At 58.9% G+C, this 114,086-nt stretch carries 101 protein-coding genes, 2 tRNA genes, 2 other RNA genes and 1 pseudogene (2 of these 106 only partly in view); 62 read left to right on the top strand and 44 right to left on the bottom strand.

What is annotated here, in order from left to right; translation table 11 throughout:
- Together ACQUTP_RS04725 and ldcA are read right to left on the bottom strand one after the other, a co-directional pair.
- Window positions 1–1,072 carry the 5' portion of a potassium/proton antiporter gene (locus ACQUTP_RS04725; protein ID WP_004203303.1) on the bottom strand. 662 nt of this gene lie to the left of the window's left edge, so only the first 1,072 of its 1,734 coding nucleotides appear in the window; it begins with the start codon at window positions 1,070–1,072; its stop codon lies beyond the left edge, outside the window.
- A gap of 92 nt (window positions 1,073–1,164) precedes the next feature.
- Window positions 1,165–2,079, bottom strand: coding sequence for a muramoyltetrapeptide carboxypeptidase (gene ldcA, locus ACQUTP_RS04720; RefSeq protein ID WP_017900195.1), 915 nt, complete (start codon window positions 2,077–2,079; stop codon window positions 1,165–1,167).
- A gap of 175 nt (window positions 2,080–2,254) precedes the next feature.
- On the opposite strand from ldcA, the gene emtA reads away from it, so the two are divergent.
- A complete protein-coding gene (gene emtA, locus ACQUTP_RS04715) occupies window positions 2,255–2,866 on the top strand; it encodes a membrane-bound lytic murein transglycosylase EmtA (RefSeq protein WP_004203299.1) in 612 nt (203 codons plus the stop codon).
- A 32-nt stretch (window positions 2,867–2,898) separates the two neighbouring features.
- On the opposite strand, the gene ACQUTP_RS04710 is transcribed toward emtA, so the two are convergent.
- From ACQUTP_RS04710 to ACQUTP_RS04695, 4 genes are all read right to left on the bottom strand, one after another.
- A complete protein-coding gene (locus ACQUTP_RS04710; RefSeq protein ID WP_004203298.1) occupies window positions 2,899–3,708 on the bottom strand; it encodes a hypothetical protein in 810 nt (269 codons plus the stop codon).
- 27 nt (window positions 3,709–3,735) lie between these two features.
- Window positions 3,736–4,278 (bottom strand): hypothetical protein, encoded by a 543-nt coding sequence (locus tag ACQUTP_RS04705; RefSeq protein WP_256574544.1) that lies wholly within the window; start codon window positions 4,276–4,278, stop codon window positions 3,736–3,738.
- 489 nt (window positions 4,279–4,767) lie between these two features.
- Complete coding sequence (locus ACQUTP_RS04700; RefSeq protein ID WP_080846928.1) at window positions 4,768–6,888, bottom strand: TonB-dependent siderophore receptor; 2,121 nt, start codon at window positions 6,886–6,888, stop codon at window positions 4,768–4,770.
- 251 nt (window positions 6,889–7,139) lie between these two features.
- The gene (locus ACQUTP_RS04695) at window positions 7,140–8,882 is read right to left on the bottom strand and encodes an alpha,alpha-trehalase (RefSeq protein WP_080846926.1); all 1,743 of its coding nucleotides are present in this window, start codon (window positions 8,880–8,882) and stop codon (window positions 7,140–7,142) included.
- A gap of 512 nt (window positions 8,883–9,394) precedes the next feature.
- Here ACQUTP_RS04695 and ACQUTP_RS04690 point away from each other — a divergent pair.
- From ACQUTP_RS04690 to ACQUTP_RS04665, 6 genes are all read left to right on the top strand, one after another.
- Complete coding sequence (locus tag ACQUTP_RS04690; protein WP_048295079.1) at window positions 9,395–10,753, top strand: glycoside-pentoside-hexuronide (GPH):cation symporter; 1,359 nt, start codon at window positions 9,395–9,397, stop codon at window positions 10,751–10,753.
- 100 nt (window positions 10,754–10,853) lie between these two features.
- Window positions 10,854–12,245 (top strand): carbohydrate porin, encoded by a 1,392-nt coding sequence (locus ACQUTP_RS04685; RefSeq protein ID WP_004203292.1) that lies wholly within the window; start codon window positions 10,854–10,856, stop codon window positions 12,243–12,245.
- Between the two features lie 286 nt (window positions 12,246–12,531).
- A complete protein-coding gene (locus tag ACQUTP_RS04680) occupies window positions 12,532–13,971 on the top strand; it encodes a circularly permuted type 2 ATP-grasp protein (protein ID WP_004180417.1) in 1,440 nt (479 codons plus the stop codon).
- Window positions 13,965–14,894 (top strand): alpha-E domain-containing protein, encoded by a 930-nt coding sequence (locus ACQUTP_RS04675; protein ID WP_002910835.1) that lies wholly within the window; start codon window positions 13,965–13,967, stop codon window positions 14,892–14,894. The genes ACQUTP_RS04680 and ACQUTP_RS04675 overlap by 7 nt, the downstream gene beginning before the upstream one ends.
- Complete coding sequence (locus ACQUTP_RS04670) at window positions 14,891–15,706, top strand: transglutaminase family protein (RefSeq protein ID WP_017900188.1); 816 nt, start codon at window positions 14,891–14,893, stop codon at window positions 15,704–15,706. Before ACQUTP_RS04675 ends, ACQUTP_RS04670 begins: the two co-directional genes overlap by 4 nt.
- Window positions 15,707–15,722: 16 nt before the next feature.
- Window positions 15,723–16,469 carry a proteasome-type protease gene (locus ACQUTP_RS04665; protein WP_080846925.1) on the top strand — a complete coding sequence of 249 codons (747 nt, stop codon included), beginning with the start codon at window positions 15,723–15,725 and terminating at the stop codon, window positions 16,467–16,469.
- A 61-nt stretch (window positions 16,470–16,530) separates the two neighbouring features.
- Here the strand turns inward: ACQUTP_RS04665 and ACQUTP_RS04660 are convergent, their stop codons facing one another.
- Genes ACQUTP_RS04660 through ACQUTP_RS04640 form a run of 5 tightly spaced genes read right to left on the bottom strand, consistent with a single transcriptional unit; the run spans window position 16,531 to window position 21,559 of the window.
- The gene (locus ACQUTP_RS04660) at window positions 16,531–17,616 is read right to left on the bottom strand and encodes an ABC transporter ATP-binding protein (RefSeq protein ID WP_017900187.1); all 1,086 of its coding nucleotides are present in this window, start codon (window positions 17,614–17,616) and stop codon (window positions 16,531–16,533) included.
- Window positions 17,603–18,565, bottom strand: coding sequence for a carbohydrate kinase family protein (locus tag ACQUTP_RS04655; RefSeq protein ID WP_004203288.1), 963 nt, complete (start codon window positions 18,563–18,565; stop codon window positions 17,603–17,605). The genes ACQUTP_RS04660 and ACQUTP_RS04655 overlap by 14 nt, the downstream gene beginning before the upstream one ends.
- Before the next feature lie 2 nt (window positions 18,566–18,567).
- Window positions 18,568–19,407: a carbohydrate ABC transporter permease gene (locus ACQUTP_RS04650; protein WP_285755185.1), complete on the bottom strand. Its 840-nt coding sequence runs from the start codon at window positions 19,405–19,407 to the stop codon at window positions 18,568–18,570.
- Entirely contained in the window at window positions 19,397–20,305 is a 909-nt protein-coding gene (locus ACQUTP_RS04645) for a carbohydrate ABC transporter permease (protein WP_004203285.1), read from the bottom strand. The genes ACQUTP_RS04650 and ACQUTP_RS04645 overlap by 11 nt, the downstream gene beginning before the upstream one ends.
- Before the next feature lie 9 nt (window positions 20,306–20,314).
- Complete coding sequence (locus ACQUTP_RS04640) at window positions 20,315–21,559, bottom strand: extracellular solute-binding protein (RefSeq protein ID WP_017899870.1); 1,245 nt, start codon at window positions 21,557–21,559, stop codon at window positions 20,315–20,317.
- Window positions 21,560–21,773: 214 nt separating this feature from the next.
- Between ACQUTP_RS04640 and ACQUTP_RS04635 the strand changes: the two genes are divergently transcribed.
- The 3 genes from ACQUTP_RS04635 to ACQUTP_RS04625 all read left to right on the top strand — a co-directional run bounded on the left by ACQUTP_RS04635 (window position 21,774) and on the right by ACQUTP_RS04625 (window position 24,836).
- On the top strand, window positions 21,774–22,982 hold the full coding sequence (locus ACQUTP_RS04635; RefSeq protein WP_032456290.1) for an ROK family transcriptional regulator: 1,209 nt from the start codon (window positions 21,774–21,776) through the stop codon (window positions 22,980–22,982).
- 74 nt (window positions 22,983–23,056) lie between these two features.
- Window positions 23,057–24,043 carry a fatty acid desaturase gene (locus tag ACQUTP_RS04630; protein WP_074384497.1) on the top strand — a complete coding sequence of 329 codons (987 nt, stop codon included), beginning with the start codon at window positions 23,057–23,059 and terminating at the stop codon, window positions 24,041–24,043.
- Window positions 24,036–24,836 (top strand): phosphate/phosphite/phosphonate ABC transporter substrate-binding protein, encoded by an 801-nt coding sequence (locus tag ACQUTP_RS04625; protein ID WP_080846922.1) that lies wholly within the window; start codon window positions 24,036–24,038, stop codon window positions 24,834–24,836. The genes ACQUTP_RS04630 and ACQUTP_RS04625 overlap by 8 nt, the downstream gene beginning before the upstream one ends.
- 47 nt (window positions 24,837–24,883) lie before the next feature.
- Here the strand turns inward: ACQUTP_RS04625 and ACQUTP_RS04620 are convergent, their stop codons facing one another.
- The 6 genes from ACQUTP_RS04620 to ACQUTP_RS04595 form a co-directional block, all read right to left on the bottom strand.
- Complete coding sequence (locus ACQUTP_RS04620) at window positions 24,884–26,227, bottom strand: LLM class flavin-dependent oxidoreductase (protein WP_223171748.1); 1,344 nt, start codon at window positions 26,225–26,227, stop codon at window positions 24,884–24,886.
- A gap of 58 nt (window positions 26,228–26,285) precedes the next feature.
- Window positions 26,286–27,185, bottom strand: a complete 900-nt coding sequence (locus tag ACQUTP_RS04615; protein ID WP_032456285.1) for an ABC transporter substrate-binding protein — start codon at window positions 27,183–27,185, stop codon at window positions 26,286–26,288.
- Between the two features lie 60 nt (window positions 27,186–27,245).
- Entirely contained in the window at window positions 27,246–27,914 is a 669-nt protein-coding gene (locus ACQUTP_RS04610) for an ABC transporter permease (protein ID WP_004203269.1), read from the bottom strand.
- The gene (locus ACQUTP_RS04605) at window positions 27,914–28,543 is read right to left on the bottom strand and encodes an ABC transporter permease (RefSeq protein WP_004203268.1); all 630 of its coding nucleotides are present in this window, start codon (window positions 28,541–28,543) and stop codon (window positions 27,914–27,916) included. Before ACQUTP_RS04605 ends, ACQUTP_RS04610 begins: the two co-directional genes overlap by 1 nt.
- Window positions 28,536–29,624 carry an ABC transporter ATP-binding protein gene (locus ACQUTP_RS04600; RefSeq protein ID WP_017899866.1) on the bottom strand — a complete coding sequence of 363 codons (1,089 nt, stop codon included), beginning with the start codon at window positions 29,622–29,624 and terminating at the stop codon, window positions 28,536–28,538. Before ACQUTP_RS04600 ends, ACQUTP_RS04605 begins: the two co-directional genes overlap by 8 nt.
- A gap of 437 nt (window positions 29,625–30,061) precedes the next feature.
- Window positions 30,062–30,184: a hypothetical protein gene (locus tag ACQUTP_RS04595; protein WP_032447029.1), complete on the bottom strand. Its 123-nt coding sequence runs from the start codon at window positions 30,182–30,184 to the stop codon at window positions 30,062–30,064.
- Window positions 30,185–30,381: 197 nt separating this feature from the next.
- Between ACQUTP_RS04595 and tdcA the strand changes: the two genes are divergently transcribed.
- From tdcA to pflB, 5 genes are all read left to right on the top strand, one after another.
- Window positions 30,382–31,320, top strand: coding sequence for a transcriptional regulator TdcA (gene tdcA, locus ACQUTP_RS04590; RefSeq protein ID WP_004203266.1), 939 nt, complete (start codon window positions 30,382–30,384; stop codon window positions 31,318–31,320).
- Window positions 31,321–31,413: 93 nt separating this feature from the next.
- Entirely contained in the window at window positions 31,414–32,403 is a 990-nt protein-coding gene (tdcB, locus tag ACQUTP_RS04585) for a bifunctional threonine ammonia-lyase/L-serine ammonia-lyase TdcB (protein WP_004203265.1), read from the top strand.
- A gap of 25 nt (window positions 32,404–32,428) precedes the next feature.
- A complete protein-coding gene (gene tdcC / locus ACQUTP_RS04580) occupies window positions 32,429–33,760 on the top strand; it encodes a threonine/serine transporter TdcC (protein WP_004203264.1) in 1,332 nt (443 codons plus the stop codon).
- A gap of 27 nt (window positions 33,761–33,787) precedes the next feature.
- Window positions 33,788–34,996 (top strand): propionate kinase, encoded by a 1,209-nt coding sequence (gene tdcD / locus ACQUTP_RS04575; protein WP_285754980.1) that lies wholly within the window; start codon window positions 33,788–33,790, stop codon window positions 34,994–34,996.
- A gap of 29 nt (window positions 34,997–35,025) precedes the next feature.
- Entirely contained in the window at window positions 35,026–37,320 is a 2,295-nt protein-coding gene (pflB, locus tag ACQUTP_RS04570) for a formate C-acetyltransferase (RefSeq protein WP_285755183.1), read from the top strand.
- Window positions 37,321–37,371: 51 nt separating this feature from the next.
- On the opposite strand, the gene ACQUTP_RS04565 is transcribed toward pflB, so the two are convergent.
- The gene (locus tag ACQUTP_RS04565) at window positions 37,372–37,518 is read right to left on the bottom strand and encodes a hypothetical protein (protein WP_032425919.1); all 147 of its coding nucleotides are present in this window, start codon (window positions 37,516–37,518) and stop codon (window positions 37,372–37,374) included.
- Window positions 37,519–37,807: 289 nt separating this feature from the next.
- Between ACQUTP_RS04565 and ACQUTP_RS04560 the strand changes: the two genes are divergently transcribed.
- The 5 genes from ACQUTP_RS04560 to ACQUTP_RS04540 all read left to right on the top strand — a co-directional run bounded on the left by ACQUTP_RS04560 (window position 37,808) and on the right by ACQUTP_RS04540 (window position 42,774).
- A complete protein-coding gene (locus tag ACQUTP_RS04560; RefSeq protein WP_025999207.1) occupies window positions 37,808–38,866 on the top strand; it encodes a branched-chain amino acid ABC transporter substrate-binding protein in 1,059 nt (352 codons plus the stop codon).
- Window positions 38,867–38,975: 109 nt separating this feature from the next.
- Complete coding sequence (locus ACQUTP_RS04555) at window positions 38,976–39,890, top strand: ABC transporter permease subunit (protein ID WP_428902349.1); 915 nt, start codon at window positions 38,976–38,978, stop codon at window positions 39,888–39,890.
- A gap of 9 nt (window positions 39,891–39,899) precedes the next feature.
- Window positions 39,900–41,186: a high-affinity branched-chain amino acid ABC transporter permease LivM gene (livM, locus tag ACQUTP_RS04550; RefSeq protein ID WP_004203256.1), complete on the top strand. Its 1,287-nt coding sequence runs from the start codon at window positions 39,900–39,902 to the stop codon at window positions 41,184–41,186.
- Entirely contained in the window at window positions 41,183–42,058 is an 876-nt protein-coding gene (locus ACQUTP_RS04545) for an ABC transporter ATP-binding protein (protein ID WP_285754979.1), read from the top strand. Before livM ends, ACQUTP_RS04545 begins: the two co-directional genes overlap by 4 nt.
- A complete protein-coding gene (locus tag ACQUTP_RS04540; RefSeq protein ID WP_032456283.1) occupies window positions 42,055–42,774 on the top strand; it encodes an ABC transporter ATP-binding protein in 720 nt (239 codons plus the stop codon). The genes ACQUTP_RS04545 and ACQUTP_RS04540 overlap by 4 nt, the downstream gene beginning before the upstream one ends.
- A 5-nt stretch (window positions 42,775–42,779) precedes the next feature.
- Here ACQUTP_RS04540 and ACQUTP_RS04535 read toward each other — a convergent pair whose 3' ends face one another.
- On the bottom strand, window positions 42,780–43,673 hold the full coding sequence (locus ACQUTP_RS04535; protein WP_004203253.1) for a LysR substrate-binding domain-containing protein: 894 nt from the start codon (window positions 43,671–43,673) through the stop codon (window positions 42,780–42,782).
- Window positions 43,674–43,956: 283 nt separating this feature from the next.
- On the opposite strand from ACQUTP_RS04535, the gene pckA reads away from it, so the two are divergent.
- Entirely contained in the window at window positions 43,957–45,600 is a 1,644-nt protein-coding gene (gene pckA / locus ACQUTP_RS04530) for a phosphoenolpyruvate carboxykinase (ATP) (protein ID WP_004203251.1), read from the top strand.
- A 49-nt stretch (window positions 45,601–45,649) separates the two neighbouring features.
- On the opposite strand, the gene ACQUTP_RS04525 is transcribed toward pckA, so the two are convergent.
- The gene (locus ACQUTP_RS04525) at window positions 45,650–46,126 is read right to left on the bottom strand and encodes a GNAT family N-acetyltransferase (protein ID WP_004203250.1); all 477 of its coding nucleotides are present in this window, start codon (window positions 46,124–46,126) and stop codon (window positions 45,650–45,652) included.
- Between the two features lie 99 nt (window positions 46,127–46,225).
- Here ACQUTP_RS04525 and ACQUTP_RS04520 point away from each other — a divergent pair, with 99 nt between their 5' ends.
- The 3 genes from ACQUTP_RS04520 to ACQUTP_RS04510 all read left to right on the top strand — a co-directional run bounded on the left by ACQUTP_RS04520 (window position 46,226) and on the right by ACQUTP_RS04510 (window position 49,601).
- A complete protein-coding gene (locus ACQUTP_RS04520; RefSeq protein WP_025999206.1) occupies window positions 46,226–47,158 on the top strand; it encodes a LysR family transcriptional regulator in 933 nt (310 codons plus the stop codon).
- Between the two features lie 326 nt (window positions 47,159–47,484).
- On the top strand, window positions 47,485–48,780 hold the full coding sequence (locus ACQUTP_RS04515) for an MFS transporter (protein ID WP_004203248.1): 1,296 nt from the start codon (window positions 47,485–47,487) through the stop codon (window positions 48,778–48,780).
- Between the two features lie 11 nt (window positions 48,781–48,791).
- On the top strand, window positions 48,792–49,601 hold the full coding sequence (locus ACQUTP_RS04510; RefSeq protein WP_162490399.1) for a substrate-binding domain-containing protein: 810 nt from the start codon (window positions 48,792–48,794) through the stop codon (window positions 49,599–49,601).
- On the opposite strand, the gene ACQUTP_RS04505 is transcribed toward ACQUTP_RS04510, so the two are convergent.
- A complete protein-coding gene (locus tag ACQUTP_RS04505) occupies window positions 49,576–50,475 on the bottom strand; it encodes a LysR family transcriptional regulator (RefSeq protein ID WP_017899856.1) in 900 nt (299 codons plus the stop codon). The two genes, ACQUTP_RS04510 and ACQUTP_RS04505, sit on opposite strands and share 26 nt — an antisense overlap.
- A gap of 114 nt (window positions 50,476–50,589) precedes the next feature.
- The gene (locus tag ACQUTP_RS04500) at window positions 50,590–51,072 is read right to left on the bottom strand and encodes a cold-shock protein (RefSeq protein ID WP_004203243.1); all 483 of its coding nucleotides are present in this window, start codon (window positions 51,070–51,072) and stop codon (window positions 50,590–50,592) included.
- 191 nt (window positions 51,073–51,263) lie between these two features.
- Between ACQUTP_RS04500 and ACQUTP_RS04495 the strand changes: the two genes are divergently transcribed.
- Window positions 51,264–51,962, top strand: a complete 699-nt coding sequence (locus tag ACQUTP_RS04495; protein WP_004203233.1) for an RluA family pseudouridine synthase — start codon at window positions 51,264–51,266, stop codon at window positions 51,960–51,962.
- A 24-nt stretch (window positions 51,963–51,986) separates the two neighbouring features.
- Here the strand turns inward: ACQUTP_RS04495 and ACQUTP_RS04490 are convergent, their stop codons facing one another.
- A complete protein-coding gene (locus ACQUTP_RS04490; protein WP_017899854.1) occupies window positions 51,987–52,526 on the bottom strand; it encodes a DUF2058 domain-containing protein in 540 nt (179 codons plus the stop codon).
- 115 nt (window positions 52,527–52,641) lie between these two features.
- Window positions 52,642–52,971 carry a gamma-glutamylcyclotransferase family protein gene (locus ACQUTP_RS04485; protein WP_004203231.1) on the bottom strand — a complete coding sequence of 110 codons (330 nt, stop codon included), beginning with the start codon at window positions 52,969–52,971 and terminating at the stop codon, window positions 52,642–52,644.
- Window positions 52,972–53,268: 297 nt separating this feature from the next.
- Between ACQUTP_RS04485 and ACQUTP_RS04480 the strand changes: the two are divergent.
- The 3 genes and pseudogenes from ACQUTP_RS04480 to ACQUTP_RS04470 form a co-directional block, all read left to right on the top strand.
- Window positions 53,269–53,631, top strand: a pseudogene (locus tag ACQUTP_RS04480) (VasL domain-containing protein); the annotation flags it as partial.
- Window positions 53,632–53,762: 131 nt separating this feature from the next.
- Entirely contained in the window at window positions 53,763–54,677 is a 915-nt protein-coding gene (locus tag ACQUTP_RS04475; RefSeq protein WP_023318572.1) for a sugar ABC transporter substrate-binding protein, read from the top strand.
- A gap of 83 nt (window positions 54,678–54,760) precedes the next feature.
- The gene (locus ACQUTP_RS04470) at window positions 54,761–55,090 is read left to right on the top strand and encodes a DUF1869 domain-containing protein (RefSeq protein WP_004203225.1); all 330 of its coding nucleotides are present in this window, start codon (window positions 54,761–54,763) and stop codon (window positions 55,088–55,090) included.
- A gap of 86 nt (window positions 55,091–55,176) precedes the next feature.
- Here the strand turns inward: ACQUTP_RS04470 and ychF are convergent, their stop codons facing one another.
- The gene (ychF, locus tag ACQUTP_RS04465) at window positions 55,177–56,268 is read right to left on the bottom strand and encodes a redox-regulated ATPase YchF (RefSeq protein ID WP_004203224.1); all 1,092 of its coding nucleotides are present in this window, start codon (window positions 56,266–56,268) and stop codon (window positions 55,177–55,179) included.
- Between the two features lie 117 nt (window positions 56,269–56,385).
- A complete protein-coding gene (pth, locus tag ACQUTP_RS04460; RefSeq protein WP_004180389.1) occupies window positions 56,386–56,970 on the bottom strand; it encodes an aminoacyl-tRNA hydrolase in 585 nt (194 codons plus the stop codon).
- 272 nt (window positions 56,971–57,242) lie between these two features.
- Here pth and ychH point away from each other — a divergent pair, with 272 nt between their 5' ends.
- Window positions 57,243–57,518 (top strand): stress-induced protein YchH, encoded by a 276-nt coding sequence (gene ychH / locus ACQUTP_RS04455; protein ID WP_002910437.1) that lies wholly within the window; start codon window positions 57,243–57,245, stop codon window positions 57,516–57,518.
- Between the two features lie 222 nt (window positions 57,519–57,740).
- Complete coding sequence (locus ACQUTP_RS04450) at window positions 57,741–58,787, top strand: MerR family transcriptional regulator (protein WP_285754977.1); 1,047 nt, start codon at window positions 57,741–57,743, stop codon at window positions 58,785–58,787.
- Here ACQUTP_RS04450 and dauA read toward each other — a convergent pair whose 3' ends face one another.
- From dauA to lolB, 4 genes are all read right to left on the bottom strand, one after another.
- On the bottom strand, window positions 58,788–60,467 hold the full coding sequence (gene dauA / locus ACQUTP_RS04445) for a C4-dicarboxylic acid transporter DauA (RefSeq protein ID WP_004203219.1): 1,680 nt from the start codon (window positions 60,465–60,467) through the stop codon (window positions 58,788–58,790). It lies immediately after the preceding gene.
- A gap of 250 nt (window positions 60,468–60,717) precedes the next feature.
- Window positions 60,718–61,665 (bottom strand): ribose-phosphate diphosphokinase, encoded by a 948-nt coding sequence (prs, locus tag ACQUTP_RS04440; protein WP_002910407.1) that lies wholly within the window; start codon window positions 61,663–61,665, stop codon window positions 60,718–60,720.
- Window positions 61,666–61,848: 183 nt separating this feature from the next.
- Window positions 61,849–62,697 (bottom strand): 4-(cytidine 5'-diphospho)-2-C-methyl-D-erythritol kinase, encoded by an 849-nt coding sequence (gene ispE / locus ACQUTP_RS04435; protein WP_072140567.1) that lies wholly within the window; start codon window positions 62,695–62,697, stop codon window positions 61,849–61,851.
- Window positions 62,697–63,308: a lipoprotein insertase outer membrane protein LolB gene (gene lolB / locus ACQUTP_RS04430; RefSeq protein WP_004203216.1), complete on the bottom strand. Its 612-nt coding sequence runs from the start codon at window positions 63,306–63,308 to the stop codon at window positions 62,697–62,699. The genes ispE and lolB overlap by 1 nt, the downstream gene beginning before the upstream one ends.
- A 271-nt stretch (window positions 63,309–63,579) precedes the next feature.
- Between lolB and hemA the strand changes: the two genes are divergently transcribed.
- From hemA to kdsA, 6 genes are read left to right on the top strand one after another with little or no spacing between them, the layout of a single operon-like run.
- Complete coding sequence (hemA, locus tag ACQUTP_RS04425; protein WP_002910404.1) at window positions 63,580–64,836, top strand: glutamyl-tRNA reductase; 1,257 nt, start codon at window positions 63,580–63,582, stop codon at window positions 64,834–64,836.
- 42 nt (window positions 64,837–64,878) lie between these two features.
- Window positions 64,879–65,961, top strand: coding sequence for a peptide chain release factor 1 (gene prfA / locus ACQUTP_RS04420; RefSeq protein WP_004203214.1), 1,083 nt, complete (start codon window positions 64,879–64,881; stop codon window positions 65,959–65,961).
- A complete protein-coding gene (prmC, locus tag ACQUTP_RS04415; RefSeq protein ID WP_017899848.1) occupies window positions 65,961–66,809 on the top strand; it encodes a peptide chain release factor N(5)-glutamine methyltransferase in 849 nt (282 codons plus the stop codon). Before prfA ends, prmC begins: the two co-directional genes overlap by 1 nt.
- On the top strand, window positions 66,809–67,201 hold the full coding sequence (gene sirB2 / locus ACQUTP_RS04410) for an invasion regulator SirB2 (RefSeq protein ID WP_008804389.1): 393 nt from the start codon (window positions 66,809–66,811) through the stop codon (window positions 67,199–67,201). The genes prmC and sirB2 overlap by 1 nt, the downstream gene beginning before the upstream one ends.
- Before the next feature lie 3 nt (window positions 67,202–67,204).
- Window positions 67,205–68,017 (top strand): invasion regulator SirB1, encoded by an 813-nt coding sequence (sirB1, locus tag ACQUTP_RS04405; protein ID WP_017899847.1) that lies wholly within the window; start codon window positions 67,205–67,207, stop codon window positions 68,015–68,017.
- A gap of 39 nt (window positions 68,018–68,056) precedes the next feature.
- On the top strand, window positions 68,057–68,911 hold the full coding sequence (kdsA, locus tag ACQUTP_RS04400; RefSeq protein ID WP_002910393.1) for a 3-deoxy-8-phosphooctulonate synthase: 855 nt from the start codon (window positions 68,057–68,059) through the stop codon (window positions 68,909–68,911).
- Between the two features lie 86 nt (window positions 68,912–68,997).
- On the opposite strand, the gene chaA is transcribed toward kdsA, so the two are convergent.
- A complete protein-coding gene (gene chaA, locus ACQUTP_RS04395) occupies window positions 68,998–70,098 on the bottom strand; it encodes a sodium-potassium/proton antiporter ChaA (RefSeq protein WP_004203207.1) in 1,101 nt (366 codons plus the stop codon).
- 263 nt (window positions 70,099–70,361) lie between these two features.
- Here chaA and chaB point away from each other — a divergent pair, with 263 nt between their 5' ends.
- Together chaB and ACQUTP_RS04385 are read left to right on the top strand one after the other, a co-directional pair.
- On the top strand, window positions 70,362–70,592 hold the full coding sequence (gene chaB / locus ACQUTP_RS04390) for a putative cation transport regulator ChaB (protein ID WP_057215933.1): 231 nt from the start codon (window positions 70,362–70,364) through the stop codon (window positions 70,590–70,592).
- A gap of 136 nt (window positions 70,593–70,728) precedes the next feature.
- Window positions 70,729–71,409 carry a gamma-glutamylcyclotransferase gene (locus ACQUTP_RS04385; RefSeq protein WP_004203203.1) on the top strand — a complete coding sequence of 227 codons (681 nt, stop codon included), beginning with the start codon at window positions 70,729–70,731 and terminating at the stop codon, window positions 71,407–71,409.
- 56 nt (window positions 71,410–71,465) lie between these two features.
- On the opposite strand, the gene ACQUTP_RS04380 is transcribed toward ACQUTP_RS04385, so the two are convergent.
- Both ACQUTP_RS04380 and ACQUTP_RS04375 read right to left on the bottom strand, forming a co-directional pair.
- A complete protein-coding gene (locus ACQUTP_RS04380) occupies window positions 71,466–71,708 on the bottom strand; it encodes a DUF1883 domain-containing protein (RefSeq protein WP_002910387.1) in 243 nt (80 codons plus the stop codon).
- A gap of 238 nt (window positions 71,709–71,946) precedes the next feature.
- Entirely contained in the window at window positions 71,947–72,300 is a 354-nt protein-coding gene (locus ACQUTP_RS04375) for a DsrE/DsrF/TusD sulfur relay family protein (protein ID WP_012541343.1), read from the bottom strand.
- 68 nt (window positions 72,301–72,368) lie between these two features.
- Between ACQUTP_RS04375 and nasR the strand changes: the two genes are divergently transcribed.
- From nasR to ACQUTP_RS04340, 7 genes are all read left to right on the top strand, one after another.
- Window positions 72,369–73,550 carry a nitrate regulatory protein NasR gene (nasR, locus tag ACQUTP_RS04370; RefSeq protein ID WP_032456276.1) on the top strand — a complete coding sequence of 394 codons (1,182 nt, stop codon included), beginning with the start codon at window positions 72,369–72,371 and terminating at the stop codon, window positions 73,548–73,550.
- A 244-nt stretch (window positions 73,551–73,794) separates the two neighbouring features.
- The gene (locus tag ACQUTP_RS04365) at window positions 73,795–75,051 is read left to right on the top strand and encodes a CmpA/NrtA family ABC transporter substrate-binding protein (protein ID WP_205608484.1); all 1,257 of its coding nucleotides are present in this window, start codon (window positions 73,795–73,797) and stop codon (window positions 75,049–75,051) included.
- Window position 75,052: 1 nt separating this feature from the next.
- Window positions 75,053–75,937: a nitrate ABC transporter permease gene (gene ntrB, locus ACQUTP_RS04360; RefSeq protein WP_004203197.1), complete on the top strand. Its 885-nt coding sequence runs from the start codon at window positions 75,053–75,055 to the stop codon at window positions 75,935–75,937.
- Between the two features lie 9 nt (window positions 75,938–75,946).
- Window positions 75,947–76,735 (top strand): ABC transporter ATP-binding protein, encoded by a 789-nt coding sequence (locus tag ACQUTP_RS04355; RefSeq protein ID WP_080846902.1) that lies wholly within the window; start codon window positions 75,947–75,949, stop codon window positions 76,733–76,735.
- A gap of 10 nt (window positions 76,736–76,745) precedes the next feature.
- Window positions 76,746–80,813, top strand: coding sequence for a nitrite reductase large subunit NirB (gene nirB / locus ACQUTP_RS04350; protein ID WP_285754972.1), 4,068 nt, complete (start codon window positions 76,746–76,748; stop codon window positions 80,811–80,813).
- On the top strand, window positions 80,813–83,419 hold the full coding sequence (locus tag ACQUTP_RS04345; protein ID WP_211773942.1) for a nitrate reductase: 2,607 nt from the start codon (window positions 80,813–80,815) through the stop codon (window positions 83,417–83,419). The genes nirB and ACQUTP_RS04345 overlap by 1 nt, the downstream gene beginning before the upstream one ends.
- 153 nt (window positions 83,420–83,572) lie before the next feature.
- Window positions 83,573–84,955: a YchO/YchP family invasin gene (locus tag ACQUTP_RS04340; RefSeq protein WP_057215924.1), complete on the top strand. Its 1,383-nt coding sequence runs from the start codon at window positions 83,573–83,575 to the stop codon at window positions 84,953–84,955.
- On the opposite strand, the gene narL is transcribed toward ACQUTP_RS04340, so the two are convergent.
- Window positions 84,952–85,602 (bottom strand): two-component system response regulator NarL, encoded by a 651-nt coding sequence (narL, locus tag ACQUTP_RS04335; protein ID WP_002910198.1) that lies wholly within the window; start codon window positions 85,600–85,602, stop codon window positions 84,952–84,954. The genes ACQUTP_RS04340 and narL overlap by 4 nt on opposite strands.
- Window positions 85,603–85,612: 10 nt before the next feature.
- On the bottom strand, window positions 85,613–87,391 hold the full coding sequence (gene narX, locus ACQUTP_RS04330; protein WP_285754970.1) for a nitrate/nitrite two-component system sensor histidine kinase NarX: 1,779 nt from the start codon (window positions 87,389–87,391) through the stop codon (window positions 85,613–85,615).
- Between the two features lie 311 nt (window positions 87,392–87,702).
- On the opposite strand from narX, the gene ACQUTP_RS04325 reads away from it, so the two are divergent.
- The 5 genes from ACQUTP_RS04325 to narI all read left to right on the top strand — a co-directional run bounded on the left by ACQUTP_RS04325 (window position 87,703) and on the right by narI (window position 96,155).
- Window positions 87,703–89,091 carry a NarK family nitrate/nitrite MFS transporter gene (locus ACQUTP_RS04325; RefSeq protein WP_004203185.1) on the top strand — a complete coding sequence of 463 codons (1,389 nt, stop codon included), beginning with the start codon at window positions 87,703–87,705 and terminating at the stop codon, window positions 89,089–89,091.
- 404 nt (window positions 89,092–89,495) lie between these two features.
- The gene (locus ACQUTP_RS04320; protein WP_023318562.1) at window positions 89,496–93,239 is read left to right on the top strand and encodes a nitrate reductase subunit alpha; all 3,744 of its coding nucleotides are present in this window, start codon (window positions 89,496–89,498) and stop codon (window positions 93,237–93,239) included.
- A complete protein-coding gene (narH, locus tag ACQUTP_RS04315; RefSeq protein ID WP_004203183.1) occupies window positions 93,236–94,771 on the top strand; it encodes a nitrate reductase subunit beta in 1,536 nt (511 codons plus the stop codon). Before ACQUTP_RS04320 ends, narH begins: the two co-directional genes overlap by 4 nt.
- Entirely contained in the window at window positions 94,768–95,478 is a 711-nt protein-coding gene (narJ, locus tag ACQUTP_RS04310) for a nitrate reductase molybdenum cofactor assembly chaperone (RefSeq protein ID WP_049003801.1), read from the top strand. The genes narH and narJ overlap by 4 nt, the downstream gene beginning before the upstream one ends.
- Window positions 95,478–96,155: a respiratory nitrate reductase subunit gamma gene (gene narI, locus ACQUTP_RS04305; protein WP_002910189.1), complete on the top strand. Its 678-nt coding sequence runs from the start codon at window positions 95,478–95,480 to the stop codon at window positions 96,153–96,155. Before narJ ends, narI begins: the two co-directional genes overlap by 1 nt.
- Here the strand turns inward: narI and ACQUTP_RS04300 are convergent.
- Window positions 96,152–97,048, bottom strand: a complete 897-nt coding sequence (locus ACQUTP_RS04300; RefSeq protein ID WP_135711939.1) for a DMT family transporter — start codon at window positions 97,046–97,048, stop codon at window positions 96,152–96,154. The genes narI and ACQUTP_RS04300 overlap by 4 nt on opposite strands.
- A gap of 107 nt (window positions 97,049–97,155) precedes the next feature.
- Here ACQUTP_RS04300 and ACQUTP_RS04295 point away from each other — a divergent pair, with 107 nt between their 5' ends.
- Window positions 97,156–97,599: an Lrp/AsnC family transcriptional regulator gene (locus tag ACQUTP_RS04295; RefSeq protein WP_023318559.1), complete on the top strand. Its 444-nt coding sequence runs from the start codon at window positions 97,156–97,158 to the stop codon at window positions 97,597–97,599.
- Between the two features lie 116 nt (window positions 97,600–97,715).
- On the opposite strand, the gene ACQUTP_RS04290 is transcribed toward ACQUTP_RS04295, so the two are convergent.
- The 6 genes from ACQUTP_RS04290 to ACQUTP_RS04265 all read right to left on the bottom strand — a co-directional run bounded on the left by ACQUTP_RS04290 (window position 97,716) and on the right by ACQUTP_RS04265 (window position 99,765).
- Window positions 97,716–97,836, bottom strand: a non-coding RNA gene (locus tag ACQUTP_RS04290) — RtT sRNA.
- A gap of 43 nt (window positions 97,837–97,879) precedes the next feature.
- Window positions 97,880–98,011, bottom strand: a non-coding RNA gene (locus ACQUTP_RS04285) — RtT sRNA.
- A gap of 43 nt (window positions 98,012–98,054) precedes the next feature.
- Window positions 98,055–98,139 (bottom strand) — tRNA-Tyr (locus ACQUTP_RS04280).
- Between the two features lie 38 nt (window positions 98,140–98,177).
- Window positions 98,178–98,262: transfer RNA gene (locus ACQUTP_RS04275), tRNA-Tyr, on the bottom strand.
- Window positions 98,263–98,421: 159 nt separating this feature from the next.
- On the bottom strand, window positions 98,422–99,264 hold the full coding sequence (gene purU, locus ACQUTP_RS04270) for a formyltetrahydrofolate deformylase (RefSeq protein ID WP_004203178.1): 843 nt from the start codon (window positions 99,262–99,264) through the stop codon (window positions 98,422–98,424).
- A 42-nt stretch (window positions 99,265–99,306) separates the two neighbouring features.
- Window positions 99,307–99,765, bottom strand: a complete 459-nt coding sequence (locus ACQUTP_RS04265) for a YchJ family protein (protein ID WP_017900770.1) — start codon at window positions 99,763–99,765, stop codon at window positions 99,307–99,309.
- A 112-nt stretch (window positions 99,766–99,877) separates the two neighbouring features.
- On the opposite strand from ACQUTP_RS04265, the gene rssA reads away from it, so the two are divergent.
- From rssA to galU, 3 genes are all read left to right on the top strand, one after another.
- Window positions 99,878–100,780, top strand: a complete 903-nt coding sequence (rssA, locus tag ACQUTP_RS04260) for a patatin-like phospholipase RssA (protein WP_004203175.1) — start codon at window positions 99,878–99,880, stop codon at window positions 100,778–100,780.
- A gap of 89 nt (window positions 100,781–100,869) precedes the next feature.
- Window positions 100,870–101,883 (top strand): two-component system response regulator RssB, encoded by a 1,014-nt coding sequence (gene rssB / locus ACQUTP_RS04255; protein ID WP_017900771.1) that lies wholly within the window; start codon window positions 100,870–100,872, stop codon window positions 101,881–101,883.
- Window positions 101,884–102,080: 197 nt separating this feature from the next.
- Window positions 102,081–102,983: a UTP--glucose-1-phosphate uridylyltransferase GalU gene (galU, locus tag ACQUTP_RS04250; RefSeq protein ID WP_004203168.1), complete on the top strand. Its 903-nt coding sequence runs from the start codon at window positions 102,081–102,083 to the stop codon at window positions 102,981–102,983.
- A gap of 122 nt (window positions 102,984–103,105) precedes the next feature.
- On the opposite strand, the gene hns is transcribed toward galU, so the two are convergent.
- A complete protein-coding gene (gene hns / locus ACQUTP_RS04245) occupies window positions 103,106–103,513 on the bottom strand; it encodes a histone-like nucleoid-structuring protein H-NS (RefSeq protein WP_002910103.1) in 408 nt (135 codons plus the stop codon).
- A 561-nt stretch (window positions 103,514–104,074) separates the two neighbouring features.
- On the opposite strand from hns, the gene tdk reads away from it, so the two are divergent.
- The gene (gene tdk, locus ACQUTP_RS04240) at window positions 104,075–104,692 is read left to right on the top strand and encodes a thymidine kinase (RefSeq protein WP_025999297.1); all 618 of its coding nucleotides are present in this window, start codon (window positions 104,075–104,077) and stop codon (window positions 104,690–104,692) included.
- 146 nt (window positions 104,693–104,838) lie between these two features.
- Here the strand turns inward: tdk and adhE are convergent, their stop codons facing one another.
- On the bottom strand, window positions 104,839–107,514 hold the full coding sequence (gene adhE / locus ACQUTP_RS04235; protein WP_004203165.1) for a bifunctional acetaldehyde-CoA/alcohol dehydrogenase: 2,676 nt from the start codon (window positions 107,512–107,514) through the stop codon (window positions 104,839–104,841).
- Between the two features lie 77 nt (window positions 107,515–107,591).
- Between adhE and ACQUTP_RS04230 the strand changes: the two genes are divergently transcribed.
- The 7 genes from ACQUTP_RS04230 to oppF form a co-directional block, all read left to right on the top strand.
- Entirely contained in the window at window positions 107,592–107,807 is a 216-nt protein-coding gene (locus ACQUTP_RS04230; RefSeq protein WP_032456270.1) for a hypothetical protein, read from the top strand.
- A gap of 183 nt (window positions 107,808–107,990) precedes the next feature.
- Window positions 107,991–108,638, top strand: coding sequence for a YchE family NAAT transporter (locus tag ACQUTP_RS04225; RefSeq protein WP_002910095.1), 648 nt, complete (start codon window positions 107,991–107,993; stop codon window positions 108,636–108,638).
- A 743-nt stretch (window positions 108,639–109,381) separates the two neighbouring features.
- A complete protein-coding gene (oppA, locus tag ACQUTP_RS04220) occupies window positions 109,382–111,016 on the top strand; it encodes an oligopeptide ABC transporter substrate-binding protein OppA (RefSeq protein WP_004203164.1) in 1,635 nt (544 codons plus the stop codon).
- A gap of 85 nt (window positions 111,017–111,101) precedes the next feature.
- Window positions 111,102–112,022 (top strand): oligopeptide ABC transporter permease OppB, encoded by a 921-nt coding sequence (gene oppB, locus ACQUTP_RS04215; protein ID WP_002910089.1) that lies wholly within the window; start codon window positions 111,102–111,104, stop codon window positions 112,020–112,022.
- A gap of 14 nt (window positions 112,023–112,036) precedes the next feature.
- Window positions 112,037–112,945 (top strand): oligopeptide ABC transporter permease OppC, encoded by a 909-nt coding sequence (oppC, locus tag ACQUTP_RS04210; RefSeq protein ID WP_004145396.1) that lies wholly within the window; start codon window positions 112,037–112,039, stop codon window positions 112,943–112,945.
- Between the two features lie 11 nt (window positions 112,946–112,956).
- Window positions 112,957–113,970, top strand: a complete 1,014-nt coding sequence (locus ACQUTP_RS04205; protein ID WP_004151853.1) for an ABC transporter ATP-binding protein — start codon at window positions 112,957–112,959, stop codon at window positions 113,968–113,970.
- A protein-coding gene (gene oppF / locus ACQUTP_RS04200; protein ID WP_002910083.1) for a murein tripeptide/oligopeptide ABC transporter ATP-binding protein OppF crosses the window boundary here: on the top strand, window positions 113,967–114,086 show its beginning. Its footprint extends 885 nt past the window's final position; the window shows 120 of its 1,005 coding nt (coding positions 1–120); the start codon lies at window positions 113,967–113,969; its stop codon lies off the right edge, out of view. The genes ACQUTP_RS04205 and oppF overlap by 4 nt, the downstream gene beginning before the upstream one ends.

Raw genomic sequence — 114,086 nt, 5'->3', positions numbered from 1 at the left:
GGCCGGCCATCATCGGGAACACCGCGAGAATAATCGGCACCGCGCCGCGCAGGCCGACCCAGCTGATAAATACCCGTTCGCGGAGGTTGAACCCGCGGAACGGCAGCAGACCGGCAAATACCGACAGCGGACGGGCAATGAAAATCATCCACATCGACAGCAACAGCGCCGGGATAGCGATCGGCAGCAGGTCGGAGGGCGTCACCAGCAGGCCCAGCACCAGGAACATGGCGATTTGCGCCAGCCACGCCAGACCGTCGAAGTTCTGCAGGATACCGTGCCGGTTGCGGATAGGCCGGTTGCCCAGCAGAAAGCCGCAGAGATAGACGGCGAGGATACCGCTGCCGTCGAGGGTAGTGGTGACGGCGAAAATCATGATCCCGCCGCTCAGCGCCAGCAGCGGATAGAGCCCGGCGGGCAGCACGATGCGGTTGATCATCTGCAGCAGCAGGTAGCCGCCGCCGAGGCCGATGGCGATCCCGAGACCGAACTGTTGAATGATATGCACGGCGAACATCCAGCTGAGGCCGGTCTGGTGCTGCTGGATCATTTCGATCAGGGTGATGGTCAGGAAGACCGCCATCGGGTCGTTACTGCCTGACTCAATCTCCAGCGTCGAGCCGACGCGCTCGTTGAGCCCCTTGCCGCCGAGCAGCGAGAAGACCGCCGCGGCGTCGGTGGAGCCGACAATGGCGCCGATCAGCAGGCCTTCGATCATATCCAGTTTGAACAGCCAGGCCGCCATCATCCCGGTCAGCGCCGAGGTGATCAGCACCCCGACCGTCGCCAGCGACAGTGCTGGCCACAGCGCGACGCGAAAGGAGCTGGCCTGGGTGCGCATCCCGCCGTCCAGCAGGATCACCGCCAGCGCCAGGTTACTCACCATGTAGGCGAAGGGGTAGTTGTCGAAGGGGATGCCGCCGATGCCGTCAATGCCTGCCAGCATCCCGATGGCCAGAAAGATGACCAGAATCGGGATGCCAAGGCGCGAAGAAAAGGAGCTCAATAAGATACTGCAGGTTACTAAAACAGAACCCAGAATAAACAGACTAATGACCGCAGCGGCGTCCAATGTTCACGTACTCCCTGACTGGCGTGAAAAAATGGCTAAAAGTGACACTATTTTAACAATTCGCAGGGAATCCGCCTATGCGTCTGGGAAATTTATTCTGCCAGCACCGGGTGGCCGCTGATTGTCAGGGTGGTGGCTGATGGCTGGTTGACCAGCCGCGCGCGCGCGCCCAGCGGCAGGGTCACCGTGCGCTGCTCGTGGCCAAACTCCAGTCCGCTTATCAGCGGTACAGAGAGCTGCTGGCGCAGATAATCAAACACCTGCGGCAGGTCATATCCCACGTCATAGTCGTTCGGCGCGCCGCCGGTGAAGCTGCCGAAGATCACCGCCTTCTGCGCCGCCAGTACGCCGCTGTGCAACAGCTGAAGCAGCATGCGTTCGACGCGGAACGGGTGCTCATTGATATCCTCCACCACCAGGATGCCGTCGCGGATCGCCGGCAGCCACGGGGTACCGATAAGCGAAGTCAGCATCGCCAGATTCCCGCCCCACAGGGTGCCTTCCACCCGGCAGTTCGGCCCTTCGCCCGGCCATTCGAGGGTGAATTCAGGCTGGCGCAGCGCCTGCCAGAAATGCTGTTCGGTAAACGGATCGAGGGTCTCCGCGCCGAAGTTCCCTGCGAGCATCGGCCCGCTGAAGGTGACGACGTTGCCCATGGCCAGCAGGCCCGACTGGATGACGGTGAAATCGCTGTGGCCGCAAATCAGCAACGGGTCACGCTGCTGGCGGGCAATCAGCCCCTGCCAGTCGATATGCGGCAGCAGGCGGCTGGCGCCGTAGCCGCCGCGCACCGCGAGAACGATCCGGTTGCGGCCCGGCAACTGGGCAAGCTGGTTAATATCGGCCAGCCGTTCATGTTCAGTTCCGGCGAAACGCTGCTGCCGACGGGGAATGACCTGCTGGTGGGCCACCTCGTGCCCGGCCTGCTGCAGACGCTCGACGCCGCGGGCCGCCGCCTGCTGGTTGATGCAATAACCGGATGGCGCGACCAGATAAAACTGAGACATGATAATTCCTTGCTATGAATGAAAGGGTTATGATGCCGCCTGGAATGGCGATTGTCATCTCCAGGTGGCTAACTTCAATCCGCACCCGTCATCCATCAGGCTGTCGGCGGGCGGGGGACGTACCGCTGCCGTCGTTCTGCAGCATGATGGCGTTTGGGTAGATAAGGATAGATGTGTGAAATTGAGATGGTTGCTTATTTTAGTCGTTTTTCTGGCCGGTTGTAGTTCGAAACATGATTACACCAATCCACCGTGGAACCCCGAGGTCCCGGTGAAGCGGGCGATGCAGTGGATGCCGATCAGTGAAAAAGCCGGCGCCGCCTGGGGCGTGGATCCGCAGCTGATCACGGCGATCATTGCCATCGAGTCGGGCGGTAACCCTGCGGTAGTGAGTAAATCCGGCGCCGTCGGGCTGATGCAGCTTAAGCCGTCGACCTCCGGACGCGATGTTTACCGGCGGATGGGCTGGCGCGGCGAGCCGTCGGTCAGTGAGCTGAAAAACCCGGAACGGAATATCTCGATGGGGGCCGCCTATCTGAGCATTCTGGAGAATGGTCCGCTGGCGGGGATCAAAGACCCGCAGGTGATGCGCTATGCGGTGGTGGTCTCCTATGCCAACGGCGCTGGCGCGCTGCTGCGCACCTTCTCGTCAAACCGGCAGGACGCCATCGAGGAGATTAACGACCTCGACGCCGATGAGTTCTTCGAGCATGTGGCGAAAAAACACCCGGCTCCGCAGGCGCCGCGCTATATCTGGAAGCTGCAGAAAGCGCTGGACGCCATGTAACCTTACCTTCGCCCCGCCGGCCTGGCGGGGTCCTAATCCTCTGTGCGCAGCGACGTGATAACGCTAATCGGCGCTATTAACGCTTTATATTCCCGGTAGCGCTCGGGAAGCGATTCCACGCCGTTTACCGCCACGCAGAGCATGGCCGTCGCGTCATCCTCCTGCGCGCCTTTATACGCTAACGTTTCTCGTAACGCATTGATGCAGGCATGGGCGTCATGATGCGAAATGCCGTTGATATCGAGACGAATGGTTTTGCTAATGGCCTCTATCCATAATCCGCCCCACAGAACGCACCCCGAGGGCATGAGCAGGCAACTGAAGATGCTGTAAGCGGTGAGGTCGAGCCAGATAAAGGTCTTACTGGCAACGATAACGCCGAGGGCGACCGAAGGGATGCTGATGGCCAGCATATTCCATCCGCGGCGCAGCGGACTTAAGGCTAAACCCGCGCTTGCTATCTGTTCCTGCCAGAGGTTACGTCCGGCGATACTCAGGCTGCAGGGCAGATCTTCATGACACGGCTTTCGCACCGCAAAATGGTCAAATAGTATGCTTTCAATGACGTTCATTTCGTGGTTTGCATAGCGTCCGTTAGCCAAAACCTGCCCGGGCTCCGGGATCCACAGATGCTTATTACTGAGTAAGCTGAACATTGCCAGTTGAATCACCCGGGTCCCTTCTCCGGTCAGCCACGCCAGCAGCCAGGGGCTAACCTCTATCGCGTGCGGCTGGGGCTGAGCCGCTGGCCGCGACAGGATAATCATTATACCAATAGCAATATAGATACCCGGGACGATAAGTATAAAACCGCCAAGAAACAGCAGTGGATGCAGATGCATTATAAAATTCCACATACCATCCCCTCGTTAATCCAGCCTCTGCAGACAAAAGGGATACTTAATAAGGTTGATGATTTTTACATATTCACCATATCTTTCGGGAAGCAGGGTGGTTTTACCGATCGCCACGCAATAATCGGCGTTTTCATCGGTCAGGGTATCTGAGTCAGCAATAAGCGTCTCCTTCAGGGTATCAATATAGTGATGAAAGATATTAACGGCGATCCCTTCCCGGTCCAGCCGGGTGGCATTTAAGGTGATGCATAACAGCCACAGCCACCACAGGCCGGAAACCATCCCCATTGTCAGCCAGCTGAACACGCTGGAGTGAATTATCGCCTGATTATCAAAAAGCGTTTTCCAGGCGAGCGCGGCGATCAATAGCAGGGAGGGCGCGGCAATCAATATCATATTCCACGTTTGGTGCGTCGGGCTGAGCCGCAGCCCTTGGCAGTGAGGATCGGTGGCCCAGTGGTTCTTTTCGGCGACGTGCAGAGAAAGCGGCAGATCCTGGTCACTGGATTTTGGCGTAGCGAAATGGTCAAACAGTATTTTTTCCACACAGGTCATTTTGCATTCTGCGTACTGCTGATTGGCGCAGAGTTGAATATTGTCCGCAGAATGGATGAGAGTGACATAGTTTTTTCTTAACAGCCTGAACATGGCCAGCTGAATGACGCTGGTGGCGCTATTACGTAGCCAGGCTAAAAAAGAGGGTGAGATAGAATAGGGCGCCGGAACGGCTGTGGTATTTTCAGTAGGGCGGGTCTTCGCAATAATTATATTTACCAGAATATATATCACTGTGGTGGATAATATATGGTAACCCATAAATGATAACGGATGTAAATTGGTGAGATAGCTAATGACAGGGTTCACTTTTATTCCTTGTGAGCGTCCTAACCTGTTTTCGCCAGCATATTAAGTCCTCTCATCACAGGGGGGCAAGTGAAATAATGGCCTGGCATCTTTAAGTTAATATTAGCCATCAAAGCGTGACGTCACCTGTTAACGAAAGCCTCCGCCGTCACGGGCGGAGGCTTATCTTTACGCTGTCAGTTAAAAGTCGTAGCCCACGGTGGCCATGACGCTGCGCTCTGCTCCCCAGTAGCAGTTGCCGGTGCCGTAGCAGCCGGAAACGTATTCACGATTGCCGATATTGTTGGCGTTGACCTGCACATAAGCGCCTTTCAGCCCCGGCGACCAGACGCCGAGGTCAGCCCGCATCATGGCGTCCATCAGCGTGACCGACGGCAGCCGCGCGGTGTTGGCATCATCCGCCCACTGTTTACCAATGTAGCGGACGCCGGCGCCCAGCGAGATCCCCGCCGGAAACTGATAGCGCGCCCAGAAGGAGGCCATCTGATCCGGGGTCAGCTGCGGCGTGTTGTTGTCGGTACCGTCCTTAGTGTCCTGGAAGCGCAGACGATTCCAGGTATACGAGGCGAGGGTGCTCAGCCGCGGGGTGATCTGGTGGTGCGCTTCCAGCTCAACCCCCTGGGAATGGACCTTACCCGCCGGAATATAGGTGGCGGTGGCGATGTTGGGGTCGCGGGTGGCGACATCCTTTTGCATCAGATCGTAAATCGCGATGCTATAGAGGTCGCTGCTGCCCGGCGGCTGGAACTTCAGGCCGGCTTCGACCTGTTCGGCGGTGGTCGGTTTCAACGGTTTGCCGTCAGCGCCGGGCAGCATCGCCGGGGTAATCGCCTGGCTGTAGCTCAGGTAGGGCGAAAGACCGTTGTCCAGGGCGTACAACAGCGAGGCGCGGCCGCTGATATGGTCGTCTGAACGGCGGTTTGAGGTGCCCAGAGTATCGCTGACCTGCTGGGAAACGATGCGGTCATAGCGGGCGGAAACATCCACATGCCAGCGGTCCCAGACCATCTCATCCTGCAGATACAGCCCGGTCTGGTAATAACGGCGATTATTATCATCGCTGTAGGTCACGGTATGCCCGGTCTGGGCGGTATAGCCGGTAAACGGGTTAAGGGGCGCCGCGCCGCCGGCGCCGGTCCACAGATCGTTGCGAAAGCGATGGTATTCAGCGCCGAGGATCAGGGTATGCGCCAGATCGCCAGTATTGAAATCGGCGCGCAGGCGGTTATCGGTTGACCAGCCGTCCAGCGAACCGCGCGAGCCGCTGTAGCCGCGAGCCAGCATGTCGCTGTCATCTATCCAGCCGACCTGGTAGACCTGATCGAGGGAGACGTTGGTGTGGGTGTAGCTTCCCGCGGAATAGACCGACCAGACATCGGTGAACTGGTGGTCAAACTCATAGCTGTAGATCTGCTGGCGGCGCTGATAGCCATCTCCCGGATCGCCCTCGTTGGTGCTGGTGGAGAGCTTACGGCCATTGTGCGCGTAGCGGGTGCCGTCCAGCGGCAAAGAGCCATGATAGCCACCGGAAGGATCTTTTTGCAGATAGGCGCGTAGCAGCAGCGAGGTATCGCTGTCCGGCTGCCACAGCAGGGAAGGTGAAATGGCGTAGCGCTCTTCGCGGGTATGGTCATACTGCGTGTCGCTGCTGCGGGTCATACCGATCAGCCGCCATGCCCACTGCTCATTGATGGCGTCGGTGTAATCGAAGGCCGCGCCTTTGGTATTTTGCGTCCCGCCAGTCAGGCGGACGTGGCCCTGCTGACTGAACTGCGGGCGCTTGGAGGTCAGGTTGACCACGCCGCCCGGCACGCTCTGCCCGTAGAGCGCGGAGGAGGGGCCGCGGATCACATCGACGCGTTCGATAAACCACGGGTCGATCTGCACCACGTTATGGCTGCCGCCGTCGCTCATCAGACGCATGCCGTCGAGGAACAGGTTATCGACGTCGCCGCCGTGGTAGCCGCGCAGGGAGATAGCGTCAAACCGGGTGGCGCCACCGCCGAAGCTGGAGTAGACCCCCGGGGTATATTCCAGCGCCTGGCTGATGGTATTCGCCCCCTGATCCGCCATCTGCTGGCGGGTGACAACCGACACCGACTGGGCGGTGGTGATTAACGGCTGGTCGGTTTTCGTCGCCCCGAGCGAGGTGCTGGCGCTATAGCCCTCAGTCGGCGCGCTGGCGGATGCCGGCGGGCTGGCCGTTACCACCACCGTCTCTTCGGCCTGCGCGGTGAAGGGAAGTGCGATCGCGAGGGCGCACAGCAGCCCCGGGCGTTTGCGAGAAATAGCCACGTTCATAAGATCATCCTGAACCTGCGCGGTTTGGTACTCCTGTACGCCGCCGCGGGAAAAACGAATCTGTCATCATTCGTTAAAAAGTAATGCGAATTATTATTGTTTGTATTTATGCGATCAAGCGAAAAGGTGATCTGTTCAGCGCGAGGGGATGGAGAAGGGTTTCCCGCGAGCCGCAGAATGGGCCTGCGCGGGACGGTAGTGACCAGGGAGACCGCTTCTCCCTACCGATTTTGGTAGGGGGCGGCAAAGTGTCAGGAGCCGGTCTTTTGCGGTTCCGCAGGGGCGGGGTCGTTAGCCGCGGGCGCCGCAACAGGTTTGTCCTGCGGTGAAGGCGTTGTCGCCGGACGGGTAGCAGGCAGCGCATCGCAGGGTTTCTCCTGCGGGCAGATCAGATCCAGCATCTTAAGGGTGACGCCGTTGGTCCAGCCAAAGCCGTCCTGCAATGGATATTCCCCACCGCCGCCCCCGGTGCCGGTCGAACTCACATCATACTTCTCCACCAGCTTTTGCTTGCTGTCATAGGTATGCTGCACGTTGGTCAGGAAGCGCCAGGTGACCTCCATGGCGATCTTCTGCTGACCATAGTTTTGCAGCCCCTCGACGGCCACCCACTGCAGCGGCGCCCAGCCGTTGGGGGCGTCCCACTGCTGGCCGCTGTTGACGGTGGTGGTGGTCAGCCCGCCGGGTTTGAGCAGCCGCGACTCGGCGGCGGCCGCCACTTTCGTCGCTCGCTCGCGCGACGCGGCATTGACGTACAGCGGGAACAGCGCCGCGGCGGTCAGCTGATTGCGCACCTTGTGGGTTTTCAGATCGTAATCGGCGTACCAACCCTCTTTTTCATTCCACAGGTATTTCTCGATAGCCTGCTGGCGGGCGTTGGCCAGCGCGTCGTACCGGGTAGCGCCGGCGCTGTCCCCCGCTGCTTTACTGGCGCGGGCGAGGGTTTTCTCCAGATGGAACATCAGGGCATTGAGATCGACCGGGATAATCGAGGTGGTGCGAATGGTGGCGAGCTGCTGCGGATTGTCCATCCAGCGGGAGCTGAAATCCCAGCCGGAAGCGGCGGCGGAGCGCAGGTCGCGATAGATCTCGGTGGCCGGACGATTCGGGTTGCTTTTGGCGGTTTTGACGTCGTCAAGCCAGGACTCGGGGCGTGGGGTGTCGTTATCGTCCCAGTAGCGGTTGAGCAGCGCGCCATCCGCCATCCGCACCGCCCGTTTGTCGGCGCTGCCGGGTGCCAGCGCGTCCGCCCCGGCCATCCAGTAGCGATACTCTTTCTCCAGCTGCGGCTGGTAGGTTTTCAGCACCTGGTCGCCATCGTGCGTCGCCAGCAGGCTTACCATAAAGGAGAAGAAGGGGGGCTGCGAACGGCTGAGGTAATAGGTGCGGTTACCGTTGGGGATATGGCCCCAGGTGTCAATTTCCGCAGCGAAGTTGGCGACCATATCTTCGACTTTATCCCAGTGACCGCTTTCGGCAAGACCCAGCATGGTGAAATAGCTGTCCCAGTAATAGACTTCGCGAAAGCGTCCTCCGGGGACCACGTAGGGCTTAGGCAGCGGCAGCAGCGAGTCCCACTTTTCCACCTCGACGGTGCTGCGGGTCAGGACCGGCCACAGGCCGTCGATATGCTGACGCAGGGTTTGCCCTTTGGGCGGCACATAGGCGTCGTTCTCTTTCGGCAGCGTGAAGTTCAGCTCAACGAAGTGACGCAGGTCGAAGCTGGCCTGGTTTTTTTGCATCCGGTAATCGGCAAGGATCATCAGCGGATCGCTGTTCGGAATGGCGTCAGCGAACGTTTTCTGATCAGAAAACAGTTTCGCGCTTTGCACATCATTAAACAGCGGACCGAGCAGGATATCGGGTGATTGCGGGATTTGACGGGTTTCTTCAGCCTCTGCGGTCAGCGTCGCCAGGGCGATAAACGCACCCCCTAGCGCCAGACGAAGAGCATAAGGCAGGGTAGCGGGGCGACGGGAAAAGGGACTCGTCATGGATTGTTCTCCTTATCATTGCAGACTCATGTGCCACTGCATTTGGCCATCAGAAAACCATAGACGAATATCCGCCGCTGTGCGTGTCGAAGCTAACATTTTGCGCTAAAACAGAGAATTTACCGCTCACCGGTCGCTATCCAGGCGGCACAATTCTGCTCATCCCAATATTATATCCTTAATTATATAAATGCTGGCTGGTGTTATTTTTGTTGTGAATGTTTCTGGGTAAATAATAAGCGCTATTCGATAGCGGCATCCGAAAAAAGAACGGATGTTTATCTGTAACAATAAGGTTCGTATTTATCGCATTTTAAAAATTGCGCAACGGATGAAGGCTGTGATCTGTCAGGCAAAAATACCGGGATTAATATGACTGAAGGCTGGCAGGATCACATAAATTAAAAAACATAAATAATTAATAAAAAAACATAATGGCGCCGCGCATAGCGGATAAGTAAAAAATGCAGACACTACAGAAACCGGTTTCATTTTGCATAAAGGAGTGGTGTATGTCTGCTGGCGACAAAATTTCTGTCAGAGAGAAAATAGGTTATAGCCTGGGGGACGCAGCCAGTCACATCGTATTTGACTCGTCTGTGGCTATTCTGGCTTATTTTTATACCGATATTTATGGCCTGCCGCCCGCCGTAATGGGGACGATGTTTTTGCTGGTGCGTCTGCTGGATGCGATTACCGATCCGATTATGGGCGCGATTGCTGACGCCACCTCAACCCGCTGGGGCCGCTTTCGCCCCTGGCTGTTGGCGATCTGCGTGCCTTTTGCGGTGAGCTGCGTGCTGGTGTATTCCATTCCCTCCTTTTCCGACTCCGGAAAAATCGCCTACGCTGTGGCGGCTTATATATTTATGACACTGATGTATACGGCGATTAATATTCCATACTGCTCGCTGGGCGCGGCGCTGACCTCCGATCCGCGCGAAAGCCTCTCGCTGCAGTCCTGGCGTTTTGCTATCACTCCAATCGGCGGCGCGCTCGGTACTGCCTTTATTTTACCGCTGGCTGATTTTCTCTATCCCGGCGATCGCGCGACCGGTATTCAGGTCTCGATGGCCCTGTTTGGCGTTATCGGCTGCCTGATGTTTATCACCTGTTTCGCCACGACTAAAGAACGCGTGCAGCCGATTAAAGAACAGAACCTGAACATCGCGCGGGACGTGAAAATACTATTTCGTAACGATCAGTGGCGTATTCTTTCCGTTTACAATTTTATGATGCTGGTCGCCGTGGTAATTCGCGGTGGCGCCGTCGTCTATTATGTTAACAGCGTCCTGCATAAAGGCGCCGACGTGATTACCATATTCATGCTCGGCGGTATGTTTGCCTCCATGCTGGGTTCGGTGCTGGCCAAGCCCTTCGGGACGCGCTTTTGTAAGGTCCGATTCTCTTTCTGGATTAATCTTCTCACCGCCGCGCTGGGCGTGGTCTGCTTTATCGTCCCGGTACAATATTGGATTGCGGTGCTCGGCGTGCATATTCTGATTTCTATCATTCAGGGCGGCAACGGCGCGTTACAGTGGTCGATGATTACCGACGTGAATAACTATGGCGAATGGAAAACCCAGCGGCGTATTACCGGTATGAATGTCGCAGCAAATATCTTTGTCATCAAGCTGGGCGTCGCCGTCGGCGGGGCCATCCTCGGCTGGATATTGGCCTATTTCCATTACGCCGCTAACACCACGGTGCAGTCGGCTTCAGCGGTGCAGGGCGTGGTGCTGTTGTTTACTCTGGTCCCTTCCGTGTTTTATGTGCTTACCGCCGTCTCGATTAAATTCTACGGCTTAACGGAAAACAGAATGAACGGCATCGTTGATGATTTAAAACACGGCACTTTCGCCGAATCCTGAATATCCCACGCTGTATTAAGAGGGCTATGCAGGTAATTCCCTGGATAGCCCGGCTATACCCTGGATGAAACATATAACAATGTAATTAGGGATGTTAATAATGAAAGTAAACTATATGGCTCTGATTATGAGTGGCCTGTTCTCCTCTGGCCTTTGGGCCGCGGCGAATAATCACCCGACGGATATTGAAAAACGTTTAGCGCAGCTGGAACAGCGCGTAATAAATGCTGAGCAACGAGCGGCCGATGCGGAAGCGAAAATCCAGACCTTAACCCGACAGCAGAGCGTGGTGGCGAAAAGCACGCCAACTGTCAAAGTGGAGTCCGCCGAGCCCGTCGCACCGGGCGCGGAGCCGACAACACTAACGCTGTCCGGCTATGGGGATATCAAATTTTATGGTGATGTCGAATTTAACATGGATGGCGCCAGCAGCAGCGGGAGCCTGACTTCGGTAAAAACCACGGCAAATAAAGACTGGGCGCCGGGCAATAATGAACGCTGGGATATTAATGGCCGCCTGCTGTTAGGTTTTGACGGCATGCGCAAAATGGATAATGGCCGTTTTGCCGGTTTTTCCGTCCAGCCGCTGGCCGACCTGAACGGCAAAATGAATCTTGATGATGCGGTATTCTTTTTTGGCCAGGAGAACGACTGGAAGGTGAAGGTTGGTCGTTTCGAAGCCTACGATATGTTCCCGTTGAATCAGGATACGTTCGTGGAATACTCCGGGAACACCGCCAACGATCTGTACAGTGATGGCTACGGCTATATTTACATGATGAAGGAAGGGCGCGGTCGGAGCAACAGCGGCGGCAACTTCCTGATGAGCAAAACCCTTGATAACTGGTATTTCGAACTGAATACCCTGCTGGAGAACGGCAGCACGCTATTCCAGGACCAGCAGTATCATGGCACCGCACTGGAAAATGAGAAAAATGTGGCCTATTTGCGCCCGGTTATCGCGTGGAACAGCGGGCGCTTCTCCACTGCCATCGCCATGGAAAGCAACGTGGTAAATAACGCCTATGGCTATCACGATGCGAAAGGACGCTGGGTCGACCAGTCCAGCCGTACCGGCTATGGCTATACGATGACGTGGAATGGGCAAAAAACCGATCCGCAGGACGGCGTGGTGACCAACCTTAACGTCGCTTATATGGATGCCGAAGATGAGACTGACTTTACCGCGGGCGTTAACTCCCTGTGGCACGGTTTTGAGCTGGGCTACATTTACGCGCATAACAAAATCGACAGCTTTAACACCGCTGATTTTATCGCTAACTGCGACGATAATTGCTGGATCGCCGATCCGGGCAACTATGATATCCACACAATCCATGCGTCGTACCTGTTTCCGAACGTAATGAATATGAAGAACTTCAACATCTATCTTGGGGCCTACGCATCATGGATTGAATCCAACCCAAACAACGGCGACGGCCAGGAAGACTCCCGCTATGGCGGCCGGCTGCGCTTCAAGTATTTCTTCTGAGCAACACAGAGCCTGCACAGCGCAGGCTCTGTGCTATTCAGCCGCCTGTCGCTACGCGGCGTGGCTCGCGAAGCCTCAGCGTCCCGTGAATCCACTTGCCCCAAACTGGTGCGTTTAACGCTAACAACCGCCCACAAATAAGCAAAGTGTCTGGTTGTTTTTTAATCAATTCAGGGCTATGGCCTCACAGCGTAACGCTGCGCCGACGCGCTGTGTGACCTGGCATAATTAATGCTTATCTCTTATCGGGATTACCACAAAGTGAGTACAACCGGAGGAGACGGCCATGATAAAAATAACGCTTCCTGACGGGCATTATTATGACGAGATGCTGACCGCCCAGGGTGAGCAGCGGCCGCACTATAATGCCTGGTGGCAATGGTTTCGCAACACCGATCAATTCTCTATCCGGCAGAAAAAAGCGCAAGCGGAACTGCTTTTTCACCGTATCGGCATCACCTTTAACGTGTACGGCGAGGATGAGGGAACCGAGCGGCTGATCCCGTTTGATAGCGTGCCGCGGATCATACCCGCCGGGGAGTGGCAGCGCATTGACCGCGGCATTCGCCAGCGGGTGAAAGCGCTGAACGCTTTCCTCTATGACATCTATCATGAACAGAATATCCTGCGCGCGGGGCTGATACCGGCCGAGCAGGTGCTGGCCAACGAGCAGTATCAACCGTGCATGCAGGGCATCAACCTGCCAAACAACACCTATGCCCATATCACCGGCGTCGATATGGTGCGCAATAACGACGGTCAGTACTACGTGCTGGAGGATAATCTGCGCACGCCGTCCGGCGTCTCCTACATGCTCGAAAACCGTAAGATGATGATGCGCCTCTATCCGGAGATGTTCGAGCAGCATCACATTGCGCCGGTGGAGCGCTACCCGAGCTACCTCCTGCAGACCCTGCGCGAAAGTTCGCTGGTGGATGATCCCTGCGTCGTGGTGATGACCCCGGGTCGCTTCAACAGCGCCTACTTCGAGCACAGCTTCCTGGCGCAGCAGATGGGGGTCGAGCTGGTGGAAAGCGCCGATCTGTTTATTAAAAACGGCGCGGTGTATATGCGCACCACCGAGGGGCCGCGGCGGGTGGATGTGATTTATCGCCGCATCGACGACGCCTGGCTCGACCCGCTGGCCTTCCGCGCCGATTCGATGCTCGGCGTCCCGGGGCTACTGTCCGTCTATCGCGCCGGCGGCGTAGTGCTGGCCAACGCCATCGGCACCGGGGTGGCTGACGACAAATCGATCTATCCGTACGTCCCGGAGATGATCCGCTTTTACCTCGGCGAACAGCCGATCCTCAGCAATATCCCCACCTGGCAGTGTCGGAAAGCGGAGGACCTGCGCTACGTGCTGAGCAATCTGGAGCTGATGGTGGTCAAGGAGGTCCATGGCGCCGGGGGCTACGGCATGTTGGTCGGCCCGCGTTCCACCAAAGAGGAGCGGGAGGCCTTCCGCCAGCGCCTGCTTGCCAATCCGGCCAACTATATCGCCCAGGACACCCTTGCGCTGTCGACCTGCCCAACCTTCGTTGATGAAGGGCTGTCGCCACGGCATATCGATTTACGCCCCTATGTGCTTTCCGGACAGGAGATGCGCCTGGTGCCCGGCGGCCTGACCCGCGTGGCGCTGACCGAAGGGTCGCTGGTGGTCAACTCGTCGCAGGGCGGCGGAACCAAGGATACCTGGGTGATGGAGGATGACGCATCATGCTAAGTCGTACGGCGAGTGAACTGTTCTGGATGGCCCGCTACCTTGAGCGGGCGGAGAGCTACGCCCGGGTGCTGGACGTGACCTGGAAATTATCAATGATCCCCCGCCACAGCCAGCAGTCGCGGGATCTGGCGCTACCGCTGAATTTGTCAATGACCCACGAGCTGTTTCAGGCGCGCCATGCCCGCTTTACCATGAGCAATCTACTCAACTTTTTTGCCCTCGATGGCAACAACCCCTGCAGTATTTACAGCTGCGTGGAGATGGCGTGGAACAACGCGCACGCGGTGCGCGGCAGTCTGTCGGCCGAAGTGTGGGAGAGCATCAATGCCACCCGCATCGAACTGCGGACCCTCCGCCAGCAGGGGCTGGGCGAACTGGGGAGCGACGGCTTTTTCGAGTGGGTGAAAGAGCGGGTGCATCTGTTTCGCGGAGCGGTGATAGGCACGCTGCTGCGCAACGACGCCCTGAGTTTTATCGGTATCGGCACGCTGATCGAGCGCGCGTTCGCCACCACCCAGCTGCTGCTGATTAAGGATCAACAGCTGACCAACGATCCGGACCCGGTGCGCGAATACTACCGGCTGGATACCCTGCTCAATGCGGTCAGCGCCCGCGAAGCTTACAACAGCCTCTACCGCCAGCCGGTCAGTCGCGAAACGGTGATGGAGCTGCTGATCCTGCGTAACGATATTCCACGTTCGCTGCGCGCCAGCATTGCCGACCTGGTGGGCGAACTGGAGAAGATCGCCAACGATCGCTCTTATCAGCCGCTGCGCCTCGCCCATCAGCTCAACGTTGACCTGCGCTTCAGCACCCGTGACGACCTGGCGCAGGCGGACCTGCAGACCACGCTTAACGGACTGCTGGCGAGAATTAACGCCCTGTCCGACAGCATCAGACAAACCTATCTGGAGGCCTTATGAAACTGGTCATCGATCATCTCACCCGCTATGGCTACGATGAAGAAGTGAAGTTTTCCACCCAGTATCTGCGCCTGACCCCGCGCAGCACCGGACGGCAGACGATCACCGCCTGGACGCTGACCCTGCCGGACGGCGCGGCGGTGACCACTACCGACGGCTGGGGTAATGTGCTGCATGTGCTGACGCTGGATAACCCGCATAAAGAGATCACCATCCGCGCCAGCGGGATTGTCGATATCGCCGACGAGGGGGAAGAGACGTGTGATGAAGAGGCCGAGCTGCTGTCGCCGCTGGTTTTTCTGCGCAGTACGCCGCTGACCCGCGCCGATACGGCGATCCGTGAGTTCGCCCAGCGCCTCTATCGTCCCGATGCGGCGGAAGAGAGTTTGAATCAACTGATGGCGGATCTGCTGTTAAGAATGCCATACTCCCCCGGCGCGACCCAGGTCCAGGACTCCGCTGCCGACGCCTTCGCCCGGGCGAAGGGCGTGTGCCAGGATCATACCCATGTTTTTCTCGCCTGCTGCCGGGCGCTGGAGATCCCGGCGCGCTACGTCAGCGGCTATGTCTACAGCGATAACGCCCAGCATGTCGCGATGCATGCCTGGGCGGAAGTGTGGCTCGACGGCCGTTGGCTGTCGTTTGATATCACCAATAATACCCGTCGCCTGAATCAGCATCTGCGGCTGGCGACTGGGCTGGATTATCTCGACGCCTGCCCGGTACGGGGCACCCGGCTGGGCGGCGGCGGGGAGATTATGTTAACCAACGCTGAAGTGCGCGAACACAGCCAGCAGGCGCAGCAGCAATAATACGGGAATAACCGCAATGACCTACTGTGTGGCCATGTGCCTGGCGGATGGACTGGTGTTTGCTTCCGACTCCCGCACCAACGCGGGCGTCGACCATATTGCCACTTTTAAAAAGCTGCACGTTTTCCATCAGGAAGGGGAACGGGTGCTGGTGCTGCAATCCGCCGGCAACCTGGCCACCACCCAGAGCGTGATAAGCCTGCTCAGCGCGCGGATCCGTACCCAGCAGGAGCCGAACCTGATGCAGGTGACTTCCCTCTACGACGCCGCCATGCTGATCGGTAAAACGCTGCTGGAGGTGATCCAGCGCGACAGCAGCAACCAGCAAAACTGCAGTAATACTAACTTCAACTGCAACCTGTTGCTTGGCGGCCAGATCGCCGGCGAAACCCATCGTCTGTTCCATATTTATCCGGAGGGCAACTTTATTGAAGCCACCCGCGACACGCCTTATTTCCAGATTGGCGAAAGCAAGTACGGCAAGCCGATCATCGATCGGGTGCTGACCATCGATACGCCGCTGGAGCAGGCGATGTGCTGCGCCTTGATCTCCATTGACTCGACGCTGCGCAGTAATCTGTCCGTTGGCCTGCCGCTGGATACGCTGCTCTACCGCAGCGGCAGCCTGAGCAGCGCCGGGCAGCATCGCATCACCGACAGCGATCCCTACTTCAACCGCATCCGCAAGGCGTGGTCCGGGGGGCTGTTGCACACCTTCCAGACTCTGCCGGCCTGGACGCCAGCAGAGCGGGAAGGGGAGTAGCCCTGGAATACGACCTCGCCCGGAGCCCGGCCACACGGATGATGACCGGCTCCCTTCGCCCTTAACGCGTCTCCGCCAGCCGCTCGCCGCTGGCGGCATCAAACAGATGCAGGCTCTCGCAGCGGAGAGTCAGCCCCAGCGTCTGCTGCGCCGCGACCGCCACCCTGCCGGCAACCTGCACATGCACCGGAAAACCCTGCCAGTCGAGATGAAGCAGGGTGGACTCCCCCGTCACCTCCATAATGTTTACCGTTGCCAGCGCGCCATGCGCATCCGGCAGAATATCCTGCGGGCGCAGGCCGACAATCAACGGGGCATCGCCCTGGTTCGCCACCGCCTGATGCCAGCGTTCGGCCAGCGGAAACCACAGCGCGCCGCAGGCGACGCCGGGCTGGCCATTGCGCACGTCTCGCTGACCGGGCAGGAGGTTCATCGGCGGGGAGCCGATAAAGCGGGCGACGAAGGTGTTGCATGGCTGGTCGTAAATGGCCAGCGGCGCCCCCTGCTGGACGATCTGCCCGTCGCGCATCACCACAATCTGATCGGCCAGAGTCATTGCCTCCACCTGATCATGGGTGACATAGATCATGGTGGTATTGATGCGCTGGTGCAGGGATTTGATCTCCGCGCGTAGCTCCATCCGCAGCTGAGCGTCAAGGTTCGACAGCGGCTCATCGAACAGGAAAACCTGCGGGTTCCTGACCATTGCCCGGCCCATCGCCACCCGCTGGCGCTGGCCGCCGGAGAGCGCACGCGGATAGCGAGCCAGCAGTTTATCAATCCCCAGCAGGCTGGCGACCTGCTGCACTTTGCTTTTCTGTAACTGCTTATCCACCTTTTTCACCTGCATATGAAAGGCGAGATTTTCCGCCACCGTCAGGTGGGGGTAAAGCGCATAGCTCTGAAAGACCATCGCCACATCGCGGTCGGCGGGATCCAGATCGTTGACCGGCCGCTGGTTCATCAGAATGGTGCCGCCGGAAAGCGTTTCGAGACCGGCCAGCAGGCGCAGCAGGGTCGACTTGCCACAGCCGGAAGGGCCCACCAGCACGGTAAAGCTGCCGTCGGGGATGGTGAGGTCCAGCGGCTGGAGCACCGTCTGTTTCCCGTATCGCTTGGCGACATCGATCAGTTCAACACTGGCCATCGGTGGCCTCCTCAAGGTGATGTTGCAGGGTATGCCAGTCGGGATAGCGGCGCGGGGAGGTGCCGATCGCCTGCGCGGCGACGGTATTTCCCCAGCGCAGCGCTTCTGGCACCGGTTTACCGCTTAGCAGCGCGGCAAGAAAGCCCGCGTTAAAGCTGTCGCCAGCGCCGATGGTATCGATGACGGTGACGGGCCGGGTTGGCGCATGGTGATGGCTGTCGGTCGTCCAGCAGTCCGCGCCGTCAGCGCCGCGCTTCACCACGCACCCGCCGCTGCCGCTGAGCCGTGCCGCAAGGGCTGCGGCGGCTTCGGCGAGGGTCGGGCGGGCGGCCAGCTGCTGGGTTTCAACGTCGTTGAGCAACAGCCAGTCGCAGTCGCCCAGCCAGCGGTCGACCTCATGACGCAGCGGGTCGCTCCAGCCCTGGGGCGGCCAGCCGGTATCGACGGCAAGGGTAAACCCGCGCTGGCGGAGCGTGGCGAGCAGCTGCGGATAGTCGGACAGCAGCCTGGTACAGAGAAAGGTGCCGCAGAGCAACACGATATCGCCCTCGCCAGCGGCGGCAGGCAACTGGTCCAGCACATCCCCGGCGGTCAGGCGGGTAATGTGTCCGTGGTTGCTGAGGAACGAGCGCTCTTTGTTGGGATGGGTGACCGCCACCGTCAGCGAGGTTTCACAGGGATACTGCGGCCAGCGCGCGCTATCGCCGGGAAACTGTGCCGCCAGCCACGGGGTAAACGCGTCGTCGCCCTGACAGCCGACCGCGCAGTGCGGCAGCTGCATGGCGGCGGCGGCCAGCGCGCAGTTGCCAGCAGAGCCGCCGGGCCGCAGAGCGCTGTGCTCGAGCATCATCTCAGTTCCCTGCGCGGGCCAGTGGGGCAGGGTTCCCATCACTAAATCAATATTGTAATTGCCCACGATATAGAGCACAGGTGTCCTGGTGTTATCCATAGTTATCCTTTACTTCCCCCGTTGGTGAGGCCACTGACCAGCGATTTTTGCAACCAGATTGCAATCAGCAGCGGAGGGACTGAGGCGAGTATGCCTACCGCCGCCACCAGTCCGTCATCGGTGGCGCGGCCGGCGGTGAAGCCGGCGATGGTCACCGGCAGCGTTTGGGCGGCGAGGTTGCTGGTAAACAGTAGCGCATAGAAAAACTCATCCCACGCCAGCAGCCAACCGAACAGCGCGGCGGCGCCAAGCATCGGTTTCGCCAGCGGCAGGGTGATGCGCAGCAAGACTTGCCAGATGCGCAGACCGTCAAGCCGTGCCGCCTGTTCGATATCCTGCGGTAGGGTATCGAACTGGTTTTTTACCATCCACGTCAGAAACGGCACGATCAGCGAGCAATAGACCAGCACCAGTCCGCTTCGGGTGTTGAGCAGGCCAAAGTGTTCGAGAATGAAATAGAGCGGCAGCACAAAGGCTACGGGCGGCACCATATAGATGCCGAGGCCGGCGTACAGCCAGCCGTCGCGGCCGGGGTAGCGAGAAAAGCTGAAGGCGGCGGGGATCGCCAGCAACAACGAGACCAGCGTCGCGCCAGCGGCCACCAGCACGCTGTTGCCCAGCGCGGGGAGAAACAGCGCCCCGGGTTCGCCAGGGGCCAGCGACAGCATATGGCCATAGCGGCTAAAGTCCCACTGCCGCGGGATCCACGCCAGCGGGACGCGGGTGAGGTCCGCGGTGGTGCTGACGCTCATCAAAAATAGCCACAGCATCGGGGCGAGGATCGAGACCGCCACCGCCAGCGCCGCCATGTAACGCAGCACGATGTACCCTTTACGCTTCATCATCAATACTCCGGCGCCGCTGACGCAGCAGCAAAAACAGATACAGGGCGATCAGTACGGCGCACATCAGGCTCATCAGCATGGCGTAGGCCGCGCCGCTGCCGGCGCGCAGATAGCTGAATGACTCCTGATAGACAAAAAAGCTCAGCGTTTTGGTACTGTCCAGCGGGCCGCCGCGGGTCATAACATAGATAATGTCGAACACTTTGAAGGCATCAATGGTGCGTAGCACCAGCGCGACGCCAAGGGAGCCCACAATGGCCGGAAAGGTAATGGCGCGAAAGCGCCGCCAGGCGGAGGCGCCGTCGAGCCGCGCCGCCTCGTACAGATCGTCGGGGACGGACTGCAGCGCGGCCAGCACCAGCAGAGTGACCAGCGGGTAGTTTTTCCAGATATCCGCCAGCATCACCGCGTGCAGCGCAGAATCCGGCGAGCCCAGCCAACTGCGATAGCTGTCAATCAGCCCCAGCTGGCTGAGCAGGGCGTTAACGCTGCCGTAGTCGGGATTAAAGTTAAGCCGCCACATCATGGCGTTGACGATCGTCGGCAACGCCCACGGCAGGATCACCAGCACCCGCAGGACATTACGCCCGACAAAACGCTGATTCAACAACAGCGCCACCAGTACGCCGATCGCCCCCTCAATCGCCACCGAGACCACGGTGAAATAGAGCGTTCGCGCGAAGGCGGCGCGAAAGTCCGGGTCGGTCAGGGCATAAAGATAATTATCCAGCCAGACGTAGTGGGTCGCCTCGCCGCTTCCCGCCAGCGCAGTATCAGTGAAACTCAGCCACAGGGTGCGCGCCAGCGGCCACGCAGTGAGGATAAACATCGCGATAAGCATGGGCGCTAACAGCACCCATGCCTGACGATGCTCGCGTCGTTGCAGACTCAGCATCACGCCTCCTTAACGCAGACGGGCCGCGCTGGTGTCGACCGCCTTGAGGGCGACGTCGGGCGTGGCTTTACCCTGCAGTACCGATTGAAGCTGCTGTTGCAGGGTGTTTGACAGGCGCGAGTAATCTGCCGTTTCGGGGCGAGAGAGCATCACGTTCAACGACTTGTCGGCGGCGGCGATCAGGCTCTCCTGGCCTTTGGCAACGGCAGGATCCTGGTACGAGGCTTTCCATACCGGCAGGCTCAGTTTGGCATACTTGTCCTGTACCGGCTGGGAGGTGAGGTAGTGAATATACTGCCAGGCCTCTTCCGAATGCTGACTGGCTTTGGCGATGCCCAGCCCCATTGAACCGTTGACAGCGCCGGGTTTATCCGGGGTATCGCCTGGGGCGGGGACAATGCCAACATCACCTGCGACTTTACTCTGTTTCGGATCGTTGGCCATGTTGTACATATAGGTCCAGTTGAGCGCAAAGGCGGCGTCGCCATTGGAGAAAGCCTTACGCACATCCTCCTCAAGGTATTCACGTGATGCCGGGTTGCTCAGCCCCTGATCGAGCGAGGTTTTCATCAGCGTGACCGCTTTCAGCGAGGCGGGCGTCGAAAAATCGAGCTTGCCGTTCTGGTAGAAGCTCCCGCCGAAGCCGGAGACGAGGGTGGTGTAATCACAGACCAGCGCTTCCGCTTGCGACCAGCTCCACACCAGCGGATATTTAACGATCCCTTTGTCCTTAAGCACTTTAGCGTCGTCCATCACCTGCTGCCAGCTGACTGGCGGCGTTTTGATCCCTGCTTTGTCCAGCATGGCTTTGTTGTAGTACAGATATTTGGTGTCGAGGATCCACGGCATGCCGAGGGTTTTGCCTTGATACACCACGGTATTCATCGCCCCGGGGAAAATCTTCTCACGCTCGTCTGGGGCAATTCGTGAAGAGACATCCTGCAGCAGATCGAAGCGGCTAAACTCCGCCGGCCAGATCGCGTCGAACAGCACCACGTCGTAGCCGTTACCCCCCGCGCCGCGGGCGGCGACGATCTTGTCGTGCAGCGCTTCGTAGGGAACGAATTCGAGGTTGACCTTCACATCAGGATGTTGCTTTTCGAAATCGCTGGTCATCGCGCGAATGTCGTTTTCGCTATAGGCCGCCTGGGTCATAAACAGGGCATTAATCTGGGTCGCTGCGCTGACGCTCCCACTGATAACGAGCATCGCCAGCAGACAGGCGTTGACCCGTAGTGCGCTGTGGTATTTCATCTTTGCTCTCCGCTGTGCTGTACTGAAAGGGGTTATGATTTATTAAATCAATTTGATTGATTTAATCAGGGCGACACTATCGGCAACATCTCCCGAGTGGCCCTGGGACTAAGCGTAGCAAAGGGTATGCCATCGCGAAGGCTCGCCTGCGCGGGTCGTTGTCAGATCTGTGATGCCGGCTAAAATTTCACCAGTCCAGCCTGGAAGGGAAACGATGAAAACATCAGGTACAAACCTTGAACATGCCCGGGTGCATAACCGCCGGGTGATCATTGAGGCGGTGCGTTTACATGGCGAGCTGACCCGCGCCGAGCTGGCGCGGCTGACCGCGCTGACCCCGCAGACCGTGTCGAATATTGTGGCGGAGCTGGAGCAGATGGATATCCTGACCAGCCACCAACCGCGGCGCGCCAGCGGCCGGGGACAGCCAGCGGTGCCGGTGAGCCTCAATCCCGCCAGCGCCTGGTCGATTGGCATCCATCTTGATCATCAGACGCTGATTGTGGTGCTGGTGGATCTGACTGGCGAGGTCCATTTTCGCCGACTCATTCTGGTGCAAAAGCCCCAGCCTGGTGCGACCTTTGCCCGCCTCGCTGAGGTGCTGGATGAGATCCGTGCGCTGCCGGCGCTGGACTGGTCGCGGGTGCTGGGGATGGGGGTTGTGATGCCGGGGCCCTTTGGCGTGGAAGGGATTTCGTCGACGGGACCCACGACGCTTAACGGCTGGGAAGGGGTCGACGTGGCGGCGGAGCTCGGGCGACTGAGCGGCCTGCCGGTGACCCTCGAAAACGACGCCACGGTGGCCGCCATTGGCGAACGCTTTCACGGCGTGGCGCGGCAGCTCAACTCCTTTGTCTATCTCTACATAGGCACCGGTCTGGGCGCCGGAATTTTTACCGATGGTCATGTGTATACCGGCCATGCTCATAACGCCGGCGAGGTCGGGCATATTGTGGTCGCGCCGAATGGTCGCCCTTGCTATTGCGGGAATGAGGGATGTCTTGAGCGCTATGTTTCCCTGCAGGCGGCCTATGAGTTTTGCGGACTCGATCCCTATCGCGCCCTGCCGGAGGATCTGCTGTCGGTGGACGCTGCGCTTTTCGACCAGTGGATCACGAGCATCCTGGCGCCGTTGCGTCAGGCGATCAATTTGCTGGAGTGCGTCTTCGATGCCGAGACGGTAGTGGTGGGCGGCATGATGCCCGCCCCGCTGCTGGAGAGAGTGCTGGCGCGTCTGCCGCCGCTGTATCAGTCCGTCCGCGGGCGTTACCTGCCGGCCCAGCGTGTCAAAATGGGGATGACCGGCACCGATACCGCCGCGCTGGGCGCCGCTGCGCTGCCGATCTTTGACGAATTTAATCCGCAGTTTCAGGTGTTGATGAAAGCGGTAAATACAAACGCGCTTTTTGGCAAAGCTAAGTAAATTAAATACTTTGTTATTTAACGTGTTATCTCACATCTTCGGAGGGAATGAGGCAACACGGCAAGGTATCGGAAGTGACGGAAAAGAAGACGGCTGTCTATGTGGATGACCAACAGCGCATCCTGATCCGCCAGCTGGCGCGCAGCTGGCTGTGGCGCAGCGAGCTGCCGACCTGGCTGCTGTTGGTGACGGTTTACGGCGGCTGGTTTGCCTGCGTGGCGGGCTGGCGGACGCTGGGCCTGTTTCCGGCCACGCTGCTGCTGATCTGGTTTACCGCCTGGTATATGTCCTTACAGCATGAGCTGATCCATGGGCATCCCACCCGGCTGGCATGGTTTAACCAGCTGCTGGGGACGCTGCCGCTGGCGGTCTGGTATCCCTATGGCGTCTATCGCGACAGCCATCTGGCGCACCATCGCAACCATCTGCTGACGCACCCCGAGGATGATCCCGAATCGTACTACGTGACCGCGGAAAGCTGGCAGCGTTTCTCAGCCTGGCAGCGCCGCCTTATCCACCTGCGCAATACCTTCTGGGGGCGTCTGCTGCTGGCGCCGCTGATGGATATCGTTCACACCCTGCGCAGCGCGCTGCGGGCTTTCCGCGAGGGCGACCACCGCGCCATCGCCATGTGGAGCCTGCATCTGTTGCTGCTGACGGGCCTGCTGGCCTGGATGGCGGCGCAGGGTTTATCCCCGCTGTGGTTTGTGCTGGCGGTGAGCTACCCGGCGCTGGCCCTGACCAAAGTGCGCTCTTTTCTCGAACACCGGGCCGCGGATGACCCGCTGGCCCGCTCGGTGATCAACGAGGCCGGGCTCCCCTGGCGAGTGCTGTTCCTCAATCTCAACTACCATGCGGTGCATCATGACCTGCCAGGGGTTCCCTGGTACGCTTTACGTCAGCTGTATCTGCATCGCCAGACGGCCTATCTGCAGCGTAATCAGGGGTTCCTGGTGCGTGGGTACGGTGAGTGGCGACGCCATTTTAGCCGCCGGGCGGTGGCGGTGAACGCCCATCCGGGCTTTGGCGAGCAGGCGCAGGCGGGAGGAGAACATGGCTGAACGCATGACCTTTCCGATGTATGCCATCCACCGTCAACAGACCCAGGCTCTGTGGCAGGCGGTACAGTCGCTGCTGGCCGAACGCGGCGTGATGGTGGCGGGGGACCCGCCGGCGGATGACCCCGAGGATCTGCTGGCCCACTGGCGTCAGCCGAGGCTGTTGCTGAGTCAGACCTGTGGCTATCCGCTGGTGACCCAGCTGCCGGAGGTGCAGACGGTGGGCTGCTTCCACTACGCCGCGCCCGGTTGCGAAGGGCGCCGCTACCGCAGCCTGCTGGTGGTCCGCGAAGCGGATAGTCACCGGATGCTGGCGGACTTTTTTGGCCGCCGGGCCGTGTGCAATGCCGAGCACTCGCAGTCCGGCTACAACGTGCTGCGCAAAATGGTCGCGCCGCTCTCGCGGGAGGGGCGATTTTTTTCGGCTGTGGTGTTTAGCGGCAGCCATCGGCAATCGCTGCGCGAGCTGCAGCAGGAAAACGCCGATATCGCCGCCATCGACTGTGTGACCTACGCTCTGCTGCAGCGACATCAGCCGCAGGCCCTGGCAGGACTGGTGGCGATCGGCTGGAGCCCGGACGCGCCAGGGCTGCCGCTGATCACTGCCGGCGCCACCCCGGCGGCGACGCTGAACAGCCTGCGCGAAGCGCTCCAGCAGTTAGTGAGCGATGCGCGCTATCGTTCCCTGTGCGACGCCTTGCTGATCTGCGGCTATAGCGATATGTCGCGGGAGGCCTATGCTCCGCTGCTGGCGTGGCGGGATGAGGCCGCGGCGCAGGGAGTCAGCCAGCTATAGGTAAAATGCCCCGGCCAGCGATCTGCGCCGGGGCGGGTCATGGCAGACTACGGCGTCGGCGGTAACGCGGGGCGGGAAGGGGCGGTGAAGCGGTTTGCCACCGCCGGCAGACCGAGCTTTTCACGCAGGGTGCCGGGCGGATAGCGGTCACGCATGACGCCGTTACGCTGCAGAAGCGGCACCACCTGGTCAACAAAGCGGTCAAAGTCTCCCGGCAGCAGCGGGAACATCAGGTTGAACCCATCGGCGGCGCCCGCCTGCCAGGTCTCCGTTAAGGTGGCGGCAATCTCCTCGGCGCTGCCCAGCAGCAGCCAGCTATCAGAACTCTGTAATAACAACTTCCCCAACTCCAGCAGAGTGAGCCGCGGATCGTACTGGCGGATAAGCTTCAGCGCGGTACGGATGCCGTCAAAGCTCTCTTCATCAGGGAGCGGCGGCAGGGGCTGGTCCCTCGGCAGGGCGCTGAGATCCATTCGAAGATAAGAGGAGAGCAGATCGATAGCCATCTGGTCGCTCATCAGCTGTTCGTTAAGCTGCTGGCGGGCCGCCTTCTCCTCGTCGGAGTTCACCACCACCGGCAGGACCCCGGCGATGATTTTGAAATGGGCCGGATCGCGCCCGTGCTGGCGCAGCCGTTGATTCATCTCTTCGCGATAGGCCAGCCCCTCGGCGATCGAGTGAATAAACACGAAGTGCATATCGGACCAGGCGGCGGCCAGCGCTTTCCCTGCTTCCGAAGAGCCGGCCTGCACCAGCAGTGGATGGCCCTGCGGCGGGCGAGGGACGTTGAGCGGGCCGCGCACGCGAAAGTACTCGCCCTGATACTCGAGATGATGCACCTTATCGGCATCGGCAAATAATCCGCGCGCTTTATCGAAGATCGCCGCGCCATCTTCCCAGGAATCCCACAGGCGAGTGACCACGTCGATGAATTCATTGGCCCGCTGGTAGCGCGTGCCGTGGCGGGGAAGCTGCTCCAGACCGAAGTTTGCTGCTTCTTCTTCCAGCCACGACGTGACCACATTCCAGCTTGCCCGGCCATTGCTGAGCAAATCCAGCGAGGCAAAGTAGCGAGCCAGGTTATAGGGTTCGTTATAGGAGGTGGACGCGGTGGCCATCAGGCCGATATGCTCCGTCACCGCGGCGAGGGCGGAGAGCAGCGTCAGGGGTTCAAGCCGGGCGTTGGCGTAGTGGGTCAGGCCGCTGGGCACCGTATCCCACACCGCGATATGGTCGGCGACAAAGATAGCGTCGAGGGTCGCCGCTTCGGCCTTGCGCGCCAGACTGGCGTAATAGTTGAGGGTAAATATGTCCGCTTCAGGCGCGTCAGGGTGACGCCAGGAGAAACGGTAATCCCCCTGTGGGTTATAAAAGAACAGGTTCAGGATCATGTGTCGGGTAGACATAGCGTGGACTCGCGGCTGAACGCCATCCGTGGCGGAGTGAAGGTCAGTGTTGGGATAGGTTGGCATTAACCCACTGGTCGGCGACGGCCGCTGGATCTTTATGCTGAAGATCTACCTGCTGGTTGAGGGCAATCAGCGTGGCATTGTCCAGTTTGCCGGAGACCTCATTGAGCACGGCGCCGATCTCCGGCGTCAGACTGGCTTTGCGCACCAGTGGCACCACGTTCTGACTCGGTTGCTCATGTTTATCATCTTCCAGAACCACCCATTTCTCCTTCGCCAGATTGCCCTGGGTGGAGACGACCGTCGCGACATCGATTTTGCCCGAATTGAGCGCCAGCCGGGTCAGCGGCCCGCCCATGTCCAGCGATTTCACCGCTTTGAACTCAAGACCATAGACGCGTTTCAGCCCCGGCAGGCCCAGGGCGCGTACCGCCAGCTCCGGCGGTCCGCCGATCACCAGCTGCGGGGCGACGGGCTTCAGGTCGGAGAGGGTGCGCAGATGGTATTTCTCCGCGGTCTCGGCACGTACCGCCCAGGCGGTGATCGAGGTGGCCGGGGCCGGGTTCAACAGAGTGAAATCGGCAGGCAGGACCTGAGCCAACTCAGCGCTGACGTCCTGCTGGCTGGTGGCCTCGGTTTTGCCGTTATAGAAATTGAGCAGGGCGCCAAGATATTCCGGAACGATATCGATCTCACCGCTCTGCAGCGCCGGAATAATAATTTCCCGGTTGCCGAGGTTGAGACGGGTGTTGGCCTCGATATGATTTTTCTTTAGCGCGCTGGCGTAGATGTTGGCGAGAATGGAACTTTCGGTAAAGTTGGCCCCGCCCACCGTGACGCTGGCGGCATAGGTGTAAACGCTCAGGCTGAACAGCCCGGCGGCCAGCAACGAGAGACGAAATCGACGGGCGGTGACGGCCTTGCCAAATAATTGCTTCATAATACCTCTTTTATTTTCAGGTTAATCAGCGCCAGGCGCTGGGGTCATGTCAGTGTCACGCTAATAAGGCGCGGCAATACGGCGATGAACCAGGCGGCCGGCGCAGCGGGCGAAAAGCAGTTCGCCGCCTATCGCCAGCAGGGAAACCACCAGCGAGCCGCCGATCACCTGCGGGATATCCCGTTGCCCGAGTCCGTCGATCAGAAATCGTCCCAACCCGCCCAGACCGGCATAGGCTGCGACCACCGCCGTGGCGATAAGCTGAACCAGCGCGGTGCGCACTCCGGCGAGGATCAGCGGCGCCGCCAGCGGGATCCGCACCTGCCACAGGCTTTGCCAGGGGGTCATGCCCAGCGCGATGGCCGCATCGCACAGCGGGCGGTCGGCGTGATAAATCCCCACCCAGGTGTTAGTGAGAATCGGCGGAATAGAAAGCGCGATAAGCGCCGCCAGCACCGGGATATCGTTAAAGCCAAAAACGATGATGCATAATAAAATCAGCCCTAACGAAGGGATGGCGCGGCCAAGATTAAACAGGTTGATCACCACGAAGGCGCCTTTGCGCCAGTAGCCCAGGGCGATACCAAGCGGCAGGGCAATGGCGCAGGCCACGGCCATGCTGACCAGCACGTAATAAAGGTGTTGGCCCAGGCGCAGCAGGATGCCCTCGTCGCCCAGCCAGTGCTCCGGCTGGGTCAACCAGTGAAAGGTGGCGAGAAGCAGTGTCATCATTTCGTCCACGGCGTTAGCCAGTCGCCGAGACGGGCGATCAGCCCGTCAAAGACCAGCGACAGCAGCAGGCTCAGGACCAGGCTTACGATAATCGGCGTCAGAAAGTCCTGATTAAAACCCGCCAGCAGCAGCTGTCCCAGCCCGCCCTGGCCGATCAGCGCGGTGACGGTGACCAGGCCGACCAGCGTTACCGAGGCAATGCGCAGCCCGGCAAACAAGGAGGGCAGCAGCAGCCACAGCTCGATATCGAAGAAGCGGAATCCCCGGGTGTAGCCGAGCGCCCGCGCCGACTCCAGCGCCGCCTGTGGCAGCTTTTCTATGCCGGCCAGCATGTTGCGCAACAGGATCAGCAACGAGTACAGCGTCAGGCCAATCAGCGAGGTAGTCAGCGACAGCCCGGTAAACGGCAGCAATAAAATAAATAGCGCCAGCGAGGGAATGGTAAACAGCACGCCGCAAAGGGTGATGAGCGGCTGCGCCGTCGCGGGCCAGCGCAGGGTAATGGCTAACAGGCCGCCGGTGAGCAGGGAGCCGAAAAGTAGCGCCAGCAGGACCATCCGCGCATGCTGCCAGAGGAGATCGCCGATCATCGCGCGGTTATCGATAACCCAGCCCCAGTCAATCATGAGGTCTCACTCCCACCGCGCCGTCGAGCACTTGCTGCAGCAGGGCGTGAGACACCGCCCCCTGGTATTGTCCTTCGCCATCCACATGCACCAGCACGCCGGTCGCCACGTCGAGCAGCGCGCTATAGGCAAAACGCAGGCTGTGGCTGCTGGCGAGCGGGCGCTCCACCGGCAGGGTGAGACCTCGCAGCGGATCAAACCAGTGCAGCGGGCGTCGCTGGCGGTCAAGCACCAGGCGCAGCGGGCTGGCCAGCGGTGGATGGGCGCTGGCGATCGGCGTTAGCGCTTCGTCGAGCAGGGGGACATCGTGACGCGGCAGCTGGCCGACCTGTATCATGCCCAGCCGCTTCAGATTGGGTTCCGGACCAATAAAGCGGCGCACGAACTCGCTTGCCGGGTGGGCCAGAATACGGTCGGGGGTATCAAACTGCGCCAGCACGCCGCCTTCCTGGAAAATGGCGATTTTATCGCCGAGACGGATCGCTTCATTGATGTCGTGGGTCACCAGTACAATGGTTTTCTGCAGCCGCTGCTGCAACAGCAACAGCTCGTCCTGGAGGCGTTCACGGACCACCGGGTCGATGGCGGCGAAGGGCTCATCCATCAGTAAAATCGGCGGATCGGCGGCGATGGCGCGGGCGATGGCTACGCGTCCCTGCTGGCCGCCGGAGAGCTGATGCGGATAGCGGTGCAGCAGATGGCTGTCGAGCGACATCAGCGCCACCAGTTCGTCAATGCGCGCGCGGATCCGCGCTTTGCTCCAGCCCGCCAGCCGCGGTACGGTGGCGATATTTTGCGCCACGGTACGATGGGGAAAGAGCGCGGCGCTTTGCATCACGAAGCCGATCTGGCGGCGGACCTGGATAATATCAGCGTCAGCGAGGCGGACGCCCTGAATATAGACGTCGCCGCTGTCGGGAATATCCAGCTGGTTAATCATGCGCAGGATAGTCGTTTTTCCGCAGCCGCTCGGGCCGACGAAGGTGCAGAATTCGCCATGATCAATATCCAGACTGAGGTTGCGAATGGCCGGCTGGGCGCTGCCTGGGTAGGTTTTGCAAAGATGCGTTAATTTAATCATGGTGGAATTCAACACTCTGAATAATAAAGTCCTGACCCGGATAAAGTAGCGCCGGGATCCTGGCTCAAACTACAGAGCGCCTGCGGGGAGGGCAAATACGTTATTTGCATTTGCATAGTGAAAAGCTGGTTAATCAGTTGCGGTGGAAGAAAAGCCGGAAGGTTGTTTTATGGATTTGTGATCGGCAACACAAATGACTCTCAAGCGGCCACCGTAAAAAATAAATTACCAGGGTTGATTTTAATCAAAGTATGACCGCCTGCGATAGGGCGGAAAAAGCCGTACCGTCCGCCGCACAAGAAAAACTAAATTGTGAATATAATGTTTCTTTGATGTAAATAGTGCCTGTGCCCTTTTCCCGCCCGCCGCAGATAAAATGTGATGCCAAACCGACTTGTCGTTAAATAAGGGCGTTGATTACGTCTGCTTTTTATTCTTTACAGCATTAATTTAATTTTCGGCTCTCTTCTCACCCTGACAGCGTTGGTTAAATAGCGTGCAAAAGGCGTATTTTTTATCGCCATTCTGCCGTCGATGTTATTGCCATCAATTATTTTTATCCCCGCATTCGGTCACGACAAAAGGCGTGCAAATAGCGTTCATGATGCTTTTAATGTATTGATTTTAATTTATTTATTCTGACTTGTGACTCTTGCTCATCCGCCGCGGCGGAGCCTTTGTGAGAGCTCTCACATAACCCGGTGATCGCGATTTGTTACACTTTCCGCCGTCAACAAAGGAATGAAAGCGAGACGTGATGAATACTTTTTCTCTGCCTAAAACTCAGCATCTGGTGGTTTTCCAGGAAGTGATCCGCAGCGGGTCAATCGGGGCTGGAGCAAAAGCGTTAGGACTCACTCAGCCGGCGGTCAGTAAAATCATTGGCGACATGGAAAGCTATTTTGGCAGCGAGTTAATCGTTCGGCGAAATACCGGCGTCTCGCTCACCGAGGCCGGGCAGGTATTTCTTAACTGGTCAGAGACAATCACCCGTGAAATGAAAAATATGGTCAATGAAATGAATGCCCTGACCAACAGCACGGTAGTGGATGTCTCCTTTGGTTTCCCCTCGCTGGTGGGGTTTACCTTTATGTCGGAGATGGTGCATCAGTTCAAAATGACCTTCCCCAAGGCGCGGGTCTCAATGTATGAGGCGCAGCTCTCCGCCTTTTTGCCGGCAATCCGCGACGGCCGCCTCGACTTCGCCATCGGGACGCTGAGCGATGAGATGAAGCTGCAGGACCTGCACGTCGAGCCGCTGTTTGAGTCTGAGTTTGTGTTGGTGGCGAACCGGGCGCGGATCGGCAACGGCACCGTCCGCCTGGCCTCGCTCCAGCACGAGCAGTGGGTGCTGCCGGAGACCAATATGGGTTACTACAGCGAACTGCTGACCACCCTGCAGCGCAGCGGCATCCGCCGCGAAAATATCGTCAATACCGATTCGGTGGTGACGATCTATAACCTGGTGCTCAATGCCGATTTTCTGACGGTCATTCCCTGCGACATGACCACGCCGTTCGGCTCGAGCCAGTTTGTCACCATCCCCATTAAAGAGGCCTTGCCGGTGGCGCGCTATGCGGCGGTGTGGTCGAAAAATTACCGGCTGAAAACCGCGGCGGCGTCGCTGGTGGAGATGGCGAAACAGTATTCATCGGGGCAGGGCAACCGCCACTGGCAGCCAATAGAAATTGCCTGACTGATAGTTATTAAATAACCCAACACCCATCCTCGCTGTTATCAGCAGGATGACGCCCGGTTATTGACTTTATCTTAAGAAACAGAGGCCATCATGCATATTACCTACGATCTTCCGGTATCGATTAACGATATTCTCGAAGCGAAACAACGCCTGGCAGGAAAGATATATAAAACGGGTATGCCGCGCTCGAATTATTTTAGCGAACGCTGCAAGGGGGAAATATTTCTTAAATTCGAAAATATGCAGCGCACGGGCTCATTTAAAATTCGCGGCGCCTTTAATAAGCTCAGCGGGTTAACCGCGGCGGAAAAACGCAAAGGGGTGGTGGCCTGCTCAGCGGGCAACCACGCCCAGGGCGTCTCGCTCTCCTGCGCCATGCTCGGCATTGACGGGAAAGTGGTGATGCCGAAAGGGGCGCCGAAATCGAAAGTCGCCGCCACCTGCGATTATTCGGCGGAGGTGGTGCTGCATGGCGATAATTTTAACGATACCCTCGCCAAAGCCAGCGATATTGTTGAACTTGAAGGCCGTATTTTTATTCCCCCCTATGACGACCCGCAGGTTATTGCCGGGCAGGGCACCATCGGTCTCGAAATATTAGAAGATCTGTATGACGTGGATAATGTCATCGTGCCGATTGGCGGCGGTGGCTTAATTGCCGGCATCGCGATTGCGATTAAATCCATTAACCCGACGATCCGTATTATCGGCGTGCAGTCGGAGAATGTTCACGGTATGGCCGCCTCCTGGTACGCCGGAGAGATCACCAGCCATCGCCACGCCGGCACTTTAGCCGATGGCTGCGATGTCGCCCGCCCGGGGAAACTGACCTATGAAATCGCCCGCCAGCTGGTGGATGACATCGTCCTCGTCAGTGAGGACGACATTCGCCAGAGCATGGTCGCCTTAATTCAGCGCAATAAAGTGATCACCGAAGGGGCCGGGGCCTTGGCCTGCGCCGCGTTATTAAGCGGCAAATTAGACAGCTATATCCAGAACCGCAAAACGGTCAGCCTGATTTCCGGCGGCAATATCGATCTCTCGCGGGTCTCGCAAATTACGGGTTTTGTTGACGCTTAATTCAATACAGAAGTGAGGACAGGATATGAGTACGACTGAGAGCATTGCATCCAGCCAGACAAGCCTTTCGTCCTGGCGTAAATCTGACACCACCTGGACCCTGGGCCTGTTTGGCACCGCTATCGGCGCCGGGGTACTGTTTTTCCCCATCCGCGCCGGCTTCGGCGGGCTGATCCCGATCCTGGTGATGCTGGTGCTGGCCTATCCCATTGCCTTCTATTGCCATCGGGCGCTGGCGCGGCTGTGCCTGTCGGGGGCTAACCCCTCCGGCAATATCACCGAAACGGTGGAAGAGCATTTTGGCAAAACCGGCGGGGTGGTGATCACCTTTCTGTACTTCTTCGCCATCTGCCCGCTGCTGTGGATTTATGGCGTCACGATCACCAATACCTTCATGACCTTCTGGGAGAACCAGCTACAGATGCCGGCCCTCAACCGCGGGGTGGTGGCGCTGCTCCTGCTGCTGCTGATGGCGTTTGTCATCTGGTTTGGTAAAGACCTGATGGTCAAGGTGATGAGCTATCTGGTGTGGCCGTTTATCGCCAGCCTGGTGGTGATCTCCCTGTCTCTGATCCCTTACTGGAATAGCGCGGTGATTGACCAGGTGAACCTCAGCGATATCGCCTTAACCGGTCATGACGGCATTCTGGTGACAGTATGGCTGGGCATCTCCATTATGGTGTTCTCCTTCAACTTCTCGCCGATCGTCTCCTCGTTTGTGGTCTCCAAACGCGAAGAGTATGAAGCGCAGTTTGGCCGGGAGTACACCGAACAAAAATGTTCGCAGATTATCTCCCGGGCCAGCATGCTGATGGTGGCGGTGGTGATGTTCTTCGCCTTCAGCTGCCTGTTTACCCTCTCGCCGCAGAACATGGCGGACGCCAAGGCGCAGAATATCCCGGTGCTCTCCTATCTGGCGAATCACTTTGCCTCGATGTCGGGCACTAAATCCACCTTTGCCACCCTGCTGGAATATGGCGCGTCGATTATCGCCCTGGTGGCCATCTTCAAATCGTTCTTCGGCCACTATCTCGGCACCCTCGAGGGGCTGAACGGGCTGATCCTGCGCTTCGGCTATAAAGGGGATAAAACCCGCGTCTCCAGCGGCAAGCTCAATACCCTGAGCATGGTGTTCATCATGGGCTCGACCTGGGTGGTGGCGTATGCCAACCCCAATATCCTCGACCTGATTGAGGCCATGGGCGCGCCGATTATCGCCTCGCTGCTGTGTCTGCTGCCGATGTACGCCATTCGTAAAGCGCCTTCGCTGGCCAAATACCGTGGCCGTCTCGACAACCTCTTTGTGACCGCTATTGGTCTGCTGACCATCCTCAACATCGTTTACAAACTGTTCTAATCCGGCTCAGGCCACGCGGAGTACAACATGACTGAATTTCCGGTAGTTCTGGTGATCAACTGCGGCTCGTCGTCGATCAAATTTTCCGTGCTGGACGCCGCCAGCTGCGACTGCCTGCTCAACGGCGTGGCCGAGGGCATCAACGCAGACCAGGCGTCTCTCTCGCTTAACGGCGGCAAACCGGTGGCGCTGGCGCCGCGCGGCTACGAAGGCGCCCTCCAGGCGATTGCCGGGGCATTAGCCCAACGCGACCTCATCGGCAGCGTGGCCCTGATTGGCCACCGCGTCGCCCACGGCGGCGACATCTTCACCGAGTCGGTCATTATCAGCGAGGAGGTTATCGACAATATTCGCCAGGTGTCCTCCCTGGCCCCCCTGCATAACTACGCCAGCCTCAGCGGCATCGCCTCGGCGCAGCGGCTGTTCCCGGAGGTGATGCAGGTGGCGGTCTTTGATACCAGCTTCCACCAGACCCTGGCCCCGGAAGCTTTTCTCTATGGTCTGCCGTGGGAGTATTACCAGAATCTCGGGGTGCGCCGCTATGGCTTCCACGGCACCTCGCACCGCTATGTCTCCCGGCGCGCCCTGGCGCTGCTCGGGTTGCCGGAGCAGGAGAGCGGTCTGGTGATCGCCCACCTGGGCAATGGCGCCTCGGTCTGCGCGGTGCGCAACGGCCGCAGCGTGGACACCTCGATGGGGATGACGCCGCTGGAGGGGCTGATGATGGGCACCCGCAGCGGCGATGTCGACTTCGGCGCCATGGCGTGGATTGCCGCGGAAACCCGGCAGACCCTCAGTGACCTGGAGCGGGTGGCCAACACCGCCTCCGGCCTGCTGGGGATCTCCGGCCTTTCCTCCGACCTGCGGGTGCTGGAGCAGGCCTGGCATGAGGGCCATGCCCGCGCCCGCCTGGCGATCAAAACCTTCGTCCATCGCATCGCCCGCCATATCGCCGGCCACGCCGCCGCGCTGCAGCGTCTCGACGGCATTATTTTTACCGGCGGGATTGGCGAAAACTCGGTGCTGATCCGCCGGCTGGTAAGCGAGCGGCTGGCGGTCTTTGGCCTTGAGATGGACGCCGCCCGCAACCAGCAGCCCAATTCGGACGGCGAGCGTCTGATCTCCGCCGACGGCAGCCGGGTGCGCTGTGCGGTTATCCCCACCAATGAAGAGCGCATGATTGCCCTCGATGCGATCCGCTTAGGCCGGATCCACACCGCGGCGGCGCTGGCCTGATTTTTTTATTCTGTAGAGAGACGATGTTCATGAAAGTAGATATCGAAACCCACGACGCACAATACGCCGACGCCTGGCAGGGCTTTCGCGGTACGGCGTGGCAAACGCAGATTAACGTTCGCGACTTTATTCAGCATAACTACACCCCTTACGAGGGCGATGAGTCTTTCCTCGCCGACGCGACGCCGGCCACCACCGCCCTCTGGGAGCAGGTGATGGCCGGGATCCGCGTCGAGAACGCCACCCATGCGCCGGTGGATTTCGACACCAATGTCGCTACCTCCATCACCGCCCACGCGGCGGGCTATATCAACCAGCCGCTGGAAAAGATCGTCGGCCTGCAAACGGACCAGCCGCTGAAGCGCGCTCTGCATCCCTTTGGCGGCATCAATATGATCAAAAGCGCCTTCGAGGCCTATGGTCGCGAAATGGATCCTGACTTTGAGTATCAGTTTACGGCGCTGCGCAAGACCCACAATCAGGGCGTTTTTGACGTCTATTCCCCGGATATGCTGCGCTGCCGTAAATCCGGGGTGCTGACCGGGCTGCCGGACGGCTACGGTCGCGGACGGATCATCGGCGATTACCGCCGCGTGGCGCTGTACGGCATTCGCTTTCTGGTCCGCGAACGTGAGCTGCAGTTTGCCGACCTGCAGCCGGCCCTTGAACGCGGCGAGGCGCTGGAGGCCACCCTGCGCCTGCGCGAAGAGCTGGCCGAACAGCGGCGCGCGCTGCAGCAGATGCAGGAGATGGCGTCCCGCTACGGCTGCGATATTTCCCACCCGGCGCGCACTGCCCGTGAGGCGGTACAGTGGCTCTACTTCGCCTACCTGGCGGCAGTGAAGTCGCAGAACGGCGGCGCCATGTCGCTGGGGCGCACGGCCACCTTCCTCGACATCTATATTGAACGCGATCTGCGCGCCGGCTTACTGAATGAGGAGCAGGCCCAGGAGCTGATTGACCACTTCATCATGAAGATCCGCATGGTGCGTTTCCTGCGCACCCCGGAATTTGATTCGCTGTTCTCCGGGGATCCCATCTGGGCGACGGAAGTGCTGGGCGGCATGGGGCTGGATGGTCGCACCCTGGTCAGCAAAACCACCTTCCGCTATCTGCATACCCTGCACACCATGGGCCCGGCGCCGGAGCCCAACCTGACCGTGCTCTGGTCGCAGGCGCTGCCGGTGGCGTTTAAAAAATACGCCGCCCGGGTCTCTATCGCCACCTCGTCGCTACAGTATGAGAACGACGATCTGATGCGCAGCGATTTCCACAGCGACGACTACGCCATCGCCTGCTGCGTCAGCCCGATGGTCATCGGCAAGCAGATGCAGTTCTTCGGCGCCCGCGCCAATTTGGCCAAAACGTTGCTCTACGCAATTAACGGCGGGATGGATGAGAAACTGAAGATCCAGGTGGGGCCGAAAACCGCGCCGCTGCGCGATGAGGTGCTGGACTACGACACCGTGATGGCCAGCCTCGACCACTTTATGGACTGGCTGGCGGTGCAGTACATCAGCGCGCTGAACATCATCCACTGCATGCATGATAAATACAGCTACGAGGCGGCGCTGATGGCCCTCCACGACCGCGACGTTTACCGCACGATGGCCTGTGGCATCGCCGGCCTGTCGGTGGCGGCGGATTCGCTGTCGGCAATAAAGTACGCCCGGGTGAAGCCGGTACGCGACCATCACGGGCTGGCGGTGGACTTTGTCATTGAGGGGGATTATCCGCAGTATGGCAACAACGACGATCGCGTCGATGCCATCGCCTGCGACCTGGTGGAGCGCTTTATGCGCAAAATTCAGGCGCTGCCCACCTGGCGCCAGGCGGTGCCGACCCAGTCGATCCTGACCATCACCTCCAACGTGGTGTACGGGCAGAAAACCGGCAACACGCCGGACGGACGTCGGGCGGGGACGCCGTTCGCCCCGGGTGCCAATCCGATGCATGGCCGCGATCGCAAAGGGGCGGTGGCGTCGCTGACCTCGGTGGCGAAACTGCCGTTTACCTACGCCAAAGATGGCATCTCGTACACCTTCTCCATCGTGCCGGCGGCCCTCGGCAAAGCGCCGTCGGCGCAGGAAAACAACCTGGTGGGGCTGCTGGACGGCTACTTCCATCACGAGGAGACGGTGGAGGGGGGACAGCATCTCAACGTCAATGTGCTGAACCGGGAAAAGCTGCTCGATGCGATAGAACATCCGGAGCAGTATCCGAATCTGACGATTAGGGTCTCTGGCTATGCGGTCCGCTTTAACGCGCTGACCCGCGAGCAGCAGCAGGATGTGATCTCCCGAACGTTCACCAGCCAACTCTGAGCGGCCGCCGGGCCACAGGGGAGCCCTTAACGGGCTCTCCTGTTATCATCTTCACATTACCGCAACAAAATAATCACCACTGTTGATCATATTCGCATTTTTGCACCACGCTGGCGCGCAGCGAGCGCTAACTGCATCTATGTTTAGCTCACGGGCCGGTACGGATACCGCGTTGTCCGGCTCGCCACGTGATGGCAACCGATCTCCTGACCTGAAAGGGAATGCGCCCTTGCCGGATGCGGCACGGGTTGCCGTCGCGTGCGCACCGATCGGGGCGTCCGCTCTCCGGCGCGCCCTCTCTACCTGGCGGGATTTTTGCTTCTTCCACCCTGGCCGTCCTGGCGCTGCGCCTGCGTCGGCACCACACGGTAAGTGATATTTTCTGCGTCATTCCATGACGCCAGGCTCTAAATCGCTGAGGAATATCCGAATGTCTTTGAAACTGAAAACAATGACGCTTCATGTTGTGATAGCAGGTTGTATGAGCATGGCCTTTTACGCCCAGGCTGACGTGAAGATCGGCGTCGCCGGGCCCTTCACCGGCCCCAACGCTACCTACGGCGCCCAGTACTGGAAAGGGGCCTCGCAGGCGGTGGCTGATATCAATGCCGCCGGCGGCATCAAAGGCGAAAAAATTGTGCTGGTGCAGGGGGATGACGCGTGCGAACCGAAACAGGCGGTAGCGGTGGCTAACCGGCTGGTGGACGAAGCGAAAGTCTCCGCCGTGGTGGGGCACTTTTGCTCTTCCTCAACGATGCCAGCCTCCGAGGTGTATGACGAAGCCGGGATTCTGACCATTACCCCCGGCTCCACCAACCCACAGATCACCGAGCGCGGCATGAAGGATCTCTTCCGCATGTGTGGTCGCGACGATCAGCAGGGGGCGATTGCCGCCAACTATATGCTGGACGTGCTGAAGGCGAAGAAAATTGCCGTCATCCATGATAAAGACACCTATGGCCAGGGGCTGGCCGATGCCACCCGCGCAGCGCTTGCGAAGCGGGGCACCAAAGAAGTGTTGTACGAAGGCCTCTCCCGCGGTGAAAAAGACTTTAACGCCCTGGTGACCAAGATCGGCGCCCTCAAGCCGGACGTGGTCTACTTTGGCGGCTGCCACCCTGAGGCCGGCCCGCTGGTGCGCCAGATGCGCGAGCAGGGAGTGCAGGCTAAATTCTTCTCCGGCGACTGTATCGTCACCGAGGAGCTGGTGACGGCCGCCGGCGGGCCGCAGTTCACCAACGGCGTGCTGATGACCTTTGGTCAGGACCCGCGCACCCTCCCGGAAGGCAAAGCGGTGATCGAGAAGTTCCGCGCCAGCGGCTTTGAGCCAGAAGGCTATACCCTCTACGCCTACGCCTCCATTCAGGCTATTGCCGCGGCCTGGAACGCCGTCGGCACCGATAACGCCAAAGCCAGCGACTGGCTGAAGAACCACGACGTCGAGACGGTGATGGGCAAGAAAGCCTGGGATGGCAAAGGCGACCTCAAGGTGTCCGACTACGTGGTCTATCAGTGGGATGACAAGGGCAAATATCACCAGCTCTGATCGGCCACGACCTGAGGACGTTCTGTCCTTTTGACTTGCGAATCGTCACATGACGGCGGTCGACCGGGTACCCATCCCGGCGGCCGTCGGCCTGGCGGCTGGAGGGGCTATGACGGCGTTTTTTCTACAACAACTGATCAATGGGTTGACGCTGGGGGCGCTGTACGGCTTAATCGCCATCGGCTACACCATGGTGTATGGGATCATCGGCATGATCAACTTCGCCCACGGCGAGGTGTATATGGTCTCCGCCTACCTGTGCGCCATCGGACTGGCGCTGCTCTCTTTCTTCGGGATCCACTCCTTTCCGCTGCTGATTTTCGCCACCCTGGTGTTCACCATCGTGGTCACCGGCGTGTACGGCTGGGCGATCGAGCGCATCGCCTACCGGCCGCTGCGCAACTCGACGCGCCTGGCGCCGCTGATCTCGGCTATCGGGATGTCGCTGATCCTGCAGAACTATGTCCAGCTGAGCCAGGGGCCGAACCAGCAGGGGATCCCGACGCTGCTCAGCGGCGCGCTGCGCATGACGTTGGGCGATGGGGTGGTGCAGATTACCTGGACCAAGGTGTTTATTCTCGTCGCGGCGCTGGCGGGGATGCTGATCCTGACCTGGATTATTCAGTACACCCGGCTGGGGCGCATCTGCCGTGCCACCCAGCAGGACCGGCGCATGGCGGCGATCCTTGGCATCAATACCGACCGGGTGATCTCCCTGGTGTTTGTCATCGGCGCGGCGATGGCCGGCCTGGCCGGGGTGCTGGTGACCATGAACTACGGCACCTTCGACTTCTACATCGGATTTATTATCGGCATCAAAGCCTTCACCGCCGCGGTGTTGGGCGGGATTGGCTCGCTGCCGGGCGCGATGCTGGGTGGTCTGCTGCTTGGGGTGGCCGAAGCCCAGTTCGCCGGAATGGTGAATTCAGATTACAAAGACGTTTTTTCCTTTGCGCTGCTGGTGGCGATCCTGATTTTTCGCCCGCAGGGGCTGCTGGGTCGTCCGCTGGTGGCCAAGGTCTGAGGGGGCTCTATGGGTGAACTGACGCGCCAGCCTGCGCGGGAAATCAAAAGCGCGCTGATCGACAGCGTGCTGGCCGGTCTTTGCGCATTAATTGTCTTTGGCCCGATCGTCGGCGTGGTGCTCAAAGGGTATGGCTTTACCCTCGCGCCCGCGCGGGTGGCGATCCTGGTGGCGGTGGTGATGGCCGGCAGGCTGGCGCTCAGCCTGCTGCTGCAGAGCCACAGGGGAAAAGCCTTTATTGCCCGCTTTGAGGGGGCGGATGACGGGGTGTACGTCCGGCCGCCGGGCTACCGCTCGCGGCTGCGCTGGATAATGCCGATGCTGGTGGGCCTGGCCATTGTCTTTCCGTTTCTCGCCACAAAATATCTGCTGACCGTGGCCATCCTTGGGCTGATCTACGTTCTGCTTGGCCTGGGGTTAAATATTGTGGTGGGCCTTGCGGGGCTGCTCGATCTGGGCTATGTGGCGTTTTACGCCATCGGCGCCTACGGCCTGGCGCTGGGCTACCAGTACCTCGGGCTCGGCTTCTGGGCGATGCTGCCGCTGGGGGCGGTGATGGCGGCCCTCGCCGGGGCATTGCTCGGCTTTCCGGTGTTGCGCATGCATGGCGACTACCTGGCTATCGTCACCCTCGGCTTTGGCGAAATTATCCGCCTGGTGCTCAACAACTGGGTGAGCTTTACCGGCGGCCCTAACGGCGTACCGGTGCCGTCCCCTACGCTGTTTGGCCTCGAATTTACCCGCCGGGCTAAGGATGGCGGCATCCCCGTCCATGAGTTCTTCCACGTCAGTTACAACCCCAACCTGAAATTCATCTTTCTCTACGCCGTGCTGTGCCTGGTGGTGATGCTGGTGCTGCTGGTGAAGCATCGCCTGACGCGGATGCCCATCGGCCGCGCCTGGGAGGCGCTGCGCGAGGATGAGATCGCCTGTCGGGCGATGGGGCTCAACCACGTGCTGGTCAAGCTCTCGGCGTTTATGCTCGGCGCGTCGACCGCCGGCATCGCCGGGGTGTTCTTCGCCAGCTATCAGGGATTTGTTAACCCGACGTCGTTCACCTTTTTTGAGTCGGCGCTGATCCTGGCGATTGTGGTGCTGGGAGGAATGGGCTCCACCCTGGGGGTGGTGCTGGCGGCGTTTGTCCTGACGGTCACCCCGGAGCTGCTGCGCGGGTTTGACGAATATCGCGTGCTGCTGTTTGGCGTACTGATGGTGATGATGATGATCTGGCGGCCGCGCGGCCTGGTGCGCACCAGCCGCAGCGGGGTAGCGTGGCGAAAAGGAGTCGCGCCATGACCGACAGCATCTTACGCGTTGAGCATCTGATGATGCATTTCGGCGGCATCAAAGCGCTGAATGACGTCAATCTGGAGGTGGAGCGGGGGTCGATCACCGCCCTGATCGGCCCCAACGGCGCGGGCAAAACCACGGTATTTAACTGCCTGACCGGCTTTTACCGGGCGACGGGGGGGAGCATCGTACTGCGGGCGCGGGAAAAGGTCACCGATGTCATTCAGGTGCTGGGGCAAAAGCTTCACCCGGACGATTTTCTCCACCCGGCGCAGCTGGGGCGGCGGATCTATTACAAGATGTTCGGCGGCACCCATCTGGTGAACCGCGCCGGCCTGGCGCGTACCTTCCAGAATATTCGCCTGTTCCGCGAGATGTCGGTGATTGAGAACCTGCTGGTGGCCCAGCATACCCAGGTTAACCGCCATCTGCTGGCCGGGATCCTCAATACTCGCGGCTATCGGCAGGCGGAGAGTCAGGCGCTGGATCGCGCTTTTTACTGGCTGGAGGTGGTGGATATGGTGGACTGTGCCAACCGTCTGGCGGGAACGCTTTCCTACGGACAGCAGCGGCGGCTGGAGATCGCCCGCGCCATGTGCACCCGCCCGGAGATGATCTGTCTGGATGAGCCGGCGGCCGGACTCAACCCGGTGGAAACCCAGGCGCTGAGCCGGATTATCCGCTTTCTGCGTCAGCAGCACGGCATCACGGTGCTATTGATCGAACATGATATGGGGATGGTGATGGAGATTTCGGATCATATCATCGTGCTCGACCACGGGGACGTCATCGCCCGCGGCGCGCCGCAGGCGATCCAGGCCAACGCCAGCGTGATTGCCGCCTATCTTGGCGCTGAGGAAGAGGAGTCCCGCCGATGAGCCAGCCACTGCTTGCCTTTGATGAGGTGGATGTCTTCTACGGGCCGATCCACGCCCTGAAGCAGGTCTCCCTCACCGTCAACGAGGGGGAGACGGTGGCGCTGATTGGCGCCAACGGCGCCGGTAAATCAACGCTGCTGATGTCGGTCTTCGGCCAGCCGCGCATTGCCGGCGGGGAGATTTTCTATCGCGGGGAGGCGATCAGCCGGAAATCGACCCACTTTATCGCCAGCAACGGCATCGCCCAGGCTCCGGAAGGGCGGCGCATTTTTCCCGATATGACCGTCGAGGAGAATCTGCTGATGGGGACCATTGCCATCGGCAACCGCTATCAGGCCGAGGACAAGGCCCGGATGTACCAGCTGTTCCCCCGGCTGGAAGAGCGGCGGGGACAGCGGGCGATGACCCTCTCCGGCGGCGAGCAGCAGATGCTGGCCATCGCCAGGGCGCTGATGAGCCGGCCGCGCCTGCTGCTGCTGGATGAGCCGAGCCTGGGGCTGGCGCCGCTGGTGGTGAAGCAGATATTTCAGATCCTGCGCGAGCTGACGGCCCAGGGAATGACGCTGTTTCTGGTGGAGCAGAACGCCCGCCATGCCCTCAACCTGTCGGACCGCGCCTATGTGATGGTGAACGGTCAAATCCGCCTGAGCGGTAGCGGCCAGGCGCTGCTCAACGACCCGGAGGTGCGTAAGGCGTATCTGGGGATCAGCGGCTGAGAGAGTTAATCCTGCGCTTCGTTACGGGTTTTAATGTGCTGCCAGAAACGTTCGGCGGCCTGGTTAAGCCGCGAGCCGGAGCGGTAGAGCCAGGCGCCGATCGGCAGCGACAGGCTCTCATCGAGGATCGTCAGACGGCCTTCGTCCAGCTCGCGCTGAATAGAGTACTGCGGCAGCCAGCCCACGCCGTCGCCATTGAGGATCATGCGCTTGAGCAGCTCGCTCATGGAAGAGACAAAGGTGAGGGAGAAGGTGATCTCCGGCGTGCGGTCGATGACCTGGTTCACCTGGCGCCCCATATAGCTGTCGTTGGCGTATTTCATCAGCGGCAGCACGCCGCGATGTAAATGAAACAGCGGCCGGCCATGTTCGTCGCAGGGGGAGACCAGGTGCAGGTAGGAATCAAAAATTTTATGATTAATAAACGGATAGTTCATTAATTCTTCATTATAGAAGGAGAGGATAAAATCGCTTTTACCCTCTTTCAGGTTAAATACGGCGTCGTTGACGTTAATCGATTCAACATGAAAAGTCTTATTTTTACGGTCGGTGTAACCGGCGATAATTTCCGGCAGCAATAACACCGACAGCGAAGGCGCGGCGTCGATTCTTATTTTTTGCGTGGTGTTATTTAAGCCTTTAATTCGGCTGATCTGAAAATCCATATCGTCGAGCATATTTCGCGCATAGCCGACAAAAATCTTCCCGCGATTGGTCAACTGCAGGGGGTTGGCGCTGCGATCGAAGATGCTGAATCCGAGGGAAGCCTCGAGCGACTGGATGCGTCGGCTGAACGAGGACTGGGAGATATTGCGGGCTTTGGCCGCCAGGGTAAAGCTGCGTGACTCCTCGAGAGCAATCACATCATACAGCCATTTAACTTCCAGATTTGCCAACACCGATCCAGTCCTCAAAAACGCAATAAAGGCTATGCAATTTTAGCATAGCGCATAGAAACTATGCAATTAACATAATTATCGACAGGTGTTAACATTTTTTGGAAAGTTGAGATTTATGAATGCGTATCGGCGACCCTACATGAGCACGATATGAAATCGCGACTCACGGTTATTTATTGCTTTATTTCATTGCCCCGGAATTATCTTATTCAATAGCGGGCGACGAAGACGAAAGCAATGAATAACCCAGGCCTCTTACCTTAAATAGTTTGTCAGGAGTTCCATGTCACAACAAATTGAATCAGTAAAAATGGCTCTGCAGGAGCTGGGGATTAATGCAAGCGGCGAATTGTTTTACAACCCTGATTACGATTTGCTTATTGCACATGAAACCTCCCCTGAGCTGACCGGCGCGGCCCGCGGCGTGATGACCGACTCTGGCGCTGTGGCAGTGGATACCGGTATCTTCACCGGCCGCTCGCCGCGCGATAAATATATCGTCAGAGACGAGCAGACGCGCGACACCGTATGGTGGGCTGACTCCGGCCTTGGCCGCAATGACAATAAGCCGTTATCGCCAGACGTGTGGCGCAGCCTGAAAAGCCTGGTCGCAGGCCAGCTGAGCGGCAAAAAACTGTACATCATCGATGCCTGGTGCGGCGCCAGCCCGGACACCCGCCTTGGCGTACGCTTCGTCACCGAGGTGGCATGGCAGGCCCACTTTGTCAAAAACATGTTTATCGTGCCGAGCGCCGACGAGCTGGCCAGCTTTACCCCGGACTTCGTGGTGCTCAACGGCGCCGGCTGCACCAATGCCAACTGGCAGGCGCAGGGCATGAACTCCGAGAACTTCGTCGCCTTTAACCTGAGCGAGCGTATTCAGCTCATCGGCGGCACCTGGTACGGCGGCGAAATGAAAAAAGGGCTGTTCTCGGTCATGAACTACCTGCTGCCGCAGAAAGGCATCGCGTCGATGCACTGCTCGGCCAACCGTGGCGAAGCAGGGGACGTCGCGCTGTTCTTCGGCCTCTCCGGTACCGGCAAAACCACGCTGTCCACCGATCCGCATCGTCAGCTGATTGGCGATGATGAGCACGGCTGGGACGATGACGGGGTGTTTAACTTCGAAGGCGGCTGCTACGCCAAGACCATCAATCTCGACCCGCAGGCGGAGCCGGAGATTTATGGCGCCATCCGCCGCAATGCGCTGCTGGAAAACGTGGTGGTGCGCGCCGACGGCAGCGTGGATTATGCCGACGGCAGCAAAACCGAGAATACCCGCGTCTCCTATCCGCTGTCGCATATCGACAATATCGTCAAGCCGGTGTCCCGCGCAGGCCATCCGTCGAAGGTCATTTTCCTTGCCGCTGACGCGTTTGGCGTCCTGCCGCCGGTCTCCCGTCTGACCACCGAGCAGATGCAGTACCATTTCCTGTCGGGCTTCACCTCGAAGCTGGCGGGCACCGAGCGCGGCATTACCCAGCCGACGCCGACCTTCTCCGCCTGCTACGGCGCGGCGTTCCTGCTGCTTCACCCGACCCAGTACGCCAGCGTACTGGCGGCGAAGATGGCGGAATCCGGTGCGGAAGCCTGGCTGGTCAACACCGGCTGGAACGGCGAGGGCAAACGCCTGTCGCTGCGCGATACCCGCAGCATCATCAGCGCGATCCTCAACGGCACCACCGGCCCGCTGCGCGATGAGGCGATCCCGGTGTTCAATCTTGCGATCCCGCAGAGCATTCCGGGAGTCGACAGCGCGGTGCTGGATCCGCGTAATGGCTGGAGCTCAGCGGATAAGTGGCAGGAGAAGGCGGAGAGTCTGGCTCAGCTGTTTATGGATAACTTTAAGCAGTACAGCGATACCGAAGCGGGCGCGCGTCTGGCGCTGGCCGGTCCGCAGCTGCAGAATAGCGCGGTCGAAGCCTGATCCGCGGCCAGCAGGTCGACGCCTGGCGCCGACCTGCTGGCGAGCCGCTTTACTCCGCAAAGGCCCGCAGCGCATCGCCTGTGAGGCGATAACGCACCCACTCATCCTGCGGCTGCGCGCCAATGCTCAGATAGAAATCAATCGCCGGCTGGTTCCAGTCGAGCACGCTCCACTCCAGACGCCCGCACTGACGCTGTACAGCATATTGCGCGATGGTTTTCAGCAGCGCTTTCCCGGCGCCGATCCCGCGATAGTCGGGGGTCACGTACAGATCTTCCATATAGATGCCATTGCGGCCAAGCCAGGTGGAGTAGCTGGTGAAGAACACGGCGTAGCCCACCGCTTTGCCCGCCACTTCGCAGATCAGCGCCTCAGTTTTGCTGCTGCTGGCAAACAGCGTCTCTCTGATCTCCTCTGCCGTCGTCACCACCTCTTCGGGGGCTTTCTCGTAGACCGCGAGTTCATAAATCATGTCGTAAATGGCGGTGGCGTCGTCCGGGGTGGCCTGGCGGATCGTGATGCTCATGGGTCGTCCTGTCTGAATGGTATCAAGGAAAGCAACATTGCTGACCCAGAGCATAAGCGGTATTGTGAAAAGAATTAAGTGCAATGAAATCAGCAAATGATGAATATTATGCATCCAGTCCTGCGCCGGATTGACCTCAACCTGCTGCCGGTGTTTGACGCGGTCTATCGCTCCCGCTCGGTGCGCCTGGCAGCGGAAGAGCTGGCGATGAGCACCTCGGCGCTGAGCCATGCGCTCTCCCGGCTGCGCAGCGCCCTCAACGACCCGCTGTTCTATCGCGAAGGCCACCGGATGTGTCCCAGCGTCTATGCCAGCCAGCTGGCGCCCTCTATCGCTTCGGCGCTGAAATTTCTCAATCAGGAGCTGACGCCGCCGGCGGCGTTTGTGCCGAGCGCCAGCACCGACTGCATGCAGATTGCGATCACCGATTTCACCGCATTCTGCGTCTTTCCGACGCTGATGCACCGCCTGCAGCGGGAGGCGCCCGGGCTGCGGTTTGAGCTTCGTTATCTGCCCCATAGCCCGGCGCTGACCGAGCTGCTGGCGGGCGAGGTCGACCTGGCTCTCGGGTTCAACACCCCTGACGAGCCAGCCCATCCCGATCTTGAGGAGATCAACTGGCTGCGGGACGAATATGTGGTCATCAGTCAGGCTGACCGCACGGCGCTGACCCTGGACGCCTATCTTGCGGCCCGTCATCTGGTGGTAACCCCGTGGAATGAGCGGCAGGGGGTGCTGGACTGCGAGCTGGAGCGGCAGGGCTATTCGCGGCAGGTGGCGGTGAAAACGCCCTCGATGCTGAGCGCCCCCTTTATTATTGAGCAGAGCGATCTGCTGATGGCGCTGCCCCGGCGGGCGGCGGAGACGATGGCCCGCGCCGCCCGGCTGACCATTTTCCCGCTGCCGTTTCCGGTTCCCCCGTTTGACGTCAAGATTTACGCCCATAAACGCAGTGGGAAACGCGAGGCCACCCGCTGGCTGATCTCCCTGTTGCAGACGCTGGGGAACGTCGCCGCGGCGCCGGCGCCCTGAGGCCACATCCAGGTTATTAACCTGTCGCCGCTGCGCATCGCGTTAACCGTCCCGGACCGGGCATGTCTTATACCGTCGGGGGCGCAACCGCGTACCCTGGCCTCGGTCACAAAACGGAAAACTCACATTTTCATCTCCACCACCGATGCTGAGGGTACAGAAAGTGTTAAATGATTGTATATAAAAGTAATGTTAATTAGCTAAATGTTATTTATGCGTAAATTGCATCAATGGATGCGTTTATTACGCTTATTTCATACCGGGTTCTGTTTCAGTCTTCAGCAACAGGCGCGCGACAACGCGTGGATAACAAACTGGAGACCTGCATGCATTCGACAACCTCACTGATGAGTACCCGTGATCGGCTCGGCGCCATTCTGCGCGTCACGTCCGGTAACTTTCTCGAACAGTTCGACTTTTTCCTGTTCGGGTTTTATGCCACCTACATCGCACATACCTTTTTTCCGGCCAGCAGTGAATTCGCCTCGCTGATGATGACCTTTGCGGTCTTTGGCGCCGGCTTTCTGATGCGGCCCATCGGCGCCATCGTGCTTGGCGCCTATATCGACAAGGTAGGGCGGCGCAAAGGGCTGATTGTGACCCTGACGATCATGGCCACCGGCACCTTCCTGATCGTGCTGATCCCCTCTTACCAGACCATTGGCCTGTGGGCGCCGTTGTTGGTGCTGATCGGCCGTCTGCTGCAGGGCTTCTCCGCCGGCGCTGAACTGGGCGGGGTATCCGTCTATCTGGCCGAGATCGCCACCCCGGGCCGCAAAGGGTTTTACACCAGCTGGCAGTCGGGCAGCCAGCAGGTCGCCATCATGGTGGCGGCCGCGATGGGCTTTGCCCTCAACGCCGTACTGGAGCAGAGCGCCATCAGCGACTGGGGATGGCGTATTCCGTTCCTTTTTGGCTGCCTGATCGTGCCGTTCATTTTTGTGCTGCGCCGTAAGCTGGAGGAGACCCAGGAGTTTACTGCCCGCCGCCATCACCTGGCGATGCGCCAGGTGTTCGCCACCCTGCTGGCGAACTGGCAGGTGGTCATCGCGGGGATGATGATGGTGGCGATGACCACCACCGCGTTCTACCTGATCACCGTCTATGCGCCGACCTTTGGCAAAAAAGTGCTGATGCTCAGCGCCTCTGACAGCCTGCTGGTCACGCTGCTGGTGGCGATTTCCAACTTCTTCTGGCTGCCGGTGGGCGGGGCGCTGTCCGACCGCTTTGGCCGCCGGCCGGTGCTGATTGCCATGACGCTGCTGGCGCTGGCTACTGCCTGGCCTGCGCTGACCATGCTGGCGAACGCGCCGAGCTTTTTGATGATGCTGAGCGTGCTGCTGTGGCTGTCGTTTATCTACGGCATGTACAACGGGGCGATGATCCCGGCGCTGACCGAAATTATGCCCGCCGAAGTGCGCGTGGCAGGCTTCTCGCTGGCCTATAGCCTGGCGACCGCGGTGTTTGGCGGTTTCACGCCGGTGATCTCCACGGCGCTGATCGAATATACCGGTGATAAAGCCTCCCCTGGCTACTGGATGAGCTTTGCCGCCGTCTGCGGTCTGCTGGCCACCTGCTACCTCTATCGCCGCAGCGCCGTCGCGCTGCAGACGGCACGTTAATCAGGGAGAGGATGATGCGTAAAACGACAGGAACTCTGCTGGCCACGCTGCTGCTGGCCGCCACCGGCGGCAGCGCGCTGTCCGCTGAGGTCACCGTGATGATCTCCGGCGGCTTCAAAGCGGCGCTGGAAAAGCTGGCCCCGGCGTGGGAAAAACAAACTGGCAACCATCTCGAGGTGATCCCCGGCCCGTCAATGGGGAAAACGCCGCAGGCGATCCCTAACCGCCTGGCGCGGGGCGAACACGCGGACGTGGTGATTATGGTCGGCGACGCGCTGACCAACCTCGAGAAAGCGGGCCGAACGCAGCCGGATTCCCGCCGGGAGCTGGCCGACTCGCCCATCGGCGTGGTGGTGAAAGCGGGAGCGCCGCTGCCGGCCATCCGCAGCGCAGACCAGCTGCGGGCGGCGCTGCTGGCTGCCCCGTCGGTCGCGTACTCCGACAGCGCCAGCGGACGCTATGTCAGCTCGACGCTGTTCCACCGCCTGGGCATTGATGAGGCGATGCAGAGCAAAGCGCAGATGGTGGAGCGTATTCCGGTGGCCTCGGAAGTGGCGAAGGGACGTTATGCGATCGGTTTTCAGCAGGTGAGCGAACTGCTGCCGGTGCCCGGCGTAACCTTCGTCGGCGAACTGCCGGATAACCTGCAGTACATCACCCGCTTTGCCGGGGCGGTGACCGTCAGCGCCGACCACCCGCAGGAAGGAAAGGCGCTGCTGACCTATCTGGCCTCACCGGCGGCGCAGGAGACCATCCACGCCACCGGTATGCGAAGCGTGGCCGCCGCTGCGCCGGTCAGCCAGAAGGATACTGTTCAATAATCAGCTTCTCCAGCTCTGCCGCTACGTAGGACTGAATACGGCCGCTGAGGCGGATCAGGCCTACCGTGCGGGTGACCACCGGATCAGTGAGCGGCACGGCGCGGAGAACGGAATGCTCCCCAGCGGGCATTGACATCGCGGGTACGGCGGCAATGCCGATGCCCGCTTCCACCATCCCCAGCATCGTGGTGACGTGGCGGGTTTCGCAAATGCTTGGCCGCGCCGGCGTCAGATGCGCCAGCTCCCGGTCGAGCAGCGTCCGGTTGCCGGAGACCCGATCGAGGCCAATATAATCCTGTTCAAAATATGCCTGCCAGCTGAGGTGCGTCCTGCCTGCCAGCGGATGGTCATGCCGACAGGCGGCGACATAGCGGTCGTCGGCCAGCGGGGTGAATTCGATGCTGGCCGGCAGGTTTTTGGCAAAGCAGAGCCCAAAGTCAGCCTGTCCGCTGCTGACCGCCTCGATCACATTCCCGACGCTGCTGTCAATCAGCCGGATACGCACCTGGGGATAACGCGCCTGAAAGCTGCGGATGATGTCCGGCATAAAGTAGTAGGCGGCAGAGGGTACCGTCGCCACCGTCACCAGCCCGGTGCGCGCCTTGCTGACCTGGCTGATATCCGCCAGCACCGTCTCGACGTGGGCCAGCAGCTGCTCTGAACGTTCGGCAAAATTCTGTCCATACAGCGTAAGGGTCACGCGGCGGGTGGTGCGCTCGAACAGCCGGTTGCCCAAGGCGGTCTCCAGCTTTTCGATGCGCCGGCTGAGGGCCGACTGCGACAGGCAAATGGATTCTGCGGCCAGCCGAAAGCTGCCATACTCCATCAGGGCGCGAAAGGCATAGAGATCGTTGAAGTCAAAATTTACGGGCATGGCGGCGGCATCCTTATCGGCTGTCTGACGCCTCGCCCCGTCCGGTGAGGGGCGATGGCGACGAAAATCGGCTCGGCAGGTGACTGGGCGCGCGGCTGACCGCACGCCGGGTCGTCAAACCTTGAGCAGTTTTACCGTGGCATCGATATCGATTTCGTCTTCCGAGAAGATCAGGGTTGTCCCCTGAAAGGTGGTGATCGCCAGCTTTTTCACCGAGCGCATCTCTCCCGGCTGCACCGTGGATTTTGGCCGGATGCTGTTCATCAGCAGCCCGACCGACAGCACCGCGTTTTCTTTATCCACGCGGGTCTCGACCGGCTCTTCTTCCCGGTAAACCACATAGGACTTGATGGAGGTCAGCTTCAGCCGCTCGCCGGCGATATAGATATATTTGCTCTCCGGAATGACCTTGACCGCGTAGGCCGACAGCCCTTTATTGTTGGTGGTTGGTTCGAAAGTCACCGCCGCGTCTTTCTTGATGAGATCGGGATTGGCGACCTTAATCACATGAAAATACCGGTTTTCGCCGTTTTCATCTTTGATAAATCCAAAACCTTTATCTTTAAACCACGTTGTGATTGTTCCGTTCATCGCCATTACCGTTCTTACTCGTTGGTTAACTCAAATTTTGCAGCGCGCAGTGTAAAGCACATTGCCTGCGCAGACCATGCCTTTACGATAAGTGTGGGTGATAAATGACACCGCCGCGAGGGCGGATCGTGCGCCAGCGTCGTACCGGCGGACAAAATGGGGTACTATCGCCGGCCACTCCTTCTTCGGGCCGCCTGATGTCCACCATTATCGATACCTTTGTCGCGCCGCCGTGCCGCGACCAGATCACCCTCTTGTATCAGGATGAACACCTGCTGCTGATCAATAAACCGGCCGGGCTGCTGAGCCTGTCAGGCAAAGATCCGCGCAACCTCGACTCTGTCCATCATCGACTGGTCCAGCGCTTTCCGGGCTGTACCCTGGTACACCGCCTTGACTTCGGCACTTCCGGTCTGATGGTGGTCGCCCGCAACAAGGGGATTAACGCTGCGCTGTGCCAACAGTTCAGCCAGCGCACGGTGGGTAAGGTCTATACGGCGCTGCTGTGCGGCCATCTGCCGGAAGACGAGGGGGTCGTGGAGGCGGCGATCGCCAAAGAGCCGGCCCGTTTCCCGCGCATGTCGATCAGTGTCCGGCACGGCAAACCGGCGCGTTCGCGCTACCGGGTCATTGACCGCCTGTACCAGACGCGGGAAGGGGAGAGGGCGCTGGCGCTGACGAGGGTGGCGCTTACCCCGGAGACCGGGCGCACCCATCAGCTGCGGATCCACTGTCAGCTGCTGGGCTATCCGATCCTTGGCTGCGATCTGTATGGCGGCCGGGAATTGCCGGGCACGGAACAGGCTCCGCGGCTGATGCTGCACGCCAGCGAGCTGCGCTTTGTCCATCCCGTCAGCCGCGAGCCGATGCATATCCAGCAGGCAAGCTCGTTCTGATCGCCTGCCGCCGGAAGCCCGCGATCACCACATCAGGTCGTCGGGCACCTTAAAGTCGGCGTACGGATCGTCTTCATCCTGTTCATCCTGACTCAGGGCGCTGTGCAACACGATGCTGCTGGCATCGCGCTGGGCAATTTTCTCTGCCACGACCGCCGGAATAATCGCATACTCCCCTTCAGGTTTGTTATCCACCGCCAGGCGGGCAATCGCCAGACGGCCGTTAATCAGCTGGGTTTGGGTGGTCTTGTCGACCATGATTTTTTTGATCAGATTATTATCGGTAAAGTTAAAGCCGATATCGCCCCGGGCGACCGTAATGCGGTTCATCTCAATCAGCTGCTTGACCTGGGCTTTATACTCTTTCGCCAGCACCGCCTGCTTTTGCTGCTCGCTGAGCAGTTTATCGCGCTCCAGCTGGGCTTTTTTATTCTCTTCCACCGCTTCCCGGGCCTCACGGGCCTGCACGCGGGATTTTTTCGCCGTTCTCTGGACTTTGGCCATTTTTTTGCTGCTGACCAGGCCGGCTTTGAGCATCTGCTCTTGTAAGGTAAGTTTTGTCATTTGCGTATCTGAAGCTTAGGAAACATCTGGCAAGTATACCTGCATTGGCGGAAACGACGCCAGACCCGCGGACGTGCTGGGCCGCTGTGGCTAGTAGCGCGAGACTGGCGGGGGATTACTCCCGGGGCTGGAGCTGATAAATCCAGGCGCTGACCTGCTGTCCATCGTCGGTGGTCACCTCAACCGACACCCGATCGTACCCCTCCTCAAACTCGTCCAGCATGGGCCAGTGCGCCGCCAGCCGGTCGGACAGGAACAGATAGCCGTTGACCCGCGGGCCGTTGGCGTCGAGGACGATCCCCGGAAAATCAGCGGCAGCGCCCCAGCCGCGCGCGTAAAAGGTGCCAGTGACGTAGCCCGGACGCCACTCGCCCCCGATCGTCTCCAGAATATGCGCATTGCTGCGACCGGGACAGAGCGTCCCATAGACAAATAACGGTTTCATTGTTCCTCTCGCGATCGTGACTTCATCCGCCCACAGCGGAAACCCAAAATACGGGGTAATGTAGCGCCTGGCAATGGCCGGGTGTTGATCCGCCACCTCAACCGCCAGCAGTACCTTGACGCTCGCTCCGCCCGCTAATTCTCGCGCTGACAGACATCATGATGACAACACATACAGACCTCCGCTATTAAACCGGTGGCGACCCGCGCACGCTGGCCGATTTTATTGCGCTGCGTGCAGAAATGAACAAGCTCAACCACCCGGCGCGGCCGAATATTAACTGGCCGTATGCCGAGCAGCTTGCCCGCGGAACACCTCACCGGCTGGGCGGAGGGCATGCGGCAGCTGCAACGGCTCGCCGGTCAGCTCAATGCCCTCGACGAGCAGAAGGGGAAGTACCTGACGGTGAGCGAACTGAAAACGGCGGTGTTTGCCATCATGCAGTCGCTTAACCATGCCGTTCCGCTGGAGGAGCAGCTGCGCGAGCTGGCCGCGCTCCCCGCGGGTCAACCCTGGCCTGCCGCCCGCGGCAGCCTCGCCGAACTGCATCTGCAACAGCCGATCGTGGAGTATGCACTGCTGAAGCGAAATCAGCCGGCCTCGCCGCCCGCTGAGCTCCCCGAAACCGGTGAGCCCTCGATGAGTGAGGCGGTGAAATAAAATGTGCGCATGGCAACATTTTCTTTACATCATGATTGCAAGAACCGAACGCCCTTCGTAGTCTGAAAATGATTTAAATATACCGTTTGTGTTTATATTGAAAATTTTATTTCGAACTCTGAGGGCATGCTATGAAGCACTGTAAAATCATCCTGTTAGTAGGCCTTCTGGCCAGTTCCGCTTCGGCGTTAGCGGAGAAGATCGGCGTCTCGATGGCTTACTTCGATCAAAACTTTCTCACCATTATCCGTCAGTCCATTGAGAAAGAAGCTCAAGCCCGTCACGTCGATGTGCAGTTCGAAGACGCCCGCGGCGACACCGGACGCCAGGCCGATCAGGTGCAGAGCTTCATCGCCTCCGGCGTGGACGCCATCATCGTGGACCCCGTGGACTCCGCCAGCACCCCGCAGCTGACGAAGATGGCGCAGCAGGCCAGAATGCCGCTGGTGTATGTGAACCGGACGCCGGGGGATAAAACGTTACCGCCTGGCGTGGTGTTTGTCGGATCGGACGAGCGGGAGTCCGGCACATTACAGATGGAAGCGCTGGCGAAGCTGGCAAACTACAAAGGCAACGTCGCCATCATGATCGGCAATCTCACCGATGCCGGCGCGCTGCAGCGCACCAAAGACGTAGAGCAGGTGGTGGCTAAATACCCGGCGATGAAAGTGGTGCAGAAACAGCCGGCCAACTATTCCCGCAGCGAGGGAATGGATCTGATGCAGAACTGGACAGGCAACGGGGAAGAGATTGATATTGTGGCGGCGAACAACGATGAGATGGCGATTGGCGCGGCGATGGCGCTGGAGAAGAGCCAGAAGAAGTTGCTGATCGGCGGGATCGACGCCACGCCGGATGGGCTGAAAGCGTTGGCCAGCGATAAGATCCAGGTAACAGTCTTCCAGGATGCCGTTGGTCAGGGCAAAACGGCCTTAGCGGTGGCGCTGAAGCTGATTAAAGGAGAAAAAGTCGAGTCCCATGTCTGGATCCCGTTTGAGTTAGTGACCAAAGAAAATATGCAAACCTATGTGGAAAAGAGTCATTAACGGCAAGGCGGAAGTGTTCGAACTTTGCTGATAAAACCGGGCTGAGAATGTGTCGCCCGGGCAATGAAACCGGAGGATAAGACATGGCAATGGCAAAAAGCGGTTATACGCTGCAGGTGATAAAGGCAGGGCAGCAGGGGCATGTTGAAATGAGGTGGGGGCATCTCGCGGAAGTCGATACGCGCGCGGCGGCGGCGACCATCGCGCAGCATATCGGGCGACCCTCGTCTGCGGCGGATCCGCAGGAGATTAGCCTGTCGCTGACCAATGCTGCCAGCGGCATCTCGGTGGAGCTTCATCACCCGGCCTCAGGGGAAAGCGCCACCCCGGCTTTTATTGAGGACGAGTTAAAAAAGATTGTGCAGATCGTTGATGGCTACGAAGCGGCAGAAGAGACCCATATCGTGGAGTAGCGCGCCGCCTGGCGCACGAAAAAAAATCCACGCCGGAGCGTGGATTTTTTATTACTCGATGGCGGCAGAAATGCCAGCCAGCGGGATCAGACGTTGAACAGGAAGTTCATCACATCGCCATCTTTGACGATGTAGTCTTTACCTTCAGCGCGCATTTTACCGGCTTCTTTCGCGCCCTGTTCGCCTTTGTAGGCGATAAAGTCTTCATAAGCGATGGTCTGCGCGCGGATAAAGCCTTTCTCGAAGTCGGTGTGGATCTTACCGGCTGCCTGCGGCGCAGTCGCCCCTACCGGGATGGTCCATGCGCGCACTTCTTTCACCCCAGCGGTGAAGTAGGTCTGCAGGTTCAGCAGGGCGTAACCAGCGCGGATCACGCGGTTCAGACCCGGCTCTTCGAGGCCCAGCTCAGCCATAAACTCGTCACGTTCTTCATCGTCCAGCTCGGCGATGTCCGCTTCAACCGCGGCGCACACCGGCACCACCACAGACCCTTCCTGCTCGGCGATGGCGCGAACCTGATCGAGGTACGGGTTGTTCTCGAAACCGTCTTCATTGACGTTCGCGATGTACATGGTCGGCTTCAGGGTCAGGAAGCTCAGATAGCGGATGGCGTCTTTCTCTTCTTTGGTCAGATCCAGCGCGCGCAGCATACCGGCGTTTTCCAGCTGCGGCAGGCATTTCTCCAGCGCGGCCAGCTCAACTTTCGCGTCTTTATCGCCGCCTTTGGCTTTTTTGGAGACGCGGTGAATCGCGCGTTCGCAGGTATCAAGGTCAGACAGCGCCAGTTCGGTGTTGATAACGTCGATATCTTCCGCCGGGTTCACTTTCCCCGCGACGTGAATGATATTGTCGTTTTCGAAGCAGCGAACCACGTGACCGATAGCTTCGGTTTCGCGGATGTTGGTCAGAAACTGGTTGCCGAGACCTTCGCCTTTGGACGCGCCTTTAACCAGGCCCGCGATATCAACGAACTCCATGGTGGTCGGCAGGATACGCTGCGGTTTGACGATTTCAGCCAGCTTGTCCAGACGCGGATCGGGCATCGGTACGACACCGGTGTTCGGCTCAATGGTACAGAAGGGGAAGTTGGCCGCTTCAATACCCGCTTTGGTGAGCGCATTGAACAGGGTGGATTTGCCGACGTTGGGCAAACCGACGATACCGCATTTGAATCCCATGATTTAAATCACCTTAATCTTTGGATAATCAATCTGTTACAAGGAACAGATTGCAGAAAATTGAATAGCTTTGCCTATTATACACGGTGCGCGGCAAAAATGCCGCACGACAACGGCTTATTGCGCCTTAAAGGCGTGTAAACGGTTGGTCGCTTTGGTGAGACCATCCTTTAACCAGATTTCCGTACAGCGCGCCGCTTCGTCGACGGCATCATCAATCAGTTTCTGCTCGCTGGCCGGCGGTTTGCCGAGCACAAAGCCGACAACCTTGTTTTTATCGCCCGGATGGCCGATCCCGACGCGTAAGCGGTGAAAGTTCGGGTTATTGCCGAGCTTGCTGATGATGTCCTTCAGGCCGTTGTGGCCGCCATGGCCGCCGCCAAGCTTAAATTTCGCCACGCCCGGCGGCAAATCCAGCTCATCATGGGCAACCAGAATTTCGTCCGGGTTGATGCGATAAAAGGTTGCCATCGCGGCCACGGCTTTACCGCTAAGGTTCATAAAGGTGGTGGGCACCAGCAGGCGAACATCCTCGCCCGCCAGGTTGATGCGCGAGGTGTAGCCGAAGAATTTGCTCTCTTCGCGCAGCGGCGCGCGATGGCGATCCGCCAGTAAATCCACATACCAGGCGCCAGCGTTGTGCCGGGTGGCGGCATATTCCGCACCGGGGTTGGCCAGGCCGACAATCAGTTTAATGGTCACGTTTTCTATCCTGCATGGGGCATTCTCTGCCGCGTAGTGTACTGTCTGCGGGCGCGCTTGACAAAATTCTGGCTATAAGACAATACCGGCATTGATGATTTACTCACTAAATCATTAGAATTTGATATGGTTCATAGACTTATTTGTAAATTTTTGTCTATTCGCTGTTCACTAATGTGATCGTGGGCGCACTCCGCAGAAGAGACCTTGTCTATACTACACCTATAAGATTTGGGGACATTCCCTGGCAACCCAAAGTCCGGAGGTGACACATGAAACGCAAAAACGCTTCGTTACTCGGTAACGTACTCATGGGGTTAGGGTTGGTGGTGATGGTTGTGGGGGTGGGTTACTCCATTCTGAACCAGCTTCCGCAGCTTAACCTGCCACAATTCTTTGCGCATGGCGCTATCTTAAGCATCTTCGTCGGTGCTGTGCTCTGGCTGGCCGGAGCCCGTATTGGCGGCCACGAGCAGGTCAGCGACCGCTACTGGTGGGTGCGCCACTACGATAAACGCTGCCGTCGTAACCAGCATCGTCACAGCTAACCGCAACCGCATTTTCCGCATCGGCCTTCCGCGGCCGATGCGTTTTTCTCTGACTCTCGTTATCGCTTCTTCTTTTTCCCGCCATATAACGACCCCCATTCCGACCTGAGCTTCGTGATGCTATGGTTGCCGCCAAAAGTGAATATTAAGCGCGTTTTATGCTTGACCCTGACGTTACGTCAGGCAGCAGAGTAGCGGACCTGGCCACAGAGAGGAGCAGTCATGTTAATTCAGGTGGGAGAGCTGGCGAAACGCGCCGGACTGACGGTGCGTACGCTGCATCATTATGAACAGACGGGGCTGTTAACGCCTTCGGCCAGAAGCGAGGCGGGCTATCGGCTCTATAACCTGTCAGCGGTTCAGCGCCTGCATATGATAAAGGCGCTGGCGCAGACCGGGCTGACGCTCGCCACCATCAAGGACTATCTCGATCGGCAAACGCTGTCGCTGCCTGAGCTGCTGACGCAGCAGATAGAGACGCTGAATGACCAACTGCGTGATGTCGCCAGGCTGCGCGACCGGCTGTTGGCGCTGCGCGAGGCGCTGGCGAGCGGCAATGAACCCGATCTGGAGTCCTGGCTACAGACGCTGGAGTTAATGAAAATGTACGATCGTTGGTTTAGTCAACAGGAGTTAGCCGCGCTGCCGTTTGCGGCACAGGATGAACAGCGCGCCCAAGCGTGGCGCGAGCTAACGGAGGAGGTGCAGACGCTGATGGCGAGCGGCTGCCCGACGGACAGTCCGCAGGCGATGAGTCTGGCGACGCGCTGGATGGAGCGCCTGGAGCAGGATACAGCAGGGCGCCCGGAGTTTCTGACCCGCCTGAACGCGATGCATGCCGCCGAGCCGCAAATGGTTGAACAGACCGGCGTCACGCCGGCCATCATCGCCTTTATCACCGAAGCCTTTGCCGAAAGCAAACTGGCCATCTGGGCGCGGTATCTCGACGATGAAGAGATGGCGTTCACCCGCCAGCACTATTTCGACCGGCTACAGGAGTGGCCAGCGCTGGTGGCGAAGCTGCATCAGGCATGTCGGGAGGGTATAGCGCCGGATTCAGCGTCGGGTCAGGCGCTGGCCCGGGCGTGGCTTGAGCTGTTTCAGTCCTACGCCGGTACCCGGCCGCAGACGTTGCAGAAGTTTCGTCGGGCAATGGAGCAGGAGCCGCATTTGATGAAGGGCACCTGGATGACGCCGGCGGTGCTGAGCTGGATACAACAGGCGACGGGGGCGTTGATGCGGCAGGCGCAGGGGCCTGCCGCCGGGTGATCACAGGTCAGCCAGCGCGGCCTGACGATCGGGGTAGAAGCTCAGGCGGCCTGGCAGCGGCTTGACGCCGGCGCGCGCTAACGTGCGTAGCGGCTGAAACTCGAGGTTAGATACGCGCAATTCACAGCCTTCCGGCAGCTTGTTCACAAAGCGCTGGAAGGCATCCAGACCGCCGGCGTCGAGAACCGGCACGGCGTCCCACTTCAGCACCACGATGCGCTTGCCGGCGATCCGGGTCTCCAGATCGTTGAATAAACCTTCGGCGGCGGCAAAGAATAGCGGACCGATCACCCTCAGCACCAGCACATCGTCTGGCACTTCGACGTTGACCGGCGCCAGATGCGTCATGCGCGCGATACGGCGCATAAACAACAGCGAAGCCAGCACGATCCCGACGCTGATGGCGATCACCATATCAAACAGCACCGTCAGCGACATGCACATCAGCATCACCACGATGTCGTCCTTCGGCGCGTGGCGCAGCAGATTGATGACTTTATGCGCCTCACTCATGTTCCATGCCACCATCAGCAGCAGGGCGGCCATCGCCGACAGCGGCAGCCAGGAGAGCAGCGGGGCGAGGATCAGCAGCGCCATGATCACCAGCAGGGCGTGGATCACTGCGGCAACCGGCGATGTGGCGCCGGCGCGCACGTTCGCCGCCGAGCGGGCAATCGCCGCGGTGGCGGTGATTCCGCCGAAGAACGGCGCAACGATGTTGCCTAGCCCCTGGCCAATCAGCTCGCTGTTGGCTTTATGCTTGGTACCGGTCATACCGTCGAGCACCACCGCGCACAGCAAAGATTCAATCGCGCCGAGCATCGCCATGGAGAAGGCGGCAGGCAGCAGCGCCTGCAGCGAAGCCCAGCTCAGGGTAAAGCTGGAGCCCGGCATATCCCAGGGCAGCACCAGCTGTGGCAGCAGCTGCGGAATGCCGTTGCCCTGAGTGCCGTCCGCCAGCTGATAGTGAAACTGCGAGCCGATCGTCGCCACATCGCCGCCGAGCAAGTTGACTACCAGCATCACCGCGCAGCCGGCCAGCAGCGCGGGGAGGTGGCCCGGCAGACGGATACCCAGCCGCGGCCAGAAGATCAGGGTGCCGAGGGTGACGACGCCGATGGCGGCGTCCCCGACGTTAATGGTCGGCAGGGCCATCGCCAGCGCGGCCACTTTCTGCAGATAATGCTCCGGCACATGGGGCATCTGCAGGCCGAGAAAATCCTTAATCTGCATGGTACCGATAGTGATACCGATCCCGGAGGTGAAGCCGAGGGTGACCGACAGCGGGATATATTCGATCAGGCGGCCAAAGCGCGCCAGGCCGAAAAGAATTAAAAAGATTCCCGACATCAGCGTCGCCACCAGCAGCCCCGCCAGGCCGAACTGCTGGGAAACCGGATAGAGGATCACCACAAAGGCGGCGGTCGGGCCGGAAACGCTAAAGCGCGACCCGCCGGTTAAGGCGATCACAATCCCTGCCACCGCTGAGGTATAGAGGCCGTACTGCGGCGGCACACCGCTGCCAATCGCCAGCGCCATCGCCAGCGGAATCGCAATGATCCCGACGGTGATCCCGGCGATCAGGTCACGCGTGAAGCGGGCCGTGGTGTACTGTTCTTTCCAACAAGCGTCGATGAGGGCGCGGAAAGGCATCACATGTGAGGAAAATAATCTGTTCACAATAATGTTTCATCCATGAGCGCATCATCTGTCAACTAAATGGCAGGTGAAGGAGGCATTGATCATTTCCACGTCATCTTTCGGGATGCCTCTGTGTTGGCTGCGTTCATTTACCCCAGTCACGTACTGCCTGTACGCTCCCGGGGATTCATTCACTTGCCGCCTTGACGCATGCCGAATGATGTTGTGGAAGAATTAAAAATGCAGAGACAAAAAAACCCGCCGCAGCGGGTTTTTGTGCTCGGCTCGATTAATGTTCGAACATAGCAGAGATTGATTCTTCATTGCTGATACGGCGAATAGCTTCAGCCAGCATACCGGAGAGCGTCAGAGTACGCACTTTATCCAGCGCTTTAATTTCTGGTGCCAGCGGAATGGTATCGCAGACGACAAATTCATCGATCACAGAGTTTTTGATGTTCTGGATTGCGTTGCCGGAGAAGATTGGGTGCGTCGCGTAAGCGAATACGCGTTTCGCGCCGCGCTCTTTCAGCGCTTCTGCCGCTTTACACAGGGTGCCGCCGGTGTCGATCATATCGTCGACCATCACGCAGTCACGACCAGCGACGTCGCCGATGATATGCATCACCTGGGAGACGTTGGCGCGCGGACGACGCTTGTCGATGATGGCCATATCGGTATCGTTCAGCAGTTTAGCGATAGCGCGAGCACGAACTACGCCGCCGATGTCCGGAGAAACCACGATCGGGTTGTCCAGGTTCAGCTGCAGCATATCTTCCAGCAGGATTGGGCTGCCGAACACGTTATCAACTGGCACATCGAAGAAGCCCTGGATCTGTTCTGCGTGCAGGTCAACGGTCAGCACGCGGTCAACGCCGACGCTGGACAGGAAATCCGCCACCACTTTCGCGGTGATTGGCACACGAGCAGAACGAACACGACGGTCCTGACGAGCATAACCGAAGTAAGGGATAACGGCGGTGATACGACCTGCCGAAGCACGACGCAGAGCATCAACCATAACAACCAGTTCCATCAGGTTGTCATTGGTGGGAGCACAAGTGGACTGGATGATGAAAATATCACCACCGCGTACGTTTTCATTGATTTGTACGCTGACTTCGCCGTCGCTAAAACGACCTACAGCGGCGTCGCCAAGAGAAGTGTACAGGCGGTTGGCAATACGTTGTGCTAGTTCCGGGGTGGCGTTACCAGCAAAAAGCTTCATATCAGGCACGAGAAGAACCTCAGGCATGCGTCCAGTGGTGGATGAATGGGCCAATAATGTGCGGGCTGGCGCCATTCGATCCAGTCGGTGTATTTAAAGAGCACGATGCAACGTCTGGAACAGGGTGACGTTGTCACCGTAACTCAATTTCCCCGGCTGACTCATGATCGTTGCGCCATCACAGCGCAGGAATCAGAGCAGGGCCTGCTTGAGCGGCGAAAGATTGACTCCGCGCGCCACAAAGCCATTTAGCCATGCCGGGGCAGTGTCCAGCACCTGACGGGCAGCGGATTCGGTGTTAAATTCAGCAAACACACAGGCCCCTGTGCCGGTCAGGCGTGACGGCGCATATTCTAACAGCCAGGAAAGCGCGGCATCAACCTCGCGAAAACGTTTTCTTGCGATAAGCTCGCAATCGTTGCTGAATTCACAATTTAATAACGTATTAATTGACCGGCGCGGGGTATTTCGTGGTAGCTCCGGGTCGCGAAAAATGATCGGCGTCGGAATACTGACGCCTGGATGAGCCACCAGGTACCATTTTTCCTCGGGCTCCACCGGCGTGAGAATTTCACCCACTCCCTCGGCAAAGGCGGCATGGCCGCGCACGAAGACCGGCACATCGGCCCCCAGCTGCAGACCAAGGGTCGCCAGCTCATCTTCCGAAAGCCCGCAGCCCCAGAGATGGTTAAGCGCCACCAGCACGGTGGCGGCATTGGACGAGCCGCCCCCCAGGCCGCCGCCCATCGGCAGGCGCTTATCGATACTGATATCGGCGCCGCTGCCCGCCGGCAGGCGGCCGCTTTCGCCGGCTGCGCGCATCAACAGACGCGCGGCGCGAATAATCAGATTTTCTTCATCCGGTACACCGGCCACCGGCGTCAGCAGACGCAGTTCGCCGTCAGCGCGCGGTTCGATGGTCAGCGTATCGCCATAGTCGAGGAACTGAAACAGCGTCTGCAGGGTGTGGTAACCATCGGCCCGCTGGCCGGTGATATATAAGAACAGATTCAATTTTGCAGGTGAGGGCCAGCGGCTCATCATTTCACGATCCAGTTATCCATCTTCAGCTTGATGCGCTGGGCGCCATTGTTTAGCTCGACATTAGACGGCAGGGCTGGCTGGGTATCGGTGGTGTAGCCGCCGTAGGTGACGTGCCAGGTTTTGCCGTTTTGCGTGTAGTTCAGTTCGCGCAGACGGTACCGATCGTCCAGCGAATAGTCGGTGGCGTCACCCGGCAGGCCGATGATCCACTGGCGCAGGCTGTTCAGCGGGATCGGCATCCCGGTCAGGCGGCCAATCATCTCTTCGGCATCGGTGGCGGTATAGGTCTGGCCTTTGTTGTCGATCAGCTGCACGCTGCCCGGCTGGGCGGTCAGCGACAGCTCGGTGCTGCCCAGCGGGTTAGTTAGCAGCAGGCGATAGCGGTCCTGACCGGTTTGCTGCCAGAAGAAGCGGGCATAGACTTTTTGCTCGTCGGAGAGATAGGCAAACGCCCCGCGGGTCTGGAACTGGTTGAGGCTGCGAACAGCCTGCTGGTGCTGGCGCCACTGCGGCGAATCCGGGCTTTTGCCAGGCCCCTGGGGGGTATGAACAGAACAAGCGGTCAGGACGAGGCTGGCCAGCGGCAGCAGGCGGAACAGTCGATTCATAATGATGACAAATCCTTGATGTCTACAGTGAAATCCGGCGGCAGGGGAACAGCGGGCCGATTTGTGTAGCAGGTTACATTTATAACCCTTAATGCTAGCGTCGCCGGGCGATAGCGTCTACGTTCAAGTTGTCTGAAATCAAAAAATTAACCTTAATGGCGGTCTTGCTTTGGCTATTACTCCAAAAGGGGAGCCTCTCTTTTATTGATTACGCGCATCCTGTATGATGCACTCAGACTAACCTTAGCAACGCTGGTACTACTCCCTCACAATGACCCTTTTAGCTCTTGGCATCAATCACAAAACAGCTCCGGTCGCCCTGCGAGAACGCGTCACATTTTCGCCGGAAACGCTCGATAAGGCGCTGGAGAGCTTGCTGGCTCAGCCGATGGTGCAGGGTGGAGTGGTGCTGTCGACCTGCAACCGCACAGAACTCTATCTCAGCGTCGAAGAGCAGGATAACCTGCAGGAAGCGCTGATCCGCTGGCTGTGTAATTACCACGGCCTCAATGAAGAAGACCTGCGTAAAAGCCTCTACTGGCACCAGGATAACGACGCCGTCAGCCATCTGATGCGCGTCGCCAGCGGCCTTGATTCGCTGGTGCTGGGCGAACCGCAGATCCTCGGTCAGGTGAAAAAAGCCTTCGCCGATTCCAGCCGCGGCCACCTCAACGTGAGCGAACTGGAGCGGATGTTCCAGAAATCGTTCTCGGTGGCTAAGCGCGTGCGTACCGAAACCGATATCGGCGCCAGCGCCGTTTCCGTCGCCTTCGCCGCCTGTACCCTGGCGCGGCAAATCTTTGAATCCTTGTCGAGCGTGACGGTGCTGCTGGTCGGCGCCGGTGAAACCATCGAACTGGTGGCGCGTCATCTTCGCGAACATCACGTGCGCAAAATGGTGATCGCCAACCGCACTCGTGAACGCGCCCAGGCGCTAGCGGAAGAAGTGGGCGCCGAGGTGATTGCCCTTAGCGATATCGACGAACGGCTGAAAGAGGCCGACATCATTATCAGCTCCACCGCTAGTCCGCTGCCGATCATCGGCAAAGGCATGGTGGAGCGCGCGCTCAAGGCGCGGCGTAACCAGCCGATGCTGCTGGTGGATATCGCCGTCCCGCGCGACGTCGAACCGGAGGTCGGTAAACTGGCTAACGCCTACCTCTATAGCGTCGACGATCTGCAAAACATCATTCAGCATAACCTGGCGCAGCGTAAGGCCGCGGCGGTGCAGGCGGAATCGATCGTCGAGCAGGAGACCAGCGAATTTATGGCCTGGCTGCGCGCGCAGAGCGCCAGCGAGACCATTCGTGAGTACCGTTCGCAGTCTGAGCAGGTCCGTGAGGAGCTGACGGCGAAGGCGCTGGCCGCGCTGGAGCAGGGCGGCGATGCCCAGGAAATTATGCAGGATCTGGCGCGTAAGCTCACCAACCGCCTGATCCACGCGCCAACCAAATCTCTTCAGCAGGCCGCCCGTGACGGGGACGACGAACGCCTGCATATTCTGCGCAACAGCCTCGGGCTGGAATAGCGCACCTTTCTCTTATTTTCAGGACAGGGTGAATTCACGCCTATGAAGTCTTCTATTGTTGCCAAACTGGAAGCGTTGTACGAGCGCCACGAAGAAGTGCAGGCGCTGCTCGGCGATGCCGCGACGATTGCCGATCAGGATAAATTCCGCGCGCTGTCGCGGGAGTATGCTCAACTGAGCGATGTGGCGCGCTGCTATACCGACTGGCGTCAGGTGCAGGAGGATATTGAAACCGCACAGATGATGCTCGACGATCCGGAAATGCGCGAAATGGCGCAGGAAGAGCTGCGGGACGCCAAAGATAAAGGCGAACAGCTGGAGCAACAGCTGCAGGTCCTGCTCCTGCCGAAAGATCCCGATGACGAGCGTAACGCCTTCGTGGAAGTACGCGCCGGGACCGGCGGCGACGAAGCGGCGCTGTTTGCCGGCGATCTGTTCCGCATGTACACCCGTTACGCGGAATCGCGCCGCTGGCAGGTGGAGATCCTCAGCGCCAACGAAGGTGAACACGGCGGCTTTAAAGAGGTGATCGCCAAGATCAGCGGCGACGGCGTCTACGGCCGGCTCAAATTTGAATCCGGCGGCCATCGCGTGCAGCGCGTGCCGGCCACCGAGTCGCAGGGGCGTATCCACACCTCCGCCTGTACGGTGGCGGTGATGCCGGAGCTGCCGGAGGCGGAAATGCCGGATATCAACCCGGCGGATCTGCGCATCGATACCTTCCGCTCCTCCGGCGCGGGCGGGCAGCACGTTAACACCACCGACTCGGCGATCCGTATTACCCACCTGCCCACCGGCATCGTGGTGGAGTGTCAGGACGAACGTTCTCAGCATAAAAACAAAGCCAAGGCGCTGTCGGTGCTGGGTGCGCGGATCCGTGCCGCCGAAGTGGCCAAGCGTCAGCAGGCGGAAGCCTCCACGCGCCGCAACCTGCTGGGCAGCGGCGACCGCAGCGATCGCAATCGTACCTACAACTTCCCGCAGGGCCGCGTGACCGACCACCGCATCAACCTGACCCTTTACCGTCTGGATGAGGCGATGGAGGGCAAACTCGACATGCTGATTGAGCCGATTGTCCAGGAACACCAGGCCGATCAGCTGGCGGCGCTGTCCGAGCAGGAATGATGACCTTTCAGGCCTGGCTGCAGCAGGCAATCGCCCGCCTGGCGGAGAGCGACAGTCCGCGACGCGACGCCGAGATCCTGCTGGGACACGTCACCGGCCGGGCGCGCACCTGGATCCTGGCCTTCGGCGAAACGACGCTCTCCGCTGACGAGGCGACGACGCTGGAGGCGCTCCTGCAGCGACGCCAGCGCGGAGAGCCCATCGCCCATCTGGTCGGGCAGCGGGAGTTCTGGTCGCTGCCGCTGTTTGTCTCCCCGGCGACGCTGATCCCCCGCCCGGATACCGAATGTCTGGTAGAGCAGGCGCTGGCGCGTCTGCCCGTCGCGCCGTGCCGTATTCTCGACCTCGGCACCGGGACCGGCGCCATTGCCCTGGCGCTGGCCAGCGAGCGTCCGGACTGTGAGATCACCGCGGTGGACGTCATGCCGGACGCCGTGGCGCTGGCGTTGCGTAATGCCGCCCATCTGGGCATCGCTAACGTGACGATACGGCAAAGCGACTGGTTTGCCGCGCTGGCCGGGCAGCGTTTCGCCATGATCGTCAGCAATCCCCCCTATATCGACGCTGCAGACCCGCATCTCGCCGAGGGCGATGTGCGCTTTGAGCCGCTAACGGCGCTGGTGGCGGGCGATGAGGGGCTGGCCGATCTGGCGCAGATTATCCGCGAGGGGCGGCAGTATCTGCAGCCCGGCGGCTGGATGCTGCTGGAGCATGGCTGGACCCAGGGCGAAGCGGTGCGCGCGCTGTTCCGCGAAGCGGGCTATCTGGACGTCGCGACCTGTCGCGACTATGGCGACAATGAGCGTCTGACCCTCGGACGTTTACCCGACATGGAGAACGTTGGCTGATGAACTTATTCACGGCTGTCCTCTATCTGCACATCGCCAGCGTGGTGGTGTCGGTAGGATTGTTCGTTTTACGTTACTGGTGGATGTATCACCAGAGCCCGCTGCTGAACCAGCGGTGGGTGCGAATTGCGCCGCACTGCAGCGATACGCTGCTGTTTCTCAGCGGTGCGGGATTAATGGCGATAACGCACTACCTGCCGTTCACAGAAGACGGCGCATGGCTGACTGAAAAGCTGTTTGGCGTTATCATTTATATCGCATTAGGTTTTATCGCGCTGGGCCGTCGTCGTCCGCGCAGCCAGCAGAGCCGCTTTATCGCGTTCCTGCTGGCGCTGGTGGTGTTGTTTATCATCATTCAACTCGCCATCACAAGAATACCGATACTGGGGTAGGTCATGGGGTCATTAGCGGATTTCGAATTTAACAAAGCGCCATTGTGTGATGGCATGGTCCTCATTTCTGAACAGGTTCGCGACGATTTTCCGACGCGTTTTGTCGAGGAAGAGCTGCAGCGGCTGCTGCGCCTCGCGCAGGAGGAGATTGCGCCTTCGTGGGACCAGGAACGCCAGATAGAACGCCTGCTGGCGCTGTTTTACGAGGAGTGGGGCTTTGGCGCCTCGCAGGGCGTTTATCGTCTTTCCGACGCGCTTTGGCTGGATAAAGTGCTGGTCAACCGTCAGGGGAGCGCGGTGTCGTTAGGCGCGATCCTGCTGTGGATCGCCCAGCGTCTGGGGCTGCCGGTGGTGCCGGTGATCTTCCCGACCCAGATGCTGCTGCGCGCGGACCCGGAAACCAGCGAAGAGATGTGGCTGATTAATCCGTTCAATGGCGAAACCCTCGACGAACATACTCTGGAGGTATGGCTGAAGGGCAACATCGGGCCGGTGGCGGAACTGTTTAATGAAGATCTCGACGAAGCGGATAACGCCGAGGTGATCCGCAAGCTGCTGGACACCCTGAAGTCGGCGCTGATGGAAGAGCGGCAGATGGAGCTGGCCCTGCGCGCCAGCGAAGCGCTGCTGCAGTTTAACCCGGAAGACCCGTATGAGATCCGCGACCGCGGGCTGATATATGCCCAGCTGGATTGCGATCACGTGGCGCTGCTGGACCTGAGCTATTTTGTCGAGCAATGTCCGGAGGATCCGATTAGCGAGATGATCCGCGCACAAATCAACACGATTTCGCACAAACAAATTACATTGCATTAGTCTGGAACCATTCCGGTTACACCCTGATAAGGCGAACTTATGAAACAAAAAGTGGTTAGCATTGGTGATATCAACGTAGCGAACGACCTGCCGTTCGTGCTGTTCGGCGGGATGAACGTGCTGGAGTCACGCGACCTGGCGATGCGTATCTGCGAACATTACGTCACCGTTACGCAGAAGCTCGGCATCCCCTACGTCTTCAAAGCCTCCTTTGATAAAGCCAACCGTTCCTCCATCCACTCCTATCGTGGGCCGGGTCTGGAAGAAGGGATGAAGATTTTCCAGGAGCTGAAGCAGACCTTTGGCGTGAAAATCATCACCGACGTTCATGAAGCCAGCCAGGCGCAGCCGGTGGCTGACGTCGTGGACGTGATCCAGCTTCCCGCCTTCCTCGCGCGCCAGACGGACCTGGTGGAAGCGATGGCCAAAACCGGGGCGGTGATCAACGTCAAGAAACCGCAGTTCGTCAGCCCGGGCCAGATGGGCAACATCGTCGATAAGTTCATCGAGGGTGGTAACGACAAAGTGATCCTCTGCGACCGCGGCGCTAACTTCGGTTACGACAACCTGGTCGTGGATATGCTTGGCTTCGGCGTGATGAAGAAAGCCTCCAACAATTCACCGGTTATCTTCGACGTCACCCACGCGCTGCAGTGCCGCGACCCGTTTGGCGCTGCCTCCGGCGGTCGCCGTGCGCAGGTGAGCGAGCTGGCCCGCGCCGGTATGGCGGTAGGTATCGCCGGTCTGTTTATCGAAGCGCATCCGGATCCGGACCACGCGAAATGCGACGGCCCGTCCGCGCTGCCGCTGGATAAACTGGAGCCGTTCCTCAAGCAGATGAAAGCGATTGACGATCTGGTGAAAAGCTTCGACGAGCTGGATACCAGCAAGTAAGCCTGACCTCATCAGTTAAAAAGCCTGCCGGCGTCAAAACCGGCAGGTTTTTTTTCGCCCGGACTCCGCCGGGCGGGAAAGCGAGGTCAGGCGAAAATGGTCATCAGGTAGGCGGCGAAAAGCGCCAGATGGGCCGCGCCGTTCAGCACATTGGTGCGTCCGGTGGAGAAGGAGATATGGCACAGCACCAGCGAGGCGACCATCACCACCATCTCCGGCGCGCCAAGGCCAAAGCGCAGCTCATTGCCGGTCAGGAAGGCGATGAGGGTGACTACCGGGACCGTCAGTGAGATGGTGGCCAGCACGGAGCCGAAGAACAGGTTCATCGCCCGCTGTACCTGATTGTTGAGCACCGCTTTGAGCGCGCCAAGGCCTTCCGGCGACAGGATCAGCAGGGCTACCAGGAAGCCGGTAAAGGCCACCGGGGCGTTCATGCTGGTCAACAGCGTTTCCAGCGGGTTGGCGTTCATTTTCGTGACGGCGATAACCGCCACCAGGTGCACCAGCAGCCAGGCGGTATGCCACCCGCTGCTGTGGGCGGACGGTTTACCGTGGTGCGGGTCGTCATCGTCGCCGTCGTCTTCATGCTCATAAACAAACAGACTCTGATGGGTTTTGGTCTGAATAAGCAGGAAAACACCGTACATGGCCGCCGAAATCACCGCCACCAGCAGCGATTGCCCGGTGCTAAAGTTCGCGCCCGGCAGCGCCATGGGAAACACCAGCACGATAATCGCCAACGGAAACAGGGCGATAAGATACTGCTTAATGCCGAACAGATTCATATATTGGGTGGCGAATTTACGCCCGCCCAGCAGCAGGGAAAAACCGACCAGACCGCCGGTGACGATCATAATGATGGAGTAGAGCGTGTCACGCATCAGGGTCGGCGCGGCGTCGCCGGTGGCCATTAACGCCGAGATCAGACTGACCTCAAGGATAACCACCGACAGGCTGAGGATCAGGGAGCCATAGGGTTCGCCCAGGCGGTGGGCGAGGACGTCGGCGTGGCGGACCACGCTGAAGGCGCTGCTTAAAATACCGACCAGCGCGAGGATGTTAATCGCGATAACCACTGGCAGTGACTGGCTGCTGCCCCAGAAAAACAGCACCGCCAGCGCTAGCACCGGAAAGACGAGGGAGGACTCCTTATGGCGGGTTTTTACCGCCTCATGTGCATGGGTCATGAACCATCTCCATTTATGCAGGTGTTATAATTATAAAAACGCAGGGCGATAAAGTAACAGATTTTGCTAAATTGCCGCTGGATTTTTACTTAAATTTACGGGTGTCGAGAGATATCTTGATTAGTTTATTATAATTTGCGATTACTCTATTTTTATTATTAATATTCAGATAATTACTAAAATTCATTTTTAACTCATCATCGGCTTGATAGCCTGCCGCCTGCGTTCCAGACTTAAACTTTATGCTCAAACAGGAGGCCATAATGCCCTATCACAGTAAACAAGAGCTACCCGACAGCGTTAAGCATGTTCTGCCTGCCCATGCGCAGGAAATTTATAAAGAAGCGTTTAACAGCGCCTGGGATCAATATAAGGATAAAGACGAGCGGCGCGATGACGCCAGCCGCGAAGAGACGGCACACAAAGTCGCTTGGGCGGCGGTGAAGAACAGCTACGAGAAAGGCGATGACGATAAGTGGCATAAGAAAAAATAATTGCTGACGCCGCTTTTACGCTTGCCAGCGCCCCGCTGATTGCTTATTGAAAGATAAAGCTGGATAATATTTCAGCAATATTGACGGATGCATGAGACGAACGCCGGGAAGCGGGCAGTGGCGGAGGTAGTAAACAGTGTTAACTCGTGATTTCTTGATGAATGCGGATTGTAAGACAGCGTTTGGCGCTATTGAGGAATCGCTACTCTGGTCGGCAGAACAACGCGCAGCCTCGCTGGCGGCGACGCTGGCCTGCCGCCCGGATGATGGCTCAGTATGGATCTTTGGCTACGGTTCGCTTATCTGGAACCCGGCGCTCAATTATCGCGAGTCCTGCACCGGCACGCTGCCGGGCTGGCACCGCGCGTTTTGCCTGCGGTTGACCGCCGGGCGCGGAAGCGCCTGCCAGCCGGGACGCATGCTGGCTCTGAAAGAGGGCGGCCGGACTACCGGCGTCGCTTATCGTCTGCCGGACGACACGCTGGAAGAAGAGCTGACTCTGCTGTGGAAACGAGAGATGATCACCGGCTGCTATCTGCCCACCTGGTGCAAGCTGGAGCTGGACGACGGGCGAACGGTAAATGCTTTGGTGTTTATTATGGATCCGCGTCATCCGCTGTTTGAGCCGGATACCAGCGCCCAGGTCATCGCTCCGCTGATCGCCCGGGCCAGCGGGCCGCTCGGGACCAACGCCCAGTACCTGTTTTCGCTGGAACAGGCGTTAAGTAAGCTCGGGATGCACGACGCCAGTCTTGATGATCTGGTGGCCAGCGTCCGCGCGCTGTTGGGCGAGAGCCCGACGCCAGGCCTGGCCTGAGCGCGCGGAAAAGAAAAACGCCCGGCATGGCCGGGCGGGTGTTCTGTCAGTGACGGTCAGGCTGGCACGTAGCTGATGGAGTGCTCCAGTGACTGGCTGTGACTGTCGATAAGCACGTTCCAGGTGCCGCTGTAGGGCACCGTCAGATAGGCGCTGTCCCGATCCTGCACGCTCAGAATATCCGCATGGCTGTCGCCAGGGACCTTCGCGCTCATCAGATGAATATGGCAGCGCTCTGAGCACCGCACCACCAGCGTGTCACCGCCAAACAACGTCAAACTTGCTTTTACCATCGCCATTTTTGTACCCCGTTTCTGTCCTGCTACAGCATCCTGCCCACCCAGTCCTCGCGTGATATTGTTCACACTTTGCTCTGTGCATCACACCAAACGGCGCGGGTCGGGATGCTGATTTTGATCAAAAAAAGGGATAAAGATTAAACAAAAATGACGTTGTTCCTGAAAGCATTCAGCTAACGTTTTTTTCGCCTCTTCAGGTGGCGAAACCTGATATTTCCTGCCGTTCGGCACCCCAGATTCAGAAGGTCAGCACTTTATCTGCCGCCAGGGTCCACTGGGCCAGCTCAACGAGAGTGCCAACCTCCACCCCGTCAATCAACGGCAGTGCGCTGACCCCGCGGCCGTCCGCGCAGGTTTTGCACAGCTTCACGGGAACCTGCTGGGCGGTGAGGATCTCCAGCATCTGCTGCACATTATACCCTTCCGCCGGCTTCTGCCCGCGCAGCCCGGCGGTGACCGCGTCGGACATCAGAAACAGCTTGAGATCGAGGTCGGACTGCTGTTCGCGCAGGGCAATGGCCAGGCGCAGGCTGTTGAACAGGGACTCGCTGCCGTAGGCGGCGCCGTTGGCGATAATCACAATACGTTGCATACAAACTCCTTCTTAAAGGCACGGTTATTGCTTTACCGCAGTATAAAGCGTTAACCCGGAGGAGGGGTATGAATAATACGACTGGTCACGCGGACGAAGCGACGGCCTGGCTGCAGCTGGCGCGCCGCCTGCAAAAACAACAGCTTCAGCAACTAGCCCGGCTGGGCGAGCTGGCAAGTCAGCTCAGCGCGCTGGTGCATATGCTGCAGTGCGAGCGCGGGGCGTCGAATATTTTTCTTTGCTCGGGCGGCCAGCTGTACGCGGCGGAGTGTCGGGCGGGTGGGGCGCTGGTTGATGAGCGGCTGGCCTTGTTCTATGCCGCCCTCGAACGGGCGCGCGCGGTCGCCGGCAGCGCGCTGTGCTGGCGCATCGCCCGGGCGGTAGGCGATCTGGCGCAGCTCCCGGCGCTGCGTGAGCAGGTCAGCCGCCGGCAGGTAGCCGCTGAAGCCGCGACGGAGCAGTTCAGCCGTATTATCCGCCATCTGCTGAATATCGTCCCGCAGCTCAATGACAGCATTGACGACCCGCCGGTAGCCGGGCGTATGGTCGCCCTGTACAGCTTTATGCAGGGAAAAGAATTGGTGGGTCAGGAGCGCGCGCTGGGAGCGTTGGGCTTTACCCGCGGCGAGTTCAGCGACAGCCTGCGCCAGCAGCTGGTGGACCGTATTGACGGTCAGCAGCCCTGCTTCGACAGCTTCCTGGCGCTGGGCAGCCCGGCGACCGTCCAGCTGTTTACTACCGAGTGCCAGGCCGGTCTGGACATAGAGCAGCTGCGGCGGATCGCCTGCACCCGCCAGCCGGCGGCGGACGGTGGGGAAACGGCGCTGCGCTGGTTCGGCCTGCAGACCCAGCGGCTTGAGCAACTGCGCGAAGTGGAAGAGCAACTGATCGACGATCTGCTGGACGCCACCGACGCGCTGTTAGAAGACGACGCGCCTGGCTGGCTGGCCGGGGAGGAGAGCGACAGCGTGACGCCGCGGCTGGATAAACAGCTGCTGCCGCTGGTGCGCCAGCAGGCCTATGAGCTGCAGCAGCTCTCCAGCCAGCTGGCTTCGCTGAAAGACGCGCTCGAGGAACGCAAGCTGATCGAAAAAGCGAAAAGCCTGCTGATGACACACCAGGGGATGCCGGAGGAGCAGGCCTGGCAGACGCTGCGCAAGATGGCCATGGACAAGAATCAGCGGATGGTTGAGATAGCCCGCGCGCTGCTGATGGTGAAGGCGATCTGGCCAGTAACTCCAAAGGAGTAGATGCACAACCGATGGGCATTTGCTGCCTGTCGGCGGTGCACTTTTGCCTGACAAACCGACCCGGGCGAAAGGAAAAGCCCGCCCGTGCGCCATTGCCAAAGCTGGCATCCCCTTTGCATTAATTATAGTGAGTGAATAAAAGTCCGGGCGACGAACCAATGGCGGTTCGGGTGTCCGTGGATAAAGGCGTCCTGCAGTGCATATGCACTGTCGGGCGCTTTTTTTTTGCGCGTGTGGAGCGGATATGAGCGATAAATTTTCAATTTCACGGCGGCGCTTGCTGCAGGCAGGGGCCGCGCTGGGCGGCGCGATGCTGCTGCCGGGCGTGATGCAGGCCGCATGGGCCGGCGGCTCGGACAGACCGGAGCAGACCACCGTGCGGGTCGGGTTTATTCCGCTGACCGACTGCGCGCCGCTGGCCATCGCCGCGGCGAAGGGGTTTGACAAAAAATATGGCATTAGCCTGGCGCCGAGTAAGGAGGCCAGCTGGGCGGCGGTGCGCGACAAACTGGTGGCCGGTGAACTGGACGCGGCGCATATTCTCTATGGCCTGCTGTACGGACTTGAACTGGGGATCGCCAGCAAGCCGCAGGCGATGGCCAATCTGATGACCCTCAACCGCAATGGTCAGGCCATCACCCTCTCCAGCGAACTGCAGGAGAAAGGGGTGACCGACCTCGGCGGTCTGAAGCGGCTGATCGACCGCATCGCGCCGGGCAGCTACACCTTCGCCCATACCTTTCCCACCGGCACCCATGCTATGTGGCTCTACTACTGGCTGGCGAGCGCCGGCATCGATCCCTTTAACGATGTGCGCACCGTCGTGGTGCCGCCGCCGCAGATGGTGATGAACATGCGCATCGGCAATATGAGCGGCTTTTGCGTCGGCGAGCCGTGGAACGCCCGCGCCATAAACGACCGTATCGGCTTCACCGCGGCCACTTCCCAGGATATCTGGCCCGAGCATCCGGAAAAGGTGCTGGGCGCCCGTCGCGACTGGGTGGAACGCCAGCCGAACACCGCCCGCGCGCTGGTGGCGGCCCTGATGGAGGCGCAGCGCTGGATCGCCGCCTCGGCGGAGAACACCCGGGAGACGGCCCGCCTGCTCGCCAGGCGCGGCTGGCTCAATACCAAAGAGCAGTACCTCACCGGCCGGATGCTTGGGGAGTATGACAACGGCCTCGGCCGCCGCTGGCAGGATCCCCATCCGATGCGCTTTTACGCCGAGGGCGAGGTGAGCTTCCCCTGGCTGTCGGACGGGATGTGGTTCCTCACCCAGTTTCGTCGCTGGGGGCTGCTGAAACAGGCTCCGGATTATCTCGCGGTGGCGTCGCGCATTAATCGCATCGACGTCTGGCAGGCTGCCGCCCAGGCGGTAGGGGGGATCAGCGCGCCGGCAGCCACGATGCGCAGCAGCACACTGATGGACGGTACGGTCTGGAACGGGTCCGACCCGGAAGGCTACGCCCGCCATTTCGCTATTCAACGTAAGGGGGCATGAGATGAAGCAGGCACAACGTAAGCAACCGGTCGTCAGCGTGGAGAACGCGCCTGGCGAAGTGATTCTCCTGCCGCCGGTGCAGGTCCGGCGCACCACGCCAACCGTCACGCGCTGGCTGCGTGAGCTCATCCAGCGCCTGCTGCCCCCGCTGCTGGGGCTGGGGGTGCTGCTGCTGGCCTGGCAGCTGGCGGCGATGCACAGCAAAGGCTTTCCCACGCCGCTGAGCACGCTGGACTCGGCGCTGACCCTGTTTGCCGATCCGTTCTATCAGGACGGGCCGAATGACATGGGCATCGGCTGGAACGTGCTGGCTTCTCTGCAGCGCGTGGCGGTGGGCTTCGGCCTGGCGGCGCTGGCGGGCATTCCGCTGGGTTTTTTGATCGGCCGTTCGCTGTTCTTCGCCCGCATGTTTAATCCGCTGATTGCTCTGCTGCGCCCGGTCAGCCCGCTGGCCTGGCTGCCGATTGGCCTGCTGCTGTTCCAGAAGGCGGAGCCGGCTTCCAGCTGGACCATTTTTATCTGCTCCATCTGGCCGATGGTGATCAACACCGCGGAAGGCGTGCGGCGGATCCCGCAGGACTATCTCAACGTCGCCCGCGTCCTCCAGCTCTCGGAGTGGACGGTGATGCGCAAAATTCTCTTTCCGGCGGTGCTGCCGGCGGTGCTTACCGGCGTGCGCCTCTCCATCGGCATCGCCTGGCTGGTGATCGTGGCGGCGGAAATGCTCACCGGCGGGCTGGGGATCGGCTTCTGGATCTGGAACGAGTGGAACAACCTCAATGTGGAAAACATCATCATCGCCATCGTCATTATCGGCGTCGTCGGCCTGCTGCTGGAGCAGGGTCTGATGCTGCTCGCCCGCCGCTTTAGCTGGCAGGAAAAATAAGGAGCCAACATGAAACCATTAATTCAGGTGCAGGCCGTCAGCCAACGCTTCAACACCGCCAGCGGCGAGTTCCTGGCGCTGCAGAATGTCTCCTTCGATATCGTCGAAGGGGAGACCATTAGCCTGATCGGCCACTCGGGTTGCGGAAAATCGACTCTGCTAAACCTGATCGCCGGGATCACCACCCCTACCGAGGGCGGACTGCTGTGCGATAACCGCGAAATCGCCGGGCCCGGGCCGGAGCGGGCGGTGGTTTTCCAGAACCACTCGCTGCTGCCGTGGCTGAGCTGTTTCGACAATGTGGCGCTGGCGGTGGACCAGGTGTTCCGTCGCACCATGAGCAAGCATGAGCGTCGGGAGTGGATCGAACACAACCTCGCGCGCGTGCAGATGAGTCATGCGCTGCATAAACGGCCCGGGGAGATCTCCGGCGGCATGAAGCAGCGGGTGGGTATCGCCCGGGCGCTGGCGATGAAGCCGAAAGTGCTGCTGCTTGATGAGCCCTTCGGCGCTCTGGACGCGCTGACCCGCGCCCACCTCCAGGACACGGTGATGCAGATTCAGCAGGAGCTCAATACCACCATCGTCATGATCACCCACGACGTTGATGAAGCGGTGCTGCTCTCCGACCGGGTGCTGATGATGACCAACGGCCCGGCAGCGACGGTCGGCGAGATCCTCTCGGTCGATCTGCCGCGTCCGCGCCACCGCGTTCAGCTGGCGGACGACAGCCGGTATCACCATCTGCGCCAGCAGATCCTCCATTTCCTGTATGAAAAACAGCCGAAAGCGGCGTAAGGAGGCGGTCATGACGCGGCGACTGGTGGTGATCGGTAACGGCATGGCGGCCACCCGTCTGGTGCAGCGGCTGGTTGAGCGCGACCCTGCGCGGTTTGCCATTACCGTCGTCGGCGACGAGCCGCACCCGGCCTATAACCGCATCCAGCTCTCGCCGCTGCTGGCTGGCGAAAAAACAGCGGCGCAGCTCCCGTTGCTGCCGGCGGAGTGGTACACCCGGCACGGGGTGTGCCTGCGGTCTGGCGAAGCGGTGAATGAAGTCGATGTTGTGCAACGGCGGCTGCGCATCGCGGAGACCTGGCTGCCGTGGGATGAGCTGGTGTTCGCCACCGGTTCGCGGCCCTTTTTCCCGCCGCTGCCGGGCATTGATCGTCCGCAGGTTATGCCCTTCCGCACCCTGGCGGACGTGGAACGTATTCTGGCGATACCCGGCCCGGCGGTGGTGATTGGCGGTGGGGTGCTGGGGGTGGAAGCGGCGGCAGCGCTGCGTCGTTACGGCGGAGAGGTCACTCTTCTGCATCGCGGCGGCGGATTAATGGCGCCGCTGACCGACGCTTTTGCCGCCGATGAGCTCAGGCAGCAGCTTGAAGCGCGCGGCATTCGCTGTGTGCTGGAGTGCCGGATCGCCGCCATCGACGCCGACGGCGTGCGGCTGGCGGATGGGCGCGTATTCCGCGCCAACAGAGTGGTGCTGGCGACCGGCGTGCAGCCCAACAGCCGTCTGGCGGCGCAGTCCGGTGTGCTGTGCCAGCGGGGGATCGTGGTTGACCGCCAGATGGCCGCCTCGCTGCCGGGGATCAGCGCCATTGGCGAATGTTGCGAAATTGACGGCCACACCTGGGGGCTGGTGGCTCCCTGCCTGCGTCAGGCCGAGGTGCTGGCGGATCGCCTGTGCGGCGTCCCCAGCGCGGGCTTTGTCTGGCAGGACGTCGGCACCCGGCTGAAGGTCACCGGCATTGAACTCTTTAGCGCTGGCGAGCAGCAGGCCGGCGAACAGGATGACATTTTTACCAGCTGGGACCCCATCGACCGCCACTATCGTCGCCTGCTGCTGCGCGACGGCCGCCTGCGCGGCGTGCTGCTGATGGGCAATTGCACTGCCGCCGCCGCGCTCACCGCGCGCCTGGAAAGCGACGAGCCCGCCACCCCGGACTGGCTTTTTGACCCTTCTTCAACGCAGCCGCAGGCTGCAGGAATAATGACGATGACGAAACCTGTATTAGTGCTGGTGGGACATGGCATGGTCGGCCACCATTTTCTCGAACAATGCGTGAGCCGCAACCTGCATGAGCAATATCGTATCGTGGTGTTTGGCGAAGAGCGTTACGCCGCCTACGACCGGGTGCACCTCTCCGAATATTTCGCCGGACGCAGCGCCGAATCGCTGTCGCTGGTGGCCGATGATTTCTTTCACCGGCACGGCATCGAACTCCGCCTCGGCAAGGCGGTGGCGACGATCGACCGCGACGCGCGGCTGGTGCGGGACGCCGAGGGACATGAAACCCACTGGGATAAACTGGTGCTGGCGACCGGCTCCTATCCCTTTGTTCCGCCTGTCCCTGGCAACGATCTCGACGGGTGCTTTGTCTATCGCACCCTTGACGATCTCGACCGCATCGCCGCCCATGCCGCCGCGGCGAAGCGCGGGGTGGTGATCGGTGGCGGCCTGCTCGGGCTGGAGGCCGCCAACGCCCTGAAACAGCTGGGGCTGGAGACGCACGTGGTGGAGTTTGCCCCGAACCTGATGGCCGTCCAGCTGGATAACGGCGGGGCGGCGATGCTGCGGGAGAAGATCGTCGCCCTCGGCGTGGGGGTGCATACCAGCAAAGCCACCACCGCCATCGTGAGCGAGGCCGACGGCCTGAGGCTGAACTTTGCCGACGGTGGCACGCTGTTGACCGACATGGTGGTCTTCTCGGCGGGGATCCGCCCGCAGGACGCGCTGGCCCGCGGCTGCGCGCTGCAGGTCGGCGAGCGCGGGGGGATTGGCATTGATGGCCAGTGCCGCACCTCTGACCCGGACGTGCTGGCGATAGGCGAATGCGCCCTGTGGGATAATAAAATTTACGGCCTGGTGGCGCCGGGCTATCAGATGGCGCGGATCGCCGCAGCCACCCTCGCAGGAGAGGACGCCTGCTTTAGCGGTGCCGACATGAGCACCAAACTGAAGCTGCTGGGGGTTGACGTGGCCTCGTTTGGCGATGCGCAGGGGCGCACGCCGGGCTGCCAGAGCTATCAATGGACCGACGGTCCGCAGCAGGTTTACAAAAAAATCGTCGTCAGTCAGGACGGCAAAGCCCTGCTTGGCGGCGTGCTGGTGGGGGACGCCAGCGACTATGCCACGCTGCTGCAGATGATGCTGAACGGCATGGCGCTGCCGCCGCGTCCGGAGAGCCTGATCCTGCCGGCGCTGGAGGGGGCCGCGCCGAAGGCGCTGGGGGTGGCGGCGCTGCCCGACAGCGCGCCGATCTGCTCCTGCCATAGCGTCAGCAAAGGCGATATCTGCCAGGCGGTGAACAATGGCGCGGGGGATATGGCGGCGATAAAAAGCTGCACCAGAGCGGCCACCGGCTGCGGCGGCTGCAGCGCGCTGGTGAAACAGGTGATGGAGTACCAGCTGGCGGCGCAGGGCGTCGAAGTGAAAAAAGACGTCTGCGAGCATTTCCCGTGGTCGCGCCAGGAGATCTACCACCTGGTGCGGGTCAACCATATCCATACCTTCGAGCAGCTGATTAGCCGCTACGGCCAGGGGCACGGCTGCGAGGTTTGTAAACCGCTGGTGGCCTCGGTGCTGGCCTCCTGCTGGAACGAATACCTGCTGAAGCCGGCGCACCTGCCGCTGCAGGATACCAACGATCGCTATTTCGCCAACATTCAGAAGGACGGAACCTATTCGGTGGTGCCGCGGATGGCGGCGGGGGAAGTGACGCCGGACGGGCTGATCGCCATCGGGCAGATCGCCAAACGTTATCAGCTCTACAGCAAAGTGACCGGCGGCCAGCGCATCGACCTGTTTGGCGCGCAGCTGGAACAGCTGCCGGCTATCTGGCGCGAGCTGGCCGACGCCGGGTTTGAAACCGGCCACGCTTATGGCAAGTCGCTGCGCACGGTGAAGTCCTGCGTCGGCGCAACCTGGTGTCGCTACGGCGTGCAGGACTCCACCGGGCTCGCGGTGCGGCTTGAGCATCGCTATAAAGGGCTACGCGCCCCGCACAAGATCAAGATGGCGGTCTCTGGCTGCACCCGCGAGTGCGCCGAAGCCCAGGGCAAAGATATCGGAGTGATTGCCACCGACAAAGGCTGGAATCTCTACGTCTGCGGCAACGGCGGAATGAAACCGCGTCACGCCGACCTGTTTGCCAGCGATCTCGACGAAGCGACGCTGATCCGCAGCATCGATCGTCTGCTGATGTTCTATATCCGTACCGCCGACCGCCTGCAGCGCACCAGCACCTGGATGGACAACCTGGAGGGCGGCGTCGCCTACCTGCGGCAGGTGGTGCTGGAGGATAGCCTCGGCATTGGCGAGGAGCTGGAGCAGGAGATGGCCCGCATCGTCGACAGCTACCAGTGCGAGTGGCAGACCACCCTCAACGATCCGCAGCGTCTGGCGCTGTTCCGCTCCTTCGTTAACAGCGACCAGCCCGACGAGGCGGTGCAGCGCCACGATCTGCGCGGTCAGCCGCAGCCGTTGCCTGCTGAAGCGTTGCCCGAAGGCGAACTCCCATCCCGGCCGTGGCAGGCGATTTGCGACCTTGACGCCATTCCGGCGCAGGCGGGGATCGGCGCCCGGTTAGGCGAGCGGCAGATCGCCCTGTTCCGCTTCGGCGATCGGGTGTATGCCCTGGACAACCGCGAGCCGGGCAGCGCGGCCAACGTGCTGTCGCGGGGGCTGTTAGGGGACGTCAGCGGGGAACCGGTGGTGATCTCCCCGCTGTACAAACAGCGGATTCGCCTGCGCGACGGCTGGCCGTGCGACGGCGGTGAACAGGCGGTGCGCGCCTGGCCGGTGAAAGTGGAAAACGGCAAAGTGTGGGTGGGCAGCCAGCAGCTGCTGGCGCGAGCGGAGGCCTCATGATGAAGACCATCCGAACGACCTGTCCCTACTGCGGCGTAGGCTGTGGGGTGCTGGCGAGCGTAGATGACGCGGGGCGGGTGAGCGTGCGCGGCGACGACCAGCACCCGGCCAACCTCGGCCGTCTGTGCGTCAAAGGGGCTGCCCTCGGGGAGACCACGGGCCTGGCGGGGCGGCTATTGGCGCCGGAGGTGGACGGCCAGAAGGTGACCTGGCCTCAGGCGCTGGCGGAGACCGCTTCTCGCCTGCAACAGGTTATCGACCAGCACGGCCCGCAGGCGGTGGCCTTCTACGCCTCCGGCCAGCTGTTAACCGAGGATTACTATGCCGCCAACAAGCTGATGAAGGGGTTTATCGGCGCGGCGAACATCGACACCAATTCGCGGCTATGCATGTCGTCGGCGGTGACCGGCTACAAGCGGGCCTTTGGCGCCGACGTGGTGCCCTGTAGCTATGAGGATGTGGAAAACAGCGATCTGGTGGTGGTGGTCGGCTCAAACGCTGCCTGGGCGCATCCGGTGCTGTACCAGCGTCTGGCGCAGGCGAAGCGGGGCAATCCCCGGTTGCAGATCGTGGCGATCGATCCCCGACGCACCGCCACCTGCGAGATCGCCGATCGCCATCTGGCGCTGGCGCCGGGAAGCGACGGCGGGCTGTTCGTGGGGTTGCTTAACGCCCTGGCGCAGGCCGGAGCCTGCGTCGACGGTTTTCGCGATGGCTCGCAGGCGCTGGCCGAAGCGAGTGGCTGGGACGTGGCGAAGGTGGCTGATTTTTGCGGCCTGGCTGCCGATGAGGTGGCGGGTTTCTATCGCGATTTTATCGCCGCCCCGCGGGCCATCACCCTCTACACCATGGGAATTAACCAGTCAGCCAGCGGCAGCGACAAATGTAATGCCATCATCAACGTCCATCTGGCTAGCGGAAAGTATGGCCGCCGCGGCTGCGGCCCCTTTTCGCTGACCGGTCAACCCAACGCCATGGGGGGGCGCGAAGTTGGTGGGCTGGCGACGATGCTGGCGGCGCACATGGATTTTGTGCCGGCCGATCTGCAGCGGCTGGCCCGCTTTTGGGGAACCGAGCGGCTGGCGCAGACCCCGGGGTTGACCGCCGTGGAGCTGTTTGCCGCCATCGGCCGCGGCGAGGTGAAAGCGGTCTGGATCATGGGCACCAATCCGGTGGTGTCCCTCCCCGACAGCCACGCGGTGAGCCAGGCGCTGGCCGGCTGTCCGCTGGTGATCGTCTCGGATGTTGCCGCTGAGACGGATACCGGACATTTCGCCCACATCCGTTTTCCGGCGCTGGCCTGGGGCGAGAAAAATGGCACGGTCACCAACTCGGAGCGGCGCATCTCCCGTCAGCGCAGCTTTCTGCCGCCGCCGGGGGAGGCGAAAGCGGACTGGTGGATCATCGCCCGAGTGGGGCAGGCGCTGGGATATCGCGAGGCGTTTGCCTGGCAGCATCCGCATGACGTTTTCCGCGAGCATGCGGCGCTGTCCGGTTTCGAAAACGACGGCCAGCGGGCGTTTGATATCGGCGCGCTGGCGGATCTCAGCCGCGAGGCGTGGGACGCCATGGCGCCGGTCCGCTGGCCAGTCAGCCGCCGCCGCGCCGACCTGGATGTCACGCGCGGCTGGCATCGCGATGGCCGGTTGCGAATGGTGCCGGTGACGCCTCAGCCGACCCGGGCGGCAACCGATGTCTTTTATCCGCTGATCCTCAACAGCGGGCGGATCCGCGATCAGTGGCACACCATGACCCGCACCGGTGCTGTGCCGCGGCTGATGCAGCATATCGCGGAGCCGGTGGTGGAGGTGGCGCCGCAGGACGCCGTTCGCTACCAGCTTGTCGCCGATGGGCTGGCGCGGATCTGGTCGCGCCATGGGGTGATGGTGGCGAAAGTGGCGATCAGCGAAGGCCAGCGCCCCGGCTCGCTGTTTGTCCCCATGCACTGGAACAATCAGTTCGCCCGCCAGGGGCGGGTGAATAACCTGCTGGCCGCCGTCACGGACCCGCATTCCGCCCAGCCGGAGAGTAAACAGGCGGCGGTGGCCATCGCCGCCTGGCAGCCAGCCTGGCACAGCGAACTGTTTTGTCGCGAACCGCTGCTATTTCCTGCGGCCTGGCACTGGCGGCGGCGGGCGGCGACAGGAGTGCTGCACTACTCGCTGGCCGGGGAGGCGTCAGCCCGCCAGTGGCTCAGGGTCTGGTGCGAGCAGCGCGGCTGGCAGCTGCAGATAGCAGACGGCGGCGCAGTGTGGAACCTACTGGCGTGGCATCAGGGGAGGCTGATGCTGGGCTGGTGGAGCGATGCGCGCGAGCCGGCGGTGGATAGCGCGGGAGTAAGCGCCGCCTTCGCCACGCCGCCGTCCGATGCCGCCCGGCGCCATGCGCTGCTCAGCGGCCGACCGGACGCTGCCGCCGCGCCGCCGGGGCGGATTGTCTGCAGCTGCTTTGGGGTCGGCGAGCGGGCGATCGGCGAGGCCATCGCCAGCGGCTGCGCCAGCGTCGGGGCTTTGGGCGCCAGGCTGAAGTGCGGGACCAACTGCGGCTCCTGCGTGCCGGAGCTCAACGCGCTGCTGGCGACGCAACCGGCCCGCGCCGGGGCCTAACGGCGGGGCGATATCTTCTGTGGTTGGGCGACAGATTGCCCAACCGGTTTCAGCATATTCCTGGAATTGTCCTCAGGGCTGCGGGAGAGGGGAAAAAACGATAAACTAAAACCATCTTCCAATTTTTTCTGCGAGCCCGCGCAAAACCAGTTGATGCCTGTGTCGTACCGTTTGCTGCCATCCCTGATCATTCTCCTGCTGCTGCCGGGCGTTCCCGTCTGGGCGCTGACCGCCAGTCACACCACTCTTACTCCCCAGGAAGAACCTTCCTTGCCCGATTTGGGGATCGCCCCGCAGGTCGATGACGACGCCAGACACTTTGCCGAAGTGGCTAAGAAGTTCGGCGAGGCCAGCATGAGCGATAACGGACTGACGGCGGGCGAACAGGCGCAGATGTTCGCCATTAACAAACTCGGCAATGAAGTGAGCCACCAGCTGGAGAGCTGGCTCTCGCCATGGGGCAACGCCAATGTCGACCTGCTGGTCGATAAAGAGGGGAAGTTCACCGGCAGTAAAGGGAGCTGGTTCGTGCCATTGCAGGATAACGATCGCTACCTGACGTGGAACCAGTATTCGGTGACCCGGCGCGAGAACGATCTGGTGGGCAACATTGGGCTTGGCCAGCGCTGGCGGGTCGGCGGCTGGCTGCTGGGCTATAACTCGTTTTATGACAAGGTGCTGAGCGAAAGCCTGGCTCGCGGCAGCGTCGGCGCCGAGGCGTGGGGAGAATATCTCCGCCTGTCGGCGAACTACTACCATCCGCTGGGCGACTGGCAGCTGCGGGAGAATCAAACCCAGGAGCAGCGGATGGCCGCAGGGTATGACGTTACCGCCCAGGCGCGACTGCCGTTTTATGAGCACATCAACACCAGCGTCAGCGTCGAACAATACTTCGGCGACAGCGTCGATCTGTTTCACACCGGCACTGGCTACCATAACCCGGTGGCCGTCTCCGTCGGGCTCAATTACACCCCGGTCCCGCTGGTCACCGTGACCGCCAAACATAAGCAAGGGGAAAATGGCGTCAGCCAGAATAACGTTGGCCTGAAGCTCAACTACCGCTTTGGTGTGCCGCTCAAGCAGCAGCTGGCGGCGGACGAGGTGGCGTTCAGCAACTCGCTGCGCGGCAGCCGCTTCGACAGCCCGGAGCGGGATAATCTGCCGGTAGTGGAGTATCGGCAGCGCAAAAATCTGACGGTCTATCTGGCCACGCCGCCCTGGGATCTACAGTCCGGGGAGACGGTGCAGCTGAAGCTGCAGATCCATAGTCTGCACGGTATCAAGTCGCTGCACTGGCAGGGCGACACCCAGGCGCTCAGCCTGACGCCGCCGGTGGATGCCCGCAGCCCCGATGGCTGGAGCGTGATTATGCCGGTGTGGAACAGTGAACCGGGCGCCGCGAACCGCTGGCGCCTGTCGGTGGTGGTAGAGGATAAACAGGGGCAGCGCGTCTCATCCAATGAGATCGCCCTGGCGCTGACCGAGCCGCTGGTCAAGTTCACCGCGCCAGGCGTCTCCTGGACGGACTCGCCTTAAAAAATTCGCTCCTGGTGGACCCATACCGCGGCTTCCACCCGGGATTTGAGCTTCATTTTCTTCAGCATGTGCTTGACGTGCACTTTGACGGTGCTTTCGGTGATATCCAGCCGGCGGGCGATCATTTTGTTCGGCAGCCCCTGGGCGATAAGCTTGAGGATGTCGCGCTCGCGCGGGGTCAACTGGCTGATGTCGCGATCGGAGGTGGCGCGGTTGGCGCGCAGGCTGGCGGCCAGCACCGGGGTTAACGCTTCGCTTAATACCATTTCTCCGGCGGCCGCCTGCTGCAGCGCTTTCAGCAGATCTTCCGGCTCCATGTCTTTCAGCAGATAGCCATCGGCGCCGCGCTTGAGGGCGGTAACAACGTCCTCTTCATGGTTAGAGACGCTGAAGACCACCACCCGCCCAGACAGCGATTTCTCACGCAGTTTGTCCAGCGTTTCCAGGCCATTCATGCCCGGCATATTGAGGTCCAGCAGGATCAGATCCGGATCCAGCGACTCCGCCAGCTCGATACCTTGCGCGCCATTGCTGGCTTCGCCAATCACCTGGATGTCCGGCGCCATGCTAATCAATTGTTTCACGCCGGTGCGCAGCATCGGATGGTCGTCAATGAGAAGGATGGTTGCCCGTTCCTGTTGACTCATGGGGGTCTCCTTATTGGATGGAAAACGTTTTTTCCGGGATAAACGTGACGATCACTTCGGTCCCGCCGGTTTCCCGGCGCCGAACCTGACAGTCGCCGCGCAGGCTTTGCGCGCGATCCCGCATAATAATTAAACCGTAATGGTTACTCCGCTCGGCGTGGTCCGGCACGCCGCGGCCGTTATCCGCCACCACCAGACGGACCTGGTTATCGCGTTGTGACACCGTCACGGTCACTTCCGTCGCGCTGGCATGCTTCAGGGCGTTGCTTAACGCTTCGCGGGCGATCTGCAGCAGGTGTATGGCCTGATGCGACGGCACAAAGCGCGGCGGAAGCTGATAATCAAGCTGCACCGTAAAGCCGAAGTGGGCGCTGTACTCCTGACAGCTGGCCTCCAGCGCCGGGCGCAGGCCCGGCTCGGTCAACTGCAGGCGGAAGGTGGTTAACAGCTCCCGCAGTTGGGCCCACGAGGTATTCAGCTCGTTACGTATTTGCCCCAGCAGCTGGCGGCTCTCCGCCGGCAAGGCGTCGCCTTGCATCTGCAGACAGCTAACCTGCATCTTCATACAGGATAGCGACTGGGCTATGGAGTCATGCAGCTCGCGAGCGATAGTGGCCCGCTCTTCCATGACGATCAGCTGCTGCTGTTTCTCCTGATGGCGGTCCAGCGCCAGGGTGCTGGTCAGTTGTTCAACCAACGTATCCACCAGCTGCTGCTGATCGTGGCTGAGATGACGGCCAACCGGCAGCGTCGCCAGCAGGATGCCGTACTGATTATGCGCATCCGACAGCCGCCACTTCAGCGTTGTGCCGCCATCCGGTAGCGGCGGCAGGTTGCGTGGGCAGAGGTAGCAGCCCATGTCATCACATTCATTATCCGAGTGGCAGGTAAACTCCTGATGGTTGTCTTCATCTTCCAGATCGTAGACCCGCACCTCGATATCGCGCAGCAGCGTCAGACCCTGCAGACCGTTCAGCACCGGCGAAATGCGTTCGCAGAGCGGGGCGTTGGCGTGCAGCCGGCGGTTGGCCTGCCATAAGAAGGCGAGGATCTCGTTCTTCTGTTCCAGCCCGGCGGTCTTCTCCTGCACCCGGCGCTCCAGCACGGCGTAGCTTTCCGCCAGCTCTTCCGACATGTTATTTAGCGCCATGCCGAGAGTCGCCATTTCGTTGCGCCCGCTGATGTGCGCCCGCTGGGTGAAATCACGCTGGCTCACCGCTCGCGCCATGCTCAGCAGCTGTTTCCATGGCCGCAGCAGCCGCGCGCGTAGCCAGATGATGGTGAAGATCAGCAGTAGCGCCATGCCGATGGCGAGGAGGCGATGGATCCAGACTACCCGTTCGATACGCTGCTCGGTGGTATGGTCGAATGCGGTCACCAGCTGGTCGATACGATCGACAAAGTCGGCGACATCCTGGGCGACCTCCGCCTGGTTGACCGCGCGCTGCATGCCGGGAGCCAGCGACAGCTGCCAGTACTGCTGCAGGGCCTGCAGCTGGCGCTCCTGTCCGTCGCGGCGGGCGGAGTTTTGCAGCTCCGGACTGAAGACGGTGGCGGTCATATCATCGACCAGCTTTTGATCGTGTTCATTCAGCGGGATCGCCGCCAGCAGCCGGTAGCTCTGCATGCGTAATGATCCGGCTTTGTTAATGGCGTGCGCGCTGCCCTGTACGCCGTTGACCAGGCGCGCGGAGATCGCCATGCCGGCGACGCCTGTAAGGGTGGCAAGCAGGACGATCAACGCCAGTTGATTGACCAGCGTCAGCGGGGTAAAAAGACGTTTTAACATGGAATGCGTGGCTCCTGACCGGTCGTGTCTCCGGGAGTGGCGCTTATTCTCGACTATCCCCTGGAGTATACCCATACCCCCAAAGAGTTACTCCTTAATTGTCGGTGGTAGGCACCGTTGGGAGAGGGGTTATACGCATCCCGGCAGCCGTGTGAAAAACCACACTTTTTTTCCCACCATTCTCTACTCACTTCGGAGCATGGTCTATTTTTGCACAAATTAGTCCGCGCTTTTCCTTTGATTTATATCAACTTACCGCCCCGGGCAACCCCTAAGGTAGCGGCAGGAAATATGAATAATCAGAGGTATCTATGAGTCAATCTTCCCTCCCGGAGAAGGCTAATCGCTCGGTCATTACCGACTGGCGGCCTGAAGATCCTGAATTCTGGCAACAGCGCGGCCACCATGTGGCGAGCCGCAATTTATGGATCTCCGTTCCCTGTCTGTTACTGGCGTTCTGCGTATGGATGTTGTTCAGCGCCGTTGCCGTTAACCTCAACAAAGTGGGCTTTCAGTTTACGACCGATCAGCTGTTTATGCTGACCGCGCTGCCGGCGCTCTCCGGCGCGTTGTTGCGCGTGCCTTACGCCTTTATGGTGCCGCTGTTCGGCGGCCGTCGCTGGACGGCGTTCAGCACCGGGATCATGATTGTGCCGTGCGTGTGGCTGGGCTTTGCGGTCCAGGATACTTCCACGCCGTTTAGCGTCTTCGTCATCATCTCTCTGCTGTGCGGCTTCGCCGGGGCCAACTTCGCCTCCAGTATGGCCAACATCAGTTTTTTCTTCCCGAAAGCGAAGCAGGGCGGGGCGCTGGGCGTCAACGGCGGCCTCGGCAATATGGGCGTCAGCGTGATGCAGCTGGTCGCACCGCTGGTGGTGTCGGTCTCGGTGTTTGCCATTTTTGGCGGGACGGGCAGCCAGCAGCCGGATGGCTCGATGCTGTATCTGGAAAACGCCGCGTGGATCTGGGTACCTTTCCTGATTATCTTCACCCTGGCGGCGTGGTTCTTTATGAACGACCTGTCCGCTTCCAAAGCCTCGCTGAGCGAACAGCTGCCGGTGCTTAAACGCCTGCATCTGTGGATCATGGCGCTGCTCTATCTGGCGACCTTCGGCTCCTTTATCGGTTTCTCCGCCGGTTTTGCCATGCTGTCGAAAACCCAGTTCCCGGACGTGCAGATCCTGCACTACGCTTTCTTCGGTCCGTTTATTGGCGCGCTGGCGCGTTCGATGGGCGGGGCGATCTCCGACCGTCTCGGCGGTACCCGCGTGACGCTGGTGAACTTCGTGGTGATGGCTGTCTTCTGCGCGCTGCTGTTCCTGACGCTGCCGACCAATGGCCAGGGCGGCAACTTCATCGCCTTCTTTGCAGTGTTTATGGTGCTGTTCCTTACCGCCGGGCTGGGCAGCGCCTCCACCTTCCAGATGATCTCCGTGATCTTCCGTAAGCTGACCATGGACCGGGTGAAGGCCCAGGGCGGCAGCGAAGCCCAGGCGATGCGCGAGGCGGCGACCGATACCGCGGCGGCGCTGGGCTTTATCTCCGCCATTGGCGCCATCGGCGGCTTCTTTATTCCGAAGGCGTTCGGAATCTCGCTGGATCTGACCGGCTCGCCGGCCGGCGCGATGAAAGTCTTCCTGATCTTCTATATTGCCTGCGTAATCATCACCTGGGCGGTATACGGCCGTAAGCGTCAGTAATTCGCCATAGTCGATGTCGCTTCATACAGGCGCACTCCTGAGGGAGGCGCCTTTTTTACTGGCTTAATTAGTTACAACATACTATTGGGCTTTTTTATTCATTTTGGCCACTGAGCCGGGAAGGGATGGCTTACCAGCGTCACCGCTCTACCCCTTAATACCTCCCTGGTGAACAATTCCGCGCCCGGTGAGCCATTTTCCGATAAAAAACCTTAAAAAACAGCAAATTAAAAAACTGAGTTTTGTACCACCTTGGTGGTAATTGCCAATTTGCGCCACGTTAACAAGCCAGTCCGTATTGATCGCTATCAATTCCCGCCCGCTTTCATAGCGTTACCTTCGCTGCAAATCCAGCAATGTCGATTTATCAGAGAGCCGTCAGGCTCCATATCAGGAGAAACCCGATGAGTAAATTCCTGGACCGGTTTCGCTACTTCAAACAGAAGGGTGAAACCTTTGCCGATGGGCACGGCCAGCTTCTAAACACCAACCGGGACTGGGAGGATGGATACCGTCAACGTTGGCAGCATGACAAAATTGTGCGTTCCACTCACGGTGTTAACTGCACCGGTTCATGCAGCTGGAAGATTTATGTCAAAAACGGGCTGGTGACCTGGGAAACCCAGCAAACGGACTATCCGCGCACCCGTCCGGACCTGCCAAACCACGAACCGCGCGGCTGCCCGCGCGGCGCCAGCTACTCCTGGTATCTGTACAGCGCGAACCGCCTGAAATACCCGCTGATGCGCAAACGCCTGATGAAGATGTGGCGGGAGGCGAAGGTTCAGCATAGCGATCCGGTCGCGGCATGGGCCTCGATTATCGAAGACGCCGACAAAGCCAAAAGCTTCAAACAGGCTCGCGGTCGCGGCGGGTTTGTCCGCTCCTCATGGCAGGAAGTGAACGAGCTGATTGCCGCCTCCAACGTCTATACCGTGAAAACTTACGGTCCGGACCGCGTGGCCGGCTTCTCGCCGATCCCGGCGATGTCGATGGTCTCCTACGCCTCCGGCGCCCGTTACCTGTCGCTTATCGGCGGCACTTGCCTGAGCTTCTACGACTGGTACTGCGACCTGCCGCCGGCCTCGCCGATGACCTGGGGCGAGCAGACCGATGTGCCGGAATCCGCCGACTGGTACAACTCCAGCTATATCATCGCCTGGGGCTCCAACGTGCCGCAGACCCGTACCCCGGATGCGCACTTCTTTACTGAAGTTCGCTATAAAGGGACCAAAACCGTGGCTATCACTCCGGACTACGCCGAAATCGCCAAGCTCTGCGATCTGTGGCTGGCGCCGAAGCAGGGTACCGATGCCGCGATGGCGCTGGCGATGGGCCACGTGATGCTGCGTGAGTTCCATCTTGATAAGCCGAGCCAGTATTTCACCGATTACGTGCGTCGCTACACCGACATGCCGATGCTGGTGATGCTTGAGGAGCGCGACGGCTATTACGCCGCCGGCCGCACGCTGCGCGCGTCCGACCTCGTGGATTCCCTTGGTCAGGAAAAGAATCCGGAATGGAAGACCGTCGCCTTTGACGAGAAAGGCGATCTCACCGTGCCGAACGGTTCCCTCGGATTCCGCTGGGGCGATAAAGGCAAATGGAACCTCGAACAGCGCGATGGCAAAACCGGCGAAGAGATTGAGCTGCGTCTGAGTCTGCTCGGCAGCCATGACGAGGTGGCGGACGTTGGCTTCCCGTACTTTGGCGGCGAAGGTTCTGAGCACTTCAACAAAGTCGCTCTTGAAAACATTCTACTGCACAAACTGCCGGTCAAACGCCTGCAGCTGGCCGACGGCTCCAGCGCGCTGGTGACCACCGTGTACGATCTGACCATGGCCAACTATGGCCTGGAGCGCGGTCTGAACGATGACAACTGCGCCGCCAGCTATGATGAAGTGAAAGCCTACACCCCGGCCTGGGCGGAGAAAATTACCGGTGTCTCCCGCGCGCATATCATCCGTACCGCCCGCGAGTTTGCCGATAACGCCGATAAAACCCATGGTCGCTCGATGATTATCGTCGGGGCGGGTCTCAACCACTGGTTCCACCTCGACATGAACTACCGCGGTCTGATCAACATGCTGATCTTCTGCGGCTGCGTCGGCCAGAGCGGTGGCGGTTGGGCGCACTATGTGGGCCAGGAAAAACTGCGTCCACAGACCGGCTGGCAGCCGCTGGCGTTCGCCCTTGACTGGCAGCGTCCGGCACGCCATATGAACAGCACCTCGTACTTTTACAACCACTCCAGCCAGTGGCGCTATGAAACCGTGACCGCGCAGGAGCTGCTGTCGCCGATGGCGGATAAATCCCGCTACAGCGGCCATCTGATCGACTTCAACGTCCGCGCCGAGCGGATGGGCTGGCTGCCGTCGGCGCCGCAGCTGGGCGTTAACCCGCTGCGCATCGCCGATGAGGCGAAAAAAGCCGGCATGACGCCGGTGGATTACACCGTCAAATCCCTGAAAGAGGGATCGATTCGCTTTGCGGCGGAGCAGCCGGAAAACGGTAAAAACCATCCGCGTAACCTGTTTATCTGGCGTTCCAACCTGCTGGGCTCCTCCGGTAAAGGCCATGAGTACATGCTCAAGTACCTGCTGGGTACGGAGAACGGCATTCAGGGTAAAGACCTTGGCAAGCAGGGCGGCGTGAAGCCGGAAGAAGTCGAATGGCGAGATAACGGCCTCGACGGCAAGCTGGATCTCGTGGTGACTCTCGACTTCCGTCTGTCGAGCACCTGTCTCTACTCAGACATCGTGCTGCCGACCGCCACCTGGTATGAAAAAGACGACATGAATACCTCGGATATGCATCCGTTTATTCATCCGCTGTCGGCGGCCGTTGACCCGGCCTGGGAATCGAAGAGCGACTGGGATATCTATAAAGGTATCGCGAAGAAATTCTCTGAACTGTGCGTGGGTCACCTCGGTAAAGAAACCGACGTCGTTACGCTGCCGATCCAGCATGATTCCGCCGCGGAAATGGCGCAGCCGCTGGACGTCAAAGACTGGAAGAAGGGCGAATGTGACCTGATTCCGGGGAAAACCGCACCGCATATTATTCCGGTCGAGCGTGATTATCCGGCGACTTACGAGCGCTTCACCTCTATTGGCCCGCTGCTGGAAACCATCGGCAACGGCGGGAAAGGCATCGCCTGGAATACCCAGAGCGAAATGGACCTGCTGCGTAAGCTCAACTACACCAAGGCGGAAGGCCCGGCGAAAGGTCAGCCGAAGCTGGAGACGGCCATTGACGCCGCGGAGATGATCCTCACCCTGGCACCGGAAACGAACGGTCAGGTGGCGGTGAAGGCGTGGAAAGCGCTGAGCGAGATCACCGGCCGTGAGCACGCGCACCTGGCGCTGAACAAAGAAGACGAGAAGATCCGTTTCCGCGACATTCAGGCGCAGCCGCGGAAAATTATCTCCAGCCCGACCTGGTCAGGTCTGGAAGACGAACACGTCTCCTATAACGCCGGATACACCAACGTTCACGAGCTGATCCCATGGCGTACCCTGTCCGGTCGTCAGTCGCTGTATCAGGATCACCAGTGGATGCGCGACTTTGGCGAAAGCCTGCTGGTTTATCGTCCGCCGATTGACACCCGCTCGGTGAAAGCGGTGATGGGCGAGAAGTCCAACGGCAACCCTGAGAAGGCGCTGAACTTCCTGACCCCGCACCAGAAATGGGGTATCCACTCGACCTACAGCGATAACCTGCTGATGCTGACCCTGTCACGCGGCGGACCGATCGTCTGGATGAGCGAGGCGGATGCGAAAGATCTGGGGATCGAAGATAACGACTGGATCGAAGTGTTCAACGCCAACGGCGCCCTGACGGCGCGCGCCGTGGTGAGCCAGCGCGTGCCGGCCGGGATGACCATGATGTACCACGCGCAGGAACGCATCGTAAACCTGCCAGGCTCTGAAGTTACCGGCCAGCGCGGCGGGATCCACAACTCGGTTACCCGTATTACGCCGAAACCGACCCATATGATCGGCGGCTATGGCCATCTGGCCTATGGCTTTAACTACTACGGCACCGTCGGCTCCAACCGCGATGAGTTTGTGGTGGTACGTAAGATGAAGAACATTAACTGGTTAGACGGCGAAGGCAATGACCAGGTACAGGAGAGCGTAAAATGAAAATTCGTTCACAAGTCGGCATGGTGCTGAATCTCGATAAGTGCATCGGCTGCCACACCTGCTCGGTCACCTGTAAAAACGTCTGGACCAGCCGGGAAGGGATGGAGTACGCCTGGTTCAATAACGTGGAGAGTAAGCCTGGCGTCGGTTTTCCGAACGACTGGGAAAACCAGGAGAAATGGAAGGGCGGCTGGATCCGCAAAATCAACGGCAAGCTGCAGCCGCGCATGGGCAACCGCGCGATGCTGTTAGGTAAAATCTTCGCGAACCCGCATCTGCCGGGCATCGATGATTACTACGAGCCGTTCGATTACGACTACCAGAACCTGCATAACGCCCCGGAGAGTAAACACCAGCCGATCGCCCGTCCGCGCTCGCTGATCACCGGCCAACGGATGGACAAGATCACCAGCGGTCCGAACTGGGAAGAGATCCTCGGCGGCGAGTTTGAAAAGCGCGCCAAAGACCAGAACTTCGACAACATGCAGAAGGCGATGTACGGCCAGTTCGAGAACACCTTCATGATGTATCTGCCGCGCCTGTGCGAGCACTGCCTGAACCCGGCGTGCGTCGCGACCTGCCCGAGCGGCGCCATCTATAAGCGTGAAGAAGACGGCATCGTGCTCATCGACCAGGACAAGTGCCGCGGCTGGCGGATGTGCATCACCGGCTGCCCGTACAAGAAAATCTACTTCAACTGGAAGAGCGGAAAGTCCGAAAAGTGCATCTTCTGCTACCCGCGTATTGAATCCGGAATGCCGACGGTATGCTCCGAAACCTGCGTGGGCCGAATCCGCTATCTCGGCGTCCTGTTGTATGACGCGGATGCGATCGAAAATGCCGCCAGCACCGAGAACGAGAAAGATCTCTATCAGCGTCAACTGGACGTGTTCCTCGATCCGAACGACCCGAAAGTGATTGAGCAGGCGCTGAAAGATGGCGTACCGCAGGGGGTGATTGAAGCCGCGCAGCAGTCGCCTGTCTGGAAAATGGCGATGGACTGGAAGCTGGCCCTGCCGCTGCACCCGGAATATCGCACCCTGCCGATGGTCTGGTACGTGCCGCCGCTGTCGCCGATTCAGTCCGCCGCCGATGCCGGCGAACTCGGCAGCAATGGGATCCTGCCGGACGTGGAAAGCCTGCGTATTCCGGTGCAGTATCTGGCGAACCTGCTGACCGCCGGCGATACCCAACCGGTCCTGTTGGCCCTGAAGCGGATGCTGGCGATGCGTCACTATAAGCGGGCGGAAACCGTTGACGGCGTTGTCGATACCCGCGCGCTGGATGAGGTGGGCTTAAGCGAAGCGCAGGCTCAGGAGATGTACCGCTACCTGGCGATCGCTAACTACGAAGATCGTTTCGTGGTGCCAAGCAGCCATCGTGAACAGGCGCGGGAAGCGTTCCCGGAGAAAAACGGCTGCGGCTTTAGCTTTGGTGACGGCTGCCACGGCTCTGACAGCCAGTTCAACCTGTTCAACAGCCGTCGCATCGACGCCATCGACGTGACCAGCAAAACGGAGCCGCACGCATGATTGAACTTGTGATTGTGTCGCGCCTGCTCGAATACCCTGACGCTGCCTTATGGCAGCATCAGCAGGAGATGTTCGAGGCGCTTGCGTCATCAGAGAAACTCAGCAAAGAGGATGCTCACGCGCTGGGCGTTTTTCTGCGCGATCTGCTGACTCAGGATCCGCTGGATGCCCAGGCGGCCTATAGCGAACTGTTTGACCGCGGCCGGGCCACCTCGCTGCTGCTGTTTGAACACGTGCACGGCGAATCCCGCGATCGCGGGCAGGCGATGGTTGATCTGATGGCGCAGTATGAGCGCCACGGTCTGCTGCTCGATAGCCATGAGTTGCCGGATCATCTGCCGTTGTATCTGGAGTATCTGGCGCAGCTGCCGGAAGAGGAAGCGCTTGGCGGCCTGCGGGACGTTGCGCCGATCCTCGGCCTGCTCAGCGCGCGGCTGCAGCAGCGCGAGAGCCGCTATGCGGTGCTGTTCGAACTGCTGCTGAAGCTGGCAAACACTCAGGTCGACAGCCAGAAGGTGGCGGAGAAGATTGCCGACGAAGCCCGCGACGATACGCTGCAGGCGCTGGACGCGGTCTGGGAAGAAGAACAGGTGAAATTCTTTGCCGACCAGGGCTGCGGCGAGTCGGAGATTTCCGCTCACCAGCGTCGTTTTGCCGGAGCCGTGGCCCCGCAATATCTGAATATCTCTAACGGAGGACAGCAATAATGCACTTCCTGAATATGTTCTTCTTTGACATTTATCCGTACATTGCGGGTTCAGTGTTCCTGATCGGCAGTTGGCTGCGCTACGACTACGGTCAGTACACCTGGCGCGCCGCCTCCAGCCAGATGCTGGACCGTAAGGGAATGAACCTGGCGTCGAACCTGTTCCATATCGGCATCCTCGGCATTTTCGCCGGCCACTTCCTCGGCATGCTGACCCCGCACTGGATGTATGAATCCTTCCTGCCGATCGACGTCAAGCAGAAGATGGCGATGATCGCCGGCGGCGCCTGCGGCGTGATGACCCTGGTGGGCGGTTTACTGCTGCTTAAGCGTCGTTTGCTCAGCCCACGCGTGCGTGCCACCACCACCGGCGCGGATATTCTGATCCTCTCCCTGCTGATGGTGCAGTGTGCGCTGGGTCTACTGACGATCCCATTCTCTGCCCAGCATATGGACGGCAGCGAAATGATGAAGCTGGTCGGCTGGGCGCAGTCGGTGGTCACCTTCCACGGCGGTGCGTCGCAGCACCTGGATGGCGTGGCGTTTATCTTCCGCGTCCACCTGGTGCTGGGGATGACCCTGTTCCTGCTGTTCCCATTCTCTCGCCTGGTTCATATCTGGAGCGCGCCGGTAGAGTACCTGACGCGCAAATACCAGATTGTCCGCGCCCGTCGCTAACTGGCCCGCGACCGCTGACTGACCCCGCCCTGGCGGGGTTTTTTTTCGCCCCAGCCGAGGTTATTCCCGGCGGCGGCAAATAGAATAAGCATCCCGCCGAGCAACTGCACAGGGGTTAACGCATGATGGAAGACCAGATAGTCGACCCCCATCGCCATCAACGGATAAATAAAGGAGAGCGAACCGGTAATGGGCGTCGGCAGCTTCTGTATCGCGCTATATAAAAGCTGATACATGATCCCGGTATGGACGACACCGAGGATCAGCAGATAGCGCCAGGGGAAGCTGGCAGAAAAGTCGGGCATTTGCACCAGCGGCAGCAGCATCACGACGCCGACGAGCACCTGAATAAAGGCAATATGCTGAGCAGGGAGCGGATGCAGTTTGCGGGCGATGATGGCGGTCAGGGCATAGAAAAATGCCGCGCCTAATGCCAGCAAAACGCCGGCCGTGAGACTTTCGCCGTGCGTCGGGGCAAGCTCGCTTGACAGCAGGATCACCACGCCGCCGAAGGCCAGCAGTAACCATCCCCATTTTACGGCGCTGACCCGTTCCCCCAACACCATGCCCATCAGCACCAGCATAAACGGCTGGGTGTTGTAGACCACCGTGGCCATGCCAATTGAAATACGCGAGTAGGCGGCAAACAGCAGCAGCCAGTTGATGACCAGCGCGATGCCGCCAAGTACCGCGAGGGCGAGGGTGAAGCGCGTGAGACGACTGAAGGGCTGGCGGCTGAGAATGATGAACAGCAGCAGGGTGAGCGCGCCAATCAGGCAGCGCCAGAACACCACATCAATTACCGGCAAACCAGAGAGCAGCACGAACGCGCCGATCGAGCCAGAAATTATCATCGCCAGGCTCATTTGCCAGACGCCGCGGGTAATTTGCATATTTCACCTCCAGAAGTTTTCCAGTATTGTGCGAAAAATCCTGACAGCCTGACATGGCTGAATTAAGGCAAACAGGGGGAAATCCCTTTCATAATTAGGTAAAAAACATGAATGACGTACTTGATGAAATTGACCGGGCGATCCTCACTTGCCTGACTCAGGATGCCAGAGTCTCGTTGAAGGTATTGAGCGCGCGGGTGGGGCTGACTTCGCCGAGCACCGCCGAGCGGGTGAAGCGCCTGGAGGAGCGGGGCGTGATTCAGGGCTATGGGGCGCGGGTGAATCTCGCCGCGCTGGGCTACAGCCTGCAGGCGCTGGTGCGGGTCCGGCCGCTGCCTGGTCTACTGCAGAAGGTGGATAAATATATCCAGGCGATGCCGGAGTGCATCGAAAGTGACAAAGTGACCGGAGAGGATTGTTTCGTGATGCGACTGGTGGTGCGTGATATTGCCCAGCTGGATACGCTACTGGACGGCCTGGCCGAATTTGCGCAGTGCAATACCTCGGTGGTGAAAAGTTCGCCGGTGAAGAGGCGACTGCCCCCGCTGTGAGTTTTCCCGGAGGCGGTGCGGCGCACCTGACCGGACTACCAGACGGCACACCTGTAGCCTCGCTAAGCGAAGCGCGAGCGAGGAGATAGCAGAACAGGTGGCTGACGAGAGTGCAACAGCGGTGGGGGAAGGATGACTCGGCGCTAAAGCGCCTCGCCCTTCGGGCCGTTGCCTGCGGCAACGTTCTCTCGCTACGCTCGAGTCGAACCTTCTCATCCTTCCCCGTAGGGCAGAATATAAAGTATCGCAAGTGGAGTAAGCTGGGTAATACATGAAGGGATGGTGGTGGGGGAAGGATTACTCGGCGCTAAAGCGCCTCGCCCTTCGGGCCGTTGCCTGCGGCAACGTTCTCTCGCTACGCTCGAGTCGAACCTTAGTCGAAGCTTCTCATCCTTCCCCGTAGGGCAGAATATAAAGTATCGCAAGTGGAGTAAGCTGGGTAATACATGAAGGGATGGTGGTGGGGGAAGGATTCGAACCTTCGAAGTCGATGACGGCAGATTTACAGTCTGCTCCCTTTGGCCGCTCGGGAACCCCACCAGGGGAAAATCACATTGTAGGCTATTCAGCAAAATGAATGGTGGTGGGGGAAGGATTCGAACCTTCGAAGTCGATGACGGCAGATTTACAGTCTGCTCCCTTTGGCCGCTCGGGAACCCCACCACGGGGTAATGCTTAGTACTGGCCTGCTTCCTTCTCGGGAAGCGGGGCGCATCATACCAAATGATGCGCCCCTGTAAAGCATTCCTTTGACAAAAATAAACTGGTTGCCTGATTTTTACCCGTAACGCCGTAAAGCTAACCAATTCATTTCTCAGTCGATTAAAGAATAATCGTCCGGTTGCCGTAGACGAAGACGCGCTGCGCCAGTACCTGATACAGCGCCCGGCTCAATACGTTTTTTTCGACATCGCGCCCGGCACGCATCATATCTTCTGCGGTATAAGTATGATCGACGTGAATGACGTCCTGCATAATGATGGGGCCTTCGTCCAGATTATCATTCACGTAGTGGGCGGTGGCGCCGATGATCTTCACGCCACGCTCATAGGCCTGATGATACGGACGCGCGCCGATAAACGCCGGCAGGAACGAGTGGTGAATGTTAATGATCTTGTTCGGGAAACGGGCGACAAATTCCGGCGTAAGCACGCGCATATACTTGGCCAGCACCACGTAATCCGGCTCGTGGGCGGCAATCGCGTCGCCCATCTGTTTGTCGTGCTCTTCGCGGCTCAGCCCTTCATGGCTGACCAGTTCAAACGGGATGCCAAAACGTTCCACCAGCGGGCGCAGGGTGTCATGGTTACCAATAACCGCGGCAATATCGACATCCAGCCCGCCGTAATTGGCTTTCATCAGCAGATCGCCGAGGCAGTGGGCCTCTTTCGTCACCAGAATCACCACCCGGCGGCGGCCTGCCGGATTGAGTTCACGAATCGAGCCTTCCGGCAGGGCGCTGTCCAGATCGGCCAGCAGAATAGCGTCGTTGAAAATGCCTTCCAGTTCGGTGCGCATAAAGAAACGACCGGTACGGTGGTCAACAAATTCGTTGTTCTGCACAATGTTAAGTTCGTGCTTGTAGCAGATATTGGTGATACGCGCGATGAGGCCTTTCTGATCAGGGCAAATAGTGCGTAGTACTTTACGTTGTAATGAATGCATCGCGAGGAAAATCCTGTAGTGTTTGCAAGCGCTGCGGCAGCGTTACTGGCCGCAGCATTTTTTAAATTTTTTACCTGAACCGCAAGGGCAGGGGTCGTTACGGCCAATCAGCGGTCGTGTCCCGTCGATATAGTACCACTGTCCATTTTCTTTTAAGAATCTGGAACGTTCAATAATGGCGCCCGGGCGGTTATTGTCATTAAAGCGGGCGATAAAGCTGACAAAGCCTTCATTTGCGGCTCGTCCTTCATCGCTGGCGAACAGGGTTAAGCCCAGCCATTCTGTGTGGGCAAAGCCTTTCTCCAGTTCGGCGCGAAACTGCCGCGCCTGACAGGACGGATGCCAGGTTTTGATCAGATAGTCGGCATCTTTCATGACGAACGCGCTGTAACGGGAGCGCATAAGCTGTGACGGGCCTGGCGCAAGCTCAGCGCCGGACAGATATCGCTGGCAACATGAGCTATACTCCAGTGCGCTGCCACAGGGGCATAATTGCGACAAAACAGCCTCCATGGAAGAATGAGTAACGGCGCTTCTACGCCAAAGGGCTTTATGTTAACTGAGCCGTGACAATGTTGCCACGCTCAGAGTGGAAGGATAGTTATCAGTACTAATGAGAAAGCTTAAAATTGGTCTGGCGTTAGGTGCGGGTGCCGCCCGCGGATGGTCGCATATTGGCGTCATCAACGCCCTCCAGCAGGCCGGCATTGAGATTGATATCGTGGCCGGTTGCTCTATCGGTTCGCTGGTAGGGGCGGCGTATGCCTGTAACCGGCTCCCGGCGCTTGAGTCCTGGGTCTGCTCTTTCAGCAACTGGGACGTTCTGAAACTGATGGACCTCTCCTGGCGCCGCGGTGGACTGTTGCGGGGTGAAAAGGTATTCAATCATTATCGCCGCATCATGCCCGTGACCGATATCGAACACTGCGAACGGCGATTTGCCGCCGTCGCGACAAATTTAAGCACTGGCAGGGAGCTGTGGTTTACCGAAGGCGATCTGCATTTAGCGATTCGAGCCTCCTGCAGTATGCCGGGGTTAATGTCGCCGGTAAGGCATAATGGTTACTGGCTGGTCGATGGCGCGGTGGTCAATCCGGTTCCCGTGTCGCTTACGCGGGCAATGGGGGCCGATATCGTGATTGCCGTGGATCTGCAACATGATGCCCACCTTATGCAGCAGGATTTATTCTCCCTCGAAACGCCGCGGCGCGAGGCCGAAGCGAAGGAGGGGCCATGGCATACTCGTCTGCGCGCACGCTTGACGCAAATGAGTTCCCGCCGGACGGCCGTGACGCCGACGGCGATGGAGATCATGACCACTTCTATCCAGGTCCTGGAGAATCGTCTTAAACGCAATCGTATGGCGGGCGACCCGCCGGATATCCTGTTGCAACCGTACTGTCCACAAGTCTCGACGCTTGATTTCCATCGCGCCGGCGAGGCGATTACCGCAGGGCAGCTGGCGGTAGAAAAGAAAATGGATGAATTATTACCCTTAGTGCGTACCGCGATTTGACGCACGAGTACCTGACTTAAGCAAATTCTGACAGGCGATAGTGAGAATAGCGTGCCACTATTGAATTATCGTCAGCCAGGGGAGATATCATGACGCAGCCATTGGCGGGAAAACAGATTCTGATAGTTGAAGACGAACCCGTTTTCCGCTCACTCTTGCATGGATGGCTGACCTCGCTGGGAGCAACGACCTTCCAGGCGGAAGATGGCAAGGATGCCCTGCATAAAATGACGGAGGTGCATCCGGACCTGATGATCTGCGACATTTCGATGCCGAGAATGAACGGTCTGGAGCTGGTGGAGACGTTGCGTAATCGCGGCGAGCAGCTACCGATCCTGATGATTTCCGCTACCGAAAACATGGCCGATATAGCCAAAGCGTTGCGGCTTGGCGTTCAGGACGTGTTGTTAAAGCCAGTAAAAGATTTCAATCGCCTGCGTGAAACCGTTTATGCGTGCCTCTATCCTGCGATGTTCAGTTCACGTGTGGAAGAGGAAGAGCGTCTATTTGAGGACTGGGACGCGCTGGTCAGTAATCCTACCGCCGCCTCACGATTACTGCAGGAATTACAGCCGCCGGTGCAACAGGAAATGTCGCACTGCCGCATTCATTATCGCCAGCTGGTGTCGGCGGATAAACCCGGTCTGGTACTCGATATCGCGCCGCTCTCGGACAATGATTTGGCCTTCTATTGTCTGGATGTCACACGAGCAGGAGATAATGGCGTACTGGCAGCTTTATTATTGCGCGCGTTGTTCAATGGCTTGTTACAGGAGCAACTGGCGCATCAGGGACAACGGCTTCCAGAAATGGGGAGTCTGCTAAAACAGGTGAATCAGCTGCTGCGTCAGGCAAACCTTCCCGGTCAGTTTCCTTTGTTAGTGGGGTATTACCACAGCGGACTGAAAAATTTAATTCTGGTGTCGGCGGGGCTCAATGGCACGCTGAATACCGGTGAGCATCAAATTCAGATTAGTAATGGCGTTCCTTTGGGAACGTTGGGTGATGCTTACCTTAACCAAATTAGCCAGCGTTGTACCTCATGGCAGTGCCAAATTTGGGGGGCTGGAGGGCGTTTACGCTTAATGTTGTCTGCGGAATGAGCAATTACGGTTATATCTAAGCAGACGGGATTACCCGTTGCCCTTTAGCGGTGGTAACATCGAGCAGTTTTATGCGTAAAAGTCCTAATTCGAGGCTATCGGAAGCTTTTCAGACCAGTGAATACGCGGTTGACTGATATACTCGACACGTTATTTGTAACGAGAAGTTTAAAAAACAAACAGTCCAGGAGATTTCAATGGCTGCCCTTAATTCTAAAGTCAGAAAAGCGGTTATCCCGGTTGCGGGATTAGGCACCAGGATGCTGCCGGCCACCAAAGCGATTCCAAAAGAAATGCTGCCGCTGGTAGATAAGCCGTTAATTCAGTACGTTGTTAATGAATGTATCGCTGCAGGAATTACTGAAATTGTTCTGGTAACGCACTCGTCCAAAAACTCTATCGAAAACCATTTCGATACCAGTTTTGAGCTGGAAGCGATGCTGGAAAAACGCGTAAAACGCCAGCTGCTGGAAGAAGTGCAGTCTATTTGCCCGCCGCACGTAACCATTATGCAAGTTCGTCAGGGCCTGGCGAAAGGTCTGGGGCACGCGGTACTTTGCGCCCATCCGGTAGTGGGTGATGAGCCGGTCGCGGTTATTCTGCCAGACGTTATTCTGGATGAATATGAATCCGATCTGAGCCGCGATAACCTCGCGGAGATGATTTCTCGTTTCGATGAGACCGGCGCCAGCCAGATTATGGTTGAGCCTGTCGAGGACGTGACCGCCTATGGCGTGGTTGACTGCAAAGGTGAATCTCTGCAGCCGGGCGAAAGCGTACCGATGGTGGGTGTGGTAGAGAAGCCGAAAGCTGACGTCGCGCCGTCCAACCTGGCGGTGGTGGGGCGCTATGTCCTCAGCGCCGATATCTGGCCGCTGCTGGCGAAGACTCCTCCGGGTGCCGGTGATGAAATTCAGCTGACTGACGCGATTGATATGCTGATCGAAAAAGAGACTGTCGAAGCTTATCACATGAAAGGCAAGAGCCATGACTGCGGTAATAAGCTTGGCTACATGCAGGCGTTCGTCGAATATGGTATTCGCCACAAAACGCTGGGTGACGATTTTAAAGCCTGGCTGGAAACCGCGGTCACGAAGTAATCTGCCGCGCTGTTGAAAGCACAAAACCGGGAGCCGCAGATGCGCTCCCGGTTTTTTATATCGGCCCCTGGGGGCAAAAAAAATCCCGCCGCAGCGGGATTTTTATATCGTAACAACGGAGATTAGATCAGGAAATCGTCCAGTGATTTACCTTGCTCATCCATTGCTTTTTTGATCACCGCCGGGGTACGGCCCTGGCCGGTCCAGGTTTTGGTTTCGCCGTTTTCGTCGACATAGCTGTATTTAGCCGGACGTGCAGCACGCTTGGTTTTGGTACCGGCTTTAACGGCTGCCATGGTGCTCAGCAGTTCATTCGGATCAATACCGTCAGCGATCAGCATTTCACGGTATTGCTGCAGCTTACGCGTACGTTCTTCAATTTCTGCCGCGGCGGCGTTTTCTTCTTCACGGCGCTCGTTAACAACGACTTCTAATTTTTCCAGCATTTCTTCGAGCGTTTCCAGGGTGCATTCTCTTGCCTGCGCACGAAGAGTACGGATGTTGTTCAAAATTTTAAGTGCTTCGCTCATTGTAGTAATCTCAAACTTATATTGTGGGGTGGTTTGTTGAACTAATAATAGAGCGATAAAATGCGTTGTGCAATAGGGGGGAATGTAAGGAATTCAAAATTACTGGTTATTTGTCGCGAGAATTAATTAATTTAAGTTAAAATTCCCGTGCCGCTTCACATCTTTCATCCTTATAGCGATGAGGAGAAGGTAAGCTAAAACCCTGAGACGGTATGCTTTTTCTGAGGTACGGTGAGAAAAATTATCCTTTACATGGGTAAATAACCCTCGTCAGTATTAGCGCATTTTTGGTTACGAGACTTAATATAAAACAACGTGCGGCCCAGCTTATAGCCCCATAGTTAACCGCCCTATAAGCACGAAAAGACAATGGTTACCCCGCCAGTAGCGTAACGGGGCGCACAAATAATGGCCCTGTAAATTCAATTCATCCTCTTAATCCTTTGGCTTTGCAGGCTCTTCGGCTGCGATACAATACCCCTGCTAAATGGGCGGCTGTACGCATAAAATATGGTATAATCGCCGCCGCGATAAAACACTTTGATTGGGGTCACGCAGCCGATGGCACAACTTTATTTCTACTACTCTGCAATGAATGCAGGTAAGTCGACCGCTCTGTTGCAATCTTCGTACAATTACCAGGAGCGGGGGATGCGTACCGTCGTTTATACCGCTGAGATTGATGACCGCTTTGGCGCCGGAAAAGTTAGCTCGCGTATCGGTCTCTCATCGCCGGCCCGTTTGTATAATCCACAGACGTCGCTATATAACGATATTGCCGCAGAGCACAAGTTAAAACCGATTCACTGCGTGCTGGTGGATGAAAGCCAGTTTCTGACGCGCGAGCAGGTTCATGAGCTGTCTGAAGTTGTCGATACGCTGGACATTCCGGTGCTTTGCTATGGCCTGCGGACAGACTTTCGCGGTGAGCTCTTCACCGGTAGCCAGTATTTGCTGGCCTGGTCAGATAAGCTGGTGGAGCTAAAAACCATCTGTTTCTGCGGACGAAAGGCTAGCATGGTGCTGCGCCTCGATCAGGAGGGGCGTCCTTATAATGAGGGCGAGCAGGTCGTCATCGGCGGTAATGAACGATACGTTTCAGTCTGTCGTAAGCATTATAAAGAAGCGCTGAGCGTCGGCTCGTTAACCCAGGTACAAAACCTGCACCGCCCCTGCTAATACGCGCAGAAGCTCGTCCAGGCGCCTGTAGGCGCCTTTTTATTGCCTGCGCACTGTTGGGCCAGCAGGCGTTAAAGCTTGGCTGTCGGTGGGCAAAAAAAAGCCCCGTCAGATGACGGGGCTTGCAGAACGTTTATGCTTGTCGATTAAGCGGATTTTTTCGCTTTTTTCTCAGCTTTCACCGGAGCTGCTTCGGCTTTCGCGGCTGCTTCACCTTCGACGAACTCGCGACCGTAGTAGGTATCCAGCAGGATCTGTTTCAGTTCGGAGATCAGCGGGTAGCGCGGGTTAGCGCCGGTGCACTGGTCATCGAATGCATCTTCAGACAGCTTATCAACGTGGGCCAGGAAGTCAGCTTCCTGAACGCCAGCTTCGCGGATAGATTTCGGAATACCCAGCTCAGCTTTCACGCTTTCCAGCCATGCCAGCAGTTTCTCGATTTTCGCTGCGGTGCGGTCGCCCGGTGCGGAGAGACCCAGGTGATCGGCGATTTCAGCGTAGCGACGACGAGCCTGCGGACGGTCGTACTGGCTGAACGCGGTCTGCTTGGTCGGGTTGTCATTCGCGTTGTAGCGGATAACGTTGCAGATCAGCAGGGCGTTGGCCAGACCGTGCGGGATATGGAACTGGGAACCCAGTTTGTGCGCCATGGAGTGGCACACGCCGAGGAAGGCGTTAGCAAACGCAATACCGGCGATGGTAGCGGCACTGTGTACGCGCTCGCGGGCAACCGGGTTCTTGGAACCTTCGTGGTAGGACGCCGGCAGGTACTCTTTCAGCAGCTTCAGCGCCTGCAGAGCCTGGCCGTCAGAGAACTCAGAAGCCAGAACGGAAACGTAAGCTTCCAGGGCGTGGGTCACTGCATCCAGACCACCGAACGCACACAGCGATTTCGGCATATCCATCACCAGGTTGGCATCGACGATGGCCATATCCGGGGTCAGCGCGTAGTCCGCCAGCGGATATTTCTGACCTGTCGCGTCGTCGGTCACAACGGCGAACGGCGTAACTTCAGAACCGGTACCGGAGGTGGTAGTGATCGCCACCATCTTGGCTTTAACGCCCATTTTCGGGAACTTGTAGATACGTTTACGGATATCCATAAAGCGCAGGGCCAGTTCTTCGAAGTGGGTTTCCGGATGTTCGTACATGACCCACATGATTTTCGCCGCATCCATCGGGGAACCGCCGCCCAGCGCGATGATCACGTCTGGTTTGAAGGAGTTCGCCAGTTCAGCACCTTTACGTACGATGGTCAGCGTCGGGTCAGCTTCAACTTCGAAGAAGACTTCAGTTTCCACACCCGCAGCTTTCAGTACGGAGGTGATCTGATCGGCATAACCGTTGTTGAACAGGAAGCGGTCAGTCACGATCAGCGCGCGTTTGTGACCATCAGTAATCACTTCATCCAGTGCGATAGGCAGGGAGCCACGACGGAAGTAGATAGATTTCGGAAGTTTGTGCCACAACATGTTTTCAGCTCGCTTAGCAACGGTTTTCTTGTTGATCAGGTGTTTCGGACCAACGTTTTCAGAGATGGAGTTACCACCCCAGGAACCACAACCCAGAGTCAGGGAAGGAGCGAGTTTGAAGTTGTACAGGTCACCGATACCACCCTGAGAAGCCGGGGTGTTGATCAGGATACGCGCCGTTTTCATCATCTGGCCGAAGTAAGCCACGCGAGCCGGCTGGTTATCCTGGTCGGTGTACAGGCAAGAGGTATGACCGATACCGCCCATGGCGACCAGTTTTTCTGCTTTGGTCACGGCGTCTTCGAAATCTTTCGCACGGTACATCGCCAGCGTCGGAGACAGTTTTTCGTGAGCAAACGGCTCGCTTTCGTCAACGTCGGTGACTTCGCCAATCAGGATTTTAGTCGTGGCCGGTACGGTGAAGCCTGCCAGTTCAGCGATTTTCGCTGCAGGCTGACCAACGATAGCGGCGTTCAGCGCGCCATTTTTCAGGATAATGTCCTGAACGGCTTTCAGCTCTTTACCCTGCAGCAGGTAGCCGCCGTGGCTGGCGAAACGTTCGCGAACCGCGTCATAAACGGAATCAACCACCACAACGGACTGCTCAGAAGCACAGATAACGCCGTTATCGAAGGTTTTAGACATTAGAACGGAAGCAACGGCGCGTTTGATGTCAGCCGTTTCATCAATCACCACCGGGGTGTTACCGGCACCTACGCCGATAGCAGGTTTACCGGAGCTGTATGCTGCTTTCACCATGCCTGGACCACCGGTTGCAAGGATCAGGTTGATATCCGGGTGGTGCATCAGGGCGTTAGACAGCTCAACAGACGGCTGATCGATCCAACCAATCAGGTCTTTCGGTGCGCCGGCAGCGATGGCAGCCTGCAGGACAATGTCAGCCGCTTTGTTAGTGGCTTCTTTAGCACGCGGGTGCGGAGAGAAAATGATGGCGTTACGCGTCTTCAGGCTGATGAGCGATTTGAAGATGGCTGTTGAAGTCGGGTTCGTGGTCGGAACGATACCGCAGATGATGCCGATAGGTTCAGCGATAGTGATGGTACCAAAAGTGTCGTCTTCTGACAGGACGCCACAGGTTTTTTCGTCTTTATAAGCGTTGTAGATGTATTCGGAAGCGAAGTGGTTTTTGATCACTTTGTCTTCAACGATGCCCATGCCGGATTCGGCAACGGCCATTTTGGCGAGAGGGATTCGAGCATCTGCAGCGGCCAGCGCGGCGGCGCGGAAGATTTTGTCGACTTGTTCTTGAGTGAAACTGGCATATTCACGCTGGGCTTTCTTGACACGCTCAACAAGCGCGTTCAGTTCAGCGATATTAGTAACAGCCATAATGCTCTCCTGATAATGTTAAACTTTTTTAGTAAATCAGTCGCTCGATTCGACATTATAGACAGGCTGTAAACAGCTTGCATGTAAATGTTTATGTAGGAAAATCAGGACGCTGTTTTACCGATTTACTAAAAAAGCTTTATCTTTTTAACTTTCAGGTACTGCTGCCTTCCACTCTGTTGGTGTCATCAAGATTACTCACTTCTGAGTACAAATTACGTGATTTAGATCAAGTATTGGCACTGCTGATACCTTTCAGCTGGCTGCTTTTTGACCGGTTCGATCAAGTGTAATGGGAGGGTTTTGAAATTAAAAAAACGATTAGCATTAAAACTACAAATAGCTAACATTCGATACATATCACCGGGTTATGCATATTTATAATGAATATTGCATGCAAAAAGCGTATGTTTCGCGCAGTTATTTTATGCTGTTAACAGTCAACCGCCAATTTTGATGATGCTGCGGAGCCCATTGTGACTCAATCACTGTTCGATTTTTCTGCATATTTCAAGTTTTTCATCGGCTTATTTGCTCTGGTTAACCCGGTGGGCATTATTCCGGTGTTCATTAGTATGACCAGCTACCAACCGGCAGCAGTGCGCAATAAGACCAACCTGACCGCCAACCTGTCGGTGGCGATCATCCTCCTGACGTCATTGTTTCTCGGCGATGGCATTCTGCAGATTTTTGGTATCTCCATTGATTCGTTCCGTATCGCCGGCGGCATCCTGGTGGTGACCATCGCGATGTCGATGATCAGCGGTAAGCTCGGTGAAGATAAGCAGAACAAGCAGGAGAAGTCGGAGACGGCGGTGCGGGAGAGCATCGGCGTGGTTCCTCTCGCGCTACCGCTAATGGCCGGACCGGGGGCAATCAGTTCCACTATCGTGTGGGGTACGCGGTATCACTCCTGGGTGCACCTCGTCGGTTTTTCACTGGCGATTGCCGTCTTTGCCCTCTGCTGCTGGGGGATTTTCCGCATGGCGCCGTGGCTGGTGCGTCTGCTAGGGCAGACAGGGATCAACGTTATCACCCGTATTATGGGCCTGCTGCTGATGGCCCTTGGCATTGAGTTTATTGTGACGGGGATTAAAGCGCTCTTTCCGGGGCTGCTGAGTTAGCTGGTTGCCACGCAGGCGGGTAGGTTCCCTTCTCGCCTGCGCGATTATTAGCAAAACCTATTAGCCAGCGCGTAACCGGCGGTAGGAATAACATTTTGCGATATCGCTATTAATTCCATAATTTTCATTAATATATGAAATATTTCTCTTAACATTCCCCTCACGTCTCCCCATCCTGTGATGTTATTTTCTTCACATCATTCTCTGGTACTTGCTGTCGGATCATCGAAATGATATTAGTAATTTTAACAAGGCTGTAGATGAATGTGCTAAAAAGTAATCTATTGTTAAATTTTTGTACAAAAAATCATCTTGCGGTCGTTGATCAGTATGTTGGCTGGTGAAAGTGTCATAACTAAATGATTAATAATGATATTTTTCTATCGGCGTTTTGTGGCAACCGCGAGTAACGCTGGCAAAGCCGGCAATAAAAGAGAATCCGGTAACATATTTGCAAATTGCATTGGCGGAGGTGTTTACCTTTTGGTACTTTCCGCCGTTATCGTCTGCTGAATTATGTGCGTAAATGAGAATCATTTTTAATGATCTCGCTATGCCGGAACTGCCCCCCAGCGAGGGGGAACGAATCGACGTTAAGACTGCCGTTCGAGCGGTCGTAATAAATAAGTCGGTGATAGCAATCTGCCAATCGCAAACACTCCTGCGCTGGACAGATCCCCTAAACGGGAAAAAAACAGGCTGGTTAAAAAACCAGTAATTATAATGACTGGAGTTACAACACAATGACCATCATCACTAAAAAACGTTTGATCGCCGCAGGAGTGCTATCCGCACTCATGGCCGGCAATATGGCTATGGCAGCGGATGTCCCGGCCGGTGTGCAGCTTTCGGATAAGCAAACGCTGGTGCGAAATAGCGGCGCCGAACCGCAATCGCTGGACCCGAATAAAATCGAAGGGGTGCCTGAGGCGAATATTAGCCGCGACCTGTTCGAAGGCTTGCTGAATACCTCGCCGAAAGATGGCCACCCGATCCCTGGCGTGGCAGAGAGCTGGGATAATAAAGATTTCAAAGTCTGGACTTTCCATCTGCGTAAAGATGCGAAATGGTCTAACGGCGAGCCGGTGACCGCCCAGGACTTCGTTTATAGCTGGCAGCGTCTGGTGGATCCGAAAACCGCGTCTCCTTATGCCAGCTATCCGCAGTATGGTCATATCGTGAACGTCGACGAAATCATTGACGGCAAGAAAGCTCCGAGCGAACTGGGCGTAAAAGCCATTGACGACCACACGCTGGAAGTCACCCTCAGCGAGCCAGTACCCTATTTTTATAAACTGCTGGTTAACCCGGCGATGTCTCCTGTCTACAAACCAGCGATTGAAAAATTTGGCGAGAAGTGGACGCAGCCTGGCAATATCGTCACCAATGGCGCGTACACCCTGAAAGACTGGGTGGTCAACGAACGTATCGTCATGGAGCGCAACCCGCATTACTGGGATAATGCCAAAACCGTTATTAACACTGTCACCTGGCTGCCGACCTCTTCTGAAGTGACCTATGTTAACCGTTACCGCAGCGGTGAGCTGGATATGACCTATAACCAGCTGCCGATCGAGCTCTTCCAGAAACTGAAAAAAGAGATCCCGAACGAGCTGCACGTTGACCCGTATCTGTGTACTTATTACTACGAAATTAACAACCAGAAAGCACCGTTCACCGACGTGCGCGTACGTACCGCGCTGAAGCTGGGTCTGGACCGCGACATTATTGCCAATAAGGTAAAAGGACAGGGCGATCTGCCGGCCTACGGCTACACCCCGCCGTATACCGATGGCGCGAAACTGACCGAGCCGGAATGGTTTACCTGGTCGCAGGAAAAACGGAATGAAGAAGCGAAAAAACTGCTGGCCGAAGCCGGCTATAGCGCCGATAAACCGTTGACCTTCAACCTGCTGTATAACACCTCTGATTTGCACAAGAAGCTGGCGATTGCCGCCGCCTCGCTGTGGCGTAAAAACCTGGGCATTGACGTGAAGTTAGTCAACCAGGAGTGGAAAACGTTCCTCGATACCCGTCATCAGGGTACCTATGACGTGGCGCGTGCAGGCTGGTGCGCCGACTATAACGAGCCAACCTCATTCCTGAATACCATGCTTTCAGACAGCTCAATGAACACTGCGCACTATAAGAGCCCGGCGTTCGATAAGATTATGGCTGAATCCGTGAAAGCATCCGATGAAGCGCAGCGCACTGCAGCCTATGCGAAAGCAGAGCAGCAGCTGGACAAAGACAGCGCGATCGTACCGGTCTATTACTACGTTAACGCCCGCCTGGTGAAACCGTGGGTCGGTGGCTACACCGGTAAAGACCCGATGGATAACGTCTATACCAAAGACCTTTACGTTATCAAACATTAATGGCAATACGTGGAGCGGGCCTGTGCTCGCTCCATCGTGTCTTATTTGAGAGCAGTGCAAAGGCACACGCCAGAAGGTACGGGCAATGTTAAAATTTATCTTACGTCGCTGTCTGGAAGCGATTCCGACGCTATTCATTCTTATTACCATTTCATTCTTCATGATGCGTCTGGCTCCGGGAAGTCCTTTTACCGGGGAACGCACGCTACCGCCGGAAGTCATGGCGAATATTGAAGCAAAATACCATTTAAACGACCCCATCATGACGCAGTACTTCAATTACCTGAAGCAGCTGGCGCATGGCGATTTTGGTCCCTCCTTTAAATACAAAGATTATTCGGTCAACGATCTGGTGGCGGCCAGCTTCCCGGTTTCGGCGAAACTGGGCTTCGCTGCCTTTTTGCTGGCGGTAGTGATCGGCGTCGCTGCGGGCGTTATTGCCGCTTTGAAGCAGAATACCCGCTGGGACTATGCGGTGATGGGGGTAGCCATGACCGGCGTGGTTATTCCGAGCTTTGTGGTGGCGCCTCTGCTGGTGATGATCTTTGCTATTACCCTGCACTGGCTGCCGGGCGGCGGCTGGAACGGCGGGGCGTTGAAATTTATGATCCTGCCGATGGTGGCGCTTTCCCTGGCCTATATCGCCAGCATCGCGCGAATTACCCGCGGCTCAATGATTGAAGTGCTGCACTCTAACTTTATCCGCACCGCGCGGGCGAAGGGGCTGCCGATGCGCCGCATTATTTTGCGCCATGCGCTGAAGCCGGCGCTGCTGCCGGTGCTCTCCTATATGGGGCCGGCTTTCGTGGGCATCATTACGGGCTCAATGGTCATTGAAACCATTTACGGCCTGCCGGGGATTGGCCAGCTGTTCGTTAACGGGGCGCTTAACCGCGACTACTCGCTGGTGCTCAGCCTGACGATCCTCGTGGGTGCCCTGACTATTCTGTTCAACGCCATCGTTGACGTGCTTTACGCCGTTATCGATCCGAAGATTCGCTACTGAAGCCGGAGTTCGCCATGATGTTAAGTAAGAAAAATAGCGAGGCGCTGGAAAACTTCAGTGAGAAGCTGGAAGTGGAGGGGCGTAGCCTCTGGCAGGATGCGCGTCGCCGCTTTATGCATAACCGCGCCGCGGTCACCAGCTTGATTATGCTGGTGCTCATTGCGCTGTTCGTGACCTTCGCGCCGATGGTGTCGTCATTCTCCTATTTCGATACCGACTGGGGCATGATGTCCAATGCCCCGGACATGGCCTCTGGCCACTACTTTGGGACCGACTCCTCCGGTCGCGATCTGCTGGTGCGCGTGGCGATCGGCGGGCGTATTTCGCTGATGGTTGGGGTGGCGGCGGCGCTGGTGGCGGTGATCCTCGGCACGCTGTATGGTTCGCTTTCCGGGTATCTCGGCGGCAAAGTGGATTCGGTGATGATGCGTCTGCTGGAGATCCTCAACTCCTTCCCGTTTATGTTCTTCGTTATCCTGCTGGTGACCTTTTTTGGTCAGAATATCCTGTTGATTTTTGTCGCTATCGGCATGGTCTCCTGGCTGGACATGGCCCGTATCGTACGCGGACAGACCTTGAGCCTGAAGCGCAAAGAGTTTATTGAGGCGGCGCAGGTCGGCGGGGTCTCCACAGCGAGCATCGTGCTGCGCCATATCGTTCCTAATGTGCTGGGTGTGGTGGTGGTGTACGCCTCGCTGCTGGTCCCCAGTATGATCCTCTTTGAATCCTTCCTCAGCTTCCTGGGGTTGGGGACGCAGGAGCCGCTCAGCAGCTGGGGGGCATTGCTCAGCGATGGCGCCAACTCAATGGAGGTCTCGCCCTGGCTGTTGCTGTTCCCGGCGGGTTTCCTGGTGGTGACCCTGTTCTGTTTCAACTTTATCGGCGATGGTCTGCGTGATGCCCTCGACCCGAAAGACCGCTAAGGAGCGCTGCCATGACCATGATTGAAACGGCAAAAGCGCCGCAAGCGCAGAGTCACAGCGGCCTGCTGCTGGACGTGAAAGATCTTCGCGTCACCTTTAAAACGCCGGATGGCGATGTCACCGCCGTCAATGATCTGAACTTCACCCTCCAGGCGGGCGAAACGCTCGGTATTGTCGGGGAGTCCGGCTCCGGTAAATCGCAGACCGCCTTCGCCCTGATGGGGCTGCTGGCGGCCAACGGTCGCATCGGTGGTTCCGCCACCTTTAACGGTCGGCAAATCCTCAATTTGCCCGAGCGTGAGCTGAACAAACTGCGCGCCGAGCAAATCTCGATGATTTTCCAGGATCCGATGACCTCTCTGAACCCATATATGCGGGTGGGAGAGCAGTTAATGGAAGTCCTGATGCTGCATAAGGGGCTGAGCAAAGCCGAAGCATTTGAGGAGTCGGTCAAAATGCTCGACGCGGTGAAAATGCCGGAAGCGCGCAAGCGCATGAAGATGTTCCCGCACGAGTTCTCCGGCGGGATGCGCCAGCGCGTGATGATTGCCATGGCGCTACTGTGCCGGCCGCGGCTGCTGATTGCCGATGAGCCGACCACCGCCCTGGACGTCACTGTGCAGGCGCAGATCATGACGTTACTGAATGAGCTGAAACGCGAATTTAATACGGCCATCATTATGATCACCCATGACCTCGGAGTCGTGGCGGGGATCTGCGATAAAGTGCTGGTGATGTATGCGGGCCGCACCATGGAGTACGGTCAGGCGCGCGATGTCTTTTATCAGCCGTCGCACCCATACTCTATTGGGCTGTTGAATGCGGTTCCTCGTCTGGATGCCGAAGGCGATGCGTTATTGACCATTCCGGGCAACCCGCCGAACCTGCTGCGTTTGCCGAAAGGCTGCCCATTCCAGCCGCGCTGTCCGCATGCAATGGAACAGTGCAGCAGCGCGCCGCCGCTGGAGTCTTTCGCGCCAGGTCGCCTGCGCGCCTGCTTTAAACCGGTGGGGGATCTGCTATGAACGCCGTAACTGAACAACGAAAAGTCCTGCTCGAAATTGCCGACCTGAAGGTGCATTTCGATATTAAAGATGGCAAACAGTGGTTCTGGCAGCCGTCGAAAACGCTGAAAGCCGTA

This window comes from Klebsiella sp. 2-CIP_Kleb., from assembly GCF_050378715.1.
Lineage (GTDB): Bacteria > Pseudomonadota > Gammaproteobacteria > Enterobacterales > Enterobacteriaceae > Klebsiella > Klebsiella quasipneumoniae.
Note: the sequence above shows the minus strand (reverse complement) of the source record. Positions and strands in the feature narration are given on the sequence as shown.

What these genes read in the sequence shown, in the direction of transcription:
- ldcA (WP_017900195.1), bottom strand. Translation starts at nt 2,079, where the DNA reads ATGTCTCAGTTTTATCTGGTCGCGCCATCCGGTTATTGCATCAACCAG.
- ACQUTP_RS04710 (WP_004203298.1), bottom strand. Translation starts at nt 3,708, where the DNA reads ATGCATCTGCATCCACTGCTGTTTCTTGGCGGTTTTATACTTATCGTC.
- ACQUTP_RS04705 (WP_256574544.1), bottom strand. Translation starts at nt 4,278, where the DNA reads ATGACCTGTGTGGAAAAAATACTGTTTGACCATTTCGCTACGCCAAAA.
- ACQUTP_RS04700 (WP_080846928.1), bottom strand. Translation starts at nt 6,888, where the DNA reads ATGAACGTGGCTATTTCTCGCAAACGCCCGGGGCTGCTGTGCGCCCTC.
- ACQUTP_RS04695 (WP_080846926.1), bottom strand. Translation starts at nt 8,882, where the DNA reads ATGACGAGTCCCTTTTCCCGTCGCCCCGCTACCCTGCCTTATGCTCTT.
- ACQUTP_RS04690 (WP_048295079.1), top strand. Translation starts at nt 9,395, where the DNA reads ATGTCTGCTGGCGACAAAATTTCTGTCAGAGAGAAAATAGGTTATAGC.
- ACQUTP_RS04685 (WP_004203292.1), top strand. Translation starts at nt 10,854, where the DNA reads ATGAAAGTAAACTATATGGCTCTGATTATGAGTGGCCTGTTCTCCTCT.
- ACQUTP_RS04680 (WP_004180417.1), top strand. Translation starts at nt 12,532, where the DNA reads ATGATAAAAATAACGCTTCCTGACGGGCATTATTATGACGAGATGCTG.
- ACQUTP_RS04675 (WP_002910835.1), top strand. Translation starts at nt 13,965, where the DNA reads ATGCTAAGTCGTACGGCGAGTGAACTGTTCTGGATGGCCCGCTACCTT.
- ACQUTP_RS04670 (WP_017900188.1), top strand. Translation starts at nt 14,891, where the DNA reads ATGAAACTGGTCATCGATCATCTCACCCGCTATGGCTACGATGAAGAA.
- ACQUTP_RS04665 (WP_080846925.1), top strand. Translation starts at nt 15,723, where the DNA reads ATGACCTACTGTGTGGCCATGTGCCTGGCGGATGGACTGGTGTTTGCT.
- ACQUTP_RS04660 (WP_017900187.1), bottom strand. Translation starts at nt 17,616, where the DNA reads ATGGCCAGTGTTGAACTGATCGATGTCGCCAAGCGATACGGGAAACAG.
- ACQUTP_RS04655 (WP_004203288.1), bottom strand. Translation starts at nt 18,565, where the DNA reads ATGGATAACACCAGGACACCTGTGCTCTATATCGTGGGCAATTACAAT.
- ACQUTP_RS04650 (WP_285755185.1), bottom strand. Translation starts at nt 19,407, where the DNA reads ATGAAGCGTAAAGGGTACATCGTGCTGCGTTACATGGCGGCGCTGGCG.
- ACQUTP_RS04645 (WP_004203285.1), bottom strand. Translation starts at nt 20,305, where the DNA reads ATGCTGAGTCTGCAACGACGCGAGCATCGTCAGGCATGGGTGCTGTTA.
- ACQUTP_RS04640 (WP_017899870.1), bottom strand. Translation starts at nt 21,559, where the DNA reads ATGAAATACCACAGCGCACTACGGGTCAACGCCTGTCTGCTGGCGATG.
- ACQUTP_RS04635 (WP_032456290.1), top strand. Translation starts at nt 21,774, where the DNA reads ATGAAAACATCAGGTACAAACCTTGAACATGCCCGGGTGCATAACCGC.
- ACQUTP_RS04625 (WP_080846922.1), top strand. Translation starts at nt 24,036, where the DNA reads ATGGCTGAACGCATGACCTTTCCGATGTATGCCATCCACCGTCAACAG.
- ACQUTP_RS04620 (WP_223171748.1), bottom strand. Translation starts at nt 26,227, where the DNA reads ATGATCCTGAACCTGTTCTTTTATAACCCACAGGGGGATTACCGTTTC.
- ACQUTP_RS04615 (WP_032456285.1), bottom strand. Translation starts at nt 27,185, where the DNA reads ATGAAGCAATTATTTGGCAAGGCCGTCACCGCCCGTCGATTTCGTCTC.
- ACQUTP_RS04610 (WP_004203269.1), bottom strand. Translation starts at nt 27,914, where the DNA reads ATGACACTGCTTCTCGCCACCTTTCACTGGTTGACCCAGCCGGAGCAC.
- ACQUTP_RS04605 (WP_004203268.1), bottom strand. Translation starts at nt 28,543, where the DNA reads ATGATTGACTGGGGCTGGGTTATCGATAACCGCGCGATGATCGGCGAT.
- ACQUTP_RS04600 (WP_017899866.1), bottom strand. Translation starts at nt 29,624, where the DNA reads ATGATTAAATTAACGCATCTTTGCAAAACCTACCCAGGCAGCGCCCAG.
- tdcA (WP_004203266.1), top strand. Translation starts at nt 30,382, where the DNA reads ATGAATACTTTTTCTCTGCCTAAAACTCAGCATCTGGTGGTTTTCCAG.
- tdcB (WP_004203265.1), top strand. Translation starts at nt 31,414, where the DNA reads ATGCATATTACCTACGATCTTCCGGTATCGATTAACGATATTCTCGAA.
- tdcC (WP_004203264.1), top strand. Translation starts at nt 32,429, where the DNA reads ATGAGTACGACTGAGAGCATTGCATCCAGCCAGACAAGCCTTTCGTCC.
- tdcD (WP_285754980.1), top strand. Translation starts at nt 33,788, where the DNA reads ATGACTGAATTTCCGGTAGTTCTGGTGATCAACTGCGGCTCGTCGTCG.
- pflB (WP_285755183.1), top strand. Translation starts at nt 35,026, where the DNA reads ATGAAAGTAGATATCGAAACCCACGACGCACAATACGCCGACGCCTGG.
- ACQUTP_RS04560 (WP_025999207.1), top strand. Translation starts at nt 37,808, where the DNA reads ATGGCCTTTTACGCCCAGGCTGACGTGAAGATCGGCGTCGCCGGGCCC.
- ACQUTP_RS04555 (WP_428902349.1), top strand. Translation starts at nt 38,976, where the DNA reads ATGACGGCGTTTTTTCTACAACAACTGATCAATGGGTTGACGCTGGGG.
- livM (WP_004203256.1), top strand. Translation starts at nt 39,900, where the DNA reads ATGGGTGAACTGACGCGCCAGCCTGCGCGGGAAATCAAAAGCGCGCTG.
- ACQUTP_RS04545 (WP_285754979.1), top strand. Translation starts at nt 41,183, where the DNA reads ATGACCGACAGCATCTTACGCGTTGAGCATCTGATGATGCATTTCGGC.
- ACQUTP_RS04540 (WP_032456283.1), top strand. Translation starts at nt 42,055, where the DNA reads ATGAGCCAGCCACTGCTTGCCTTTGATGAGGTGGATGTCTTCTACGGG.
- pckA (WP_004203251.1), top strand. Translation starts at nt 43,957, where the DNA reads ATGTCACAACAAATTGAATCAGTAAAAATGGCTCTGCAGGAGCTGGGG.
- ACQUTP_RS04525 (WP_004203250.1), bottom strand. Translation starts at nt 46,126, where the DNA reads ATGAGCATCACGATCCGCCAGGCCACCCCGGACGACGCCACCGCCATT.
- ACQUTP_RS04520 (WP_025999206.1), top strand. Translation starts at nt 46,226, where the DNA reads ATGAATATTATGCATCCAGTCCTGCGCCGGATTGACCTCAACCTGCTG.
- ACQUTP_RS04515 (WP_004203248.1), top strand. Translation starts at nt 47,485, where the DNA reads ATGCATTCGACAACCTCACTGATGAGTACCCGTGATCGGCTCGGCGCC.
- ACQUTP_RS04510 (WP_162490399.1), top strand. Translation starts at nt 48,792, where the DNA reads ATGATGCGTAAAACGACAGGAACTCTGCTGGCCACGCTGCTGCTGGCC.
- ACQUTP_RS04505 (WP_017899856.1), bottom strand. Translation starts at nt 50,475, where the DNA reads ATGCCCGTAAATTTTGACTTCAACGATCTCTATGCCTTTCGCGCCCTG.
- ACQUTP_RS04500 (WP_004203243.1), bottom strand. Translation starts at nt 51,072, where the DNA reads ATGGCGATGAACGGAACAATCACAACGTGGTTTAAAGATAAAGGTTTT.
- ACQUTP_RS04495 (WP_004203233.1), top strand. Translation starts at nt 51,264, where the DNA reads ATGTCCACCATTATCGATACCTTTGTCGCGCCGCCGTGCCGCGACCAG.
- ACQUTP_RS04490 (WP_017899854.1), bottom strand. Translation starts at nt 52,526, where the DNA reads ATGACAAAACTTACCTTACAAGAGCAGATGCTCAAAGCCGGCCTGGTC.
- ACQUTP_RS04485 (WP_004203231.1), bottom strand. Translation starts at nt 52,971, where the DNA reads ATGAAACCGTTATTTGTCTATGGGACGCTCTGTCCCGGTCGCAGCAAT.
- ACQUTP_RS04475 (WP_023318572.1), top strand. Translation starts at nt 53,763, where the DNA reads ATGAAGCACTGTAAAATCATCCTGTTAGTAGGCCTTCTGGCCAGTTCC.
- ACQUTP_RS04470 (WP_004203225.1), top strand. Translation starts at nt 54,761, where the DNA reads ATGGCAATGGCAAAAAGCGGTTATACGCTGCAGGTGATAAAGGCAGGG.
- ychF (WP_004203224.1), bottom strand. Translation starts at nt 56,268, where the DNA reads ATGGGATTCAAATGCGGTATCGTCGGTTTGCCCAACGTCGGCAAATCC.
- ychH (WP_002910437.1), top strand. Translation starts at nt 57,243, where the DNA reads ATGAAACGCAAAAACGCTTCGTTACTCGGTAACGTACTCATGGGGTTA.
- ACQUTP_RS04450 (WP_285754977.1), top strand. Translation starts at nt 57,741, where the DNA reads ATGTTAATTCAGGTGGGAGAGCTGGCGAAACGCGCCGGACTGACGGTG.
- ispE (WP_072140567.1), bottom strand. Translation starts at nt 62,697, where the DNA reads ATGAGCCGCTGGCCCTCACCTGCAAAATTGAATCTGTTCTTATATATC.
- lolB (WP_004203216.1), bottom strand. Translation starts at nt 63,308, where the DNA reads ATGAATCGACTGTTCCGCCTGCTGCCGCTGGCCAGCCTCGTCCTGACC.
- hemA (WP_002910404.1), top strand. Translation starts at nt 63,580, where the DNA reads ATGACCCTTTTAGCTCTTGGCATCAATCACAAAACAGCTCCGGTCGCC.
- prfA (WP_004203214.1), top strand. Translation starts at nt 64,879, where the DNA reads ATGAAGTCTTCTATTGTTGCCAAACTGGAAGCGTTGTACGAGCGCCAC.
- prmC (WP_017899848.1), top strand. Translation starts at nt 65,961, where the DNA reads ATGACCTTTCAGGCCTGGCTGCAGCAGGCAATCGCCCGCCTGGCGGAG.
- sirB2 (WP_008804389.1), top strand. Translation starts at nt 66,809, where the DNA reads ATGAACTTATTCACGGCTGTCCTCTATCTGCACATCGCCAGCGTGGTG.
- sirB1 (WP_017899847.1), top strand. Translation starts at nt 67,205, where the DNA reads ATGGGGTCATTAGCGGATTTCGAATTTAACAAAGCGCCATTGTGTGAT.
- kdsA (WP_002910393.1), top strand. Translation starts at nt 68,057, where the DNA reads ATGAAACAAAAAGTGGTTAGCATTGGTGATATCAACGTAGCGAACGAC.
- chaA (WP_004203207.1), bottom strand. Translation starts at nt 70,098, where the DNA reads ATGACCCATGCACATGAGGCGGTAAAAACCCGCCATAAGGAGTCCTCC.
- chaB (WP_057215933.1), top strand. Translation starts at nt 70,362, where the DNA reads ATGCCCTATCACAGTAAACAAGAGCTACCCGACAGCGTTAAGCATGTT.
- ACQUTP_RS04380 (WP_002910387.1), bottom strand. Translation starts at nt 71,708, where the DNA reads ATGGCGATGGTAAAAGCAAGTTTGACGTTGTTTGGCGGTGACACGCTG.
- ACQUTP_RS04375 (WP_012541343.1), bottom strand. Translation starts at nt 72,300, where the DNA reads ATGCAACGTATTGTGATTATCGCCAACGGCGCCGCCTACGGCAGCGAG.
- nasR (WP_032456276.1), top strand. Translation starts at nt 72,369, where the DNA reads ATGAATAATACGACTGGTCACGCGGACGAAGCGACGGCCTGGCTGCAG.
- ACQUTP_RS04365 (WP_205608484.1), top strand. Translation starts at nt 73,795, where the DNA reads ATGAGCGATAAATTTTCAATTTCACGGCGGCGCTTGCTGCAGGCAGGG.
- ntrB (WP_004203197.1), top strand. Translation starts at nt 75,053, where the DNA reads ATGAAGCAGGCACAACGTAAGCAACCGGTCGTCAGCGTGGAGAACGCG.
- ACQUTP_RS04355 (WP_080846902.1), top strand. Translation starts at nt 75,947, where the DNA reads ATGAAACCATTAATTCAGGTGCAGGCCGTCAGCCAACGCTTCAACACC.
- nirB (WP_285754972.1), top strand. Translation starts at nt 76,746, where the DNA reads ATGACGCGGCGACTGGTGGTGATCGGTAACGGCATGGCGGCCACCCGT.
- ACQUTP_RS04345 (WP_211773942.1), top strand. Translation starts at nt 80,813, where the DNA reads ATGAAGACCATCCGAACGACCTGTCCCTACTGCGGCGTAGGCTGTGGG.
- ACQUTP_RS04340 (WP_057215924.1), top strand. Translation starts at nt 83,573, where the DNA reads ATGCCTGTGTCGTACCGTTTGCTGCCATCCCTGATCATTCTCCTGCTG.
- narL (WP_002910198.1), bottom strand. Translation starts at nt 85,602, where the DNA reads ATGAGTCAACAGGAACGGGCAACCATCCTTCTCATTGACGACCATCCG.
- narX (WP_285754970.1), bottom strand. Translation starts at nt 87,391, where the DNA reads ATGTTAAAACGTCTTTTTACCCCGCTGACGCTGGTCAATCAACTGGCG.
- ACQUTP_RS04325 (WP_004203185.1), top strand. Translation starts at nt 87,703, where the DNA reads ATGAGTCAATCTTCCCTCCCGGAGAAGGCTAATCGCTCGGTCATTACC.
- ACQUTP_RS04320 (WP_023318562.1), top strand. Translation starts at nt 89,496, where the DNA reads ATGAGTAAATTCCTGGACCGGTTTCGCTACTTCAAACAGAAGGGTGAA.
- narH (WP_004203183.1), top strand. Translation starts at nt 93,236, where the DNA reads ATGAAAATTCGTTCACAAGTCGGCATGGTGCTGAATCTCGATAAGTGC.
- narJ (WP_049003801.1), top strand. Translation starts at nt 94,768, where the DNA reads ATGATTGAACTTGTGATTGTGTCGCGCCTGCTCGAATACCCTGACGCT.
- narI (WP_002910189.1), top strand. Translation starts at nt 95,478, where the DNA reads ATGCACTTCCTGAATATGTTCTTCTTTGACATTTATCCGTACATTGCG.
- ACQUTP_RS04300 (WP_135711939.1), bottom strand. Translation starts at nt 97,048, where the DNA reads ATGCAAATTACCCGCGGCGTCTGGCAAATGAGCCTGGCGATGATAATT.
- ACQUTP_RS04295 (WP_023318559.1), top strand. Translation starts at nt 97,156, where the DNA reads ATGAATGACGTACTTGATGAAATTGACCGGGCGATCCTCACTTGCCTG.
- purU (WP_004203178.1), bottom strand. Translation starts at nt 99,264, where the DNA reads ATGCATTCATTACAACGTAAAGTACTACGCACTATTTGCCCTGATCAG.
- rssA (WP_004203175.1), top strand. Translation starts at nt 99,878, where the DNA reads ATGAGAAAGCTTAAAATTGGTCTGGCGTTAGGTGCGGGTGCCGCCCGC.
- rssB (WP_017900771.1), top strand. Translation starts at nt 100,870, where the DNA reads ATGACGCAGCCATTGGCGGGAAAACAGATTCTGATAGTTGAAGACGAA.
- galU (WP_004203168.1), top strand. Translation starts at nt 102,081, where the DNA reads ATGGCTGCCCTTAATTCTAAAGTCAGAAAAGCGGTTATCCCGGTTGCG.
- hns (WP_002910103.1), bottom strand. Translation starts at nt 103,513, where the DNA reads ATGAGCGAAGCACTTAAAATTTTGAACAACATCCGTACTCTTCGTGCG.
- tdk (WP_025999297.1), top strand. Translation starts at nt 104,075, where the DNA reads ATGGCACAACTTTATTTCTACTACTCTGCAATGAATGCAGGTAAGTCG.
- adhE (WP_004203165.1), bottom strand. Translation starts at nt 107,514, where the DNA reads ATGGCTGTTACTAATATCGCTGAACTGAACGCGCTTGTTGAGCGTGTC.
- oppA (WP_004203164.1), top strand. Translation starts at nt 109,382, where the DNA reads ATGACCATCATCACTAAAAAACGTTTGATCGCCGCAGGAGTGCTATCC.
- oppB (WP_002910089.1), top strand. Translation starts at nt 111,102, where the DNA reads ATGTTAAAATTTATCTTACGTCGCTGTCTGGAAGCGATTCCGACGCTA.
- oppC (WP_004145396.1), top strand. Translation starts at nt 112,037, where the DNA reads ATGATGTTAAGTAAGAAAAATAGCGAGGCGCTGGAAAACTTCAGTGAG.
- ACQUTP_RS04205 (WP_004151853.1), top strand. Translation starts at nt 112,957, where the DNA reads ATGACCATGATTGAAACGGCAAAAGCGCCGCAAGCGCAGAGTCACAGC.